At 62.2% G+C, this 115,343-nt stretch carries 93 protein-coding genes, 1 tRNA gene and 1 pseudogene (2 of these 95 cut by a window edge); 51 read left to right on the top strand and 44 right to left on the bottom strand.

The window, feature by feature from the left end; genetic code table 11:
* Positions 1-1,989 carry the 3' portion of a hypothetical protein gene (locus ACR9Y2_RS24970; protein ID WP_435044417.1) on the top strand. It extends 990 nt beyond the left edge of the window, so only the last 1,989 of its 2,979 coding nucleotides appear in the window; the start codon falls outside the window, past its left edge; its stop codon occupies positions 1,987-1,989.
* A gap of 55 nt (positions 1,990-2,044) precedes the next feature.
* Here the strand turns inward: ACR9Y2_RS24970 and ACR9Y2_RS24975 are convergent, their stop codons facing one another.
* Positions 2,045-4,798 carry a hypothetical protein gene (locus tag ACR9Y2_RS24975; RefSeq protein ID WP_435044418.1) on the bottom strand — a complete coding sequence of 918 codons (2,754 nt, stop codon included), beginning with the start codon at positions 4,796-4,798 and terminating at the stop codon, positions 2,045-2,047.
* 363 nt (positions 4,799-5,161) lie between these two features.
* Here ACR9Y2_RS24975 and ACR9Y2_RS24980 point away from each other — a divergent pair, with 363 nt between their 5' ends.
* From ACR9Y2_RS24980 to ACR9Y2_RS25015, 8 genes and pseudogenes are all read left to right on the top strand, one after another.
* Positions 5,162-6,025, top strand: a complete 864-nt coding sequence (locus ACR9Y2_RS24980) for a carbon-nitrogen hydrolase family protein (protein ID WP_435044419.1) — start codon at positions 5,162-5,164, stop codon at positions 6,023-6,025.
* Positions 6,026-6,078: 53 nt separating this feature from the next.
* Positions 6,079-7,299: a radical SAM/SPASM domain-containing protein gene (locus ACR9Y2_RS24985; protein ID WP_435044420.1), complete on the top strand. Its 1,221-nt coding sequence runs from the start codon at positions 6,079-6,081 to the stop codon at positions 7,297-7,299.
* A gap of 92 nt (positions 7,300-7,391) precedes the next feature.
* A complete protein-coding gene (locus ACR9Y2_RS24990; RefSeq protein ID WP_435044422.1) occupies positions 7,392-9,527 on the top strand; it encodes an RHS repeat domain-containing protein in 2,136 nt (711 codons plus the stop codon).
* Entirely contained in the window at positions 9,505-10,044 is a 540-nt protein-coding gene (locus ACR9Y2_RS24995; RefSeq protein ID WP_435044423.1) for a DUF2247 family protein, read from the top strand. The genes ACR9Y2_RS24990 and ACR9Y2_RS24995 overlap by 23 nt, the downstream gene beginning before the upstream one ends.
* A gap of 82 nt (positions 10,045-10,126) precedes the next feature.
* A pseudogene (locus ACR9Y2_RS25000) lies at positions 10,127-10,459 on the top strand (transposase); the annotation flags it as partial.
* A gap of 659 nt (positions 10,460-11,118) precedes the next feature.
* Positions 11,119-11,826: a hypothetical protein gene (locus ACR9Y2_RS25005; RefSeq protein WP_435044424.1), complete on the top strand. Its 708-nt coding sequence runs from the start codon at positions 11,119-11,121 to the stop codon at positions 11,824-11,826.
* A gap of 236 nt (positions 11,827-12,062) precedes the next feature.
* Complete coding sequence (locus tag ACR9Y2_RS25010; protein WP_435044425.1) at positions 12,063-12,971, top strand: sugar phosphate isomerase/epimerase family protein; 909 nt, start codon at positions 12,063-12,065, stop codon at positions 12,969-12,971.
* 103 nt (positions 12,972-13,074) lie between these two features.
* Complete coding sequence (locus tag ACR9Y2_RS25015) at positions 13,075-14,529, top strand: M20/M25/M40 family metallo-hydrolase (RefSeq protein WP_435044426.1); 1,455 nt, start codon at positions 13,075-13,077, stop codon at positions 14,527-14,529.
* A gap of 10 nt (positions 14,530-14,539) precedes the next feature.
* Here the strand turns inward: ACR9Y2_RS25015 and ACR9Y2_RS25020 are convergent, their stop codons facing one another.
* The gene (locus ACR9Y2_RS25020; protein WP_435044427.1) at positions 14,540-15,601 is read right to left on the bottom strand and encodes a hypothetical protein; all 1,062 of its coding nucleotides are present in this window, start codon (positions 15,599-15,601) and stop codon (positions 14,540-14,542) included.
* A gap of 70 nt (positions 15,602-15,671) precedes the next feature.
* Here ACR9Y2_RS25020 and ACR9Y2_RS25025 point away from each other — a divergent pair, with 70 nt between their 5' ends.
* Complete coding sequence (locus ACR9Y2_RS25025) at positions 15,672-16,295, top strand: NUDIX hydrolase (protein ID WP_435044428.1); 624 nt, start codon at positions 15,672-15,674, stop codon at positions 16,293-16,295.
* Positions 16,296-16,310: 15 nt separating this feature from the next.
* Here the strand turns inward: ACR9Y2_RS25025 and ACR9Y2_RS25030 are convergent, their stop codons facing one another.
* Together ACR9Y2_RS25030 and ACR9Y2_RS25035 are read right to left on the bottom strand one after the other, a co-directional pair.
* A complete protein-coding gene (locus ACR9Y2_RS25030; RefSeq protein WP_435044429.1) occupies positions 16,311-16,796 on the bottom strand; it encodes a hypothetical protein in 486 nt (161 codons plus the stop codon).
* Positions 16,797-16,903: 107 nt separating this feature from the next.
* Positions 16,904-18,127 (bottom strand): L-lactate MFS transporter, encoded by a 1,224-nt coding sequence (locus ACR9Y2_RS25035; RefSeq protein WP_435044431.1) that lies wholly within the window; start codon positions 18,125-18,127, stop codon positions 16,904-16,906.
* Positions 18,128-18,278: 151 nt separating this feature from the next.
* Here ACR9Y2_RS25035 and ACR9Y2_RS25040 point away from each other — a divergent pair, with 151 nt between their 5' ends.
* The 4 genes from ACR9Y2_RS25040 to ACR9Y2_RS25055 all read left to right on the top strand — a co-directional run bounded on the left by ACR9Y2_RS25040 (position 18,279) and on the right by ACR9Y2_RS25055 (position 23,352).
* Positions 18,279-19,601, top strand: coding sequence for a DegT/DnrJ/EryC1/StrS family aminotransferase (locus ACR9Y2_RS25040; protein WP_435044432.1), 1,323 nt, complete (start codon positions 18,279-18,281; stop codon positions 19,599-19,601).
* 28 nt (positions 19,602-19,629) lie between these two features.
* Complete coding sequence (locus tag ACR9Y2_RS25045; RefSeq protein ID WP_435044433.1) at positions 19,630-20,883, top strand: neutral/alkaline non-lysosomal ceramidase N-terminal domain-containing protein; 1,254 nt, start codon at positions 19,630-19,632, stop codon at positions 20,881-20,883.
* Between the two features lie 65 nt (positions 20,884-20,948).
* Positions 20,949-22,562 carry a tannase/feruloyl esterase family alpha/beta hydrolase gene (locus tag ACR9Y2_RS25050; RefSeq protein WP_435044434.1) on the top strand — a complete coding sequence of 538 codons (1,614 nt, stop codon included), beginning with the start codon at positions 20,949-20,951 and terminating at the stop codon, positions 22,560-22,562.
* A 52-nt stretch (positions 22,563-22,614) separates the two neighbouring features.
* Positions 22,615-23,352: a DNA alkylation repair protein gene (locus ACR9Y2_RS25055; RefSeq protein WP_435044435.1), complete on the top strand. Its 738-nt coding sequence runs from the start codon at positions 22,615-22,617 to the stop codon at positions 23,350-23,352.
* 111 nt (positions 23,353-23,463) lie between these two features.
* Here the strand turns inward: ACR9Y2_RS25055 and ACR9Y2_RS25060 are convergent, their stop codons facing one another.
* Both ACR9Y2_RS25060 and ACR9Y2_RS25065 read right to left on the bottom strand, forming a co-directional pair.
* The gene (locus ACR9Y2_RS25060; protein WP_435044436.1) at positions 23,464-24,696 is read right to left on the bottom strand and encodes an MFS transporter; all 1,233 of its coding nucleotides are present in this window, start codon (positions 24,694-24,696) and stop codon (positions 23,464-23,466) included.
* Complete coding sequence (locus tag ACR9Y2_RS25065; RefSeq protein WP_435044437.1) at positions 24,693-25,151, bottom strand: GNAT family N-acetyltransferase; 459 nt, start codon at positions 25,149-25,151, stop codon at positions 24,693-24,695. Before ACR9Y2_RS25065 ends, ACR9Y2_RS25060 begins: the two co-directional genes overlap by 4 nt.
* Before the next feature lie 345 nt (positions 25,152-25,496).
* Here ACR9Y2_RS25065 and ACR9Y2_RS25070 point away from each other — a divergent pair, with 345 nt between their 5' ends.
* The 6 genes from ACR9Y2_RS25070 to ACR9Y2_RS25095 all read left to right on the top strand — a co-directional run bounded on the left by ACR9Y2_RS25070 (position 25,497) and on the right by ACR9Y2_RS25095 (position 32,826).
* Entirely contained in the window at positions 25,497-26,198 is a 702-nt protein-coding gene (locus tag ACR9Y2_RS25070) for a choice-of-anchor J domain-containing protein (RefSeq protein ID WP_435044438.1), read from the top strand.
* A gap of 16 nt (positions 26,199-26,214) precedes the next feature.
* The gene (locus ACR9Y2_RS25075) at positions 26,215-26,697 is read left to right on the top strand and encodes a post-PEP-CTERM-1 domain-containing protein (RefSeq protein WP_435044439.1); all 483 of its coding nucleotides are present in this window, start codon (positions 26,215-26,217) and stop codon (positions 26,695-26,697) included.
* Positions 26,639-28,102, top strand: coding sequence for a PA domain-containing protein (locus ACR9Y2_RS25080; protein ID WP_435044440.1), 1,464 nt, complete (start codon positions 26,639-26,641; stop codon positions 28,100-28,102). Before ACR9Y2_RS25075 ends, ACR9Y2_RS25080 begins: the two co-directional genes overlap by 59 nt.
* Before the next feature lie 144 nt (positions 28,103-28,246).
* Positions 28,247-29,989: a DUF5597 domain-containing protein gene (locus ACR9Y2_RS25085; protein ID WP_435044441.1), complete on the top strand. Its 1,743-nt coding sequence runs from the start codon at positions 28,247-28,249 to the stop codon at positions 29,987-29,989.
* A gap of 48 nt (positions 29,990-30,037) precedes the next feature.
* A complete protein-coding gene (locus ACR9Y2_RS25090) occupies positions 30,038-31,585 on the top strand; it encodes a tannase/feruloyl esterase family alpha/beta hydrolase (RefSeq protein ID WP_435044442.1) in 1,548 nt (515 codons plus the stop codon).
* Positions 31,586-31,638: 53 nt separating this feature from the next.
* Positions 31,639-32,826, top strand: a complete 1,188-nt coding sequence (locus ACR9Y2_RS25095) for a glycoside hydrolase family 43 protein (RefSeq protein ID WP_435044443.1) — start codon at positions 31,639-31,641, stop codon at positions 32,824-32,826.
* 1 nt (position 32,827) lies between these two features.
* On the opposite strand, the gene ACR9Y2_RS25100 is transcribed toward ACR9Y2_RS25095, so the two are convergent.
* Positions 32,828-34,306 (bottom strand): GDSL-type esterase/lipase family protein, encoded by a 1,479-nt coding sequence (locus tag ACR9Y2_RS25100; protein ID WP_435044444.1) that lies wholly within the window; start codon positions 34,304-34,306, stop codon positions 32,828-32,830.
* Positions 34,307-34,410: 104 nt separating this feature from the next.
* On the opposite strand from ACR9Y2_RS25100, the gene ACR9Y2_RS25105 reads away from it, so the two are divergent.
* The 5 genes from ACR9Y2_RS25105 (at position 34,411) to rnk (ending at position 41,637) form a co-directional block, all read left to right on the top strand.
* Positions 34,411-35,874, top strand: coding sequence for a glycoside hydrolase family 30 protein (locus tag ACR9Y2_RS25105; protein ID WP_435044445.1), 1,464 nt, complete (start codon positions 34,411-34,413; stop codon positions 35,872-35,874).
* A 47-nt stretch (positions 35,875-35,921) separates the two neighbouring features.
* A complete protein-coding gene (gene truA / locus ACR9Y2_RS25110; RefSeq protein WP_435044446.1) occupies positions 35,922-36,680 on the top strand; it encodes a tRNA pseudouridine(38-40) synthase TruA in 759 nt (252 codons plus the stop codon).
* Between the two features lie 35 nt (positions 36,681-36,715).
* On the top strand, positions 36,716-39,871 hold the full coding sequence (locus ACR9Y2_RS25115; protein ID WP_435044447.1) for a glycoside hydrolase family 2 TIM barrel-domain containing protein: 3,156 nt from the start codon (positions 36,716-36,718) through the stop codon (positions 39,869-39,871).
* A 104-nt stretch (positions 39,872-39,975) separates the two neighbouring features.
* Positions 39,976-41,040, top strand: coding sequence for an aldose epimerase family protein (locus ACR9Y2_RS25120; protein WP_435044448.1), 1,065 nt, complete (start codon positions 39,976-39,978; stop codon positions 41,038-41,040).
* Between the two features lie 195 nt (positions 41,041-41,235).
* Positions 41,236-41,637 carry a nucleoside diphosphate kinase regulator gene (gene rnk, locus ACR9Y2_RS25125; RefSeq protein ID WP_435044449.1) on the top strand — a complete coding sequence of 134 codons (402 nt, stop codon included), beginning with the start codon at positions 41,236-41,238 and terminating at the stop codon, positions 41,635-41,637.
* Positions 41,638-41,856: 219 nt separating this feature from the next.
* Here the strand turns inward: rnk and ACR9Y2_RS25130 are convergent.
* From ACR9Y2_RS25130 to ACR9Y2_RS25155, 6 genes are all read right to left on the bottom strand, one after another.
* A tRNA-Arg gene (locus ACR9Y2_RS25130) sits at positions 41,857-41,933 on the bottom strand.
* Between the two features lie 21 nt (positions 41,934-41,954).
* Entirely contained in the window at positions 41,955-42,773 is an 819-nt protein-coding gene (locus tag ACR9Y2_RS25135; RefSeq protein WP_435044450.1) for a 3-keto-disaccharide hydrolase, read from the bottom strand.
* 5 nt (positions 42,774-42,778) lie between these two features.
* Positions 42,779-43,342, bottom strand: coding sequence for a TlpA disulfide reductase family protein (locus tag ACR9Y2_RS25140; RefSeq protein ID WP_435044451.1), 564 nt, complete (start codon positions 43,340-43,342; stop codon positions 42,779-42,781).
* Positions 43,342-43,929 carry a peroxiredoxin family protein gene (locus ACR9Y2_RS25145; protein WP_435044452.1) on the bottom strand — a complete coding sequence of 196 codons (588 nt, stop codon included), beginning with the start codon at positions 43,927-43,929 and terminating at the stop codon, positions 43,342-43,344. Before ACR9Y2_RS25145 ends, ACR9Y2_RS25140 begins: the two co-directional genes overlap by 1 nt.
* A gap of 32 nt (positions 43,930-43,961) precedes the next feature.
* Positions 43,962-45,206: a hypothetical protein gene (locus ACR9Y2_RS25150; protein WP_435044453.1), complete on the bottom strand. Its 1,245-nt coding sequence runs from the start codon at positions 45,204-45,206 to the stop codon at positions 43,962-43,964.
* Positions 45,191-46,408 (bottom strand): MFS transporter, encoded by a 1,218-nt coding sequence (locus ACR9Y2_RS25155; RefSeq protein ID WP_435044454.1) that lies wholly within the window; start codon positions 46,406-46,408, stop codon positions 45,191-45,193. The genes ACR9Y2_RS25150 and ACR9Y2_RS25155 overlap by 16 nt, the downstream gene beginning before the upstream one ends.
* A 63-nt stretch (positions 46,409-46,471) precedes the next feature.
* Between ACR9Y2_RS25155 and ACR9Y2_RS25160 the strand changes: the two genes are divergently transcribed.
* Both ACR9Y2_RS25160 and ACR9Y2_RS25165 read left to right on the top strand, forming a co-directional pair.
* Positions 46,472-46,612 (top strand): hypothetical protein, encoded by a 141-nt coding sequence (locus ACR9Y2_RS25160; RefSeq protein ID WP_194450994.1) that lies wholly within the window; start codon positions 46,472-46,474, stop codon positions 46,610-46,612.
* An 84-nt stretch (positions 46,613-46,696) separates the two neighbouring features.
* On the top strand, positions 46,697-47,998 hold the full coding sequence (locus ACR9Y2_RS25165) for an enolase C-terminal domain-like protein (RefSeq protein WP_435044455.1): 1,302 nt from the start codon (positions 46,697-46,699) through the stop codon (positions 47,996-47,998).
* Here ACR9Y2_RS25165 and ACR9Y2_RS25170 read toward each other — a convergent pair whose 3' ends face one another.
* The 3 genes from ACR9Y2_RS25170 to ACR9Y2_RS25180 form a co-directional block, all read right to left on the bottom strand.
* A complete protein-coding gene (locus ACR9Y2_RS25170; RefSeq protein ID WP_435044456.1) occupies positions 47,999-49,795 on the bottom strand; it encodes a carboxypeptidase regulatory-like domain-containing protein in 1,797 nt (598 codons plus the stop codon).
* A gap of 50 nt (positions 49,796-49,845) precedes the next feature.
* Positions 49,846-51,528 (bottom strand): GWxTD domain-containing protein, encoded by a 1,683-nt coding sequence (locus tag ACR9Y2_RS25175; protein ID WP_435044457.1) that lies wholly within the window; start codon positions 51,526-51,528, stop codon positions 49,846-49,848.
* 138 nt (positions 51,529-51,666) lie between these two features.
* The gene (locus ACR9Y2_RS25180; RefSeq protein WP_435044458.1) at positions 51,667-52,434 is read right to left on the bottom strand and encodes a queuosine precursor transporter; all 768 of its coding nucleotides are present in this window, start codon (positions 52,432-52,434) and stop codon (positions 51,667-51,669) included.
* A 172-nt stretch (positions 52,435-52,606) separates the two neighbouring features.
* Between ACR9Y2_RS25180 and ACR9Y2_RS25185 the strand changes: the two genes are divergently transcribed.
* A complete protein-coding gene (locus ACR9Y2_RS25185; RefSeq protein ID WP_435044460.1) occupies positions 52,607-54,163 on the top strand; it encodes a Fic family protein in 1,557 nt (518 codons plus the stop codon).
* On the opposite strand, the gene ACR9Y2_RS25190 is transcribed toward ACR9Y2_RS25185, so the two are convergent.
* From ACR9Y2_RS25190 to thiE, 6 genes are all read right to left on the bottom strand, one after another.
* Positions 54,138-54,608, bottom strand: coding sequence for a hypothetical protein (locus tag ACR9Y2_RS25190; protein ID WP_435044461.1), 471 nt, complete (start codon positions 54,606-54,608; stop codon positions 54,138-54,140). The genes ACR9Y2_RS25185 and ACR9Y2_RS25190 overlap by 26 nt on opposite strands.
* A gap of 105 nt (positions 54,609-54,713) precedes the next feature.
* Complete coding sequence (locus ACR9Y2_RS25195; RefSeq protein WP_435044462.1) at positions 54,714-56,078, bottom strand: hypothetical protein; 1,365 nt, start codon at positions 56,076-56,078, stop codon at positions 54,714-54,716.
* Positions 56,060-57,238 carry an alginate lyase family protein gene (locus tag ACR9Y2_RS25200; RefSeq protein WP_435044463.1) on the bottom strand — a complete coding sequence of 393 codons (1,179 nt, stop codon included), beginning with the start codon at positions 57,236-57,238 and terminating at the stop codon, positions 56,060-56,062. The genes ACR9Y2_RS25195 and ACR9Y2_RS25200 overlap by 19 nt, the downstream gene beginning before the upstream one ends.
* A gap of 9 nt (positions 57,239-57,247) precedes the next feature.
* A complete protein-coding gene (locus ACR9Y2_RS25205) occupies positions 57,248-58,684 on the bottom strand; it encodes an amino acid permease (RefSeq protein ID WP_435044464.1) in 1,437 nt (478 codons plus the stop codon).
* 64 nt (positions 58,685-58,748) lie between these two features.
* Entirely contained in the window at positions 58,749-60,143 is a 1,395-nt protein-coding gene (locus ACR9Y2_RS25210) for an APC family permease (RefSeq protein ID WP_435044465.1), read from the bottom strand.
* The gene (gene thiE, locus ACR9Y2_RS25215) at positions 60,125-60,754 is read right to left on the bottom strand and encodes a thiamine phosphate synthase (protein ID WP_435044467.1); all 630 of its coding nucleotides are present in this window, start codon (positions 60,752-60,754) and stop codon (positions 60,125-60,127) included. Before thiE ends, ACR9Y2_RS25210 begins: the two co-directional genes overlap by 19 nt.
* A gap of 135 nt (positions 60,755-60,889) precedes the next feature.
* Here thiE and ACR9Y2_RS25220 point away from each other — a divergent pair, with 135 nt between their 5' ends.
* Positions 60,890-62,122 (top strand): glycosyltransferase family 39 protein, encoded by a 1,233-nt coding sequence (locus ACR9Y2_RS25220; protein ID WP_435044468.1) that lies wholly within the window; start codon positions 60,890-60,892, stop codon positions 62,120-62,122.
* On the opposite strand, the gene ACR9Y2_RS25225 is transcribed toward ACR9Y2_RS25220, so the two are convergent.
* Entirely contained in the window at positions 62,119-63,627 is a 1,509-nt protein-coding gene (locus tag ACR9Y2_RS25225; RefSeq protein WP_435044469.1) for a sialate O-acetylesterase, read from the bottom strand. The genes ACR9Y2_RS25220 and ACR9Y2_RS25225 overlap by 4 nt on opposite strands.
* Before the next feature lie 133 nt (positions 63,628-63,760).
* On the opposite strand from ACR9Y2_RS25225, the gene ACR9Y2_RS25230 reads away from it, so the two are divergent.
* Positions 63,761-66,304, top strand: coding sequence for an ABC transporter permease (locus tag ACR9Y2_RS25230; protein WP_435044470.1), 2,544 nt, complete (start codon positions 63,761-63,763; stop codon positions 66,302-66,304).
* 50 nt (positions 66,305-66,354) lie between these two features.
* Here the strand turns inward: ACR9Y2_RS25230 and ACR9Y2_RS25235 are convergent, their stop codons facing one another.
* The 6 genes from ACR9Y2_RS25235 to ACR9Y2_RS25260 form a co-directional block, all read right to left on the bottom strand.
* Entirely contained in the window at positions 66,355-66,816 is a 462-nt protein-coding gene (locus ACR9Y2_RS25235; RefSeq protein ID WP_435044471.1) for a peroxiredoxin family protein, read from the bottom strand.
* A gap of 7 nt (positions 66,817-66,823) precedes the next feature.
* Positions 66,824-67,258, bottom strand: coding sequence for an arginine repressor (locus ACR9Y2_RS25240; protein ID WP_194451009.1), 435 nt, complete (start codon positions 67,256-67,258; stop codon positions 66,824-66,826).
* Positions 67,255-68,619 carry an argininosuccinate lyase gene (gene argH / locus ACR9Y2_RS25245; protein WP_435044472.1) on the bottom strand — a complete coding sequence of 455 codons (1,365 nt, stop codon included), beginning with the start codon at positions 68,617-68,619 and terminating at the stop codon, positions 67,255-67,257. The genes ACR9Y2_RS25240 and argH overlap by 4 nt, the downstream gene beginning before the upstream one ends.
* Before the next feature lie 115 nt (positions 68,620-68,734).
* Positions 68,735-69,691, bottom strand: a complete 957-nt coding sequence (gene argF, locus ACR9Y2_RS25250) for an ornithine carbamoyltransferase (RefSeq protein ID WP_435044474.1) — start codon at positions 69,689-69,691, stop codon at positions 68,735-68,737.
* A 132-nt stretch (positions 69,692-69,823) separates the two neighbouring features.
* Positions 69,824-72,334 (bottom strand): TonB-dependent receptor, encoded by a 2,511-nt coding sequence (locus ACR9Y2_RS25255; RefSeq protein ID WP_435044902.1) that lies wholly within the window; start codon positions 72,332-72,334, stop codon positions 69,824-69,826.
* Positions 72,234-73,892 carry a glycosyltransferase family 39 protein gene (locus tag ACR9Y2_RS25260; RefSeq protein ID WP_435044475.1) on the bottom strand — a complete coding sequence of 553 codons (1,659 nt, stop codon included), beginning with the start codon at positions 73,890-73,892 and terminating at the stop codon, positions 72,234-72,236. The genes ACR9Y2_RS25255 and ACR9Y2_RS25260 overlap by 101 nt, the downstream gene beginning before the upstream one ends.
* A 259-nt stretch (positions 73,893-74,151) precedes the next feature.
* Between ACR9Y2_RS25260 and ACR9Y2_RS25265 the strand changes: the two genes are divergently transcribed.
* The 4 genes from ACR9Y2_RS25265 (at position 74,152) to ACR9Y2_RS25280 (ending at position 79,671) form a co-directional block, all read left to right on the top strand.
* Entirely contained in the window at positions 74,152-74,820 is a 669-nt protein-coding gene (locus ACR9Y2_RS25265) for a hypothetical protein (protein ID WP_435044476.1), read from the top strand.
* Between the two features lie 149 nt (positions 74,821-74,969).
* Entirely contained in the window at positions 74,970-76,118 is a 1,149-nt protein-coding gene (locus tag ACR9Y2_RS25270) for a c-type cytochrome (RefSeq protein WP_435044477.1), read from the top strand.
* Positions 76,115-77,695 (top strand): acido-empty-quinoprotein group A, encoded by a 1,581-nt coding sequence (locus ACR9Y2_RS25275; protein WP_435044478.1) that lies wholly within the window; start codon positions 76,115-76,117, stop codon positions 77,693-77,695. Before ACR9Y2_RS25270 ends, ACR9Y2_RS25275 begins: the two co-directional genes overlap by 4 nt.
* A gap of 59 nt (positions 77,696-77,754) precedes the next feature.
* A complete protein-coding gene (locus ACR9Y2_RS25280; protein WP_435044480.1) occupies positions 77,755-79,671 on the top strand; it encodes an SIR2 family NAD-dependent protein deacylase in 1,917 nt (638 codons plus the stop codon).
* Between the two features lie 21 nt (positions 79,672-79,692).
* Here the strand turns inward: ACR9Y2_RS25280 and ACR9Y2_RS25285 are convergent, their stop codons facing one another.
* The 7 genes from ACR9Y2_RS25285 to ACR9Y2_RS25315 all read right to left on the bottom strand — a co-directional run bounded on the left by ACR9Y2_RS25285 (position 79,693) and on the right by ACR9Y2_RS25315 (position 86,566).
* Positions 79,693-80,850: an AI-2E family transporter gene (locus ACR9Y2_RS25285; protein ID WP_435044481.1), complete on the bottom strand. Its 1,158-nt coding sequence runs from the start codon at positions 80,848-80,850 to the stop codon at positions 79,693-79,695.
* An 85-nt stretch (positions 80,851-80,935) separates the two neighbouring features.
* Complete coding sequence (locus tag ACR9Y2_RS25290; protein ID WP_435044482.1) at positions 80,936-81,514, bottom strand: DUF5655 domain-containing protein; 579 nt, start codon at positions 81,512-81,514, stop codon at positions 80,936-80,938.
* Between the two features lie 9 nt (positions 81,515-81,523).
* Positions 81,524-82,273 carry a tetratricopeptide repeat protein gene (locus ACR9Y2_RS25295; protein ID WP_435044483.1) on the bottom strand — a complete coding sequence of 250 codons (750 nt, stop codon included), beginning with the start codon at positions 82,271-82,273 and terminating at the stop codon, positions 81,524-81,526.
* A complete protein-coding gene (locus ACR9Y2_RS25300; protein ID WP_435044484.1) occupies positions 82,270-84,378 on the bottom strand; it encodes a hypothetical protein in 2,109 nt (702 codons plus the stop codon). The genes ACR9Y2_RS25295 and ACR9Y2_RS25300 overlap by 4 nt, the downstream gene beginning before the upstream one ends.
* Positions 84,379-84,410: 32 nt before the next feature.
* Positions 84,411-85,355: an amidohydrolase family protein gene (locus ACR9Y2_RS25305; protein WP_435044486.1), complete on the bottom strand. Its 945-nt coding sequence runs from the start codon at positions 85,353-85,355 to the stop codon at positions 84,411-84,413.
* A gap of 24 nt (positions 85,356-85,379) precedes the next feature.
* Positions 85,380-86,018 carry a hypothetical protein gene (locus tag ACR9Y2_RS25310; RefSeq protein WP_435044488.1) on the bottom strand — a complete coding sequence of 213 codons (639 nt, stop codon included), beginning with the start codon at positions 86,016-86,018 and terminating at the stop codon, positions 85,380-85,382.
* The gene (locus ACR9Y2_RS25315) at positions 86,015-86,566 is read right to left on the bottom strand and encodes a bactofilin family protein (protein ID WP_435044489.1); all 552 of its coding nucleotides are present in this window, start codon (positions 86,564-86,566) and stop codon (positions 86,015-86,017) included. Before ACR9Y2_RS25315 ends, ACR9Y2_RS25310 begins: the two co-directional genes overlap by 4 nt.
* A 169-nt stretch (positions 86,567-86,735) precedes the next feature.
* Here ACR9Y2_RS25315 and ACR9Y2_RS25320 point away from each other — a divergent pair, with 169 nt between their 5' ends.
* From ACR9Y2_RS25320 to ACR9Y2_RS25385, 14 genes are all read left to right on the top strand, one after another.
* Positions 86,736-87,350 (top strand): GAF domain-containing protein, encoded by a 615-nt coding sequence (locus tag ACR9Y2_RS25320; protein WP_435044490.1) that lies wholly within the window; start codon positions 86,736-86,738, stop codon positions 87,348-87,350.
* Positions 87,334-88,605: a WD40/YVTN/BNR-like repeat-containing protein gene (locus ACR9Y2_RS25325; protein WP_435044492.1), complete on the top strand. Its 1,272-nt coding sequence runs from the start codon at positions 87,334-87,336 to the stop codon at positions 88,603-88,605. The genes ACR9Y2_RS25320 and ACR9Y2_RS25325 overlap by 17 nt, the downstream gene beginning before the upstream one ends.
* A gap of 15 nt (positions 88,606-88,620) precedes the next feature.
* Positions 88,621-89,538 (top strand): sugar phosphate isomerase/epimerase family protein, encoded by a 918-nt coding sequence (locus ACR9Y2_RS25330; RefSeq protein WP_435044493.1) that lies wholly within the window; start codon positions 88,621-88,623, stop codon positions 89,536-89,538.
* Positions 89,539-89,740: 202 nt separating this feature from the next.
* Positions 89,741-91,252 carry a methylmalonyl-CoA carboxytransferase subunit 5S gene (locus ACR9Y2_RS25335; RefSeq protein WP_435044494.1) on the top strand — a complete coding sequence of 504 codons (1,512 nt, stop codon included), beginning with the start codon at positions 89,741-89,743 and terminating at the stop codon, positions 91,250-91,252.
* A gap of 100 nt (positions 91,253-91,352) precedes the next feature.
* Positions 91,353-92,906, top strand: coding sequence for an acyl-CoA carboxylase subunit beta (locus tag ACR9Y2_RS25340; RefSeq protein ID WP_435044495.1), 1,554 nt, complete (start codon positions 91,353-91,355; stop codon positions 92,904-92,906).
* A 13-nt stretch (positions 92,907-92,919) separates the two neighbouring features.
* Positions 92,920-93,267: a hypothetical protein gene (locus tag ACR9Y2_RS25345; protein WP_435044496.1), complete on the top strand. Its 348-nt coding sequence runs from the start codon at positions 92,920-92,922 to the stop codon at positions 93,265-93,267.
* Between the two features lie 14 nt (positions 93,268-93,281).
* Positions 93,282-93,668, top strand: a complete 387-nt coding sequence (locus ACR9Y2_RS25350; protein ID WP_435044498.1) for a biotin/lipoyl-containing protein — start codon at positions 93,282-93,284, stop codon at positions 93,666-93,668.
* A gap of 15 nt (positions 93,669-93,683) precedes the next feature.
* Positions 93,684-94,133, top strand: coding sequence for a VOC family protein (locus tag ACR9Y2_RS25355; RefSeq protein ID WP_435044500.1), 450 nt, complete (start codon positions 93,684-93,686; stop codon positions 94,131-94,133).
* Positions 94,126-95,481, top strand: coding sequence for a methylmalonyl-CoA mutase family protein (locus ACR9Y2_RS25360; RefSeq protein WP_435044501.1), 1,356 nt, complete (start codon positions 94,126-94,128; stop codon positions 95,479-95,481). The genes ACR9Y2_RS25355 and ACR9Y2_RS25360 overlap by 8 nt, the downstream gene beginning before the upstream one ends.
* A 3-nt stretch (positions 95,482-95,484) precedes the next feature.
* Positions 95,485-97,626 carry a methylmalonyl-CoA mutase gene (scpA, locus tag ACR9Y2_RS25365; RefSeq protein ID WP_435044502.1) on the top strand — a complete coding sequence of 714 codons (2,142 nt, stop codon included), beginning with the start codon at positions 95,485-95,487 and terminating at the stop codon, positions 97,624-97,626.
* Positions 97,616-98,668: a methylmalonyl Co-A mutase-associated GTPase MeaB gene (gene meaB, locus ACR9Y2_RS25370; protein WP_435044503.1), complete on the top strand. Its 1,053-nt coding sequence runs from the start codon at positions 97,616-97,618 to the stop codon at positions 98,666-98,668. Before scpA ends, meaB begins: the two co-directional genes overlap by 11 nt.
* Before the next feature lie 15 nt (positions 98,669-98,683).
* Positions 98,684-100,186, top strand: a complete 1,503-nt coding sequence (locus ACR9Y2_RS25375; RefSeq protein ID WP_435044504.1) for an acetyl-CoA hydrolase/transferase family protein — start codon at positions 98,684-98,686, stop codon at positions 100,184-100,186.
* A gap of 7 nt (positions 100,187-100,193) precedes the next feature.
* Entirely contained in the window at positions 100,194-101,066 is an 873-nt protein-coding gene (locus tag ACR9Y2_RS25380; RefSeq protein WP_435044506.1) for a HEAT repeat domain-containing protein, read from the top strand.
* A gap of 97 nt (positions 101,067-101,163) precedes the next feature.
* Positions 101,164-101,988, top strand: coding sequence for a HEAT repeat domain-containing protein (locus tag ACR9Y2_RS25385; protein ID WP_435044507.1), 825 nt, complete (start codon positions 101,164-101,166; stop codon positions 101,986-101,988).
* A gap of 76 nt (positions 101,989-102,064) precedes the next feature.
* Here the strand turns inward: ACR9Y2_RS25385 and ACR9Y2_RS25390 are convergent, their stop codons facing one another.
* Positions 102,065-103,663, bottom strand: a complete 1,599-nt coding sequence (locus tag ACR9Y2_RS25390; RefSeq protein ID WP_435044508.1) for a hypothetical protein — start codon at positions 103,661-103,663, stop codon at positions 102,065-102,067.
* Positions 103,664-103,775: 112 nt separating this feature from the next.
* On the opposite strand from ACR9Y2_RS25390, the gene ACR9Y2_RS25395 reads away from it, so the two are divergent.
* Positions 103,776-104,519 (top strand): SGNH/GDSL hydrolase family protein, encoded by a 744-nt coding sequence (locus tag ACR9Y2_RS25395; protein WP_435044509.1) that lies wholly within the window; start codon positions 103,776-103,778, stop codon positions 104,517-104,519.
* Positions 104,500-106,707 (top strand): alpha/beta hydrolase family protein, encoded by a 2,208-nt coding sequence (locus ACR9Y2_RS25400; protein ID WP_435044510.1) that lies wholly within the window; start codon positions 104,500-104,502, stop codon positions 106,705-106,707. Before ACR9Y2_RS25395 ends, ACR9Y2_RS25400 begins: the two co-directional genes overlap by 20 nt.
* 1 nt (position 106,708) lies before the next feature.
* Here ACR9Y2_RS25400 and ACR9Y2_RS25405 read toward each other — a convergent pair whose 3' ends face one another.
* Both ACR9Y2_RS25405 and gluQRS read right to left on the bottom strand, forming a co-directional pair.
* Positions 106,709-107,623: a pseudouridine-5'-phosphate glycosidase gene (locus tag ACR9Y2_RS25405; RefSeq protein ID WP_435044511.1), complete on the bottom strand. Its 915-nt coding sequence runs from the start codon at positions 107,621-107,623 to the stop codon at positions 106,709-106,711.
* On the bottom strand, positions 107,620-108,465 hold the full coding sequence (gene gluQRS / locus ACR9Y2_RS25410) for a tRNA glutamyl-Q(34) synthetase GluQRS (protein WP_435044512.1): 846 nt from the start codon (positions 108,463-108,465) through the stop codon (positions 107,620-107,622). Before gluQRS ends, ACR9Y2_RS25405 begins: the two co-directional genes overlap by 4 nt.
* 172 nt (positions 108,466-108,637) lie before the next feature.
* Here gluQRS and ACR9Y2_RS25415 point away from each other — a divergent pair, with 172 nt between their 5' ends.
* Positions 108,638-111,292, top strand: coding sequence for a M1 family aminopeptidase (locus tag ACR9Y2_RS25415; protein WP_435044513.1), 2,655 nt, complete (start codon positions 108,638-108,640; stop codon positions 111,290-111,292).
* 12 nt (positions 111,293-111,304) lie between these two features.
* On the opposite strand, the gene ACR9Y2_RS25420 is transcribed toward ACR9Y2_RS25415, so the two are convergent.
* The 5 genes in view from ACR9Y2_RS25420 to ACR9Y2_RS25440 are tightly spaced (at most 28 nt apart) and all read right to left on the bottom strand, a layout consistent with a single transcriptional unit that may run on beyond the window.
* Positions 111,305-112,060 carry a DeoR/GlpR family DNA-binding transcription regulator gene (locus ACR9Y2_RS25420; protein ID WP_435044514.1) on the bottom strand — a complete coding sequence of 252 codons (756 nt, stop codon included), beginning with the start codon at positions 112,058-112,060 and terminating at the stop codon, positions 111,305-111,307.
* A 7-nt stretch (positions 112,061-112,067) separates the two neighbouring features.
* The gene (locus tag ACR9Y2_RS25425; protein WP_435044515.1) at positions 112,068-113,135 is read right to left on the bottom strand and encodes a class II aldolase/adducin family protein; all 1,068 of its coding nucleotides are present in this window, start codon (positions 113,133-113,135) and stop codon (positions 112,068-112,070) included.
* A 28-nt stretch (positions 113,136-113,163) separates the two neighbouring features.
* Positions 113,164-114,612, bottom strand: coding sequence for an aldehyde dehydrogenase (locus ACR9Y2_RS25430; RefSeq protein WP_435044516.1), 1,449 nt, complete (start codon positions 114,610-114,612; stop codon positions 113,164-113,166).
* A 22-nt stretch (positions 114,613-114,634) separates the two neighbouring features.
* Entirely contained in the window at positions 114,635-114,910 is a 276-nt protein-coding gene (locus tag ACR9Y2_RS25435) for a BMC domain-containing protein (RefSeq protein ID WP_435044517.1), read from the bottom strand.
* Between the two features lie 21 nt (positions 114,911-114,931).
* Positions 114,932-115,343, bottom strand: partial view of a BMC domain-containing protein gene (locus ACR9Y2_RS25440; protein ID WP_323745317.1) — the 3' portion only. The gene runs 164 nt beyond the window's last position; 412 of the gene's 576 nt are visible here — the last part of the coding sequence; its start codon lies off the right edge, out of view; the stop codon is at positions 114,932-114,934.

The raw sequence follows: 115,343 nt of genomic DNA on the forward strand, positions 1-115,343 counted from the left end.
CCCAGGGGCGTGCGTTTGCTGCCGGCCCGTTACGAGAATGGCCGCGCCATTGCGGACCTACCCGCCGTCGAACCAGGCGCGGGCGAAGATGGCGCCGCTGCTTCGACGCTCTCGAAGCTACGCGCCGCGCTGGTGGATCCGACGTCGCTCACCAGCAGGCTGTACGTGTTGGGGGGCTTCGCTGAGGTGGGCTCGCCTTCCGGGCGGTTCATCGTGCACTATCCGGTGAGTGGGGATGCGGTGATGGAGATCGCCGAGGAGACCGGAATCTTTCTCGATACAGTCGAGGCGCGGCTCAAGGCGATGACTGTCGATACCTCACGGCGCGCCTCTCCCATTGATGTGTACCTGGCATCGCCCAACGGCACGGAGGGGTCGCTGTTTGGACTGAACAGCAGTACCGGCGATCCCATCAATGGGGTCACTGAGAGCGATATCTGGGGGGGCGCCAATGTCGGCTACGTCCTGAATCTGAACTTTGCAACGGACCGGGAGAACTTCCATGTAACGGCCGCGCACGAACTGCTGCACGTCTACCAGGCGGCCTTTGATCCACGCAACATCTCCTTGCGCAGGGCGGTCACCGACTCCCCCTGGCTGTGGCTGCTGGAAGCGACACCTACCTGGTTAGAGCGTGCCTTCGCAAACCATCCCGACCGTTTCACACCGACCGAAGCAGTGCACCACCGCTTCTTCGCCTTCCGGCACGGGCTCAACTACTCCACCGCGTTCGATACGACGGACAACTATCACGGCTATGGCGCGGCCAGCCTGATCGAGTACCTGGCTCCGATCCAGACTTCCAAGGTGAACTTACTGGGTAAGCTCATGGAACAGTTTGCGGTGTCCACCGGCATCCTGGTGAAAACGAACCGATACTCAACCCTGGAGGCGATCCGCAGCATTACGGGTGAGCCCTGGATCACGTTGTGGCCGGGCTACTTCAACGAATTGCTGGAGGGCCGGATTTATCCTGCGATCAGTGTCTATAAGTCGGCCGGAGTGACAGGCTCGATGCTCGACTTCCAGTCTGATCCCGAGGTGACGAAGGGCACATTCAGCCTGACTGGCGATACAGCGAAGGCCCAGACGTTTCCGCTGTCGTGGCAGGCTCCTCCGCTGTCGGCGGCGCTGATGTACGGCACGCTGCCGGCGCAGTCCGCACTGCCTGCCGCGGCCCGGCTGACGTATCGTTTTCAGAATGCATCCAATGGCGATTACTTCTTCGTCTATCATTACGACCGCAAGAGCGGCCAGACAACGCGGCTCTATCAAGGGTCGGCGCCGTACACCATTGACAACCTCGCGGCGATTGCGACGGATGCGAGCAGCGAACTCTACGCGTTCATTTTGAATGCCGAAGACCAGCCGGACGCGGGTTCCACCTGCAACCAACGCGAGTTTCAGGTGATCTACGACCCTGGCGCGCCGAATCCGCTCAGCAAGGTGACGGGGGTCTCGGTCAGGGTCAATGCGTTGCCAACGTTTGAGGATCCAGTGTCCAAGGGAACCACAAACTCGTTCATCGGGTGGAGTGAGTTCCTCTCGAACGCGCACTGCGGCTCCAACGCGACGCGCAGCATTGCCTGGAGAGGAACTACCCTCAACGTCAGCGCCGATTGCAACGGCAGTATGGGCGGAGAGGACAACCCAGTGGGCGTCGCCCACACCACGGCGACGGTCAAGATGAACGCGTCATTCACCGCCATCGATCTCCTGGAGATGAACCAGACCCTCACCGTGCGGACTTCCAATCATGTTGGCGAATATCGGAAGACGGCTTCGATCTGTTTGCAGAACCTGCCGGCAGACGACACAGTGAAGTACAAGTCGTACATCCAGACGGTGCCTTCCACGGATGCCCCGGGAAAAGTCTGCGGTATGGAGATCAAGCGGGAAGCACTCAATGGCGAGGCAGTCACCAATACCCTGATTCTGAAATCGTTGGAATGGCCGGCTGCAGCCTCGCTGCGGGTTGAGCTTCAATGATGCGCGGGGCGGAGACCTTGGACTTCTGGCCTTCGCCCCGGGTTCGTGCGCCGGCTTACGGCCGAGACACCGCCAAGGCCACGGTCACGTCGGGTTGAGTTGTGGCACTGCCAACCTGCACCGAGAGGGGCACCTGTCCGCCGGTTGGCGCCGCGGCCGGAATGCGCACCTTCACTTCGACAATGCCCGGCTCGACAAGCTCCGCGGAGACCACCTCTTCGGCTTGAACCTCTCCGAAGAGGACCGCCACCGGCAGAACTGGCCTGGGACGCGGATCAATGGGCGCCGCACCTGGCGGAACATCGGCGTCGAGCAGTCCGGCGCCGGTAAGTCGCAGGGTGAGCAGTTCGCCCAGCAGCGCCGGAGTCTCCGCTGAGTTGAGGGATCCATCCTCATTCTTAGCCTGTGCCTGGCCCTTTCCATCCTCACCCGCAAAGAGTCCAGGTGCGGCCTCCGCCTGCGCCAGTTGGATGCGGTTGGTGAGGACACCGCCGCGCAGAACCTCGATGTAGGTAATGACCCTGGCCGTGAGAGGAACGATCGCCCGGATTCTGCCGGTGGACGCCGAAACCACGGGAGCCGGCGTTGAATTGATGAGGATCTTCGTTCCACCTGCTTCACTCGCAAGGACGCCGGTTTCGTCGACTACGCCCGCGGTTGGCTCGTCCGGACCGATGCCCGGCCCCTCTACCTCGATGAGTTCGCCGGGCGCTATGGGACCAGCCAACTGGCTAGCCGCGTTCCGCACGAGGCCGGAATCCAGAGTCTTCGGCATTAGCCGGTAGATCGTCGTCCCTGCCGAGAAGTAGAGCTGACCCTTGGAGTCGACGGCGACCGATTGCAGAGTTCCAAATGCGACTGTGGTTGGATCGGCGCTCTCCAGGGCAGTTGCCGTGGTCTTGCTGGCGCCAGCCACTGTCGTGATGATGCCATCGGGATCGATGCGGCGGATAAAGCCTGAGTACTCCGACAGGAAGATGCTGCCGTCCCGATCGCAGGCAATGTCGGATAGGGGGGCAAGCCCCGCGGCGGTGGCGGGACCACCGTCGCCACTGCGGCTGCTGGCGCCCGTGCCGGCGATGGTGCGGATGTTCCCCTGGGCGTCCATCCTGCGAAGCCGGTAGTTGTCCGCGTCGGAGATGACAAGGCTGCCATCGGGTGTCATACAGAGACGGTTGGGCCGCGCGAGCTGTGCCGAAACCGCCGCGCCATTGTCACCGGCGAATCCATAATTGCCGTTCCCGGCGACTGTCGTGATGGTGCCTGAGGCGTCAACGCGGCGGGTCCGCGAGTGGTTTGTGTCGGCGATGTAGAGTTGGCCGGCGGCGTCCGTGGTGACGCTCTCGGGCCAGATGAAAGTCGATTTGGCGGCGGGGCCGCCATCGCCGATAGCCGCCGCGCTGTTGCCACTGGCGGCTCCACCGCCACCCACCAGCGAGAGGGTGCCATCCGGATTCACCATTCGGATCAGGCTCGCGTCGGCATCATTCGACTCCACCGAATCTCCGCGCTGTGCCACGTAGAGATTGCCCTGCGGGTCGTGGGCAGTTGACCAGGGAAAGAACAGGCTGCCCTCCAGCGCCGGTCCGCCGTTGCCGCCGGAACCGGGCATGCTGTTCCCCGCGACCGTACTGATCTCACCGGCCTGCGTGATGCGACGGATGAGGTGGTGGTCGGAATCGGCCAGGTAGAGATTGTCGCTGCTGTCGAAGCTCAGGCCGCGAGCGCTGATGAGCCGGGCATTCATGGCCATGCCTGTACCGCCCATGTAGGTGAGGTCGGTGGTGCCCGCGAAGGTCGAGATCACCCCGTCGGCGTCAATGCGGCGGATGAGGCGGTTGTCGATGAAGTAAAGCGCCCCATCGGGTCCCACGGTCAGGTGGGTGGGATAGGATACCTGCGCTGAGAGGGCGCTGCCGCCGTCGCCCGAGTAGCCGCGTATGCCCGTGCCCGAATAGGTGGTGAGACGTCCGGCGGAGACTTTGCGAATCCTTGCTCCATAGGACTCAGAGATGTATACGGTCCCGCTGGCTGAGGCGGCCACTCCGTAGGGATAGCTGAGAGTGGCGCTGGTGGCTGGGATACCGTCCCTGCCCAAATTCTCGCTGCCGCCGCCCGCGAACGTAGACAGCAGTCCGGTGCGCGTATCGAGGACACGGACCCTGGAACTGTTCCATGAAGAGATGTAGAGCCGGCCTTCACTGTCGAGTGCCAACTGTTCGGGACTGATGACTTGTCCTGAAGTGCCGGGCACGTTTTCGCCGTAAGTGCTGCCTGACGTGCCGGCCACTGTCGTAATGGTTCCCTCTGTACTCATGCGGCGGATCCGGCTGGCGCCCTTCTCCGCGATATACAGGTTTCCGGCGCTATCAAATACCAGCCCGCTGGGCCCCTTGACCGTCGCCTCCAAGGCTGGAACATTGTCGGCCACCGGAGTGGTCTTGCCAGTCCCGGCGATGAGCGTCTCGGTGCCGTCGGCGTTCAGCCGGTAGATCATATTCTGTCCGTACGCGCTGTAATAGATGCTGCCGTCCGGGTGCACGGCGATGCCACCCATGTTCGCTTTTGGCCGCAAGACCATTACCGTGCCATCGACGCCAATGCGGAAGATGCGCGCCAGGCGGGTGTCCGCGATGAGAAGTGCCCCATCGGGGGTAAACGCAAGATCGTAAGGTTGTTCCAGGTACAGGCTCAGCGGGGTCAAGTCTCCGGTCTGCAGCGTCGACCCACCGGCGAAACGGCTGACGACATAGCCCTCCCGATACTGGGCTGCGAGTGAAAGAGAACAGAGTAAGCAGGCGGCGAGCATCTGTCGCCTCCGATTCGACCGCGATGCCATAATCAAGATAAAAACCTCCGATGGTCAACTTAACACGGCTATCTGCTGAGCGCCTCCCTGTCTAAACACGTTCTCAACAAAGCAACGATTTCGGCATTGCGCGGCTCTCGACCTGGATCAGCCCACGAGAGCAATGCCCTGGGGCTTCTGCAGGCCCTCACTCTCCTGAGTCAAGAACTGGACCAGATCTGGGTAGCGGGTATAGAGCCTCAGGTCGTGAAGACGGGCAACGGCTTGTCCGTGTGCGTCGCCGCGGCATTGGCGGAATGTGCCACTCGGGTGAGGCAGTTGATCCCGTGTGGTGCCGGCGTGCGAGGATAGATCCGAATCCTGATGAAATCGAACGTAAGAGTCGCGGCCGTCTGCGCGGAGAGCCATCCCGCCCGGACTGAAGAGAACCTGCAGGCCATCCGCCGCTGTACACGCCAGGCCGCGGAACAGGGCGCCGACATCGTTCTGCTGCCGGAATTGAGCGTGACTGGCTTTATTCCCAATCATCCCGTGGGCGACCATGCAGCGTGGCTGCGTGCCGTGCTGCAAGGTGCATGGGGCATGGCGGAGCCGCTGGAAGGCCCGGCCGTTCGGGAATTGGCGGCAATCTCCGCGGAAGCCGGCGTCTTCCTTGCCGCGGGCCTGCTGGAGAATGCCGGCAATGTGCTCTTCAATACGCACGTGCTGGTGGGCGAAGGCCGCCTTCTCGGATTTTGGCGAAAGATGCACATCCCGATGTTTGAGATGGCGGTTTACAACGGCGGCGGGGTCCCCACCGTGGTAGACACGCCGCTGGGGCGCATCGGAGTGAACATCTGTTTCGACGCGCTGCTGCCGGAATCCACGCGACTGCTGGCGGTGCAAGGCTGTGAAATCGCGCTGTTCCCGTTCGCGGCCGATCCGGCGCCCGGCACTGCCGAGGCCTGGGGAGCGTGGGCTCGTCCAGTCCTGCAGGCCCGCTGCGCGGAAAATGGAATCTATGGCGTTGCCTGCAACTATCTGGGGGACGTCGCGTTCGCGGGCGCAAGCCAGTCGTTCGCGGGCGGTGCGATGACACTTGGTCCCGGCGGCGCAGTTCTGGCCGAAGCAACCGGGCCGATGCTGGTGTCGGACTTCCCGGCACAAGGACTGTTGGATGCGCGAGCGGCATTCGAATACTCATTTCGTTTCCGGCGGCCGGAGCTGTACGGTTCCTTGGCCCGCTAGCACTCTGCTCCCGCAAATCTACATTGCCGTCTCCGGGCAACTACACTGAACGCATGAGCCGGTTTCGCGAATTGACTCTGCTCTCTTCCGCGGACGGCGCGCGGATGGCCCTCCGGTTCCCACTGGCCGCCCTTCACATCCTGCGTGATGGCGCCGTGACCCCGGGCGCCACGTCCTTCCCCCGGCGCCTCGGGCTCTTCCTGACCAATCGCTGCAATTTCGCCTGCCCGATGTGCGCCGTGCAGGACGCGCGCGATGAGGGCCTCGCCCACGGCGGGGACATGCCTTTCGAGATCCTCGATTCGGTCTTGACCGAATGTTCGCCTCATCAGCCGGTCGTCGACCTGATTGGCGGCGAACCGCTGCTCTACCCGCGCATCGGCGAGGCCGTGCAACTCGCCTCGCGCCGCCGTGTCCTCGCGGCCCTGACGACCAACGGCCTGAAATTGGAGCAGCACGCCGAAGCCCTGGTGAAAGCCCGTCTGCCCGTGCTCCAGATCTCGGTCGACGGTTGGGACGAGCCATCGCAAGCCGCGCGCGGCAGAGTGAAGGATTCGTTGAGCCGGATCCGTGCCGGCATTCAAGCCGTGCAGCAGGCGCGGGGCCGCGGCGCGTTCCCCATGCTCCGCATCCTCACCACCATCACGCGGGTGAACCATGCCCACCTCGATTGCATCCAGCAGCTCGTCGCTGAGCTGGGCGTCCGTTCCTGGGGCCTCTCCAACTACTTCTACGTCAATCGCAATGCCCACGCCCGGCACCAGGAGTTCGCCCTGCTGCACGGCCTCACCGGCGCCGTCGTCGCGCATTCGATCCCGGGCGATGTCTATCTGAATCCCCTCCAGGTGGCGGACCTGAAGGCTTCGCTCCTGCGCGTGCTAGCCGCAAATCGACGGCTCCGGCTGAGGATCGCCTATGCCTGGGACATTGATTTGGACACGTACTACTCGACGCGCGAAGCAGCCCGCGGCCTGCTCTGCGAACTGCCCTACCGGCGGCTCGACATCCAGACCGACGGGCGAATGGCGGTCTGTGTCAGCGGCAAACAACTGGGGCAGATCGGGCGAGACTCCATCACGCAGGTGTGGCACGGTGCGGCCATGGCCGGCTATCGCCGCCTGTACGAGCAAACCCGGCCCATGCCCATGTGTTTCCGGTGTTGCGGCTTGTCCCAGGCCATCCGGTTTGACGCCGTGACTGAGCCGAATTGTCACGTGCCCGGACCCTTCCCTACTAAGGTTTGCGGTATTGTTTCGACTGGTCGGAATAGGTGAATATGGCTCGGCCAGTTCGATCGATATACGACCACTTCGATGAGTAGTAGTCACGGCCGGCGCGAACGTGGGCAAGGCCCATCACGAAGCAGGTGACGCAGGGCTCGCAGACTCGAACGTTCGACTACGATTCATTGCGCCGGCTCAGGCAGGCCATAAATCCGGAGTCTGGAACGGTCACGTACGGCTATGATCAGAATGGCAATCTGACGAGTCGTGGCGATGCGCGAGCCTCTTTCACCTCCACCTACGATGCGCTGGACCGCCTCACAAAAAAGACGTATACCGGGGTGACCACTCCGGAGGAGAACCGGTGCTATGACGGCAAACTCTATGTCGGGACCGCTTGCTCTGGCTCCGCGGTGAGTGGCGAACTCGGCTTTTTGACGTGGGTAGGCAATTCGACATCCTCGACCCATTACCGCCACCAGGAATTGGGATTGGTCAAGTGGAGCCAGCAAACTACGGGCGGTAGCTCCTACGCGTTTCAGCAAGCCAGCGGCACACCCAACGACGGGTATCTGTATAGCCAGGGGCGGCTGACCGATATCTATTATCCATCCGGCCGGCACGTCTCCTACGGCTACGACGCGGCGGGCCGCGTGAACACAGTTGGCGGATTCGTGACCGGAGTCCAGTATGACCCCAGCGGTCCGCCCAGCCAGATCACCTTGGGCAATGGGGTGGTCGAAGCCATCGGATTCAACAACCGGCTCCAGACCAAATCGATTGAGGCCACGAAGTCAGCATCGCTGTGGAAACTCGAGAACTTCTATTGCGCGAGCGAAGGGGCGTCGTGCGCAAGCAATAATGGGAACGTGCTGTCGCAGAAGCAAACGATTGGCGCAGTCTCGTGGCCGACGGCCTACACTTATGACGGAGTGAACCGGTTGACCGCGGCGACGGAGACGCCCAATGGCGCGACGGGCTGGAGTCACACCTTCACGTATGGGAACCAGTATGGAAACATGACCTTCGTGGACTCGGTCGGCGTGGTGCCGTCAGGGTTGAAGTGCAATTCCTACAATTCGGCGAATAACCGGTGCAACTCGGCGGGCTTTGGGTACGACGGCGCGGGCAATCTGACGTCAGCCGCGGGCCGGAGCATGACGTATGACGCGGAGAGCCGCCAGGCGACGTTGATTTACGGGGGGACGACGCAGTACTTGTACGACGGCGAAGGGCGGCGGGTGCAGAAGGTGAGCGGCGGGCAAACGACGACCTACGTGTACGACGCTACAGGACAATTGGTGGCGGAGTACGGCGGACCGGCGGCGTACGGACCGAGTTGCTTGACCTGCCACTTGACGGTGGACCATCTGGGCTCGACCCGACTGGTGACGGACGAGCAGGGTGCGCCGGTGCGGCGGTGGGACTACACACCGTTCGGCTGGGAGATCAATGGCAGTTACGGAAAGCGCCCTCAGATCTCTGGCTATGTGACGTCGGACGGGGTGCAACCGAAGTTTACCGGCAAGATGAGGGATTACGAGTCGGGACTTAATCTGGATTACTTTGGGGCGCGGTATCTGAGCAGTGCGCAGGGGCGGTGGACGAGTCCGGATTGGTCGGCAGTGCCTCAGCCTGTGCCCTACGCTGATTTGACCGATCCGCAGACGTTGAATCTCTACGGCTACGTTCGGAACAACCCACTTTCGGGTATCGATCCGGATGGTCATCTGGATTGCACCGGCAAGCATGCCGAAGGCGCTGGGTGCCAGTTCTTAGCCGATTGGAATGCCGCACATGGAATAGGCGAGAAGGCGAAAGTCGCAACAGTTGCCGCATTGAAGACAGTCGGCAACGGGATGGACAAGGCAAGCGCCTTCCTCAATACCACACCCGGCCTCAGCTTGGTTGTCGGCATGGCGGTGTTTGCTGAGACAGGTGGAAGCGCTGAAACTCCTGCGGTCGCGGCCGCGGAAACAGAACTCGAATTACTCTTGCCGAAAGCGTTCTCGCAGGTAGAGCGGATTGGTTCGGCTCTGGCCAAGAACGACAGGTTTCACCGTCCAGTTGCATTTCTGAGCGACGAATTGCGCCAATCCGGTTCCAGGTTCTGGATTACCGGTGGCGACGGCGTAAAGCGCATCTTGGTCCAACTTTCTGCGACGATAGATGACATAATGGGTCAAGTAGAAATAATCTACGATCCCACCATTCAGAAGATCACTCACCAGCAGTTTATTCCAGGAGGCACGATCAATGGAAAACCCATTAAGCCTTAGCAGTGTTTCTGGGCTGCTACCCATCCCAGTCGAACTCTCTCGGAGTATCGTGCCTCTTACTTGGCCCGAGATAGTTTGGGCGTATGAGATGGGAATTCTCGGCTGGCGAGGCCTTGCCGAATGCGCGAAGGCTCGTCTTGACTCTGTATTGGACGATAAGGTTTTGATGGATCTAGCCTATTTGACGAAGCAAGATTCCGGGAGTGCTGGTGATCTGGCTAGATGCCTCGCGGACAGGTCTGGTCCTGTAAATGAATCGATCGCGAAGCAGAAGTGGATGTACATCTTACTTAGATGGCTACATGAACACCGATCTGAATTTCCGAACATTCTTGATATCATTGAGCTGATATATGCTGACTTCGGATATCCCGACGAAATTCAAGGATTGGTAAATTGGATGCCTGCAAGTGAGCCCGTCCTGCCCGGTGAGCCGTTCGGCACGAGAGCCGAGAGGTTATGGAGGGAGTACCTTGAGAAGGCGGGTGCGCTGCTAGAGGAAGAGGGGACAGCCTGAGAGCCTGTCGGAAATAGATTCCAGCCCGCCGCCGATTTGCTGAAGCCTCATTGGTCTTGGCTACATCCAAGCTCTATCCCCAATGAAGAGATTTCGGCCTTGTGATCTGGATCAGCCCTTTCTCCTCCCTCCTTCCCTGCAGGACTGGCTCCCCGAGGGCCACCTGGCTCGCTTCGTCGCGAACGTCGTCGATGCCCTGGATCTGAGCCCCATCCTCGACACCCATGCGCGCAAGGATGGCCGCGGCAAGGCCGCCTATCATCCGGTTCTGTTGGTTCGTCTCCTGGTCTATGGCTATGCCGTAGGCAAGCGAAGCTCTCGTCAGTTGGAACGCGCCACCTTTGACGAGGTGCCCTTCCGCTACCTCGCCGCTGACCAGCATCCAGATCACGACACCATCTCTACGTTTCGGCAGGAAAGGGCGACGAAAGGGCGACAGCCTGACCCGTCCCAGCTCAATCGACGCGAATCCGCCCTCCCATTGAAAGGGCGACAGCCTGACCCGTCCCAGCTCAATCGACGCGAATCCGCCCTCCCATTGGGGCTCTTCACCCAGAGGAACGACAATTTCGCTCGACTCGTTCATCCTGTTCAGCGCCATCTCCCGATGCCATGCCCGAAACGGCCACGCCAGCCAGCCCAGACTGCCAAACCTGCGCCAAATCACACGAAAAATACGAAACAGTAGGCAATGAGTGGGAGCAAAATCCCATCGGGACGGGTGCGACTGTCCCCAAGTCCAAGCCAAGCATTCCCAGCGCTCCACACCGCCGCCCCAAATCAGAATCCGTCATCGGAATCGCCTCAAACCACGCGCCAGGGAGCGACTAGCCCGGTACGTCTCCCACCGGGTCCCACCCACACATCCACCCACCAGAACCCACGCGCCCAACCCCACTTCTCCCCCAATTCCCACATTAAGCTTTGTTGAGTCACAGGCGCCGAAAATCTATATTTCCTTTCAATTCAACACCCACCCCTCCAAAACGGCCACTATCCCTTGACCCCACCAGCTACAGTCGAATCGCGCCGGCACCTACGCCGGCATTTTTCATTTACAAGGAGATTTCAGTTATGGCAACCGCAGCTCAGATCAACGCCAACCAGGCGAACGCGAAACGGTCCACCGGCCCCGTCACCATCGACGGCAAGGCCCGCGCCGCCCAGAACGCCCGCAGCCACGGCTTCACCGCCCAACACCTCAACATCACGCCCCAGGACCGTGCTCAATTCCAAGCCCTCGAAGCCGCCCTCCGCCTCGATACCCGGCCCGCGAATTGCATCGAGGAAGAGATCTTCCACCGCATCCTCACCCATACCTGGAACCTCCGCCGCATCGAATCGTTCGAGTGCCTCATCCTTGCCGAAACGGACCCATTGGCGGAAACCAACACCCACGCCGGCGAACTCGAGCGCTACGCCCGCTACCGCCGAGACCTCGAACGCGGCCTCTACCGCGCCATCAAAGAGCTGAGCAAACTCCAAACCGAGCGCGCCGCCTTGGGCCAGCAGCACCCCGATGTCGTCAAAGGCATCCGCGAGAACGTCCCCCTGGCCGAAGTCACCCGCCTGACCAAAAACACCGAGGAACTCTTCTTCTATGAAGGCTACGGCCGCCCCCGCCGGGCCCTCGAGCACCTCACCACCGGCATCGATTCCAACCATCCGGACAACCAGGACCCCATCGCCGACCTCCAGCCGATCCGGGTTCCACGGAACGAAGCCAATCTGGTCGGTCCGGACGGCCTGCCCAACATGAACTACGACCTCACTCGCCTCTGACGGTCGAGTCCCGGCGAAGCCGCCGCGCATTGACGAATCGAAGCCAGTAACGGTCACCGCTGACCCTCGCAACCCCAGCCGGAGACAGCACCGGCCCTGTTCTTTGACAATTTCACCTGTATATCCCAGACGGGGCAGCCGTCGCCAGCGGTCACCGGGCCCGGACCCCGGCTGGCTCTCTTCCCTCGTGAAGCGAAGTCCTGCCCCCGTCCCAACCATTGGTCTATCGTGGGAACATGCGCAGCCTGCTCTCAGCCGTCCTCACCCTCAGCCTCCTCTCCTGGGGCGCCGCGCCCACCTCGTTGCAGCTGGGGCACATCGGCATCTTTCTCCGCTGCACCGGCAAGACCGACCCCCGCGAGGCCCTGCAGGCGGTGCGCTCCCTGGGCCTCCGGATGGTGCAGGTCAGCAAGCTGCCAGACCGCTTCTACTCACCCGAAGGAGCCAAAGAGTTCGCCGCCCTCCTGAATGAGACAGGGGTCCAGGCCAGCGCCGTAGTTGCCGTCTATGACGGCGAGAATTACAAGGACATTCCCACCATTCGCGCCACCGTCGGTTTCGTGCCCAAGGCATTCATGGATCAGCGCGTTGCCTACACGAAGAAGTGCGTCGACCTCGCGGCCGCCCTCAAAGTAAAGATCGTCACCTTTCATGTAGGCTTCCTGCCCGCCCAGCCCACGGATCCCGACTATCAACGGTTGGTCCATGCGGTCAGGGACGTTGCGCAATACGCCGCGAAACACAGTGTCACCATCTCGCTGGAGACCGGCCAGGAAAGCGCGGACGAACTGCTGCAGTTCCTCGGCCAGGTGGCCCACCGCAATGTAGGCGTGAACTTCGACATGGCCAACCTGGTGCTGTACGGCAAGGACGACGCTCCGGCGGCGCTCAGGAAACTGCTACCCAAAGTCACCTCGGTCCACGTCAAGGACGGACTCCAGCCCGAGGATCCAGCCCGCCTGGGCGCCGAGGCCCGCCTGGGGGAAGGGAAGGCCGGCGTGAAGGAATGCCTGAAGATGCTGAAAGCCGCGCACTTCGCCGGACCTGTCGTGATCGAGAACTACGTCTTTCGCGGCCGCGGGACAGAGCCCATGGCCGAACTCGCTTTGGCCAAGGCGTTTGTCGATCAGGCACTCGCCCCGTAGCGGCCCATCCCAACCGGCAAAGCTCCGTTCCAACGGCGGGCATGGCATTGCTGGCCCTATACTGACTTCAGACGTTCCAGATAGAGGGGTGACGGAGTTCCGAATGAAATTCACGAGGTTACTATTTCTGTGTGCGGCGGTTGCGGCAGCCGCGGAGAACGACGCTCCCAGGCGCCTGGCCGCGCGTGCTTTGGGAGAAACTCCGATTTGGAACGACCTGCATGCTCTGTGCGATGGCATTGGCGGCCGGCCCACAGGCTCTGCCGCATCTGAACGCGCCATTGCGTGGGCGGCCAAGACGTTTCGCCAGGCCGGACTGACCTCTGTTTCGGTTGAACCGTTCAAGATGCCGCAGCTCTGGCTGCCTGGCACTGCCGAGGCTTCCGCCATTTCGCCGGCGCAGTTCCCCCTGCGACTGGCGGCGGCGCCATTCACCCCGTCCACGCAGGGCACCATTGAAGCGCCCGTAGTGGACGCAGGCGAAGGCACTGAGCAGGATTTTGCCCGCCTGGGTGCTCGGGCCAAGGCCGCAATCGTGCTCGTCCGGAGCAAGGAGATGAAGACATTTGACGACCTCTTCGCGGAGTACCTTCGGAACAATAGCCTGATGGCCGCGGCGAAGTCGTCCGGCGCCGCTGCGCTGCTGCTTCAATCCACACGGCCGCGCGGCCTGCTCTACCGCCATCCCATGAGCATGGACGGTTCTCTTGCGCCGGTGCCTACCGCCATCGTGCACCGTGAGCAGGCGGAGCGCCTCGGGCGGTTGACGCTCTCCGGCGAGGTCAGGGTCCGTCTCAATCTGCAGAACCAGACCGGCGGAGAGTACCAATCGCAAAATGTCGTGGCCGAGATTCGTGGCCGGGAGAAACCCGAAGAAGTCGTTCTCATCGGAGCCCACCTCGACTCCTGGGATCTCGGCACCGGGGCCGAGGACAATGGCGTCAACGTGGCGATGATCCTGGATATCGCTCGCGGTTTCCAGGAACTCGGCATCGTGCCACGCCGGACCATCCGCTTCGTGCTCTTTAGCGGGGAAGAGCAGGGGATGTGGGGCTCGCGGCGCTATGTCGAGCGGCATCATGCGGAACTCGATAAATTTGTTGCGACGGTCACGTTCGACACCGGCTCAGGCCGTCTGAGCGGCTTCTACCTGAATGGCCGTGAGGATCTGCGCGGCGAGGTAAATTCGGCCCTGGCTCCGCTGGGCGGCTTCAATTCCTCAGAGCATCTGATCGATGCGATGGATGGCACCGACAACTTCGATTTCCTGCTTTCCGGTGTGCCGAATCTTGTCGGGATACAGGATCCTATTCCCTATCTGCCTGACTACCATGCCGAGTCCGACACCTTCGACCGTGTGAACCAGCGTGAGCAGAAGATTACTTCTGCCATCGCTTCCGTCCTGGTGTGGGGTTTGGCGGAAAGTCCCGGCCGCCTGAAACGCCAAAGCCGGCAGGAGGTCGAACGGTTGCTGATCGATACGAAGCTCGATCAGCAGATGAAGGCATTCGGGCAATGGGCCGAGTTCGAATCAGGCAAACGCGGCCTCTTCCAGTAGACTCGCGACGTCAGCCCGCGTGGCGGTATTTCTTGCACACCAGCTCGCTGCCGATGCCGGAGATCAGCAACCGCTCCTTTTGATTCGCCAGCAGCCGCGCCGTCCAATCGGTGAAGCCGCCATCCGCTACGGGATACCGGTTGCCATCCGGAGCCTGCGGGGAGATCCGCAGCGCAAAGCCCCGGTAGTAACCCAATCCTTCCAGTCGAGCCTGATTCACCCGGAATGTTGCCTCCGGAAACTCCGCCCGCAATGGCTCTATAACAGCTTGTTCCAGTACTGCATGGTCCGCATCCGATGGTAAGTCGATGCCGCGCTGCGCGAGAAACCGGGCCGATCCGTCCGACCAATGCGCGCGTATGTTCTGACGAACCTCGTCGTGGCTGACGCCCGCCTCGCGCAGGGCAGCCTCAATCGCATCCATATCGGATAGTTCCACCAACGGGTTCTGTATCGCGAATCCGCCCGCCTCGAGTACCCGGAACATACTCAGATATACACGCAGGTGCTCCACCAGGTGTTGAGTCTCGAAGTTCCACGACCCGGAATCCCGGCCGGCGGTGACCATGGCGAACAATCGGAAATGAGGAGTGAAGCCCGAACCCTGGAAGGGCTGCAGCCGGATCACACGGTGGCTCGCGCACAAACGAATTACCTCACCCGTGCCGCGCCGCTGTGCGGCCTCCAGCGCCATGGCGATGGTCGAATCACCCAAACCCTCCACATTGCGGATCGTCGTCAGCAGGTTGTTCTGATGCGTGCCCCCGAGTTTGGAGCTCACGCCCAGCGGGCATACCGGAGACAAATCCAGGGCATCGAAATCCTCCGCCGTCTCGAACGCCGCCAGATCGAAGGCAGCGAAATCACGTGAGCTGACGCTGCTGGGTTTGACCAGCGCGTCCCGCTCCGCTTGTGCGAGCGCGGCGGATTCCTGCGCCGCCCTGGAGCGAACCTGGTAGACCTCCAGCAGCAGGGACCGCAAATCACTGGCCGGCAGCTTCGTTGAGAGCGCTTCCACCAGGTCAGCCATCCCCAGTTCGCGTTCAATCCGCTGAACGATTTTTGATGGCATTTCTTCAGAATAACCCGGTCCTCGGCCTACGCGCCGGGCAGCCTCGATTGCGGATAATGGAATCACCAACATGGACGATCCGCAATGGTTATCGTGGGTTCGGCAACTCCAAGCCATCGCACAGACCGGGCTCACTTACGCGAAAGACGTTTACGATATCGAACGCTATCAAGCCCTGCGCCGTCTGGCGGCTGAGATGGCGGCCGCTGGCGCGGGACTTCCCGATGCCGCTCGAATCCTCGATCTGTTTAGCCGCGACAAGGGCTATGCCACGCCCAAAGTCGACGTCCGCGCCGCCGTGTTCCAGGACGAGCGCATCCTGCTGGTGAAGGAGCACGAGGACGGCCTGTGGACCCTGCCCGGGGGGTGGGCCGATATCGGCGATTCTCCCAGCCAGGCCGCGGTGCGCGAAGTGAAAGAGGAGTCGGGGTACGATGTGCGTGCCACGAAAATCGCCGCCGTGTACGACCGCAATCTCCACGGCCATCCGCCCATTCCATTCCACGCCTACAAGCTCTATTTCCTGTGTGACCTCATCGGCGGCGAGGCCAAGCTCAGTCACGAGACAGATGCCGTCGAGTTCTTCGCGGAGAACGAGATCCCGCCACTCTCGCTCACGCGCGTGACACCGGCCCTGATCGCGCACCTGTTCGAACACCACCGCCATCCGGAATGGCCCACGTCGTTCGATTGAAGGGTCCAGCGCGCATCAAGGGACTCGATAGACGTCCTTCCACCCGCCAGTGGGCCAGGCAACACCGACGACCGTGCCGAGAATCGCACCCAACGGCCCGATCACCCCTTTGCCCGCGTTCTGGAACCAACCTCCCGAGTTGGAGCGTGCATCAATGCCAGCTCCGATGGCCAGCCCGCCTGCCGCGCCAATTCCCAGGCCGATCAGTGTATTCCGGCCGCGGCGCCCCGGTTTCTTCAGCGCTACCCGCAGTATGGCGGCACGTGCGAGCGTTTCCTGGCTGGTTGTCGCATTCAGCAGCACCGACTCCGGCGTCACGCGCAGCAGGAATCCTCGCAGTTGCTGCCCCCCGGCGAGCGTGACCCTGATCTCCGATCCCGCGGTGAGCCCACTCAGGTTCGACCAATTGGAGATTGGTTTCGGTTCCCGCCCGCCGAGGGGATGACACAGCAGCGCCGCGAGAACAAAGGCGGGCAGCAGCCCCTGTTGGAGGTATTGCATATATAGGACTTTCAGGTCTGAGATAGGTCAGGGCACCGTGAGCAGAATACACCTGTTGACGAACCAACGAAAGAGGAGTCTCGCCAGGTGCGCTGCTGCGCCCTCAGTTAGGACTTTGCCCCTGGCCGCCGTGCCCCCAACTCGCACAACAGCGCGATGCCCGCCAGCGCGGCCGCACTGTAGAACGCGGCCTGGTAGTCGTGATAGCGGTCGTAGAGCACACCGCCGATCCGCGGTCCAATGATCCCCGCGACGCCCCAGGCGGTGAACAGAATCCCATAATTGATGCCCGCGTTCTTCGTCCCCCAGAAGTCAGACGCGGCCACGCCGTTTACCGACAACTGCGTACCGTAGCACCAATAGACGACGAATACGGCCACATACAACAAGGCCACATTGCTGCCGGCCGCATAGAGCGCAGGCATAGCCAGGACGCAGATTCCAATCATGGTGCGCAGTACGTTGATCCGTCCCAGGCGGTCGGACATCCAGCCTGAAAGAATCCGGCCTGAGGCATTGCCGAAGGCCCCCACCACCAGCGTCATGGTAGACAAGGCAGCCGCTCCAATCCCGACACTCTTGGCGAATGGCACCAACTGGCTGATCACCATGAGTCCGGCCGAGCAACCCAGCGCGTAGCCCAGCCACATCAGGTAGAAGGTGCGCGTCCTCAGCATCTCGCCAGGAGTGAAATCGCGGCTTACAGCCGCACCTTGCACCACGGGCGGTGTCCAATCCTTTGGCCGGTAGCCGGGCGGAGGATTCCGCAGCAGCAGGGCGCCCGCTATGGTCATCACGAGGAAGATGGCGCCCAGAATTTGGAACGTCGCCGGCAACCCATAGGTGGGAATCAGCTTCAACTGTGAGAGCGGACCGAAGATCGCTGAGCCCGCTCCATACCCGCCCACCGCCAGTCCCACGGCCAGGCCGCGTTTGTCCGGAAACCACTTGGCCATTACGGGAATTGGCGTTGCGTAGCCAAAGCCATTGCCCAAGCCGCCAATTACGCCAAAGCACAGGTACAGGTAGTTCAGGCTCGTCGTGAACGAGCACAAATAGAAACCCAGGCTCACCAGGATCCCGCCGGCCAGGGAACACGCCAGTGGGCCGTACTTGTCCTGCAGCCGGCCTGCCGCCACGAAGCTCAGCGCGAAGACGATCACCGCAATGGTGAAGACCATCGAGGTCTCCGCCCGCTTCCAGCCGAACTGTGCCTCCAGCGGTGCGACGAAAACGCTCCAGCCATACAGCGTGCCCAGCGCAAGGTTCATGGAAAGCCCGCCGGCCACGCGCCACCAGCGGTTCATTCCGTCCCAGTCGTTCGATTGCATCCTACACATCGTAGGCGATTCCCGCCGCCACCGCAGTGGATATCGCGCCGGCACGCAAGCCGGCTCCGCCACTTCACACCGCTAGCCGCTTTGCCTTTCCCGCGCGCCCGCTGAATAATGGGAGTCGCCTCGTCTCTGGAAGGAGTACACCATGGACCGCAGGAACTTTCTCGCCTCCGCCGCCGCCACCGCAACTGCTGCCGGCTCGGAACCTGCCCTCGCCGCTCAAGGCGGTGCCCCCGTGCGCGACAAACCGCTGCGCACCGATAGCTGGGGTCCGCTCTATTACGACTCCGCCGAAAAGGCGCAGGTCGATGAGGTGGTCGACAGCGGAGTGCCCTTCCGTTTCTCGGGCCGCCGCGGCGTCGCACCCGTCAAAGTCTCGACCTACGAGAAGGAGTTCGCGGCCAAGATTGGCACGCGTTTCGCCTTGGCCGTGAGTTCCGGCACCGCGGCCCTTGAATGCGCGATCGCCGCTCTCCAGATCGGCCCCGGTGACGAGGTCATCCTGCCCGCCTGGACCTGGCATTCCGACTGCACCGCCGTCGTCCGCGCCGGAGCCTTGCCCGTCTTCGCCGAGATCGACGAAACCTTCAACCTCGATCCCGCTGATATTGAAGCCCGCATCACCCCACAGACCAAGGCCATCATCGCCGTCCACCTGCAGGGCAATCCCGCCAATCTCGACCCAATCCTCTCCATTGCCCGGAAACACAAGCTCCGCGTTATAGAGGACTGCTCCCAGGCGGTCGGCGCCTCCTACAAAGGCCGCCGTCTCGGCTCCCTGGGCGACATCGGCACCTATAGCCATCAGGAGAGCAAGACCATCACCGCCGGGGAAGGCGGCACGCTCGTCTCCTCCAATCCGGAACTGTTTGAGCGGGCTGTCCGCTTCCACGACGTCGGCAACATCTTCGCGCCTCATAAGGATCAACTGGGGGAAACGCACCTCTCTCCCTTTGTCGGCACGAACCTCCGCATGAACGAGTTCTCGGGTGGCGTCATGCTCGTGCAGTTGCGCAAGCTCGATCAGATCCTGGCCGCCGTGCGCAGTAACTCTGAGCGCGTTTACCAGGCCCTCGGCGCCATCCCAGGACTGCGCTTTCGCGGGCGGCCCGATCCGGCCGGTGACCTCTGCGCTCCGGTCTTCATCCGCTTCGATGCCAAGGCCCAGCGCGATCGATTCCTGGAACTCATGAAGGCGGAAAATGTGCCGGCCAACGGGCCCAGCGGGTCGGTGATTCTGCCTGTGCAGCCGTACATCGAGAATAAGATCACCATCCACCCGGCCTGGCCGTCGTGGCAGTCCGAACGCGGCAAGGCGATTCGCTATGGGGCCGCATCGTGTCCCCGGACCATCGACATCCTGTCGCGCTTTGCCGGGGTGCCGGTTGGCCCCAAATACACCCGCCAGGACATCGACGATATCGTGGCTGCCGTCCGCAAGGCGTACCCCGCGGCCCTGCGCGCGTAACAAGATCGCAGTACAATCAAGGACCCGCATGGCCACTCGAATTCTTGCGCTGCTCCTCATCTCCCTGGCGGCCTCCGCCCAGTTTCGCGCCGCCGCTGTCAAAATCGACATCACGCCCACCACGCCGCAGTGGCTGCTTGGCTACGGTGCCCGCCAGTCCACCGGTGTGCACGACCCGCTGTTCCATCGCATCGTGGCGCTGGACGATGGGACCACCCAGTTCTACCTCATCTCCACCGACATCGCGCTCTTCTCGCCGGCCTTCTATGAGGAGTTCTGCAAGGAACTGAAACAGCAGACAGGCATCGATCGCCTGAATGTCTGGTGGACGGTCACCCATACCCATTCAGCTCCGGAACTGGGTCCAGCCGGCCTTGCGCGGGCCTTCCTCGCCGGCCGCTACGATCACGAGCCCGATTGGGAATACGCCCGCCTAGTGAAGCAGAAATTGATCTTCGGCATCCAGGACGCCCGCACCAAACTGGAGCCGGCGCGCCTCAGCGTTGGAGCCACCACCTCCAACGCCAACATCAACCGCCGCGCCCGCGACGACAAGGGGCGCATTGCCCTCGGACTCAATCCTGACGGTCCCGTCGACCATCAGGTCGGGCTCCTCCGCCTCGATCGCGCCGACGGTTCGCCCATCGCTCTGCTGGCCAACTACGCCATGCACGGTACGGTGCTGAGCGGTAAGAACCAGCTCATCAGCGGCGACGCGCCCGGTATCGTGGCCAACTACGTTGAGCAGAAGTTCGGGGCGCCCATGCTGTTCCTGAACTCGTCCGCTGGCGACATTGCGCCCCTCTACAGCGTTTACGACGATTTCAAGAAAGTACGCATCAGCGAGTTCAATGTCCTGCTGGGCGACCGCATTCTGCAAGCCAGCCGCGATTTGCCTGCAGCTTCGACTCCGGTCCGCTTGAAGGCCGGAGAACTGGTCCTGGAAACCCCGCTGAGGCCTGGCCTGCAGTGGCCGGAGGAACTCGCGGCCTATCTCACACCACAATCCCAGGTGCGCCTGCCTGTCCGCTTCCTGAGGATCAATGCGGACACGGCCCTGTGGTCCGCCCCGCTTGAATTGTTCTGCGAAATCGCCATGGAGGTGCGCGCCAAGTCGCCCATGAAGAATACTTTCTATGTGGGTTATGCCAACGGCTGGCTCGGTTATCTACCCACAGCCAAGGCTTTTCCGGAAGGCGGCTACGAAACCACCGTTACGCCCTTCACGCCTCCGGCCGGAGCCGCTCTGGCCGAGGTAGCCCTGCAAGGGCTCAGGAAATAGCCGGCCTCTCCCCAGGACCCGCAAAACCAACTATTGTTGAGGATGTCCATCTCCGGAGCCACCGCATGTTCCACCGTCTCGCCTTGCTTGGAATCCTAGCCGTCAGCCAGTCCGTCCGCGCGCAGCAGTCTTGCGAGAAACTGGCGGAACTGAAACTGCCGCACACCGAAATCACTTCAGCTGTCGCGCTGCCCGCCGGCCCGCTGCCCGGGGCCAATCGCGGAGCGAAACCAGCCGAAGTGCCGGCTCGCTGTGTCGTAAAAGCGATTGCGCGCCCCACCTCGGATTCCGAGATCAAGCTGGAAGTATGGCTGCCGGCCAGCGGCTGGAACGGCAAATACCTGCAGTCTGGCAATGGCGGTTGGGCCGGTGCGATCCCAGTTTCTACACTTGTCAGTTTCATCCAGCGCGGATATGCCGCCGCCGGAACCGATGACGGGCATTCGAATACCGCGGAGGGCGGACCCGCCGGTTGGGCCGTCGGACACCCCGAAAAACTGATCGACTTCGGCCATCGGGCCCTCCACGAGACCGGCCTAGTCGCCAAAGCCGTCATTCGCGCTTACTACGAGAAACCGCCGTCGCGGAACTACTTCTTCGGCTGCTCCGACGGGGGCCGCGAAGCCCTGATGGAGGCACAGCGTTACCCCGAGGATTTCGACGGCATCATCGCCGGAGCCCCCGCCAACGACTGGTCCAACCACTTCGCCGGGTTCGTTTGGAATGAACAGGCGCTCACCAAGGATGCCGCGAGTGCCATCCCGGCCGAGAAACTGCCGGCCATCCAGAAAGCGGTGCTCGCCGCCTGTGATGCCAATGACGGCGTCAAGGATGGACTCATCGAGGATCCCCGGACTTGCCACTTCGACCCCGGTACCCTCGTTTGCAGGGGTGGCGATTCGGCCGAGTGCCTCACCGAACCGCAGCTCGTTGCCCTCGAGAAGATCTATTCCGGTCCGAAAAACGAACGCACCGGCCAGCAGATCTATCCCGGCTACCCGCCAGGGCATGAAGCGATCCCCGGAGCCTGGCGCCCGTGGATCATCGCCAACCCGCCGCAGCAGTCTCCTCAGAGCCAGTTCGGCAACTCATACTTCGGCCAGGCCGTTTTCGAGGATCCAGCCTGGGACTACCGCACCCTGAACTTTGACTCAGATGTCGCGTTCGCCGCGGAGAAAGCCGGTGTGGTGGTCAGTTCCAACAGCCCCGATCTGCGCAGCTTCCGGGCTCATGGAGGAAAGCTCATCCAGTACCACGGCTGGGCCGACGCGGCCATCTCGCCCTTTGGTTCCATCAACTACTACGAGAAAGTCCGCGCGTTCCTGAGCCGCTTCCCAGACCCGCGCGCCAAAGACCACGATATCGCCGGCTTCTACCGGTTGTTCCTGGTTCCGGGCATGGGCCATTGCGCGGGCGGCATCGGCCCGAACAGCTTCGGCAATGCAGGCAATCAGTTCGTGGGTGATCCTGAACGCGATCTGCTCACGGCGCTCGACCGCTGGGTGGAGCAGGGCATCGCCCCGCAGCGTTTCATTGGCACCGGCCGCGCCGCCGCCAACCCGGAAACGACACTCACCCGGCCGCTGTGCCAATACCCGCAAGTGCTGCGCTACAACGGTTCCGGCGATCCCAATGTGGCCGCCAACTTCACCTGCGTAGCGCCGCCGCAGCCGCAATAACCAAACTGGAGATTCTCCCGGCAACAGCCCCTCGGGCCGCCAGACAGACGCCATGCCCTCCAAAACAAAGAAGAAAGCCGCGCCTGCCGAGCCTCAACCGTCAGTCGATCTAAACCAGCAGGTGGAGCAGGCCTTAGCTTGGCTCGAAGAGGCCGCCACACCGCGCGATCGTGAGAATCTGGTGCGGTTCGGCATCAACGCGAAGCAGGCGTTGGGCGTCTCGATGGCCAACATCCAAGCCATCGCGAAACGCCTGGGCCGCAGCCACGAACTCGCCGCCGCACTTTGGGCGACGGGAGTCTATGAGGCGCGCATGTTGACCGCCTTTGTCGACGACCCAGCCCTGGTCACTCCGCCTCAAATGGACCGTTGGTGCCGTGATTTTGACAATTGGGGCATATGCGATACGCTCTGCTTCTGCCTATTCGACCGGACCCCGCATGCCTGGGCCAAGGTCGCGGAATGGGGCGCATGCGAGGAGGAGTTCATCAAGCGGGCCGGTTTCGCCCTCCTGGCCAGCCTGGCCGGACACGACAAGGGTTCCGGTGACCAGCCGTTCCTCTCCAGCCTGCCGCTCATCGAGAAGGCCGCCTTCGACGACCGCAACTTCGTGAAGAAGGGAGTGAGTTGGGCCCTGCGCGGACTCGGCCGCCGCGGTCCGGCAGTCTGCCAGGCGGCAATGGTCGTCGCCCGGCGCCTAGCCGATTCCACCCATCCAGGCGCGCGCTGGGTCGGCAAGGACGCGCTGAGAGACCTGACCAAACGCGCTTCCGCCACCAAACGCGGCTAAAAAGTGTAGCGCAACACGAATGATGTGTCTTCGCGGGAAGAAAAGTGGAAGAACCTGACTCTACAAAATCAGCGCTTGCATTATTGCACGCTTGATAATTTGTACCGCTTGTTAAACCTGGCCTAAGCGTGTAATTGCTGTTTTGTTCGCCTCGGGGGGAGGGCATCCGTCGGACCCTGAATTTGCGCGCAGTTCCTGAGACGGAATCCAGAACCAGAGTAATGCAGCCAAAATGGCCAGCACCGCTGACACTAACAGCGCACCTTCCCACCCGATGGAGGCGGCCAGGATTGGCGTAAGCGCAGGAGAAATCAGCCCGCCGAGATTGCTGCCCATGTTCATCACACCACCGCCGGCGCCGCTGCGCTCGCCCGCCACTGCCGTCATCGTGGCCCAAAAGGGACCCTCCACACTCAGCACCAGCGCGGTCGCCAATGCCAGGCAAACCGCGGCCAGATACGCATGCTGCGTGTGGGCTCCGATGGCAATAAACAGGCCGGATCCGGCCATCCCGCCGATCGGAATCACTCTGCGGTCGAAAGGAATCCGGTCGAATAGCCAGCCCCCCAAAGGGATCGAGATGATGGAGAGCAGCCAGGGCAGACTGCCGAACAGCGCACTGCGCAATAGGTCGAAGTGACGTACATCGACGAGGTAAAGATAGAACCAAAACACGAAGATATAGCCCACGTAACCTTGCAGGGAATAGCTGAGTGTCAACAGCAGAAAGCTGCGCGATTGCGGCCGTCCTGAGGGTGCGGCTACCGGGACCGAATGCGTCGGTGTCACCGTCTGTCGCCGCATCCAGAACCAACCCAAGCCGACCACCAATGCGGGCAGGGAAGAGATCATCAGGGCGGTTCTCCACCCTAACCTGACCATTAAGTATGAGATCAATGGCGGCGCGATGGCCGAGCCCAGACCGATGGCCGCCACCACCAAACCGTTCGCCCTGCCGCGTTTAGTGGCCGGCAACGCCCGCGAAATAGCCTGCGCCGCGGCCGGAAACGTCGGCGCCTCCGCCACGCCCAACGCGAACCTGGCACCCAAAAGGGCGGCCACGCTGGCGCCAGCACCGGCCATCCAGGCAGTCGCCGCTACCCAGGCCAGCGCAGCCCAAGCCAGCACACGCGGTGCTCCAAACCGGTCGGCGAGCATCCCGCCGGGAATCTGGCAAATCGCGTAACCAACCAGGAAGGCGCTGAATACTCGGCCCATCGCCTGTTGAGACAGGCCCAGTTCACGCATCATCATCACGCCAGCCACCGAGACATTTACCCTGCACAGGTAACTGGCTGTCGCCGTTGCGGATAGCAGCGCGACCAGGCGCCAGGGCCGGTTCATGGCCGCTCCAGGCGCTTGTGCATGATGAACTCCGACGCGCCCGCGATGACATAATCCGGCAACTCACCCACCTGTACATACCCGCGCAGCTCGTATAGCTTCTTCGCCCTGGTGTTGAACGAGGACACGCAGAGGAAGATGTGCCGGGCTGCGGGAAACCAGCGCTCGGCCGCGGCCAGCAGTGCCGATCCAACCCCCTGTCCGCGCGCCGCAGCACTCACCGCAATAGCTGCGATATATGGTGAACCAGCGACGCCGGTGGGATGCAGCAGTAGGAATCCAGCTCTCTGCTCGCCGTTGCGGGCTAGCAGGACTACGAACTCCGGTCCGCGGCACCGCACCAGGCAAGTCTCAAAATCCCGGCCGAGGGTGAGCCATGGATCATTGGTGGACATCAACTGAGCACACCACTCGAAATCGGTGTCGAGCGCAAGGTCAATGGTTGGAGCAGTCACAAGCTTGCCTAACAGTTTGCATCAATCCGATCCAACCCGCACTCGACCTCCCGCGGGAGATTGGTTCCAGTCGCCAGGCGGTCCGCCTCATGGGAGATGCCGGAGCAGAATTCGCCCAATCTTCCAGTGGCTCATACAAAATCCGGCACAGTACTGATAGTTTGCCTGTCAGGCTCAGGTTTAAATTCTCCAAAAACTGGACGAGAGCATCATGATTTTGGGCCGTTTGCTTTCATCAGATTGACCGGATCTTAGTTCCGAGTAATGTGTTACTATCTTTACCAATCTTCGGGCACGGGAAGATTATTTCCAGGATTGTTGCCCGGAAGAGTCCGAGGAGGATCCATGCTCAGATTTCGCACGTTGAGTCTCGGCCTTTTATTGCTTGCCGCCGGGTTCAATTTATGTGCCACACCACTGCTGAAAGAAGGGTTTACCGACATCACCACGCTGTCCGGCGACGGTTGGGTGATGACGAACAACAGCAGTCCGCTCGGCATTGAAGGATGGTTCCAGGGGACCCCTGGAGTATTCGGCGCGGAGAGCGGCGCCACGGATTCCTACATCGCTGCCAACTTCAACAACGCCGCCCCCGGGGGCAATGTCAGCAATTGGCTGCTCTCTCCCGTCGTAACGCTGCACGACGGCATGACGATCCTGTTCTACACCCGAACGGAGGCGCCGCAGATCTTCGCCGATAGCCTGGAAGTCCGGCTGAGCACCAACGGGGCAAGCACAGACGTTGGGGCCACCGATACCTCGGTGGGAGACTTCAGCAATCTGGTTCTGGCTGTCAACCCGTTACTGAACCCCACCACCTATCCGGGCGGCTGGCAGCAGTACACGATCTTTGTCAGCGGCCTCGGTCTGCCGACCAGCGGTCGCGTCGGCTTCCGGTACCTCGTGCCCGACACGAATACGAACGGGAACTACATCGGAATCGATAGCGTGCAGTTCCTGGCCCTCCCGGAGCCAACGAGCATGGGCCTGATGATGCTCGGTCTCGGTGCACTCGCTTTGGGCGGACTTCGTCGTGTCCGCAGATAGACATTGGAGGAGATTCATGTTGAACCATACCAAACGACTTCTTTTCGCTTCGTCCCTTCTCGCCGTGGCGGCCACTGTAGTGAACGCGGCCGATCCTGCTGACCAGAAACCCTCTGACCCGAAGCCTACCCAGGCCGCGGGCCGAACTGCCGAGTCAGTTGTAAGACCCGCGGTCGAGGGCGCCGGCGGAGTGATGATCTTCAAGGATCCTGTCACCGGCCAGATCCGGGCTCCGGAACCGGGCGAAGTGCAGGCACTCACCGCGTCGAAGCAGAAATCAGTTGCTTCCGTGGCCCCGGAGACGCCTGTGAAGTTCAAGTCTCCAACCGGCGCGGGCATCGGATTCGTGTTACCCGCCTCCTCTCGCAGTTACATGGTCGTCACGAAGACGAGTGACGGGAAGCTGAAGGAATCGTGTGTAGTTGGCGACAAGGCAGCCAATGCCGTCGTCACCGCCGGTCCGGCTCCAACCACGAAGGGGGCTCTCGATGAGAAGTAAAATCCTCGCTTCGCTGGCGCTGGCCGCCTTCGCCCCTTGTTTGCTGAATGCCGCGGCGACGATCATCATTGTGAACTACGACTATGCTGGAGAAGGCTTCAACGACCCGACGCCGGTTTTGCCGGTAGGTGGAAACGCAGGCACGACGCTAGGTCAGCAAAGGCTCATCGCTTTTCAGGCGGCAGCCAACAAGTGGGGCGCCACCTTGACCAGCAGCGTGACGATCACTGTCGGCGCATACTGGGACAGTTTGTCCTGCAATGACGGAGGGGCGGTTCTCGGTAGTGCCGGCGCCACGGAAGTGTATGCCGACTTCCCCGGTGCGATCCTGGCCGGCCATCTCTACGGCAAGGCTTTGACCAACAAGCTCTATGGGGCCGAAGCGCATCCCGGTGTACCTGACATTGCCGCTGCATTCAACATCAATCTCGGGAAGCCGGGCTGCCTGACCGGGACCTTTTTCTATCTTGGGCTAGACGGCAACCACGGTACAGACGTTGACTTGGTAACTGTTCTCCAGCACGAATTTGCACACGGCCTGGGGTTCCAGACCTTCACTAGTGGATCAACCGGTGCACAATACGCAGGCTACCCGACCGTCACCGATGCTTTCCTGATGAATTCAGCGACCAGCAAGATCTGGAACACCATGACCAATGCTGAACGCGCCGCCTCCGCCTTGACCGGCAACAAGCTGGTGTGGACTGGACCCAACGTTACGGCCGGTGTGCCCAACGTCCTCCAGATCGGCTCGCCGAGCCTCCGCGTCAACGCTCCGGCATCGGTGGCCGGGAACTACCTCGTAGGCACGGCCGCGTTTGGCCCTGCCCTCTCCGCCGCCGGCGTCACTGCTGAGATCATGCCGGTTGTGGATCAGGCGGACGGCAAAACAGGTCTTGCTTGTGCCGCTCTTTCCGCGGCGAACGCACTGGCTGTCAAGGGGAAATTCGCTCTGGTGGACAGAGGCACCTGTGGTTTCACGGCCAAAGCGGCTATCGTGCAGGCTGCTGGTGCAGTGGGTGTCATCATTGCTGACAACGCCGCCGGCACACCGCCGCCCGGACTCGGCGGCACAGATGCATCGATCACGATTCCCGCCGTGCGCATCACCCTCGCGGATGGCATCACCCTGAAAGCCGCACTGGCCAAACGCTCGCGCACCCACTCAGGCGTTTTTGCCTTTCTCGGCCTGGACCTCACCCTGCGCTCCGGTGCCGACAACCTAAACCATGCCTTGATGTATGCCCCGAACCCATTCCAGAGCGGTTCTTCGGTATCGCATTTCGACGTCAGCGCCTTCCCCAACCTGCTCATGGAGCCGGCGATCAACGGCGACCTGACCCACGAAGTCACCGTTCCCAATGATTTGACCTTCGCCTTCCTGAAGGACATCGGCTGGAACTAATCAACTCCTGACTACAAACGGCTTCGTCACAGTTCAACGGCTGAGGCGAAGCCGTTCGTGTCTCTGCTGTTCGCCATGGTTTGCCCTGACTTGCGCTCCACGCCGCGACAGTCTATAAACTAAGTCCAGTCCGGTAGTACAACCATGCATTTCAGCAGTACCGTTCGCTTCGCCTCCACCTGGATCGCGGCCGCCCTGGCGGCTACGTTATGTGCGCAGGAGCTTCCGCACTTGCGCAAACAAGGCACCGCCACACAACTCATCGTCGATGGACAGCCATTCCTGGCCGTGGCGGGCGAGTTGGGCAACAACTCCGCCAGCAGCCTGGAGTACATGCGGCCGATTTGGCCTCGCCTGGCCTCCGGCAACCTGAACACCGTATTGGCGGCCGTGTCGTGGGCCCAGGTGGAACCGCAGGAAGGCAAGTTCCAATTCGAACTGCTGGACGGCCTACTGCAAGAGGCCCGGCACAACAAGTTGAAACTCGTCCTGCTGTGGTTCGGCAGTTGGAAGAACGGCCTCTCCAGCTACGTGCCGTATTGGGTGAAACAGGATTACAAGCGCTTCCCGCGCATCCGCCTCAGCTCCGGCCGCAGCATGGAACTGCTCAGCACCTTCGGCGACGCCAGCCGCGACGCGGACGCCAAGGCATTCCGCGCCATGATGCGCCATCTCAAGTCGGTCGACTCGCGCGACCACACAGTCCTCATGATTCAGGTGGAGAACGAAGTGGGTGTCCTGCGTGATTCCCGCGATCGTTCCGAGCCGGCGAACCGCGCCTATGCCGCCTCCGTACCGCAGGAACTGATGCGGCACCTGGCTCAGCACCGCGGCACCCTGGCGCCGGAACTGCTGGACGCCTGGAAGGTGAACGGCTTCAAAGCGTCCGGCACGTGGGCCGAGGTGTTCGGGCCCGGCAAACCCGAGAGTGTCGAGATACCCATCCAGACCAGCAGCCCGCCCATGAGCGCGCAGGAGTATGAGACCACCTGGCGTAAACTCACGTGGCCTTCAGACGAGTTCTTCATGGCCTGGCAATACGCCCGCTACATCAACCGCATCATCGAGGAGGGCAAGGCCGAATACAACCTGCCGATGTTCGTGAACGCCTGGCTGCAGCAGCCCAATACGGCCTGGCCGGGTACTTATCCCAGCGGCGGGCCCCTGCCGCAGGTACACGACATCTGGCGGGCCGGTGCGCCAGCCTGCGATATGTTGACGCCCGATATTTACCTGCAGTACTTCGACGAGGTGTCGGAACGCTTCATCCGCAACGGCAACCCGTTCTTCATCCCAGAAACTTCAGTGAACCCGGCCAATGCGCTGGTAGCCTTCGGCAAGCACGGGGCGATGGGCTTCTCACCCTTCTACATCGAGAGAAGCGTGGGGCCCGACACCGAGCTCGCCGCAGCCTACAAAGTCATCACCAACATGGCTCCGGTGATTGCCGCACAGCAGGGCAAGGATTCCATGACCGCGCTCCGCATGAAGTTGGGGGATGCGCCGCAACAGTTGAGTCTCGGCGGCTACCAGATGAACGTCTCGTTCCTGGGCAGAGGCCGGATCCCGATCGCGCCTGAGGCGAAGCCGGCCGCACCTGCAGCGCAGCCGCCCGACGCAGCCCCCGTCCAGGGTGCGGCGATCCTGGCAGCCACAGGCACGAACGAGTTCTACTTCGGCGGCATCGGCGGCGCCTTCCGAATCGGGTTGACCCCTAAGTCGGCTGGACCCGCCATCGTCGGCATCGGCGATGTGCAGGAGGGGCGGTTCGAGCAAGGCAAATGGATCGTTATCCGCCAGCTGGGCGGCGACGACACCGGCCAGGGTGAGATCCTCACTTTGCGCCCGAATACCGTCATGCGTGTGACGGTCTACCGGTACGAGTAGAATCCGCGCCGTGCGCGATGATCAGAGGGAATCGGAGGTGAAACGCAGATGAGATGGACATTGATGTCGATAGTGGCCGGCATGTCGCTCTGGACCGCGGGTCAGGCACAAGCGCAGGGACCCGCGGAATGCGCGAAACTGGCCAACCTCCAGATTCCCAATCTGGCGATGGTGATCAACAAAGCGGAATGGTTTCCGGCCTCGGCGCCTGGCGCCACGCCGGCCGGGCCCCGCTACACCGGGCCGCTGCCTGCCTTCTGCCGGCTGGACGCGGTGATCGACAAACGTACTGGAGAAGGGGGCAAGTCCTATGGCATCGGCTTCGCCCTCACCTTGCCTGCTGAATGGAATCACCGCTTCCTCATGCAGGGCGGTGGCGGGCTGAATGGCTCGGTCCAATTCCCCCTGGGCGCGCAGGCCGCCGGAACGATTCCGGCGCTGGTTCGCGGCTTCGCCGTCGTCAACACGGATTCGGGACACACCGGCGCCGGCGCCTTCGATGCCTCGTTCCTGCAGGACCAGCAGGCCAGCCTCGATTTTGCCTACATCGCGGTTGGCCGTGTGGCCGAAGTGGCGAAGCTGATCATCGCCCGGTACTACGGCCAGCCTGCCGGGTATTCCTATTTCTCGGGCTGCTCCACGGGCGGCCGCGAAGCCATGCTGATGACCCAGCGGTACCCGCGCTATTTCGACGGCGTGGTTTCCGGCGCCCCGGCCATGCGCACGGGCTTCTCCAATCTGGCCGATCGCTGGGTTGCCATCAGCTTTAACCAGATTGCACCCAAAGACGCACAAGGCAAACCGATTCCAGGGGGAGCCTTCTCCGAGAGCGACCGCCAGTTGGTGGTCAAGTCCCTGCTGAAGCAGTGCGACCTGAAAGATGGCGTCGAAGACGGTATGGTCTTCAACATCAGCGGCTGCGGCTTCGACCCCTCTTCCCTCGTCTGCAGCGGCGCCAAGAGCGATTCCTGCCTCACGGCTCAGCAGGCCGGCGCCCTCAAACGCGCTTTCGGCGGTCCCAGGGATTCTCGCGGAATCCAGGTGTATCCGGGCTTTCTGTTCGACACGGGGATTACGGCCAAGCGGGGCATCCCCGGTTTGCTCAATCCCGGACCTAGCCCAGTCGGCCCGCCCAGCACCGGTACTGAGCAAGATGTCGACAAGGAAGTGATGCTGGTCGCCAATCCTCTGGTGGACACTACTGCCACCAACCTGACGACCTTCTCCGGCCATGGCGGCAAACTGCTCTTCTACCACGGTGTCAGCGATCCCTGGTTCTCGGCGCTGGATACGCTGGAGTATTACCAGAAGATGAGCGCCGCCAATGGCGGCCCGGCCAAGGTCGCGGACTGGAGCCGGATCTACCTGGTTCCGGGCATGGGGCATTGTGGAGGCGGCGAAGCGGCGCTGGATACTTTCGATATGCTCAGCGCCGTGGTGGACTGGGTGGAGAAGGGCAAAGCGCCCGACGCCGTGACGGCTACCGGCAAGGCCTTTCCGGGGCGCAGCCGGCCGCTGTGCGCCTATCCGAAATCCGCACACTACACGGGGCAGGGCGACCCCGAGGACGCCCGCAACTTCGTCTGCCGCGAATAGAATCATCGATAGCGACACCCTGGCCGACGGGCCGCCATAGGAGAATCTCAGTCATGCCGGATGAAAAGAAAGCAGCGGACACTGCCTCATTGCCCAGCAGGGCCTCACGCCGCACCTTGTTGTGCGGACTGGGTGGTGCCGTCGCCGCGCCCTGGTTGGCTGCCGGGCAGGAGGCCCCGCAGACCTACACCAATCCCCTATCCATCGCCGTCGCCGACCCGTTCGTCCTGCGTGAGCCCAACGGGCAGTACTTCGTCTATGGCACGGGCGGCGGCCGCGGCGCCACCGCCTATCCCGCTTTCAGCTCCACTGACGTGGTCCATTGGAAACCCATCGGAGAGGTCTATTCGCGGGACCCGGCCACCGCCTGGTGCACGGACACCTTCTGGGCGCCCGCCGTCTATCACGTGAAGGATCGCTACTATCTGTTCTATAGCGCCCAATGGCGCGACAACCCAAACAAGGAGAAAGAGAACTACCGCATCGGTGCGGCCGTGTCGGACAAGCCTGAAGGGCCATTCCGCGACATCCGTAACGCTCCGCTATTCGATCCTGGTTACCCGGCCATCGACGCCGAACTGCTCTTCGATTCCGATGGACGCATCTATCTCTTCTACTCGCGCTGCTGCTACAAACATCCAGTGGAGAGTGAGCTTGCTGACTGGGCGCGCAAAGAGAAGCTCTACAGCGAGATCGAGGAGAGCTGGATCTACGGCGTGGAAGTGAAGCCGGATTTCACCGGCACCCTCGGACAGCCGGCTATGGTCCTGCGTCCCCCCGTCAGCCTCTCCGACAAGAACGCCGCGTGGGAGAACCTCTCCGTGACGACGAAGGAGGTCAACCGGCGCTGGACGGAAGGCCCCTGCGTCTTCAAGCACGGCGGCACTTACTATCTGATGTATTCCGCCAATCACTATCTGGGCGAGAACTACGCGCTGGGCTATGCCACGGCGAAGCACCCCCTGGGTCCGTACACCAAGGCTGCCAACAATCCCGTGCTGAAGAAGAACAACGACCGCGGAGGCACCGTCACCGGCCCGGCGCACAACTGTGTCACCTACTCGCCCGACGGCTCGGAGATGCTCTGTCTCTATGCAGGGAGAACCGCGGCCACCGGCCAACGGCGCGTCCTGTTCCTCGATCGCATGGAGATCGGCAAGGATGGCACACTGGTCGTCCACGGGCCGGTCACTTCGCCGCAGCCGTTGCCTTCCAGTAGCAAGGGCAAGCGCAAGGGATAGATCAGCGCGGGCGAATGACGCCGGCCTCGGCCAGGGCCTGCACCCAGATCGCGTAGCCTTCCTCGGTGGGATGCGTGCCGTCGTTCATCAAGCGCTTCGGCAGCGTTCCGTCGGGCTGCAGGAACCGCGCGCCGATGTCCAGGAATGTCGTATCCGGTTTGCCCGCCAGGGCTGCGGCCAGCAGTTGGTTCACCCGCGCAATCGGTGCACGCAGCCGGGCCGAAGGGGAGAAGCCGCGTGGGAAAATACCCATCACCACGAGGCGGCTTCCCGGAGACGATGCGCGCACCTTCTCGTGAATCGCCAGGATCCCCTGCACTACCTCCTCCGGAGTGTTAGCCCGCGCATTCACAGTGCCCGTGAGGTTATTGGTGCCGATGTTCAGGATCACCGTCTTGGGGTGCAGGCCGTCGAACTCCCCGTGCTGCAGCCGCCACAGTACATTCTGCGTGCGGTCCCAGCCGAAGCCCAGGTTCAACACGGGCGTGCCGCCAAAGGCCGCTGCCCAGGCGTTGGGACCGTTCACATGGTTGGCCTTTGGGAGACCGCCCCAAAAGTGCGTGATCGAATCGCCCACCAGTACAATCTCCGGTTCGATCTGCGACTTGGCCGCCAGAACATCGCGGTGGCGCTGATCCCAATCGTAGGAATCCCGTTCCAGCCTCGGCACCGGAATGAGTGCCGTATTTACGGCGCTCAGGCCAGCCAGGTATTGTCTCGGCCCGTCCTCCATCAACCGCGTCAACGTCGGCTCAATCGCCTCGGCCATCAGGCGCTGCCCGGTGGTGTCGGGATGCAGGGGCTTGCGCGGGGTTTTCAGGCGAGGATCGTAGAAGATCGCCGTATTCAGCCGGTTGTCCTGGAAGAAGGCCGGGCTGATATCGAGGTAAGCCACCATTTCCTCTGACTCGTAACGCCTGGCCAGGCGGCGGTTCACCTCTGCATCCACCCCGCTCTTCTCCGGAGAGACCTCGCTGGGCAGCAGGCCCAGCAGCAGGATGGCACTCTGCGGCAGCTTCTCGCGAAGTTTCGCCACCACCGACTCGATGCCTCGCGACGTCTCTTCAGCCGATTGACCGCGGGCCGTGTTATTGGTCCCGATCAGCAGCACGACCGCGCGCGGCCTCAGCCCATCCACTTCACCGTGCTCCAGCCGCCACAGAACATGCGCCGTGGTATCGCCGCTGAAGCCCAGGTTCAATGCCTTGCGGCTGCTATAAAAATGCCGCCAGGTGGGCTGAAAGTCTTCATCCGGGGGATCGGCCTTCTCGTAGTTCTGCGTAATGGAATCACCCAGCAGAATCAGCTCAGTGTCCTTCTCCGACTGCACCTTCTCCAGCACTGCCGCGTGCCGCTTGGCCCACCACGGTTCGTTCAGTCGATCAGTGGGCAGCGTGGCCGGGGTCTGGGCCGTTCCGGCGATCGCACAGAACGCCAGCAGGAGGCCTACCTTCAGGGATGGTCGAGAGCGCAGCTTCATCGCCCCTCATTGTATCCAGGCGAACCCGCCGGCCCAGGCCCTTGTGAATTCGTATCCGCGGGCATAGACTAGGCGCGATGTCGAACGGAAGTACTCGTCGGGAATTGCTGACCACGTCAGGCGCCGCCGCGTTGTTCAGCGCTTTGCCAGCCACGGCACAGACTTTAGCAGGCGGAGCCGGAACCATCAGCGTTCGCCGTACCGCCGGGACGGAGATGTTTGCGGATCAGCCCGCCCTGCAATGGCGGCCTGCTGGCGCCCCGCTGGACGACGCCATCACGCTCGATCCTTCCCGCACGTATCAGGAGATGCTCGGCTTTGGCGGCGCGCTGACGGATGCCTCGGCCTACATGATCAACCAGCTCGATGCGGGCGCGAGGGAGAAGCTGATGCACGAGCTGTATCATCCCTCCGAACTCGGCATGGGCGTCACGCGGATCTGCATCGGCTCCAGCGATTTTGCGACCAGGATGTACAGCTATGACGAGGGGGAACCCGATCCCGAGTTGAAGCGGTTCTCCATCGATCAGGACAAACAGTACATCCTGCCCCAACTCCGGTTGGCCCGCAAGCTCAATCCTGACCTCTTCCTGCTCGCCAGCCCATGGAGCCCGCCCGGCTGGATGAAGGCCAGCGGCACAATGCTGGGCGGTTCCTTGAAGCCTAAGAATTTCGGAGTTTACGGCCGCTATCTTGTGAAATTCCTCAAGGCCTACGAGGCCGAGGGCGTTCCCGTCGACGCGATCACGTCGCAGAACGAAGTGGATACGGACCAGGATGCCCGCATGCCCGCCTGTGTGTGGGCCCAGGAACATGAGATCGTCTTCGTCAGCCAGCAGTTGGGGCCGGCGCTCGCCGCAAACAACCTCAAGACGAAGATCTGGATGCTCGACCACAACTGGAATCTCTGGGGCCGGGTCATCAATTCGCTGGAAGAACCCGCGTTCAACAAATATATCGACGGCGTCGCCTGGCATCCGTATCTCGGCACCATTGATGCCATGAGCCGCGTCCATGACGCCTTCCCCGACAAACACGCCTATTGGACCGAGGGCAGCTTCAACAGTGTAGGAGCCTTTTCCGCCGGCGGCCTGGCCGGAGGCGCTCCTCTCGCCTCCACCGATGCCCCCAAGCGCGAAGTCTTGCCGCCAAACGTCCGCATCGCCCGGGGTGGAGCGCTCGCCGCGGCGGCCGTCCGCAACTGGACCCGCTGCTTCATGCTATGGAACCTCGTCCTCGACGAGAATGGCAACCCCAACATCGGGCCGTTCGTGCATGCCCGAGGCACGCTTACCATTGATTCCAAGACTAGGGAAATCTCCCGCAGCACCGACTACTGGGTGCTGAAGCATTACACGCACGCGGCCCGCCGCGGATCGAAGAGGTTCTCGTCACAAGGCGGTGGCGATGCCGTGGCGCATGCCGCATTCACCCAACGCGATGGGACGAAGGTGCTCGTGCTGAGCAATGTGTCCGCGGTCGACAAACCGGTCCAGATCAGGCTGGGCGGGGTCATGACACAGTTGACCGTACCTGCTCATTCGATTACGAATTTGAGCTGGGTGTAGGGCCTCCTGCTAACGACGCCCCCGCGTCCACGGGGTAAGCTCGAATAGTGAGGACTTGGAAGCTTCTGATTGAGTACGACGGCACCCGCTATAGCGGTTGGGCCGAACAGACGAATGCGCCGAAGACTGTGATGGGCGAACTCCGCAAGGCCGCCGAGGAGCTTTTCGCCGGTCCTGTAGAGCTGATGGGCGCCGGCCGCACCGATGCCGGGGTCCATGCCGCGGAACAAGTGGCGCACCTGCGCGCGAATCCGCGGCGTCCGGTCTCACCCGAATTGCTCGCCCGGTTGATGAACGAAGCCCTGCCCGCCGATATCGCGATCATTTCCGCCAGGGAAGTCCCGGCTAAGTTTCATGCGCGGCACGATGCGTCGTCGCGCAGCTATGTCTACCAGATCTCCCGCCGAAAAACGGCGTTCTCCAAGAAGTTCGTGTGGTGGATCAAAGAGCCGCTGGATGTCGAGAAAATGAAGGCTGCGGCGGAGTTCATCCCTGGCCGCCATGACTTCGTGCGATTCCGCGCGAAGGATCCCTCCAAGCCCGGAGAGTCGAGCATCGTCGTGGTGGAGTCGGCCACGGTGGAAGAACAGGACGACCTGATTTTGTTTCACATCGAGGCTTCGCACTTCCTGTGGCGGATGGTGAGAAGGCTTGCAGGAACCCTGGTAAAAGTAGGCAAAGGCGAGTTGACGGTGGAGCAGTTTCAGGATCTGATTGAGGCCCGCGGCCCGCAGTTGGACGTGGCGTCGTGGACGGCTCCGGCTTCGGGACTTTTCCTGGAGAAGATTCGCTACCCGCAGGTGTGATATTTTCGGATGCGGTAGTCCCCGGAGTCTAATTCATGCGGATCGCACTGACCTCGTCTGTCTCTCTTGTATTGCTTGTAAGCGCTTGCCTCGCGGCCGACCGGCCAGAGTGGGATAATCCGGCCATTTTCAAGATTGGCCTGGAGAAACCTCACGCCACCATGATGGTGTACCCCACGGCCGAACTCGCCCGTGGCGGGCAAATGGCGCAGTCGCCGTGGTTCCAGTCTTTGAACGGAACCTGGAAGTTCGACGGCGTACTGCGGCCTGCCGACCGTCCGCTGGATTTCTTCCGGACGGACTTCAACGACTCGGCGTGGCGCACGATGCCGGTGCCCGCAAGCTGGCAACTGCACGGCTTTGACATCCCCATCTACGCGAACCTGATCTACCCGTTCCCACAGGACACGAAGAAGATGCCGACGCCGCCCAAGGACTTCAATCCCGTGGGCAGCTACCGCCGCACCTTCACCCTCGCACCTGCCTGGAAGGGCCGCGAAGTCTACCTGCATTTCGCCGGTGTCGATTCCGCGTTCTATGTGTGGGTGAACGGTGTGATGGTGGGCTACAACGAGGACAGCCGCACTCCGGCCGAGTTCAACATTACGAAGCATCTCAAGCCCGGCGCCAATGTTCTGGCCGTGCAGGTCTACCGCTTCGGTGATGGCGCGTACCTGGAAGACCAGGACATGTGGCGCATGAGCGGCATTTATCGCGAAGTCTATCTGTGGTCCACCGCGCGCAGCCATGTCCGCGACTATGAAGTGCAGTCGCCCATGGACGGGGCGCTGAAGGTGAAGGCGGAAATCCTGAATCCCGGGAAGTGTACGCTGGAAGCCGAACTGTTTGATGCGACTGGGGCCGCTGTCGGCAAGGCTCAGGCGCCCTGCGCGGCCGAGGCCGGATTGGCCATGCAGGTGGCCGCGCCGAAGCTGTGGTCGGCCGAATCGCCGTATCTCTACAAGATGCTGCTCACGTTGAAGAGCGCGTCGGGCGCCGTCATCGAAGTGATCCCGCAGCGGGTTGGGTTCCGCACCATCAAGATAGAAGGCGGGCGCTTGAAGGTGAACGGGCAGGTGATCCTGATCAAGGGTACGAACCGCCACGAACATTCGCCGGAGACGGGCAAAGTGGTGGACCGCGCGCTGATGGTCAGAGACATTGAGTTGATGAAGCAGTACAACCTCAACGCGGTGAGGACGTCGCACTATCCGAATCATCCCGACTGGTATGAGCTGTGCGACCAGTACGGCCTCTACGTGATGGACGAGGCCAATATCGAGACGCATGGTTACGGGAACGAACCCGGCAACTTACTGACGGATTCGCCAGTCTGGACGGGCGCCTACATGGACCGCGTGCAGCGCATGGTGGAGCGCGACAAAAATCATCCCTCCATCTTCTCCTGGTCGATGGGCAATGAGGCGGGCGACGGCATCAATGCCAAACTCACCTATGAGTGGGCCAAGCAACGGGATCCGTCCCGTCCCTGGCATTACGAAGGTACGACATCGCACGGCGGTTCGAACGCCGACATTAATTCGTTCATGTATCCCACGCCCGAGCGGGTGAAGCGCGAGGCGGCCAAGCGGCCGGACATGCCGCTCATCCTGTGCGAATACACGCATGCCATGGGCAACTCGAACGGCGGACTGAAGGAATACTGGGACATCTTCTACAGCGGCACGAATGCGCAGGGTGCGTTCGTCTGGGATTGGGTGGATCAGGGCCTCTGGGTACCCACTCCGCAGGAGTTCAAGCAGAACTGGCCTGCGCCGCGCTTTCTCGCCTATGGCGGCTGGTGGGAAGACAAGACGGGCATCCGCAACGACAACAACTTCAATAACAACGGCCTCGTGTCGGCCGACCGGCGCCCGCATCCCGGGTTGTCCGCCATTAAGTACGTTTACCGCAACCTGCACACCTCCGCGGTCGATCTCGTGGATGGACGCATCAAGGTCAAGAACTGGTTCAACTTCACCAACGCGCAGGACATCGCGGAAGCGACGTGGACAGTGTCCTCGGCTAGCGGCGCGGTGCTGGCCTCGGGCCGGATCGCTGATCTGAATGTGGCGCCGGGCCAGGAGCGGGAATACGCACTGCCGATTCCAAAGCTGAAAGCGGGTCCGGGCAACGAGTACTGGCTGAATATCAGCTACAAACTGAAGTCCGACCAGTCATGGGCCAAGCGCGGGCATGAGATTTCTTACGATCAGTTCGCGCTGCCGGGCAGGGAAGACGCGAAGCCGGCCGATTTCACAAAGGCGCCGGCATTGACCATGACCGATGAGGGGGAATGGGTTGCGTTCAAGGGTGGCACCTTCTCGATGATGTTCAGCAGGAAGGAAGGCGTGATCACGTCTTACAAGTACAGAGGCGTATCGCTGCTGGACCGCGGTCCGCGTGTCGACTTCTGGCGTGCTGAAACGGACAACGATGTAGGTGCGCGGAAAGCACTCGGCAAGCGTCCGGTGGAATCGGACATGAAGGTCTGGCGCGACGCCGGAACGTGGTGGGACGTGCAGTCGGCCCAGGTTGAGAAGGTGGACGACCGCACGGCCAAGATCACGGTAAAGGCGGTACCGGCCAACGCAGGCGGCGCCAGGGTCACGATGACCTACACTGTGCACGGCACCGGCGATGTGATCGTGGAAACGTCCTATCAACCAGGAACGCAGAAACGGGCCATGATGGAGCGCTTCGGTACGGAACTGGTGGTGTCGCCTGGCTTGGAGAATCTGTCATGGTATGGACGAGGTCCGGCCGAGACTTACATCGATCGGCCGTTTGAGCGGTTGGGCATCTACAAGAGCACTGTCGCCAAGGAATGGGTGGACTACTCGCGTCCGCAGGAGAATGGCAACAAAACGGACGTACGGTGGGTAGCCCTCACGAACGCGCAAGGCTTAGGGTTGCTGGCCGTCGGGGCTCCGCAATTGAGCGTGGGCGCCAAACATTTCACCAAGGACGATCTGGAGCGGGCGGCCTATACTTTCATGATGCAGCCGCATCCGCAGGTCTTCCTGAACCTCGACTGGAAGCAGATGGGCATCGGCGGCATCGATAGCTGGTCACCCAATGCCCTGCCGATGCAGACCTATCGGATTCCTTCCGATCAGTCATACTCATATCGATACAGACTGTCGCCGGTGGAAGGCGACTTCAGCTCCAAAACGCTGGAATCGTTCTGAAACACTGAATTGGAGGCAAGATGCATTCGAAAATTCTCACATTGGTTGTAGCTGCGGCGGCGCTCGCCGGTTGCAAGAAACTCGAACAAGGAGGAGTAGGGGCCGTGACAACGCAGGATTATGGAAAGACGGACAAGGGTGAAGCGATCAGCCTCTACACCCTGAGAAACCGCAACGGCGTCGAGATCGCCATCACCAACTACGGTGCGCGGGTGGTCACCTTGAAGACGCCCGATGCCCGCGGCCGGTTGGCCGACATCGCCCTGGGCTTTGACAGCCTGAAGGGCTATGAGGGACCCAATCCTTATTTTGGAGCCATCGTCGGGCGCTACGGAAACCGCATCGCCAAGGGCAAGTTCAGCCTGGATGGCAAGGAGTATACTCTCGCCAGAAACAACGGCGAGAACAGCCTTCACGGCGGCCTGGTGGGCTTCGACCGGGTGATCTGGAGTGGTAAGACAGAAGAGTCGAACGGCGTCCAGAAAGCGATCCTGACTTATACCAGCAAGGACGGCGAGGAAGGCTATCCCGGCACCCTGAAAGTCAGCGTCACCTATTCGCTCAGCAACAACGACGATATCCAGATCGACTACCTGGCGACGACGGACAAAGCGACAGTATTGAATATCACGAATCATACCTACTTCAATCTCGCCGGACAGGGCAATGGCGACATCCTGAGTCAGGTCATGCAGATCAATGCGGATCACTTCACCCCAGTCGATAGCGGCTTGATCCCCACTGGCGAGTTGAAGGATGTAACGGGCACGCCTTTCGATTTCCGCAAGCCCACGGTCATCGGGTCACGCATCAACGACAAGGATGAGCAGTTGGTGCTCGGCAAAGGCTACGACCACAACTATGTGCTCAACCGTTCCGGCAACGGACTGGTCATGGCGGCCAAGGCTGTGGATCCGCCCTCGGGCCGTGTGCTGGAAGTCTGGACAACGGAACCAGGCGTCCAGTTCTATACCGGCAATTTCCTCGACGGCTCGGCCGTTGGCAAGAACGCCAACAACTATGCGCAGCGCACCGGCTTCTGCCTGGAAACTCAGCATTACCCGGATTCACCGAACCATCCGGAATTTCCTACCACCGTGTTGAAACCTGGTGAGGAGTACAAGACAACCACTGTCTGGAAGATGCGTTTCGTCGAGCCGGCGAAGTAACCGGATCCTCTCAATCACTGGTCAAATGGGGCCGTCCGCAAGGCGGCCCTCTTGCTGTCAAACCGCCCGACTGTCTGAAACCGGACTGAGTGGCGGTTTTAAGGCAGCCGGTCGTCACGCGCTGAAAACAAGTCCTTTGTTTTGAATCGCACCGGATGGCCCACGAAGTGCATCCAAACAGGCTGGAGCCTCTCCATGGAAAAACACATCTTCGTGACGCAAGACGACTACGAACGGCTCAGCAGCATCATTGCCGATCGGGCCTCCGTCCGCCAGGACCTGCAGCAACTGGAAGCTGAACTCGACCGCGCCGACATCGTAGACCCCGCGGAACTTCCGGCCGATGTCGTCACGATGCACTCCGTAGTGAGTCTGCGCGACCTCGATTCAGGAGAACTGAAAACCTATCGCCTGGTCTATCCGAGTGAAGCGGGACGGGGTGAGTTATCGCTCTCCGTACTGGCTCCCATTGGAACCGCCCTCCTCGGCTACCGCAGTGGAGACACAATCGAGTGGACCGTGCCCCGAGGGGTCAAGCGGGTGCAGGTGATGGAGGTCTTATACCAACCGGAAGCGGCAGGCGCTCCACCCGCCTGACTCCGCCGGACCGCCATCGCTTCCAATCGCCCGATATGACCCCGTCAGGGACAAGCCTGCTTGCTCCTGGCGGGGTTCTCGTACATTGCCGGTCTCTTCTGCCGATCGGCTACGCACGCACGTGATTGCCCCCCTGCCATCGAGGCGAATGGCGCCTTCAACGTACAAAACTGGGGATACAGCCGACCAGGGGGAGAGGGGAGGGGTGTGAAGGGGAAGTGGTACGCCCGAGAGGATTCGAACCTCTGACCTTTTGCTCCGGAGGCAAACGCTCTATCCAGCTGAGCTACGGGCGCACAGTTCTCTACGATTATAGCTTAATTGGGCGGCGCCAGACGGTGAATCTTGATGTTGCGGAACCACGCGACATCATTGTGGTGCTGCAACGCGATCGGCGTGATTTGTTTCGGCATCTTCTCCAGCAATTCGCGCACCGGATGGCCCGCAGCCCACCGCTCTTCAATGTGCTTGCGCACCTCGGCGGTGTCCAGATCCGTGTCCACGACCTTCACACCATTCAGCCAGTGCTCGACGTGCTTGCCCCGCACCACGATCTTGCCCTGGTTAAACTCGCCCACCGGTTTGGTGGCGTCCTTGGTGGCGGCGGCCATGCGGTAAAGCGACGCCGCGCGGCTGAGCGGGCTGTGCAGCGCATCAGGATGCCGCTGGTTGTCGATGACCTGGTATTCAAAGGCCACCGGGTAGACCTGCGCGCCCGAGCCCGTCTTTACCTTGTCGAGCCGCGCCGAGTGGTGCTCCAACTCGTAAGCCACCTGCTGCTCGAAAGGCATCTTGGGATTTGGCAGCTGCGCTGCATCGATCAGCGCCGAATCCTGAATCTTATACTTGACGCCGCTGTTTGCGCCCGGAGCTACCTTCCATTCGAAGGTCAGGACGAAGTCGCCAAAGGTTCCTGAACTCAGCAGGTCCTCACGGATTTTCGGGTTGGCCAGCGACTTCAGGCAGCCATCTTCCACGGCCCAGGCGTCGGCGCCGGCCTTCGTCCAGCCCTTCATCGACTTCCCGTCAAACAGCAGCGTCCAGCCCAGTTTCTTCTCCTCTTTTGTGAGGGTGTTGGGCAGTTGCTGGGCGAGCAGGCTCGCGGACAGGGTGCAGGCGATGGCAAGGAGACGCATGGGAACTAACTCTTCTTCTTTGCTGCGGGTTTCGCGGCCGGAGCCTGGCCCAGCAGACGGGTGATGTCGGCTCGCAGATTGGCGTCGATCACGTTGTCGCCCATCCACGGCTCTTCTGCTCCATGATGGACCTGGATCAGGCCCTTACGGTCAAGGATGGCGATGTGCGGCATGCTCATGCGGACCACGTCAGGAATCTGCAGGTACGCCCGCGACTGCATGTAATCGTAGACGCCCAGCGGGAAGCTCGCCCCGCTCTTCACAACGAAATTGCGCAGGTTGGCGCCCGCGTTCTCGTCGATCGCCAGCCCGATCACCTGCAGGCCCTTGGGGCCAAATTCCTTCTGGAGCCCGGAAAGACGACGGGCCATCTCCTGGCAATGCGGGCAGGTGGTGAGCAAGAACTCGAGCACCACCACTTTGCCCTTCAGCCCGGATAGCGTGATGGTCTCGCCGGTATGCGCGATGAACTTGATTTCGCCGGCAGGGCGTGGCAGCGTTTCCGCCACAGCCGCGGAAGATAGGCACAACGCCGCGAGCAGGGTGGCGGAGAAAAGACGCATATGCATTAGCCCTTCTTTGCTTGAGTTCGCAGCGCGGCGCCGGTGCCTTCCTTGACCAAACCTTCCACTACCTTGCGCACGTTATTCTCTTCATCTTCAAAGAACTTCGTGTCGGTGCCGGGATGGTAAGCGCGGATCATACCCTTGCGGTCAATAAACACCAGTTGCGGGAAGTACACCGGCCCCTTGTTGGGGTCGGCACCCAGCCATTGATAGGCCATCTCACGCTTGGTATAGCCCACCGGAAACTTCAGGCCGAGCTTGTAGATGTACTCCGGGATCAACATCCTGGCCTGCGTGAGGTCGTCAGGATTCACCGCTGTTCCCAGCGCCGTGAACGACTTCTCGCCGCCCATCTCGTTGAGAACCTTCTGCATCACGGCCGAGCAGCGCTGGCAGTGGGGGCAGGTGGTGAGCAGGAATTCCAGAACAACGACCTTGCCCTTGAGCTTGCTCAGCAAAACCAGTTCGCCGCTGTTCAGGGTGATGACGAGCTCGGGCGCGGGTTTCGGGACCTGCAGGTCCGCGAACAGGTTGAGTCCGCCGAGCGATGCCGCCGCGCCAAGGCCTACGAAGTTTCTACGGTTGATCATAATCGAGCTTGCCTTTCAATATAACGCACCGGCTATAGCCCCGGACGGGCCGGCGCCTCGTCAGGTTTCAGCCCTTCCAGTCCAGTCACCTTGGCCCCTTCCGCCACCAGGCGAAAGTTGCCATCGTCACCCGTGCCAGTCAGTACGGTTTCCGTCTCTTCCTTATACTCCAGCTTCTTCCATTTCCCGGCCAGGACCCGCCGATACATTCGTAGAAACTCCCGGGCAGATTCCGGTGTATCCCATTCCACCGACCAGCGCAGCACGGTGTGTTTGTCCCGTTTGTGCTCCAATAGGTCCAAGCTCGAGCCCCGCCACTTCTCCGCCTGCTTTGTCGCATCCTGCAGGTTCGTGTACTGCTGCAACAGGATGCGGAAGTCCAGTTCGCCGATGCTGCCTTCCGTCAGGCTTTCATACTCTTTACGGGCGGCGACCGCCGGCAACGCCGGATGAGTGGGTTCAATATTCTGGATATATTTGGCAGGATGTAGGATCTGCTGCGTCGAGACCGGCGGCTTGCGCAGGATCTCCGCGAACGAGTCCTTACCCGACCGAACGAAGATCGCCTGCTGGAACATCATCCCGCCCGAATAGGGGAAGAGTAGTGTTTCCCGCAGATAGAGCGGCGCGCTGCTGAAGATGGGGTAGGTTTCCGCTGCCATCTGGCCCATGGCGGGCAGCATCATCTCCAGGGTCCCGGGATTGGTTTTGAGACTCTGGCCCAGTTTGCGAAGTTGCGATTCCACCATGATCCACATCGCCTGGCCCTCCACCACGGCCATGCGGGCGGATTGGGCTTCGTCGGATTTGGGACCCTTTTCCAGGAAACGCTTCATGTCGAAGTGCTGGTCGGCCACCGCGTGCGAGAGTTCATGGACGAGGACGGCTTCCGCCATGGCGTCGTCGGTGGCCCCGTCAACAAACAGCATCTTCTTGCGCTTGTGGTCGTAGACGGCAGCGGCCTGTTCGCCCAGTAAATCGACAGTCGCGGACTTCAGGTCGAAGTTCTGCGGCACCAGGCCGAGCTTCTTCAGCAGCAACTCTTCCGCCCGGATTTCGGTCGGTTTCACGCTGGCCTGGATCTCGTCCTGCACCCACTTTTTCCAGCCCGCCCGGGAGATGGCTTCGTAGGGCACCGGGTGCTTCACCTCCAGGCCCGTAATGTCGGCGATCTCGGCGGTAACCCGCTGAATCTGCGCGGCATCAGGCACCTGGGCGCCGGCCCGGCCCAGAAACGGCAGGGTGAGCACGGCGGTAAGGATCAGAGATCGAGCCAAGTTTGGAGAGTCCTCCTATTGAAATAGACGAAAGCCGCGGCGAAGAGACTCGCGAATCCACCGATGCAAGTTGTCCAGCGGGAGCCAATCGCGGAGGCCAGAGCTCCGGAGATCAGGCTTCCAATGGGGAGCATCCCAATCACCATCATCGAATATAGCCCCATCACGCGTCCGCGAAAGTGATCCTCCACGTGGGTTTGAATCGCGGTGTTGTTAGCGGCGTTCTGGCGGAATATGCAGGTGCCGAGAAACGTCATAATCCCCAGGGAGAATGGGAATGAATCAGACCAGGAGTACGCGATGAAGCCGGCGCCCATGCCTAACGTGGATAGCAGGATCACCCAGTGCAGGCCTCTGGCTCCGCGTCGCCCGGCCAGGCTCAAGGTGCCGAGGATGGCGCCCAGGCCCAGCGCGCCGCTCAGCATGCCCAGCCCTTGGGCGCCGCGATGGAAGATCTCTTCGGCAAAAACGGGCGCCAGGGTGGAGGCCGGCGCGGCGGCCAGGCTGGCGGCGCCGGCGGTCACCAGCAGGACACGAATGGCTTTGGTCCCCCATGCGTATCGGAAGCCGTGGGCGAGGCGTTGCAGCGGGGTTTCCGCCGAGCCTTGCTGCGGTGGTTCGACGACGTCCATGGCCACGAGGCTGAAAATCACCGCCAGGAAACTCAGGGCGTTCAAGGCGAAACAGGTGCCTTCGCCTAGTTTGGCCACCACGAAGCCTGCAATGGGTGGCCCGATGACCCGCGCGGAATTGAAAACAGCGGAGTTCAGGCTGATCGCGTTGACAAGGTCTTCTTTGCCCACCAGGTGCACGAAGAGCGCCTGGCGGCCGGGAATATCGAACGCGCTGGCGATGCCGAGGACGACCGCCAAGCTTAGGACGTGCCAGACCTGAATATGTCCGGTGAGGGTCAGTATGGCCAGGATAACGGCTTGGATCATGGCGCCGGTCTGGGCGTACAGCACGATGCGGCGCCTGGGGTAGCGGTCGGCCATCAGTCCGGTGATGGGACTCAGCAGGAGAATGGGGATATTGGCGCAGAACCAGGTCAGGCCCAGCATCCACTCGGAATGAGTCAACCGGTACACTAGCCAGCTCTGGGCCAGTTGCTGCATCCACGTGCCGGCCAGGGACACGGTCATACCGCCGGCGTAGAGACGGAAGTTGCGGTGTCGCAGCGCGCGGAAAGTGCCAGACCCCATCCTCTTTCAGGGTAGCGTGTTGCGGTACAATGAGGTGTTTAGTCAACGATCTTGGAGGTTCCCTTGGCGGAAAAAGTCAAAGAAAATCTGTATCAGGCCGAATATCTGGGCAGCGGCACGTTTATCATTACGAAGCCGAAGCGCACGAAGCGGAAGCTGCGCCAGTTGCGGCTGAAGAGCCCCAACACGGGCATGCGCAAGTAGGGTACTCCCGCCTCATCAGGGCCGGTCAACATCCCGGCTCACCCCCCATTCAATTCCATGCGCACGGCGTGATACGCTCACACCGTGCGCATCAGTTCATTCTCTATTCATCCTGTCGCCGTAGCCGACCCGCCCATCCGTAGCTCCTACGGGCTCCACTCCCCTTACGCTCTCCGCACGATCCTCATTCTAAACACCGACGACGGAATCACTGGCGTCGCCGAGGCACATGGCGGGGATGGCTCCCTGGCCGCCCTGACGGCCATTCAGCCCATGGTGCTGGGCATGGATCCGTTCCAGTTGCACGCACTGTGGTCGAACTGGGGCAAACCGGATGCCGGCGGCGACCGGTCGCAGACCTGGATGGTGCCTGGCGAGAATCCGCGGGATGCCCGCACGCGCGCGTTTGCCGCCGTGGAAGCCGCCTGCCTGGACATCATCGGCAAGGCCGTGGGGAAGCCTGTGTGCGACCTGTTGGGCGGCCGGGCCCGGGATGCCGCTCCGTTTTCGGCCTACCTGTTCTACAAACACGCGGGCGGGGGCGGGGAAGGCGCCGATGCGCGGGAAGACGAATACGGCGAGTGCCTGTCGCCAGAGACGATGGTCCGGCAATGCCGCCAGATGATCGAGAAGTATGGATACAAAGAAATCAAGTTAAAGGGCGGCGTACTGGAGCCGGAGGTCGAGATTGAGACCATCCGGGCCCTAAGGCGCGAGTTTGGCCCCAGCTACCCGCTTCGCATTGATCCGAACTGTGCATGGTCCGTGGAGACATCGGTCCATGTGGGCCGCTCGCTGCGTGAAGAGTTGTCCGGAGGCGGGTATCTGGAAGATCCCACGGCGTCGATGGAAGGCATGGCGGAGGTCCGCAAACGGCTGCTGGCCGAGGGGATCGATACGCCATTGGCTTCGAATGTCGCGGTGACCGGATTGGACGATGTCGTGCCGGCCTGGCGTACAGATGCAGTCCAAGTGGTACTGTCGGATCCGCACTACTGGGGCGGGATCCGCAACGTCCAACGGCTTTCCGATCTATGCGATGCCCTGGGTGTAGGAGTCTCAATGCACTCCAATAGCCACCTGGGCGTCAGCATGATGATCATGGCGCACGCCTGTTGTGTGTCGCCCGGTATGCACTTCGCCTGCGATACCCACTATCCCTGGCAAAGTGAGCAGGATGAGGTGATTGTGGGCGGCCGGGTAAAGTTTGTGGACGGTGCAGTGGTGATTCCCGATAAACCTGGGCTGGGCATTGAGCTGGATATGGACCAGGTAGCGCGGCTGGAAGAGCGTCACAACAAACTGCCCTACCGGAAGCGCGACGATGCCGCGGAAATGCGGAAACACGTGGATCCCACCTGGCAGCGGATCCTGCCCAGGTGGTAACTAGAAGATAAAGCTGACGCCGCCGCGGACGGAACGTGGGAATTGGATCAACAGCAGCGTGCTGCCGTCCGCGCTGGCGATGGGCACGTAGCCCTGGGCCAGCAGGTTGCGCAACTCCGCGGTCATCTCCAGGCGGCCTGGCATGCCGCTGACAGCGGGAATCGGCTGGCGAATCTGGAAGTTCATGCCCAGTTGGGGGCTGCTGGTCTGCGTCAGGTAGGCGTGCGTCGGTCCCAGCGTGCCGTCGGGGGTCCAGACGTACGAAGCCGTCAGGCGGGTGCCGGAAAGTGGCATCTGGCCCATGACGCGGGCCGAAGCCCACGGTTTCCTCACCGGCCGCATGCTGTGCCGAAGTTCGGAGCCGGAGTTGGTTTCCAGGCTCGAAACGCCTGGACTCATCATGCCCGTCGCGCCGGCGGAGAGCGTAGCGGACCAGTTTCTGTGGAGGTTCTGGGTGACCGAACCGGAATAGCCGATCGTCTTGTAGTTCCCCATGTTGAAGATTGAGCTGCGGGAAGCAAGGTCGGGCAACCGGTCTCCGTCGCCGAAGTTGTTATTGGGAGAATCGAAGGTCACAGCAGCGTCACGAATGAAATCCTGGTAGACCGAAGCCGCGTAGGTGCGGGAGCCGGCGGCACGGCGGTAGCCAAGTTCAAACGTTTCATTGCGCTGGACTCGCGCCCGTCCCTGATTCAGCGAAACACGGGGAAACATCGCCAGGCCGAGCAGCGCTTCCTGCCCGCTGTCGTCGCGATTGTGGGCAATCAGGTCGAGGGCCGGCGCGCCACTCGAGAATCCGGCTTCCACCTGCCCGAGGCTGCCCAAGTCATAGGTCAGGCGGGCGAACGGACTGAAGAGGTTGAGGTGCTCGATGAAGACGACTGATTCCAGCACAGCGCCGTATTCCAATGAGATAGCGTCCGTGATGGTGGTCTTCTCGCTCACTTTGACGGACATGGTGCGCAGGGTGGGCGTCGCCTGGTTGGCGCCTTGTCCGGAGTAGAAGCCCTGTCCGGCGCGCTGGCGCAGTGCCGCCTGGCGTACAGTAAGTTCCACATTGGGCGAAGAAACTGAGTCGTTGTGGCGGCTATAGCTGGTGCGGAAACCAGTGGTCGGCGTATTGGTGCCGGGGGCATAGCCGAAATTGCCGCTGAACTTTACCACGTTGCTGCCGAAGAGGGAAGTGGCGAGGGCGAATGCCGTGCCCAGGTCGGCCTCGGATCCTAAAGAAGACGACATGCCCTGGTCGCCAGCCGAAACCCGGACCACGCCGGAAGTAGCCGCGAATGCAGAACTCGGCTGAGTTTGCGGTGTGGATCCGCCGTTAAGCCAGGGATCGTTGGGCGAGAAGCGCAGCACCGGGCGGGTGGCGGTGGAGCTGCGCAGGGTCCATTTCCACTCGTCGCTGAGAATCCCGGTTTGGGTTGGATTCGAATAGACAAGTTCGATGGAGCTGAAAAGCGTGGCGAGCTGGATGTTCAGGAAACTCTCCATCCCGGCGCGCACAGGGATATTGCCGCGCATGGCGGGGACGAAGGTGCTGAGCGAAACGCGAATACTGTAGTTGTCGGGTGTGAGAGCGTCGAAGCGGAAGTGGCCGTCGGGGGCCGTGAGAACGCGCTGAACGATCCGTTCATAGCGGTTCATCAGGAAGACCGACGCACCCATCTGGCCGACTCCAGCGCCGTTACGCACCTGTCCTTGTATAGAGCCGAACAACTTGAGTTCGGCTCCTGACAGATTTCCGGTGCCGCCCAGGAGAGCGGCCAAAAAAACAACCCCGGTGGTGCGAATCATCCGGTGTTGGCGGGCCTCCTCGTGCCCCTACACTCCTTCAGAACAACCTCTTATGTTATAGAGAACTGTGCCGACTGGGTCAAGGACTGATTCTTGAGCTTATCGGTCACTTTCAGTCGGATCGTGTACTGCCCAGGTGCCAGGTTGAGGTTGCCCAGCGGCAGCATCTTCTCGATGGTCATTTGCGAGGCCGAACCCTCGATCTGCGTGACATCCTCTGTGAATTCAAGCACTTTGGAGTTATCGCTGGTCTTGACGATTTCGTATTCCACAGTGCCCGAGGGCTTGTTGGTCTTCTCGTCAGGCTGGAAGTTATACAGCTTGACGTAGATGCCCATCTTCTCGCTGTTCTTGAAGTTATCGCCCATGCGGGGACGAACCTTTGAGGAACCGATGACGAACTGGCCGGTGCCGATGCTGCGCGTCGGGACCTTTTCCAGGACGTCGGCCAGGATGAGCGAACTGGCGAAGAGTTTGTCGTCTTCCATGCGCGGGACGACAAGGGACATCTCGTAGTTGTTCATATTGCCGCCAACGACATCCTTGGCGACGACATTCAGGCGATAGGTGCCCGGGGCCAGCGGCACTGATTTCTGGTAGATGGAGGAGCCCTTGCTGCCTTCCTGGAGCAGGTCCGTGGCGAGGTCGACGGTGACAACGTCTTCAAATACGTTGACCACGCGGCGGGCCATCGAGGTGATGCGGGCGTAGATATTGACGACGCCTTGGCTAACTGGACCGTTCTGTTTGAACTGCAGGTCTTTGCGGTTGAACTGCAGAGTGATGTTCGTCATCACCGTGGTGCTGGTGGTGGGGAAGAAGTCGGCGCGGGCCTGCATGGGCAGCAGGTTGAACATAATACGCGAGTTCACCTGGGCTTCGAGGTCGGTGAATTTGACCTTGGGCGCCTTCTGGAGGTCAGCGAACTGCTGCAGGCGTTCAAACTGGTTCATGCGGGCGGGCAAGGGGTTGTTGCCGGTGCCAAGACGAGTGCCGTCCGTACGGTTGAAACGGTCGTTCTTGCTCGACATGCCCATCTGTTCCATCATCGTCAGGCCGGCGCCGGGGACCATGAGGAGGGCGTCCTTTTCGGACGGATCCATGGTCATGCGGTACTCACCGGTCATGGTCTTGTCGACGAATTCGATGTTGATGTCGGTGCCGCTGCCGACGTTGGCCAGGTAGCGATAGCGCCATTTCTCAAACGGATAGGTGGAAGTGGTGCCGCCGCCCTCTTCGTAGGGCCGCTCGTAGGTGCCGCCGGAAGGATGCGATTCGATTTCGTCAGGCGGGCCGAAGGTGATGTAGATCTGGCCGCGGTCGGTCTTCCAGCCGGGGATGCCGGACGCATAGCGCTCATTCGCGTACGCAATACGGCGATAGTGCTCTTCCTTGTACTCGTTCTCCTGCGAGTCTGGAGTGGGGTCGCGGCGGAGCCAGAACTGCTCGATGAACTGTTCCCGCTCTTCGTCGGTCGCCAGGCGGGAAAAGGCCTTCTTTTCCTCGTCGGTGATGATGTAGATGACATCCTCATTGAGCCACTTGCGGTATGGCGTCATCAGCTCTTTTTTGAGCTTCTCCTCAGCTCTCCGCTTTTCCTTCTCAGTCTGAGGTTTGGCGACAGTTTCGCGGGCGACGGAATCCTGCTTCTTCTTCTGTGCGGCCAAGGGCATGGTCGGACAGATCATCAGCGTTCCGGTGAGGAAGACGGAGACCAATTCTTTGCTTGTCATAAGCTTTACAAGGCTTTCCAGGGCGGCTCACCTTCCAGGGACCGTGATGCGCAGCCGTTGGGGGAGACACCCAGGACTTGCACCACCTACATTTTAACGCAAATCAAAGATGCTGACGTACAGAGATGGTTTGTGGTTTCATTCGGCAAGGCCGGATTCCGACTGTGGTGTCAACGCCACAAACTTCTCGCCGGAGGATCCCTTGGCGAAAGGGCTGAAATCGGTATCAGTGTCATACACATCCACGCCTTCCAGCCGTTTGAGCCCGTTGACGACGAGGTAGGTGCCCGGTGTTGCGACGACTTCGTACAGTACCTTGCCGACATAGCCGGAGAAGATCAGGTTGAGGATGGTGCCCCAGGATTCCTTGAAACCGAACGCGAGGGTCATGATGACCACGGAGTCGACAAACTGGCCGACGACAGTGGAGCCGATGGTGCGCATCCACAGAGCCTTGCCCTGGGTCAGGACCTTCATTTTGGCCATCACGAAGGAGTTGGCGAACTCACCGGCCCAGTAGGCGCAGAGACTGGCGGCGATCATGCGCGGGACGGCGCCGAAGACAGTAGCGAACGCGGCCTGGTCTTTGAAGTCCGGGGCGGGCGGCAGCCAGACGACGACCAGCCCCATCACGGCCATGAGAGCGGATCCGAAGAAACCGAGCCAAATGGCGCGGCGGGAGCCGGCGTAGCCGTAAACCTCTGTAAACACATCGCCAAAGATGTAAGTGATGGGGAAGAGCAGTTGCGCGCCGCTGATTCGGAAAGGGCCGACGGCGCAGATCTTGGGACCAATCAGGTTGGAGATCAGCAGGATGGTGACGAAGACAACAACAAGGCTGTCGAAGAACTTGAAACGGTGTTCGGGCCGTTCCAGCGCGCTGAACGCGCGGGCCGAGGAGGTCATGAAATAAGAGATTACCGCACCAGGCCCGTCGCGTCAGGAATACGACCCGGGTGGGTCGACGCAGAATTAACTTGTATTCACACAGCAGAATTGACGTGTACTATCTCGACATAATAAACTTGTATTTAGGCGACACGAAAAACTTGTGTTGGCCCAGGCAGGGGACCAGCGGATGCCCACTCCAAGCGAAAAACTCGCGTCGTCACTGACTGTGCTGCGGACGATTCAGGAATCCGGCCGACGCGTTTTCCTATCCAGCGAGTTCGGTCGCACCGACCGCGAGAGACTGCTGAAAAGCGGCTTTCTGGCCGAAGTGATCAAAGGTTGGCTGATCTCCTCGAGCCCAAACGCCAGGGACGGTGACAGCACTCCCTGGTACGCGTCGTTCTGGGAGTTCTGCTCCCGCTATTGTGACAAGCGCTTTGGATCCGACTGGCACCTGTCGCCCGAACAATCGCTCTTTCTCCATGCCGAGCGGACGGTGGTGCCCTCCCAGGTGGTGGTTTATAGTCCACTGGGCAAGAACAACAAAATGGACCTCCCCAACGGAACCTCCTTGTTCGACCTCAAGGTAGAGGGCATGCCGCCGGCAAGAGACTTGGTAGAGCGAGATGGACTGCGGTTGTTTTCCGCCGCCGCCTCCCTGGTGAGAGTGCCGGAGCGCCTGTATATGCGTCATCCGGTGGAGGCCCGCATCGTATTGGCGGGTCTGCGGGAAGCCTCCGAGGTCCTGGAGCCTCTGCTGGAAGGTGGACAGTCCTTCGTGGCGGGACGCTTGGCCGGGGCTTTCCGGCGAATCGGGCGTCCAGCGATTGCCGGCGAAATCGTGGCGACCATGAAGTCCGCGGGCTATGACGTCCGGGAGAACGATCCTTTCGCGGAGGAACATGTGGTGGTCCCGTTAACGGCGGCGGCGCCGATAGCGGGACGGCTTCAGGTGCTCTGGGAGTTAATGCGCGGCAGGGTTGCGGCGTTGATGCCCCAGTTGCCTGGACTGCCGGGAGATGGCTGGGCCTACCTGCGGTTTGTGGACGAATCCTATCGTGACGACGCGTATCATTCCCTGTCCATCGAGGGTTACCGCGTCACGCCCGACCTTATCGAGCGCGTGCGGACCAGGGGATGGAATCCGGAGCACGACGTAGGCGACCACCAAAGCCGGGACGCGCTCTCGGCGCGGGGGTATTGGCAGGCTTTTCAAATGGTGAAGGAAGACGTGACTCGCATCATTGACGGCGCCGACGCGGCGAAGCTCGTAAGGGCGAGCCATCGCACGTGGTACCGCGAGCTGTTTCAGCCGTGCGTCCTGGCCGGGTTGTTCCCTCCGGGTGCTTTGGCCGGATATCGGAACGATGCGGTTTACCTTCGGACTTCCCGGTATGTGCCCCCGAGATGGGAGGCCGTGCGCGACGCGATGCCCGTTTTGTTCCAACTGCTGGCAGCCGAAGAAAGTGCTTTTGTGCGTGCGGTGTTGGGGCATTGGATGTTTGGCTATATCCACCCATTCCCCGATGGAAACGGCCGCATGGCCCGTTTCCTGATGAACGCGATGCTGGCGTCGGGCGGCTACCCGTGGACCGTGATCCGTGTCGACGATCGGGACTCGTACCTTTCGGCGCTGGATAGGGCGAGTATCGACATGGATATAGAGCCCTTCGCGGCATTGATTGCCCGGCGGGTCAACGATGCAATGGAGCGAACCGCTACTGCTTATCGAAGAAGAACTTGAGTTCGAGTTCGCCCATGGGCGCCTTGATGTGGCTGACGGTGCTCAGGGTCTTGCCGTCCTCGCCCAGGGTCCAGGTTTCGACTGCGACGATTTCATTGCCCTGGACGTTGCGGACCGACTTCACTTCCAGGTCCTTGCCTTTCCAGGTAGCGGTGATCTGCGCTTCCGCCTGGCCGGATTTCACGGTGTGGGCGGCCCCGTCGATGACGTAAACGACGTCGTTGACCCGCTCCTGGCTCTGGAAATTCTGCTTGGTGGTCATCTTGAGCTCGGGATCGTTGTGGACGATCTTGCGCTCGAACTTGTCGGGGCCCGGGCTTTGGCCGAAATCGCTCTTCTTGACGTTGAGAACCCAGGTTCCGGTGAGATTGGGTTTGTCCGCCGAAAAAGCGGCCGGACTGGCTAAGGCAACGGCCAGCGCCAACGTCCAAAGTCTACGGTTCATTCTGAGATGGTCCTTTCGTTGATCCGGGGCGTCGGCCCTGAAGCACGTCCCCAGAATAACCCAGGGGTCCCCCGGGACGGTTCGCCGCGGGGCGAGGGAATCGCCCTAACCGGCGCAGGAAAGTACTTGATGGGGCGCCAGGAGATAGGGCGGGACGATTCCGCAGAGGTTGCTCAGCGGGAGGACTTCATCGTGGACGGGCAAGCCCAGTTTGGTGCGCATGAAGTCGCGGCGGGCGCGGCAGCGGTCGAGCAGGCCCGGTTCCAGTTGCGCCTGAAGGGCTTGGTCCGCCAGCAGGTAGCCATCCTCCATGCGCGAGGAGTAGTACTTCGGATTCGAGGGGATTACATCCGATTGCATCACCATGCCGGAGCGCAGGGGGATGGCGGATCCGGCCCAAACGGGGGAACAAAGCCATTCGTCCAGGTGGATGAGGTGGCCGGCGTTGAGGAAGACGCGGAACGTCTCCTGGTCGAGACGGGTATGGATGGCCTGGTGGAGGGCATCGCCGGTTGCGCCGATGCGCAGGGCCTCGAACCAGTTGGCCATGGCTTCGAAGTAGGGGATGGCGAAGTGGTCGAGGTAGCCTTCGGCATCGGGCGGGAGGTCGCGGGCGGAAGCGGCAACCCAGCCGCAGCGGCAGACATTGGCGCCCCAGTAGGCGATGCCGCAGGAGAACCGGCCACCGACAGTGACCCGTTCGCCGCGGGCGCTGGCCAGGCTGACGCGGTTGGCTCCGCACTTGAGGGTCATGTGGGCGGAGAGCGGCACGCCGTTGAACTGGGCCTGCTGGAGGAGGTCGTAGTCGAGGGTGCCCTGGCGGATCGAATGGATGACACGGCGCATGCCTTCCGAGGCCAGACCGTTGGTCCATTCGAAGAAGGCGGCTTCGTGCGGATCCACCGTGGTGCGCAGACCGTTGGTGTTGTCGAGGAACAGGTGGGCGGCGTTGGTGACGTTTTCGTAGCCGGCGGCAAAGCGGAGTTCGTCCACCAGGTAAGAGGGCGCGTCGATGGAACTAGGCTGGCCGTAAGACTTCCAGCCGGCGACGCCGACTTTGCAGTGGGCATCGAGGTCGAGGCCGTCGAGGAGGGCTCCGGGCTGGCTGGGTTGATCGGGCAGGGAGAACGGCGTGTAACGGCGCACCTCGACGTCCCCGGCTGCGACCAGGGGGGAGGCGGGCAGGTAGCCCAGGCACTCGTTGCCTGCCAGCAGCAGCGGTTTGGCGCCGGGGCGGACGAAGCACAGCGCCTCTTCGAAGCGCGGATCGAAGCCGGTGAGCCAGGCGAGATTGGCGAAGTGCTCACGGTCGCCATAGACGGCGAGGTGGGTTAGGCCTTCGCGGGCCATGGCCTCTTCGACTTGAGAGAGACGGCGGCGGTAGACGCCCAGGGGCGCCCGCCAATCGGGGGTTCCTTCGGCCAGGCCAAATTCCGGCCACTCGATTTCAATCAGGCGCGCGCGAGCCACTGGTTCAACAGCATATCGAAAAGGAGGCCCCAGGATCCGCCGGGGTGGCCGGTCTTCTGCTGGAGTTCCACCCAATCGCGGCGATTGGCGGACATGCCGGCGAGGCCGAGGAAGTAACCGCGAGTCTGGTCGACCGGGGTAATCTGTGGCTTTTTCCACTTGTAAGGAGCGGCGACGAAGGGGGCGAGGTATTCGACGGAAGTCAGGACACCCGCGCCTTCGGGGGTCTTGAAGTTCCAGAGGTCGACACCGCGCAGGGCTGCTAGCCGGCACAACAGACTGAAGCCGTCAAGATTCATGATCGAGTAGCTGAGCGACCGGGTGCGGGCCTCCTCGGCCGGCGCGCTGCCGTCGGGCCGCAACTGGCTGGGGATGAACCGGGTGCGGCAGAGTTCGTAGGCCCTCTGTTCCGATTTCGTGTCGCCGCAGAAGATGGAGTAGGCCGCGACCTGGGCTGCCCACCAAGTGGAATGATTGTTGCCGTTGTCGCGTTCTTCCAGCCCCTTGGTGCTGGTGGTGAGCCACTGCACATAGTCAGAGAACCAACGGCGCAGCCCGGCGGAGACCTTGGAATTGGCGAAGGAACGCTCGAGCACGGAGATGCCCTGCACGCACCAGATGAGCGGGCGGGTGTCGATGATCCCGATGCCACGGCCGCTGGTGATGCCGCGAATGGCCTGGCCGAACTCGAGGTTCGGGTTCATGTAGGTATCGGGGTGCAGAAACCAGACGTTAAGAAACCGCCAGGCGCGGTCGGCCGCCTCCGCATCTCCAGTGAGAGAGGCGGACAGGGCCAGAGCCAGGACGGAGTTGCTCATGCGGCTGAGGTGCACGTCGTGATCGGTGAAGCGGTCCGCATTGACCTTGCCGTCCTTGCGGACATATGGGCCCGAGGGGTTCTTGGGGTCGGGCCACCAGTAGGGGCCTTCGCTGAAGAAGTCGTGGAGGCCGGCTTCACTGAGGCCTTCGGGCCGGGTATAGGTAACGCTCCAGGGGCCCTTGGTGATACAGGTATCGCGAGCCGTCTTGAGGGCCGCTGAGGGTTGCAGGCCGCTCAGCTCACTGGGGGCAACCAGGAGTGTGGGGCTCTCTTGCTGTGCGGCAAGCGGAAGGGCCGCGCCGGTGAGGGCGGCCCTTCGCAACAACTCTCGTCGTGTCACTGAGGTAGTCTACTTCTTCCTCAAGAGTGAAAGCTGCAAGTGGCTGCGCGACTTGCTGTAGGCGAAATAAATAACCAGTCCGACGGCCATCCAGATGACGAAGGCGATCTTGGTGAGCGAATCGAGACTGAACATGAGCAGCAGGTTGAAGCCGACGCCCAGGATGGGGACGAGGGGGACCAGGGGCGTTTTGAAGGGGCGGGGCAGGTCTGGCCGTGTGCGGCGCATGATGATGACCGCGATGCAGACCAGGACGAAGGCGCAGAGGGTGCCGATGCTGGTGAGGTTGCCGAGCTGGGCGATGGGGGTGAAGGCTCCGAGGAGGGCGACGCCGACCAGCAGCATCAGGTTCGACTTCCAGGGGGTGTGGAACTTGGGGTGGACTTCGGAGAAGACGCCGGGCAGCAGGCCATCGCGGGACATGGAGTAGAACACGCGGCTTTGGCCGAGGAGCATGACGAGCATGACCGAGGTGAGGCCGGCGAGCGAGCCAAGCTTCATGACGAAGCCGAGCCAGCCGTACTTCATGGCGTCGACGGCAACGGCGAGCGGGGCGGTGACGTTCAGGTCCTTGTAGTTCACGACGCCGGTGAGGACCAGGGCGTACAGGATGTAGAGGATGGTACAGACGATGAGGGAGCCGACGATGCCGATGGGCATGTCGCGCTTGGGGTTCTTCGCTTCCTGGGCGGCCGTGGAAACGGCATCGAAGCCGATGTAGGCGAAGAAGATCTGTCCGGCGGCCGCCAGTACACCAGTGACGCCGAATTCACCGAACTTGCCGGTGGTGTTCTCGGGCAGGAAGGGATGGTAGTTGGCGTGGTTGATGAAGAAGTAGCCAAGGCCGATAAAGAGGATCACGACGGCCACTTTGATGACCACGATGGCGGCGTTGAAGCGGGCCGATTCCTGGATGCCGATGATCAGGATAGTGGAGATGAGCACCAGGATCAGCACGGCCGGAAGGTTCATGATGCCGGGGTTGGGATCCCAAGGCGACGCGATGAACGCCTGGGGCAGGTGGACGCCGAACGATTTGAAGATGGAATCGACGGTGCCTGACCAACTGACCGAGACGGTTGCCGCGCCGACGGCATATTCGAGAACGAGGGCCCAGCCGATGATCCAGGCCAGCAGTTCGCCCATGGTGGCGTAGGCGTAGGTATACGCGCTGCCGGCGATGGGGATCATGGTGGAGAACTCGCTGTAGCAGAGTCCGGCGAAGGCGCAGCCGATGGCCGCGAGAATGAAGGCGTAGACGATGGCCGGCCCGGCGTGGTGGGCGGCGGCGACGCCGGTGAGCGTAAAGATGCCGGCGCCGATGATGGCGCCGATGCCCAGGGCTACCAGTTGACCGGCGCCGAGGGTGCGTGTCAGGGCATGGCCGCCCTGGCCCTCCGACTCCTCCAGCAACCGTTCAATGGACTTGGTCGCGAATAGACTCATGCGATGAACCTCTTAATCCTTTCCTGCAAACTCAAACTGAGCGGCGCGCCGGACCAGCGGCGGCTCAGCCTTCCACGCTTTGTCTCTTCCAGAGGAAGTAGACGGGGATGCCCAACAGCACGAGAATCAACCCGGGCCAAGTGTAGTTAGGCTTATAGATCAGCAGCAAACCCTCAATCACGCTACCGGCCACGATGTAGATAGCCGGCAGCAGCGGATAACCAAAGGCCCGATACGGGCGGTCCATCGTGGGACGGGTGCGGCGCAGCACGAACAAACCCACGATCGTCAGAACGTAGAAAAGCAAAACAGCGAAGATAACATAGTCCAGGAGATCGTTGTAACGTCCGGTCAACGTCAGCAGGCAGGCCCAGAAGCATTGGACCCAGAGTGAGACGTAGGGCGTGTGGTGGACAGGGTCGACGCGCTTGACTGCTTTGAAGAAGAGCCCGTCTTCGGCCATGGCGTAGTAGACGCGCGCTCCGCACAGCACCAGGCCGTTGATGCAGCCAAAGGTGGAGACCATGACGGCGACGGCCATCACCTGGGTCGCGGCGGGACCGAGGATCTGCGAAATCACGGCGGTGGCGACGCGATCTTCCGGCGCATTCATGATGGCGTTCAGGGGCAGGGCCATCAGGTAGACCAGGTTGCAGCCCATATAGAGGATGCTCACCACGCCCACGCCAAGGGCGAGGGACAAGGGCAGGTCGCGCTTGGGATTGCGGATCTCGCCGGCGGCCAGGGTGACGCTGTGCCAGGAGTCGGAGGAGAACAGTGCTCCGACCATGGCGACACCCAGGATGCGGATGATGTCCCAGGGGGAACCGGAGCTGCGCCAGAAGTCGGTGAAGTTGGCGGTGATGGCTTCCGGCCGGCGGCCGACCATTACGCCGAGGGCGATGAGGCCCAGCAGGGCTCCGACCTTCGCGATGGTGAACACGTTCTGGAGAATCGCCCCGGCGCGCAGGCCTTTGGTGTTGACCCAGGTGAGGAAGATGATGATCGAGATGGCGACGATCATCTGGGTGTTCAGGCCGACCGGTCCTATTTTGAAAAGCCAGTTGGTGGTGGAGACGGCGGGGACGAAGACGCCCAGGAATTTGGCGAAAGCGACGGCGACAGCGGCGATGGTGCCGGTCTGGATGACGGTGAAGAAGGTCCAGCCGTAGAGGAAGCCGTAGAGGGGCCCGAAGGCTTCGCGAAGATAGATGTACTGGCCGCCGGCCTGGGGCATGGCGGCGGAGAGTTCACCATAGCTGAGCGCGGCGATGATGGTGAGCACGGCGGTGATCACCCAGGTGAGCATCATCAGGCCCGGCGATTGCACCTGGCGGGAAATATCGGCGGCGACAATAAAAACGCCACTGCCGATCATGGAGCCCATGACGAGGGTGGTGGCGTCGAGCAGCCCCAGACCTTTGACCAGTGCTGGTGCCTTTACTTCAGATTGAGCCATGCTTGCATTCGCTCCCGGACGGTCATTTTGGTAATTTCCTCAGGCATGAGGTCGCCAATCACGGCGATGGAGTCGGCGCCGGCGTTCCACACGGAACGGGCGGTTTCGAGGGTGATGCCTCCAATGGCCACCAGGGGTTTTGTAGTCAGACGGCGCGCGTTGGACAATCGTTCCAATCCAACCGTGGGATCGGCGTTCTGTTTGGAGCCGGTATCAAAGATGGGCCCAAGGGCGAGGTAGTCGACGGGTTCCAGGTCGCCCTCGCGCAGTTGCTGCTCGTTGTGCGTGGAGAAGCCAAGCGTCAATTTGTCAGTGAGTACTCGCCGGACGAGGGCGGGCGGCAGGTCCTGCTGTCCGACATGGAGACCGGCGCCGAGCAGGGCGGCGATGTCGGCGCGATCGTCGATCACGAAAGCTGCGTCCGCCTCGGCGCAGAGGGACGCCAGGCGTTTAGCTGTTTCGAAACTGGCGCGGCTGTAGGCGCCTTTGTGGCGGAACTGCAGGATGCGGGCGCCGCCTTCCAATAGAGCCTCGGCAAAAAACAGGGGGTCGCGTCCCCTGCGAATCAGGGCCTGGGTGTCGACGATGGGGTAGATTGCTGGCAGCCGCATGCCGGTCCAATGCGCAATTGAACTAGTGTAGTCGAATCGGGCGCGAGGCGCGTGGGCGTTGCGTGTGAAGCTTTCTACAGGAAATTGAATTGTTCGAGCTCGTAGTAATTTCCGCAGCCTGAGGGTCTTAGGGGCGTGCGTACCAAATGGGCCGCGGCCAGTGCCGCGCTGGTCATTGTGGTCGCGCCTTTCTGGTTTGCCGGCTCTGGTCTGCGGGCGTCATTTACGCCTGACGACCTGATGAATCTCTATCGATGCTGGGTCGATCCTTGGCGCGACGTACTCCTTGCGAATCTTAAATACTGGTCGCCCTATTACAGGCCGATGGGCGCCCTGGTTTACCGGATCCTCTATGGGCTCTTCGGGTTTCACCCCGAGCCACTGCGAGTGCTGTGTTTTGCGCTCATCATTATCAACTGCGGGCTGCTCTACCGTGTAACCGCCGCACTGACGGGCTCGAAGACAGCGGGCGCCCTGGCCGCGCTGCTGGGCGCGTTTCACGGAGAATTTGAGGACCTATATTACAACGGCGGCACCATCTACGATCTGCTCTCATTCACGTTCTATTTCGCCGCATTGGGTAGTTATATCGCGGACCGCCAGGCGGGCCGGCGCATCCGCTGGTGGCTGCTCCTGCCGCTCTATATCTGTTCGTTGAACTCCAAGGAATCGGCTGTGACGCTGCCGCTGGCGCTGTTGGCGTATGACGCGTTGTACGACCGGCGGTTCTCTTGGCCGGGCGTCCTCACGGGGCTCCTCACCGTTCCTTATGTCCTGTCGAAGCTGTCGCGGAAGAGCATCTTCACAGGGATCCCCGAGTATCACCAGCAGCTCAGCGTGACGAACTATTTCCAGCACTACGCGCGCTATACGGACATGCTGTTTTATCAGCCGCCGGGCTGGTTCAACATCGCGCAGTTCTGCGTACTGCTGGTGATCCTGCTGGTTGTCGCGGTCAAGACGAAGCGGGCCTGCCTGCAGTTCAGCCTGGCGTTCCTGCTGTTCGCTGTGTTGCCAGTGATCTTTATTCCACTACGCGGCAGTCTATTCGTCGTCTACATTCCCATCGCCGGGTGGTTCATCTACATGGCTGCGTTGCTGGACCGGCTGCCGCTGCGGCCCGCCCTGACGTTCTCCCTCGCGGCGGTGTGCCTGTTCGTGCTGCATGACGCGCATATGCGCAAGGTGAACCTGGACCGGAACATTGCGCAGACCATTGAGCGGGTCCGGCGCGAATGTCCCGTGGAGCCGAAGGGCGCGGCTTTCCGGTTGCCCGGGCACCCATTCCCAGCCGATTCGTGGAACCTGCTGTATATCGCGCGACTCCACTTCGGAGACAAGAATCTGGATGTGGACCGCCGGCCTTAACGGGGCTGCTCAGTCTGGAACGGGGTCGCCGGCAGCCCTTCCTTGTTGTACAGGCTGGTCTCGGGATTGTCCTTCCAGGCGTAGCGGGCCGAGATGGGATTGGCGACGGCAGGACTGGTCAACACCACCGTGCTGCCGTCAATACGCGCGTCGGCCGCGACATACTTGCGGTCCGCGCCCGCGATTTCGAAGCCCTTCAGCGCACCCCCGCGCACCGTGAGGCCGGTGCCGGTGTGATCGAAGAATAAGCGCAGGGACGGGCCCTCCGCGACGGTCTGCCGGTACATGGGGCCCGAGTACTCGATCGGCTCGCCATAGGCGACCGCGCGAGCGGCCAGGCCCAGGCGCAGGCCCACGTCCTGTTTGTTCTTCGGGTGGATGTCCTTGGGATCGCCGATGTCGATGGCGGTGGCCATGGCGGTATTGCGCAGGGCGAGCGTCTGGCGTTGGGCGTCGCGCAGTTCCGGCCAGCGGCTGGTGGAGCCTGTTGTGTAGTTGGCGAGTTGCACGAAGAGGAACGGGAAGTCTTCGCCCCAGGCGCGGCGCCAGTCCTGGATCATTGTCTGGAACAGACGCGAGTAAGTGGAGACGCGCTCGATGCCGGCGTTGCTTTCGCCCTGATACCAGATGGCTCCGCGGATGGGGAAGGGCGTGAGCGGAGCGATCATGGCGTTGTAGAGGCCGGCGGGCGACCAGCAGTCGCGCTCATTCGGAGCCCAGGGACGGCCCGGCGCGGTGCGTCCGTCTGCTTTGGCTTGGTCGACGGACTTCTGCCACTCAGCGAGTTGCTGGTCGCGGCGCAGGCGGGTGCCGATGGCGTCGTCGTTCATCTTGGCCCATTCGGAGAAGACGGGCATGAGAGAAGCATCGGAGGAGAGGGCGCGCAGGCTGGTCCAGGCTTCGGCGGGCGTCCCGCCCCAGTTGGATTCGATGAGCCCGATGGGGACGCGTTGTTTCTCGTTCAGATGGCGGCCGAAGAAGTAGGCTACGGCGGAGAATCCGGCTACGGATTGCGGCGTGACGCTGGCCCAGGGTGCGGCGGTGACGTCATCCAGAGGGTGGGTGGCGACGTTGTTCTCCACGCGGAACAGGCGGATGTTGGGATAGTTGGCGGCGCTGATCTCTTTGGCGGCATCGACGGCATCGCGAGTGGCGAACTCCATGTTGGACTGGCCGGAAGCCACCCAGACATCGCCTACGAGCACGTCACGCAGCGTGATGGTATTCGACGCTTTGACGGTGAGGTCGAGCGGTCCGCCTGCTTCGCCCGGGGGCAGCAGGAGGCTCCACTGGCCCAGGGAATTGGCCCGGCCGCTGGCCGTGGTTCCGCGAAATGTCGCCGCGACCTCTTCGCCCGGCGTGGCCGTACCCCAGACGTGGACGGGCCGGTTCCGCTGCACCACCATATGGTCGGTGAAGAGCGCCGGCAGCTTCGCTTCGGCGCAGAGCAGGGAAGCGAACAGGGGCAGCAGGCCGGCGGCACGACGGAGGGAAGAGGCGATCATGGAGAACACAGTATCACTGCGCCTGCGTTCCGGTGGCAGGTGGTGATTGCGCTGGCGGACGCAGCTGTCCCATTTGCGGACAGCGGCGTCGGAAACTTGTCCGGCAAATGGCCGATTTTCAGCGAATTGCCCGATGGCACGCCAGCTGCACTTCCGGCACGCGATGCAGACCTTCAGCCAGGATCTCCGTTCCGCACTGCGGTCGTTCGTGAAGAATCCGCTATTCACCGCGGTGGTGGTGCTCTCACTTGGGCTGGGCATTGGGGCCAATACGGCCATCTTCACCCTCACCGATCAGGTACTGCTGCGGCTGCTGCCGGTGAAGGAGCCAAGGACGCTGGTGCAGTTGAAAGTACTCGGGGAGATGTGGGGCGCCAGCCGCGGAGCTCCGGAGTTCATCTTTTCGCACCCGATGTTCCTGGATCTTCGCCAGCCGGCGTCGGCGGTGTTCACGGGCCTGATGGCGCGGTTTTCCACCCGGGCCACCTTGCGCCTGGGCGAAGAAGCGGAGTTGGCCGCGGTGGAATTGGTGTCGGGTGACTATTTTGAGGTATTGGGCGTCGGCGCCGCCGTGGGCCGCACGTTGACCTCGTCCGACAATGTCCGCCCCGGCGCGCATCCAGTAGTTGTGCTGGGTTACCGGTATTGGAAGGAGCGCTGCAACGCCGACCCGACACTGGTGGGCAAGACGATCCGGGTAGATGATCATCCGATGACCGTGGTCGGGGTCAGTCAGGCGGGATTCGACGGTCTGGATGGGACAGAGCCGGTGGCGGCGCGGATCCCCCTGATGATGAAGAGCTGGATGACGCCGAACTGGGACGACCTGAACAACCGGCGCAGCACTTGGCTGCAGGTGTTCGGTCGGCTGCGGCCGGGCGTCTCGGCGGCACAGGCGCAGGTGGTCCTGGACGGGGTTTATCACAACTTTCTGTTGGAGGAGACGAAGGAAGGATTCTTCACGAAGACTCCTCCGGAGGCGGCGCAGTCGCTGCTGAAACAGCGGCTGGTGGTGGCGCCGGCGGCACGCGGATTCACGCAGATGCGGCAGGCGGTGGAGAAGCCGCTGCGGGTCCTGACGGTTCTCGTCGGACTGGTGCTGCTGATCGCGTGCGCGAACGTGTCCAGCTTGTTGCTGGCGCGGGCCGAAGTGCGGCGAAAGGAGATGGCGGTGCGCCTGGCAATGGGCGCGAGCCGCGCGCGGCTGCTGCGGCAACTGCTGGTGGAGAGCCTGGCGCTGTCTCTGTGCGGTGGGGCCCTGGGGACGCTGCTGTCCATCTGGTGTAGCGACTTCATGGTGCGGTTCATGAAGGTGGAAGATCACGCGCTGTCCATCGTGACAACCCCGGATCTTCGGATCCTGGCCTTCACCGCCATCGTTTCTCTCCTCACAGGGGTGCTGTTCGGGTTCATCCCGGCTTGGCGAGCGACGCGCCTGGATCTGGCCCCGACGCTGAAGGATCAGGGCGGCCGGGTTACTGCGGGCGCCGGACATTTGCGGTTGCGGCGAGCGTTGGTGGTGGCCCAGGTGGCGCTCTCGGTGCTGCTGCTGGTGGGCGCTGGTCTGTTTGGGCGGAGCCTGGGCAGGCTGCGCGCAGTAGACCCTGGCTTCCAGGTGTCTAATGTAGTGGCGTTTACGGTGGACCCGAGCCTGAATGGCTATGCCCAGGATCGTGTCGGTCCCTTCTTCCGGAGCCTGGAGTCTACACTGCGGAGCACCGCCGGTGTGCAGAACGTGGCACTGACCGGCATCCGCATGCTGGCCAGCGAAGAGTGGCATGCGGGCGTCCGGATTGAGGGCTACCAGCCGCGGCCCGGGGAGTCGTTGAGTCCGCTGAGCAACGGCGTCAGCGGCACATACTTCGAGACCATCGGGTTGCCGTTGCTGGCCGGCCGGACATTCGACGAGCGGGATGCGGCGTCGCAGTGGAAGGTGGCTATCATCAACCGGGCGTTCGCGCTGAAGTACTTTGGCCGTGTGAATGTGGTGGGCCGCCGCATCGCGCTGGCCGAAGGCTCGCGCACCCCTCCGGATACTGAGGTGATTGGTGTTGTGGAGAATGCGAAATACCTCAGCCTCCGCGAGACCCCGAAGGCGCAGGTATTCTGGCCCTATCAGCGCTTCCTGGCCCTCACCGGCGGGCTGCACGTGATGGTGCGGACGCAGCAGGATCCGGGGCTGGCGATGCCGGTGCTGCGGCAGGCGGTGGCGCGGCTGGATGCCGGCTTGCCCGTATTCGACATGCGGACGCTGGAGGCTCAGCGGGAGGAATCGCTGGCGCAGGATCGTCTGCTGGCCTCACTGGCACTGGCCTTCAGCACCCTGGCCGCGCTGCTGGCCGCATTGGGGTTGTATGGCATTCTCGCCTACATGGTGCAGGCGCGAACGAATGAGATAGGGATCCGCATGGCGTTGGGCGCGGGCCAGGGCAGCATCGTGTGGATGGTGGCGCGCCAGTTGCTGCTGATGGTGGGAATTGGGGCGGCATTGGGGATGGCCGCGGCCTCAGGGTTGGTGCGGCTGGTGTCTTCGCAGTTGTATGGCATGGCGGCCGCGGATCCGGCGAGCTTCGCGCTCGCATTGGGGTTGTTGGCGGTAGTCGGGGCAGCGGCCGGCTTGGTGCCTTCGATCCGGGCGGCCCGCGTGGATCCGATCCAGGCCTTGAAGTATGAGTAAGCCCGCAACGCAACGGGCCGGCAGCTTACTCACGCAGCGCTTACCAGGCCTCAACTTGGATTCGACTTCCGGGCCGAGAGGTTCTCCAGGATGCACTCCGGTGTGGGCTTGCCGCGCTCGGCGAACTCGATGCGGCCATCGGCTCCGATGACGTAGACAGTGCGGCGCACCAGCAGCCAGAATCCGCAGTTGTAGACCTTGGCGACGTGGCCGCCGCGGTCCACCAGCAGCGGGAATGGCAGGCAAAGTTTCTGGATGAACTTCTGGTGGCTGACCTCGCCTGCCGGATTGACGCCGAAGACCTGGATCCCCAAGGGCGCAAGCTCTTCCTGAACATCGCGCAGCTCACTCAACTGGAGGCTGCAGGTGGGCGTATCGTCGCCGGGGTAGAACACGAGCATCACACGCCGGCCGCGCAGTGACGAGAGTCGAACCTGCTGCCCCTGGTGATCCTTCAGCGTGAAGTCCGGAGCGGGACTACCCACCGGCAGCGGCGCGCCGAAGATACTCATCGAGGTCTCACTGGTTGACGTAGCCGAGCAGGCGCTCCTGCACCGTCTTGGCGCGCTGGTTGTCCCAGCACACAACCAATACGGTGTCGTCGCCGGCGACGGTGCCGGCCACTTCCGCCCAGTCCTCCTGGTCGAGCGCCACGGCCAGCGAGTTGGCGCTGCCGGTGGAGGTCTTCAGGATGACCATGTTCTGTGCGAGGCGGACATCCAGCAGATATTCGGCCATCACCTGGGCCAGGCTGGGGCCGGTGGGGTCCGGAAGGATCTCGCGGTAGCCGTCGGCGGTCTTGGCCAGGCCGAGTTCACGGATGTCGCGGGAGAGCGTCACCTGCGTGGTCTCGATGCCCTCTTCCTTCAGTTCGCGGGCAAGCTCTTCCTGCGTGCCGATCTTCTTCGTGCGAATCAGCTTGAGGATCTGTCCTTGACGGTAGTTCTTGGTCATGACGACATGGACTCCAGCCTCTGGCGCGCTTCGGCCAGGGCGTTTCTAACAGTCGAGGGCGCCGTGCCCCCTTTTGACGTGCGGGTTTTCATGCCTTCAGCGGGATTCATCAATGCCGCCATTTCGGGCTTGAAGCGGCGGTCGAAAGCCGTGAGGGCTTCGGCGGTCCACTCGCTGGGTTTCTTGTTGTCGCGGACGCTCTCCAGAACCAGGCTGCCCACCAGTTGATGGGCCTGGTGGAACGGGACACCGGAGCGGGACAACGCCTCTGCCAGGTCGGTGGCCACCAGCCAGCCCTCCTCGGCCGCCTGCAGGGCCGGTTCGGGGTTCAGCTTGGTAGTCTGGACGACGACCGCAGCCATTTCCAGGGACAAGTTGAGCTGGTCGACGGCGTCGAACAAGGGCTCCTTGTCCTCCTGCATGTCGCGATTGTAGGTCATGGGCAGACCCTTCATCGTCATCATGAGTGAGGTGTAGGACGCGAAGACGCGGCCGCACTTGCCGCGAATCAGTTCCAGCGAATCGGGATTCTTCTTCTGCGGCATCAGGGACGAGCCGCTGGTGACGCCATCGCCCAACTGCAGCCAGCCAAACTCGTCTGAGCTGTAGAGGATCCAATCCTCCGCCAGGCGCGAGAGGTGCAGCATGCAGGTGCTGGCCGAAGAGAGATAGTCGAGCAGGAAGTCGCGGTCGGCGCTGACATCCATGCTGTTATTGGTGACGCCCTGGAAGCCGAGCTCTGCCGCCAGTTCCTCGCGGTCGATGGGAAAGCCGGAACCGGCGAGAGCGCCGGAGCCCAGCGGCATGCGATTCACTCGGGCGCGAGCTTGGGTGAACCGCTCATGGTCGCGGGCAAAGGCCTCGAAATAGGCCAGCAGGTAGTGTGCCCAGGTGACAGGCTGCGCGCGGCGCATATGCGTATACCCGGCCACGACGGTGTCGACATGCTTGCCTGCGAAGTTGAGGAGGTCGGACATCAGCGCCCGGAGCAGGCCGCGGGTCCGGTCGATCTCCTCGCGCAGCCAGAAACGGACATCGAGCGAAACCTGCTCGTTGCGGCTGCGGCCGGTGTGCATCTTGTCCGCCACGCCGCCTGCCTTTTCCTTCAGCATGCGGATGACATAAGTGTGGATGTCTTCATCCGGTGCGTCGGGCGGAGGCTCGGGAATCGAGGCCAGCGCCTCGCACAGAGTGGAGCACTCGTCGTCGTTCAGGATGCCCACGCGGGTGAGAGCCCGCGCATACGCGATGGAACCGAGCACGTCCACCCGGAAGAGCCTGCTATCGAAGTGCAGTGACCACGAATAGCGTTGAAAGACTTCCGATGGACCGGATTCGAATCTGCCACCCCAGAGCTTCATTGGTTCTTACCCATTGGCGTTCCTCTGAATTACTGTAAAACTATTCTCGCCCCTTGGCTCGCCGGGCAAACCTCTCCTCGCGGGTCGGACCCGGCGGAGCAGACCGGCGTTTCCACTAACGGGCAGGCCCATCCAGCAGCATCAGCAGCAGCGCCTTTTGTGCGTGCAGCCGGTTTTCGGCCTCGTCAAATACAACAGAAACGGAAGATTCAATGACCTCGTCGGTGACCTCTTCCTCGCGATGCGCCGGCAGGCAGTGCAGGAAGAGTGCTCCTGGAGCGGCTTTGGCCATGAGGGCCGTGTTCACCTGGTAAGGTGCGAAGACGCGGGCGCGTTCAGACGCCTCGTGCTCCTGGCCCATCGATGCCCATACGTCGGTATAGACGGCATTGGCACCCTTGAGGCCTTCGTCCAGGTCGGTTGTGACTTCCACCGTTGCACCCGTTGCTTGGCCGAATTCGCGGGCCTGGGCCACAACGGTTTCGTTGGGTTCGTATCCGGGCGGGATGATGCAGGCGAAGTTCAACCCCAGCCGGGCGGCATTCAGCATGAGGGAGTGGGCGACATTGTTGCCGTCCCCGACGAAGGCCAGTTTGCGGCCCACAACGCTGCCCCAGTGCTCCCGCAGGGTGAGCATGTCGGCGAACACCTGGCAGGGGTGGTACATGTCGCTGAGCGCGTTGATCACCGGGACGCGGGCGAAGCGGGCGAGATCGTCCACGGTTTTCTGGTCGAAGGTCCGGGCCACAATCAGGTCGGTCCAGCGTTCCAGGTTACGGGCGACATCGGCCACAGGTTCCCGGCCGCCGATGGGGCCGGTGTTCAGGATGGCGTCGCCGCCGAGCTGCTTGGCTGCCACTTCAAAAGTGATGCGGGTACGCAGGGAAGGCTTTTCGAAAAGCAGGCTGATGATGCGCCCGCTGAGCGCCGTACGGTAGTGGCCGGGGTGTCGCTTGACGTCAGCCGCCAGGTCGAGCAACGTCTGAAGTTCCTCAACAGTGAGGTCGAGGTCGCTGGTGAGATCGCCCGCGGCGACACTTGGCAGCGAGAAAGCCGGCTGAGGCTTCGTCATTTCTGGACTCCCGGTCGTGGGGTGCATGGCGCGGAACACGAATGAATACTTATTCGCTCAAGTGAATAATTACACATTCCGGACACCCAGTCAACAAAAGTGCCCCGCCAACGGTGCTCCCGGGAAGCCCGTTTAGAAGCTGAATCCCAGCTCCGCCTGATACGTGCGCGGGGCGACAAAGTGGGTGCCGCTGAAGGTGGAGAGGAAGTTATACAGGGAGGCCTGATTGGTGAGATTGAGCACGGTGAAGCGCAGCGAGGTCTTAAACTTCTCGCGGTGGAACAGATCGTCCGTTCCGGCGCTGATGTCGAAGAGGTGACGGGGTGCGATGCGCGGCGGATTGTGGTCGTCGTTGGCGGTGCCCGCGGCAGGAATGTTCAAACGGGTGGCGCCGTAGTTTGAGCCGCCGCAAGAGGTGATGGGGTTGTTCAGCGACGCGAAGGTGCCGCCGCAGTAGAAGCCTATCGCGGACTGCTCAGCCGCGGTCAGGCCGAGGGCGCTTTCGAGGTCGGGTACAGCCCCGGAGACCATCCCGCTGTCATACCGCCAGGTGAAAGCGACCCAGGGCGCGTCCTTCTTCTTCTGGTAGCGGAGGTTGGTCGTCTGCTGCAGCGCCTGGTCGTGATCGATGCGGAACACGCTGGTGGCAAGTGGCGAGTTGAAGATCAGGCCGCCGTTCGAGGGTCCGAAGAAGCGGGCGCGCGTATGGCCCATGGTTGTGTACGCCTGGAAGCCGTGGATGTTGACAGTGCTGACCTTAACCGACACACCATCGATGGCCGAACGGCGCCACGAGATGGGGAATTGGATGGGCGTATTGAACAACGTGTCGAAATCGTAGGCGTTGCGGGTGTACTTCCAGAAGTAGTCAGCGTCGATGACGGCCCACTTGCCGATGGCCTGCTGAAATCCGGCGTTGTACTGATTGCGGTTGCCTGGCCGGAGCGGCTCCTGGCCGAATGCTCCGAAGACGTTCGAAGCCAATCCGCCGCTGCCGGTGGAACTGGAGATGAGCAGGTTCTCGTTGTAAGGCGTTTCGAACGTGCGGGAAAAAGACGTCCGGAAGACGGTGCCGGTGCGCTTGTTGTGGTAGGAAACGCCGGCCCGGGGTTGGACGCCGGTGGCTGCGCTGAGGCCGTTATAGCTGTCGATCCGCAGGCCCAGGCTGATGTTGAGATTCCCGAGCGTGATCGAATCCTGACCATAAAATGCGTATTGATTCACCTTGCCGCGATTGTTGTAGAAGAGTGGAGTGCCGCCGCGGGTCAAGTCAATCGCAACGAGCCCGGGCAGGAGGTCGGGATTGGCGATCGCGCCGGGCAGGGCGCCGGAACAGCCACCCGGGTCAGTGACAGTGGGCAAGTCCAGCGGATCGCCTGAGGCGGACAGGCAGACAGGATTGAAGGACGAGTTCGTGATGCCGAGGTGGAACTCTTCGCTGAGGCGGGTCTGCATCACCTGGGTGCCGAACTTGAGGTTGTGGCGGCCTTTGACGTACGCAACGTCTCCGCGGAAGCCGTAATTCGTCAGGTAGCGTTCCTGCTGGACGGTGGCCGGGCTATCGGCAAACGCGTCGGCGCTGGGGTAGTAATTCAGGTGGTCGCGCCGGACGAAGGGCGTGAAGGTGAGCAGCACATCGGTGCCGATAGTGCGCTGGTACCCGCCGGAGATATTGAAAGTATTGACCTTCTGGCGCTGGTCCTGACCCGGTTGGTCGTAGGTGATGGGGGTTTGAAACCAGTTCCGGGCGGCAAACAGGTTCACGTGAAAGGAGTCCCGCGCGTTGGGTTTGTAGTCGATGCGGTCGAACAGCGTGCCGTTATTGCCCACCGCATGCATGGGGTGGAATTCCGGCGTGTCAAGAAACCGGCCGGAGCGTGACGTATTGAAAGCCAGGAAGTTGCCGAACTTCGAGGTGCCCAGGGAGAGACTGGCGTCCTCCGCGATGGTACCGAAGGAACCGTATTGCAGGTGGAGGCTGCCGTGGCCGTTCTGATCGAGACCGGAGCGGGTGACGGCGTTCACCACCAGGCTGGTTTTATCGCCGAACTCGGCCGGGGGGGCTCCGGTGATCAACTCCATGCTTTGAATGGCATTCACTGGAATCTGGGTGGAAAACTGTTTGCTCTGCTGGTCGCTGATGGGTTGTCCGTCGATGGAAAAACTCGTCTGAGCGTGGTCGCCCAGCGGATGGAAGAAACCGTTCGAATCGGCCACAACACCCGGGGCACTGAGGGTGATTGCGTCACTGAGCCCGGCGCCGGGCGATCCGGACGGCAGCTTCATGAGGCTGGTGTGGTCCACGTCGCTGTGGGCGAACGGGACGGTCTCCAGAACATCGGTGCTGTCGGCTTCCACCGTCACCGACGAGGTAGAACCCTCCAACTTGAGCGTCAGCGTCAGATTGATGGGGACCGAAGTGCGCACCACGATGTCCTGGTCAAGTTTCGAGAATCCCGGCGCCTCGGCGTTGAGGTGATAGGAGTTCGGAGGCACGTTGGAGAATCGAAAATTGCCGGTGGAATCGGTGAGGACCAGGCGCTTATAGCCCGTGATCGGGTTGGAAATCTCTACTTTGGCGGCCGGTACCGCCTGCTGGGAAGGATCCTGGAGAGTTCCAAGAATCGTACCGGCGTTGCCCATCGACTGTGCTGCAACAGGGAGCGTGATGAGGGCGAGGAAGAGGACGAGGCACAGCGATGATCTGCGAGACATGATTGGCTTCAGACGTCAGTATTGGGCTACGGGCGGCAAAAGTCCGCAAAGGAACGGTGAGCGGGCCCGGATTGGCGGCAAGCGGGCCCAGATCGTTCGGCCAACGGGTCAGCGTTCCAGGCGTTTGGCGGCGCAAAACGTAGATGTTAGTACCTCCGGCCCGGGTGTGATAACTGCTCTCGAAGCCTGCGTCGGAGAGCTGTTGCCAAAGCCGGCGCGCCTCGGAGGGGGTCGTGTAGGGAGAGGTCGCGGCGATCACAACCGGCTGTCGGGTGAGGTCGGCGAGGCAGGTTCGGCTGGCAAGGCCGGGCTGGAAATGGGAGTAGAGAGCCAGATGCGCTCGTGGGGCCACGAGGGCGCAGGCCCTGCTATCAGTGGCAAGTTTGAGCACTGACGCGGCCAGTGCCCAATTTTCTCCTTTTGTTCTGATGTGGCGAAAGTTGCCTGCCGTGGCGGCCAATAGAAGCAGGGTGAGAGCAATTGTGCCCAACTGGCGGTGCTGAACGATCAGAAGACGACTGCCTTCAGCTGCCAGGATCACGAGGGCCGGCAGAATGAAGATCAGTTGCCGGATTGCGAAGAAGTAGCCGAACCAGGCGTCCGCGGCCAGAACGCAGACAGGGGGGACCAGCACTGCGGCGGCCAGCAGCCGCTTGTGTTCCGCCTCCAGGTTTCCGCGGACTACGCCGCAAACCGCCAGGATGATGAGGGGGATGGAGACGGCGTAACCTCCGCCCGAGATCTCCCGGACAGCCATCAGGAGCGTTGCGGGTTCGCATCGAAATTGGACACCAGAGCTCTCAACTGCCTCAGCCCAAAAGTTATGGGCATAGAGATACCAGGGAGCAAACGCCGCCAGCGAGACCGCCAGCGTGGCTGACAACTTCAGGGCCAGCGCGCGATTCTCTCGCATCAGCCAGCAGACGTGCGCGGCCAGCAGGAACCCCGAGTAGGGTTGTGTGTAGAGCGCGGCGGTCGCGGCGCTTAGATATATAACGAAGTACAGAATGCGGGGATCGCGGCGCAGTCGCAGCACCGCTTCCGTGGCCAGGAGCGTGAATAATAAGGCGAGCGAGTAGGGCCGGGCTTCCACGGCATAGCGTAACTGCAACGGCAGGATCATGAACAGAATCAGGGCGATGGACGGGCGGGGCAGGGCGATTGCGCGGCAAATCCGCAGCAACACAAACACCGAGAGCAAGCCGGCCAGGGCGGAGGGAAGTCGCGCGATGAGGGGAGATTGGCCTAAGGCGTGGATGAAGGCCCACTGAACGAGATAACCCAGCGGGACTCCTCCGGCATTTTGGGCGGACCATGAGACGGCACGGGCCGGATCGGCTGAACTGGTACCAAGTAGTTGCAGGACCTCGTCCAGCCACAACGGGGTCTGCGCCATGAGCGCCGCCAGCAGGACGCAATAGGCGAGCACAACGAGCACGACGGGCCAAGGGCGGAATAAGGACACTACGGGTAGCAGGGATTTCATTGAATTGACACACTGCCCCGCACAGGAAGTGCAGGGATTGGAAAAGAGAGGGGCCGGGCTGCGGAATGCGCGGCCCCCAAATCACGATGAGCCGAGTGAGCCTCACCGTCTCTACATTCAAAGACGCGCAAACGGGCGATTCTACGACAGGGGAAAAAGAGAATTGTTTCTGCTGTAACTTCTCGAATATTTCGCTGTGAGGTGTAGTGAATTTCATGGAAGGGCAATTCCGCCGGCAAGTGTGCTACGAGTAAAGCTGATGCCAGAAGCCCAGCAGACCGCGCCGCCGTCCTTTCCTCCAGAACCGCGCTGGCCTTCGGCGATGGGGCTGATCGCCGTGGGCGGACTCCAATTGGCGCTGCCTTCGCACCTGGTTTTTGGTCCCGCCTGGCTGGTGCTCACGATCGTGTGTGTCCTGGCCGCGGCCACGACCACCCTGCATCACACGGGACGGCACGATGCCAGCCGGATAGGCGGCTTTCTGTTATCCGGTATCGTGACCCTGGCGATGATTTCCTCGTTGGGGTTGCTGGTGGCGGGGCTGCCGTCGCATCGCGATACGGCGCAGGATCTGCTGAGCGCGGCGACGGGACTCTGGATCAGCAACATTCTGGTGTTTGCGTCCTGGTATTGGCGATTGGACGCCGGCGGTCCGCATGAACGCTATCGGAAACAAACCCACGACGCGGGATCGTTCCTGTTCCCGCAGATGACCATGTCGTCCCAGGCGCGCGCGGCGGCCGGCCTGAAGTACTGGCGGCCCGGGTTCGTCGACTACCTGTTTCTGGCTTTCAACACGAGCACAGCGCTGTCGCCCACCGACGTGCCGGTGCTCTCCCGTTGGGCGAAGGGCATGATGATGGTGCAGGCCCTGATTTCGATGAGCACCATCGTGATTCTGGCCGGGCGGGCCGTGAACGTCCTGTAGCCGCCTGCGCTGCGGCGCGTTGCCAGCGCGATGCAGTAAACGGGCCTTTTCGTCCCATATTTACAAGTATGTAAGCGGTTCCACCCTTTTGCGGACTGGGGGAAAGACAGGGCGCCCGTACGCCCATTGACTTGATAGAATCGTCTGCAATGAAATACCCCAAAACTGGGGCCGTGCTGGCGCTCACGGCTATCTCCTGGGCTCATCTGGTTGCGCAAGCGCCGCCCAACCGGTCCGCACGATCGCTGCCGGAAGGCGCGGGCAGGGAAGTAACTCAACGCGTCTGCGGAGCCACGTGCCACGGTCCGGACACGATTATGGGTAAAGGGCGGTCGCGCGAACAATGGACGGCCGTAGTGAATGCCATGGTGGCGCGAGGGGCGAAGGCGACCGACGCGGAACTGGTCCAGATTGCGGAATACCTGACGGCCCGGCTGGGTCCGAACTCGACGCCAGAGTCGGCGAGCGCCCGCGGGAGCCGCAGCGGTGCAGTCGCACCGGTGGCCGGCCGGGGGCCGGGACCTCTCGGAGCTGGCGCCGCGAATTCGCATGTTGTTGACGATGCTGGGGCTGAGCGCGGCAAGACGGTCTACACGGCCGAGTGCATTACCTGCCACGGGCTGAACGGGCGCGGCGGCAATGACACGCTGCCGGCGGAGCAACGCGGACCGGACCTGGTGCGATCCGTGCTGGTGCTGCACGACCGCTATGGCAACGAAATTGGACCATTTCTGGCGAAGAACCATCCCTTGCGCAGTGGACGGAAGGGATCGAGCCTGACCACGGAGCAGGTGGGCGACCTGGCGCATTTCCTGCACCAGACGGTGTACTACACGCTGCGCAGCGGTCCGATGTTGAAGGTGCAGAACATCCTCACCGGGGACGCGAAGGCCGGAGCGGCCTACTTCAACGGCGAAGGGAAGTGCAGTGGTTGCCACTCGCCCACAGGCGATTTGGCGGGTGTCGGCAGGAAGTATGATCCACCCACACTACAGACGAAGTTCCTGTTTCCCCGCAGCGTCGGCTTCGGCCGGGCGGGTGCCCGAACGGCGCCCGTGAAACCGGTGACCGTAGCGGTGACGCTGGCGGATGGGACGTTTTCGGAGGGCGAACTGGTCAGGCTGGATGACTTCAATGTTTCGCTGCGCGACGCGCAGGGACAGTACAAGTCGTTCAAGATTACCCCGCAGGTGAAGGTTGTGAAGAACGACCCCTACGCTATGCATGTCACGATGCTGGACCAGTACACGGACAAGAACATCCACGATATCGTTGCCTACCTGGAGTCCCTGAAATGATATTGACGAAGCCTTCTCTGTGCCTGGTTGTGTTGAGTTCGGGGCTATTCCCACAGGCGATGAAGCCGGCGAAAGTGTCGGGCCCGCCTAAGGACGCCTGGCCGATGACGATTGGGGACTACTCGGGCCGGCGATTTAGCCCGCTGACGCAGATCAACGACTCGAATGTGAACTCCCTGAGCCTGGCGTGGGTGTACCGGACGGCTTCGGGTTCGGGTTTTGCTTCCTCGATCAAAGCGACGCCGGTACTTGTGGACGGGATCCTGTATTTCTCGGTACCCGATAAGGTCTGGGCGATTGATGCCCGGACCGGCCACGAAGTGTGGCAGTTTTCCTGGACTTCGACGGGCGGCATCCACATCGGGAGTCGCGGCGTGGCAATCTCAGGCAATTCGCTGTACTTCGAGACTCCAGACTGCCACCTGGTGGCGTTGAATACGAAAGACGGCAAGGAACGCTGGAGGAGCCAGATCTGCGACCTGGATCAGATGTATTTCGGTTCAGCGGCTCCGCTGGTGATCAACAATCACATCATCGCGGGCGTGAGCGGCGACGACCTGGATGCGCCGGGGTACATCGAGTCGCACGATCCGGAGACCGGTGCGCTGCAATGGCGCTGGTACGCGCATCCGCAGCCAGGCGAACCGGAGGCGAAGACGTGGCCGAGCACGGAGGCGATGCTGCACGGGGGCGGGATGACCTGGGGCGCGTACGCCTATGATCCCGAGCTGAACCTGCTGTACTTTGGAACCGGGAATCCGCAGCCGGTGATTGCGGGCAAGGGGCGTGAAGGCGACAACCTGTATACGGAGAGCATCATCGCGCTGAATCCGGACACGGGCAAGCTGGCCTGGTATTTCCAGGTTTCCCCGCACGACACGCACGATTGGGACGGTGTGGAGGCTCCGGTGCTGATCGATGGCGAGATCGACGGCAAGCCGCGAAAGCTGTTGGCGCAGGCGAGCCGGAATGGCTATTTCTTCGTACTCGATCGCACCAACGGCAAGAACATCGTTTCGAAGACGTTTGCGAAGGCGAATTGGGCGAAGGGGTTTGATGCGAAGGGGCAGCCGATTCCGAATCCCGCCAAGATGCCGCAGATCGACGGAGTATTGGTGTCGCCGAACCAGGCTGGAGCGGCGAACTGGCCGCCGCCGAGCTTCAGTCCGCTGACTGGGTTGTTCTATGTCAATGCGACGGACGCCTACAGCGTCTATTACATCTATGACAACGACATCAAGCCCGAAGGCTGGGGCGGGAACGATCACGGCGGCTGGTCGCAGTCGGCTCTGCGGGCGATCGACTACAAGACCGGCGAGATCAAGTGGAGCCACACCTGGGAAGGGACGGGCGGACCGCGCTCGGGTGTCCTTTCCACGGCGGGCAACCTGGTGTTCGCGGCCGATTCCTCCAGCAATTTTGTGGCGTTGGACGCGGTGAAGGGCCAGCCGTTGTGGCATACGAATTTGGGAACGGGCATGAGCAACTCCCCGATGACGTATGAACTGGATGGCACGCAGTATTTGGTAGTGGCGGCGGGTGACACGTTGTTTGGGTTCGCCATGCTGGCGAAATAAGCGCCGGGCGGGCGATTTGCGGGTTGTTTCCGCTGATATCGAAGTACAATCTACGGGATATGACACCGCCTGCGGACCTCATGAAGGCGATTGCGGACGACCGCGCCGTGGCGTTTCTGGGGTCCGGCCTGTCGCTGGCTGCCGGGCTACCGGACTGGCCCGGTTTGTTGAAGGAACTGGCGGGGCAGGCGCACGCCAGCGGCCAGGTGACCGACCTGGAACGAACGCAATTGATCGAATGGGCCGGGCAATCGGATTTCCTGATGCTGGCCGATGCCCTGGTGAACAAGCTGGGGCGTGGCAACTTCATCCGCTTCATGAAGTCGAAGTTCGGCGGGGAGCCGAAGCCGACGGACGTTCACCGCGAGCTGGTCCGCGTCCCTTTTGCGGCGTATATCACCACGAACTACGACACCTTGTTGGAAGAAGCCTGGAGTGAGGTGCACCACAAGCGGCTGGAAGTCTTCACTCACGAAGACCAGAGCGAACTGAGGGATCCGTTCCGCAACCGGCGGCCGTTTCTGGTGAAAGTTCACGGAGACATTCACGGCCCGGACACGTTGGTGCTGGGGCTGCAGGATTTCCGCAAGGTGATCCACGACAACAAGGCCTACACGCGGTTCATGGAAGACGTGCTGAGCCGGTTCTCGATCGTCTTTCTGGGGTACAGCCTGAGCGATCCGGATGTGCTGAACATCCTGGATGAGCTGGTGTCGGTGTTTGACGGCGTCCCGGGGCAGCATTATGCGCTGGTGGACGAGGAGCGGATGACGAACCTGCGGGCGGGCGTCTTTCTGCGGAACTACGGGATCCAGGTGATTCCGTATAAGAAGTCGGCTCCGAATCACCCGGAAGTGTTGGAATTCGTCCAAGCGCTCTCGGCCAAGGCTCCGAAGGAGAAGGTGAAGCAGTTGGGCACGATGCCGGTGATGGTCTCGGACGATCCGGCGACTATCCCGTTGTACCAGGCCCTGAATCCGCTCTTCCGGCTGAACCTGACGCCGTGGCAGAAAATGGCTGCCCCTGTGCGGGCGCCTCGGGCGCCGATGCCGATGCGACCGGCAGCGGCCGCTGTGCCACCTCCGCGCGCCTCCGGCATGCCCTGGGATGTGTTCTCGGCGATGCGCGCGCCGGCAGCCGCGTCTCCGGCCACGGCCGATGAGCAGAAGCCGGCCTACGGTGCGACCAGGGATTACTTCACCTCGAAGCTGGGCGCGGACACCTGGGAGAAGCTCCATGCGTGGTACGAATCGCTGGGGACCACGGCTCATGGCCAGTTGCTGCGGGTCAACCTCGATCGGGAGTGCCTGCGGGAGGATTTGGAGCGGGACTTATGGAATGACCTGTTGCAGCGCCTGGCCGCGGCTGGCCCCACGCCGGAACAGCCATTCGAGGCGTTGACGGACCTGGTTCAGTCCTCCGGCAGCCGTTATCTATTGCGCGGCCGCCGGATTGAGACGACAGAGGTGCTGTGCCGGTATATGCGGCTGCGGCATTTGCTGGCGATGGCGAAGGCTTCCTCAGCCCAGACCGCATCCGCCATCGGCAGTTCCGCCGTGAAGCGGGTGGAAGCAGAGGACAGCAATACGCTGCGGATTGGTGAAGTGCTGCTGGGACGGCCGGGCGGGCCTTCCTGGTGTACGACGGCCATCTATGGCCAAAGCAAAAGCGCCGGGACGCTGGCTGGCGATCTTTGGGATGGTGCGCCAGCCGAATCGATTGTCGAGATCCGGTATGGCGCGGAGACTCTGACGCGCGACGATTATTTACGGCTGGCTACGGTACCCGACATTTACAGCGGCCGTGTGGAGGAGGCGAACATCCTGAAGGCAGCGCCGGGGGAAGGGGACTGGTGCTGGACGATCCATGTCAAAGATGCGCCGCAGTGGAAGTTGCTGGCGCCGTGCGCGGTTCATCCTACATTGAAGCTATCGGGCGCTACGAGCCAGTCGCTGCAACTGAGGGTGGTGAAATAGGCGCAGTGCCGGATTCTGGTTTCAATCGCCGAGGATCCGCCCGATTCCGCGCAGCGAAGGGATGTTCTCGAAAGCGGCTTTCAGGCCAGCCGTAATGGGGATGGCCAGGATCAGGCCGGCGCCGCCCCACAGCAGGTACCACAGCATTAGCGCGACGGTCACCACCAGGGGATTCAGGTGGACCCGGGCGCCCACGAGTTTCGGGTACAGCAGGTTCAGCGCGATCAGGTGGAACAAGGCTGTGGTGGCCCCGATGATGAGGTAAGCGCTGAGGCCCGAATAGACGGGCAGCGCGGCTACGAATGGCGGGATGACGGCCAGCGGCATGCCCAGGTAAGGGATCAGGCTCAGGAAGCCGCTCAAGGGGCCGACCACCTGCCAGTAGGGTAGCTTCACAAACCAGAAGAAGACGGCGCTGGCGGCGGCCAGGACGAGGCCCAGGAGGAAATTGCCGACCAGGTAAGCCCGGGCAACGTTGGCGATGCCGTCCCAGGCGCGCTGGATGTTTTCCCGCTTGCTGTCGGTGGCGATGATCTGCAGGACGCTGCGGCGGAAGTGATCGCGCCAGCTCAATAGGAAATAGACGAGGAAGGGCACGAATGAGGCCATCAGGGCCGCGTCGTAGAAGTCGCTGAGGTGCGAGTAAATGACGGCGACCAGTTGGCTGTCGTCCTGCCGGATGCGGACTTCCTGGATGGGCGGTGGCTGGTCTGGAGTGGCCGGCTGGATCCGGCGCTTTTTGCTGGCCGATTTGGGCGGCTCAGGCTGCGGCTGGGGTTGAGCTTCGCGCAACCGTTTGGGCACGAGCAGTTCCTGGGCCGTTTTCTCGAGACCTTCCAACTGTTGGGCAGCGGCGTCGACCAGTTCCGTGACGCGTTTGCTGTAGGTTGGCAGATCTTCCCAGAGGCCCACCACCTGGGTCCACAGGCCGAGGCCCATGAGGTAGAGGATGCCCAGCATGAACGTGCAGGCGAGGAAACTGGAGGCTCCGCGGGGGATGCGGAAGCGGATGCCGAAATTGACGATGGGCTCCAGCAGGAAGGCGAGCAGAATAGCCGAGATCAGCGTAATGAAGAAGACGCGCCCCAGGTACAACAAGACCATGACCAGCAGCACAGTGGCCAGGACCACTGGGATCTGCATGGACTGCTTGTCGGCCTGTGCGCTGGAATGAGCCATCTTCGGAGCTGCCCCATGGAGAGGACGGTGGAAGACCTAAGTGTATCCTGGGAAGCTGCTCCGGAGCGAATACAACCGGGACGGGTCAGGCAGCTCCGTCGTAGGCGTTTTGGAGCCAGGCTATGAGTTCCTCGTCCACATGGTCGGCGCCGGTCACTTTCACTTTGTGGCTGCACATCCCTTTGGGCGGCTGCAACTCCAGGCGTGGGGTGCCCGGAAAGTCCTTCATATTGAGCCCAACTTCGACCCTGGTGTTGGTGGCCGGCCCGATCATGGCGAATTGTTTTTTGCGCCGCAGGCTGACGTAGCCCTTCTTGGGGGCGATCTCGAATTCTCCGAAGCCGTTGATGGCGGCCATCAGCTTGTCGTGAATGGGCCGCAGGGCAGCCTTCGGTCCGGTGTAGATTTCATCCAGGACGGCATCGCTCGCGCCAGAGGCCGCCTTCGGTTCCGCCGGCGCACTGGCGGCCCGCAGGACCATGTGAGTGAGCGTATTTGCGTCTCCGTGGCCGAGGCCGAGATCCTGCTTGAGCATGGCGACGATCTCGCCGTGCTTGCTGAGCCCGCTGTTGAGGACGATTGAGCTGAGCTGCTCGAACGTTTTCTGGGTCTTTGCCTGGATATTCCGCAGTTGGGTCTGCAGGGCCTGGTCGACAATACTCATAAGCCCCTTTCAGCGCTTCCGGGTGGAAACTCTGTCCAGGGTAGCATCCCCACGGCCCAGCGAATTCAGGAGTTTGTCCTGGCGTTGATAGATCAACACTGGCGGATGGGCGCCCTCGGGATGCAGAGCGACATACTGGCGCTCGGCGTCATCCAGAGTTGCCAGCGCCTCTTCCAGGCGTCCGGCGGTACTGAGGGCGTCGGACTTTCGAAGGCGCGCCGCCAGATTCGCGGGCTGGAGGGCGATGAGCTCCTCGGCTTGGGCGATGGCGTGCTCGAATTGTCCCTCCAGTTCAAACCAGCGAGAGAGGATCAGGCGCCGCATGGCCGCATGGTCGATGTCGCCGGCGGGGATAGAGGCTTCCACCCTGAATCGAGCCTGGGCCGGCGGCTGGCCTGGTGTCTCGAGCCAAATCAGGTATTCACCGGGAGCGAGGCCGGCGGTCACTTCAGGAGCGAGCGTCCAAACGCGGAGGACCAGCTCCTGTCCCTCTGCCAGTTGGGCGGTGGCCTCTCGCTCGTGTAATGCGTTCTCAAGCTGCGTTCCATCCGGCTTCCAGAGGGACAGCGTCGCCGCAGCCGCCCGTTCCTGAGTTTGTGCGGTGGAGAGAAAGCCGGCAGCGACGATGAGGGCCTCGCCGGGCTCGAGCGCCGCGCCATCACGTCCGTTGAGGGCGATCGTGATCTCCAGAGAGGGCGGATCCTGGGTCTGCGCCGACAACGCGGCCAATGTCATGAGTAGGAGGAGTGTGGGTTTCATCGTACGGGTGCCTGCACAGCGTCATTGACCAGGATCTGGCCGGCGCAATTGCCGCGGTTGGGGGCTGCGGGACCAAAGCGGGACTGCGGTTGGTGGCCGGGATCGTTCACGCCGGTGCCGGCGGTAGTGTTGCATAGCTGGTGTCCGGGGATCTCGTCGCTGCGGTAGCGCAGGTCGGGATCGGTTTGGGAAGGATAGCCCTTGGCCGCGTCGTAACGCATGATGCAGGTATCGACGCCGGAGTATGGACTGCCATAGGGGCCGAGAAGGATGGGGCGACCGGCGCCCAGATCCCTGGTGTAGGGAGCTCCATTCTCATACTGGATCCGGATGGGCTTCTTTGTGCCGTTGGCTGTTTCGAAGTAGCCATTTGTGGCGTTGCCCGACCAGGTGACGCTCTGCTCCAGCGCTTCGCCGTGATGATATACGTTTACGGTGTGCAGGAGTTCGTGGACCATTGAGTCGCCCAGGTACTGGATTTCGTCCGCGGCCTCCGCCCCGGTGAGCATAGGTAGTACGACCTTGGTGATGAGTCCCGGGGTGCCTGGCCCGCCGAACGCCTGCGCGTAGCCCTGGACTGAGCTGTCGGCTTCGAGGATCACGGCATGTTGATCGACCTGGTGGGGCGTAGCGGCATGATTTGAGTTGATGACGCGATTGGCTGGAAGTTCTGAAGGCTGGAGGCGGCCATGAACCTTCAAACCGGTCAGCGTTTCGAACGTCCTGAGTCCGGCAGCCACTACGCCGCCGGCGCGATTCAGCGCGAAGTAGTCCTTTCGCTTCGGGTCACCCTCAATGTGCCGGCCGTTCTCGATGAAGCCGCGGTATTCCTCGTAGAGCGTCAGGCCGTCGCCATTGTTGCCATCTCCGGCCGGAACATCCTCCTGGTCGGACGAATCAGACAGGGACCCCACGCCCGACTGGTCGCGCCAGACCTTGGCGATCAGATCACCGTCCGCGCGCTTGGGCAGCCGTACTTCCGTCTGGGCGGGATCGGTCTCGAGGTAGCCGCGGATTTCGCGGCCATCTTCCATCACGGCGGTGACGGTGAAGCGGCCGAAGCCGCCCCAGTCGTAGGAGCCCGCGACGGCCGAGCTCTCGGTGTATTCGCCGGGAGGGGTCTCCGCGGAGAGACCGTCGCCGGAGTTCACCACGACGTTTCCGTCGGGTTCGAAACGCAGATCCGGATCGGTGCCGGGCTGCAGCAGGGGCGCATTCAAGGCGTAGCCGGGCTCGCGGGATACGTGTGCGAACTGCCAGCGGAACTGGGTCGCCTTCTCCTTCAACTCACCCGTCTTGGCGTGGAGGCGGGCGTTCAGGGTCACCTGTCCACCGAGTCCACCTCCTGTGGCAGCAGTGGGCCGGAACTGCTCAAAGTTGTCGCTGATGAGGACTTCCACCTCTTCGGGCATACCGATGGGCTGAATGTTCCAGGTGACGTCGAAGGGGAAACTGTCGGCGAGATTCGGGCCATCGAAGAGGATGCCCCAGCCGACGTCGCCGAGGTCATCGACGCGGCCGCTGAAGTTGAGGCGGCCCGGTTGGCTGGGGATGGGTTGGTGCGTGCCATAGTGATAGAACTCCGGATACCAGGTCTCGGTGACCGTGCGCACTTCCGTGCCGCTGCCGAAGACGCAGACGCCGACAGTAGTCTCGGTCGCCGGCGAGGAAGCGTAGTTGATCTGGAAGTAGTAGGTGCCGTCATCCTCGAAGAAGAGCAGCGCTTCCAAGGGAGAGGAGTCCGGCGGGCGAATGAGCGGGCCGTTCGCGACAATGGTGACGTCGTTTCGGCACGCTTTGTCATCGCGCATCAGGGTGTTGTCGACACGGAAGGTCCCGGTGACCGTGCCCGTCCAGGCTTGGCGGTTGCTGTCCCAGCGGTTCAGCAGGATCCTACCCGATGCTTCCGTGAAGATCGAGTGGCTGCTCGTCAGCTGGTTGCTGCCGCCGGAGCCGGTGACTTTGCGATGAGTGGTGAAGGTGCCTTCGAAACCTTCGACTTTCCGCCACCATTTTGAGGATTGCGCCTGGAGCAGTAGAGGCGCCACTTGGGCAAGAATAATGAGGGCAAGCCCTGTCTGAGCCCGCAGGAGAAGTTTGCGCACACTCAGGACGCGCAAGTTGCGGGCGAAAGGGATCAAGCGCCGGGCTGTTCGTTACTCCGTTTCTTCCAGCGATAGGCAGTTTTTGAGTTCTTCCAGAAGTACTTCTCTGCCGCTTCCGGGCCTCTCTTGCGGAAGTAGTCGTCCACGATCCGGAACACCTGCGGGTACTCGGCCCAGTGGTCGCTGTTGGGCCAATCGCTGCCGTAGACCAGTCGGTCTGCCCCAAACTGCTCCCAGAGCTCGTCGAGACGCGGCTTGTAGAAGGCCGGATCCGTGGGGACCTTGCCGTCGACGCGCCGCAGGACGCTGGAAACTTTTATGAACACCTGGGGCCGCTGGGTGAGTTGTCGCACCGTTGCTTCGTAGGCGCGGCGGGCTGCTGGTTGAGTGGGGGCGACGAGTTGCGGCAGGTGATCGAGTATAACGCGGAGGGTTGGCACGGCATCGGTGAGTTTGACGACATCGGCGAGTAGGGCAGGGGTCGGATTGGCGGTGTCCAGGATCAGACCGGCGTCGGCAATACTTTTCATGCCCACCACGAAGTCCGGTTTGGCGAGGGAGGCTCCGAGATCGCGCGACCAGAGGTTGCCGTAGCGGATGCCGAGGAAGAGCGGGTTCCTGAGGTAAGTCTGGAGGTTGTGCGTGAAGCCGGGCTCCGCCGGTTCCAGGCTCCCGATGGTGCCCAGAAAGAGAGGTTCGTCCTGAATGGTTTGGAGGACCCAGTCGTTGTCCTCGCGTCGTGGGCTGGCTTCCACTTCGATGGCGCCGCGGATGCCGAAAGGCGCTGAGATGGCGCGGTAGCGGTCTGGCAAGGCGGGCTTGTAGAGGGCCGTATCGTCTTTGGGGGGCCAGGGGATGCCGCCGGGACGTCGCGGATCGAAAAGATGTACGTGGGTGTCGATGATCGGGATTGGCCGGGGCTGGGCGGGCAAGGCCTGCATCATGGCGGAGGCGCCGACGAACTGCCTGCGGTTCATCGTCGAATTGTAGCGCGATGAATCCTACCGCTTGACGATCACTTCCTGCAGGTTCTCGCGGGTGAGGAAGAATTTCACCGAGGCGAACTGATGGAAGAAGCGCTCGATGGAACGGGTGGTGTAGAGCTCAATGGTGCGGGCGGATTCCCTGGGCATGAACATCAGGTGGCGGGCATCAATGATGCGGCAGGAGTGCGGTTTGGCTGCGGGTCCACCCGATTCGGGGTGAAAGAACGCCAGCAGGAAGGAATCCGGAGCGAGGATGCGATAGAGGCGGTCGAGCACCGCCTGGGCAATGGGATTGGGCAGGAATTGGAGGACGTCCCAGACGAGCGCGCCGTCGGAGGACTGGTCGGGGAAATCGAAGGTCTCGTCGATGAACTGGGCGATGCGATGGGAATCGAAGTGTTTAGTGGCGAACTCCTGCTTGGAGAAGAAGGCGTCGCAGGCTTTGACGATGTCTTCGGCGTACAAGCGGTGGCCCAGGCCAGTCACGAAGTCGAGATTGGCCTGGTTGAGTCCGCCGAGGTCGAGGATCTGGAGCCCTTCCTGCGTGCGCAGGAGATTCGTCAGGCTCTCCAAGGCGTAGGATCGCCTTGCTCCTGCCGGAACATTCGAAGAGGAGGTAGTGCTGGAGGATGGCGGCTGAGGGCGCCAGTTCATCCGCGCTTGATCTCCGGTTTTGTTTCAGGGGCGGCCTGCGCGTCCACGATGGGCGGCGCGGGTTGTTGCGGCTTGGGGGCGGGTTTGGGCGTGTCGATGCGGATGGTTTCGACGTTGCCCTTGAAGTACGCTTCGTCCTCGATGACGGGCCGCTGCGCTTTCAGGTCGCCGATGACGCGCGCACCCTTCTTGATCTCGACCCGTTCGCTGGCTTCCATATTGCCCTGAACGGTGCCGACTACGACGATCTCGCGAGCGCGGATTCCGCCCTGGACATGGCCGGTGGCGCCCACGGTGAGGCGGTTTTCCGGCAGGTCGACGTTGCCTTCGAGGCGTCCATCGATCACCAGATCTTCCTTGCCCTGGATATGTCCGTTGATGACGAGGCTCTTGCCGATGGAGGCGGTCACCCGGGCGGAACCGTACTCGGTCTGCCTCGTGGGATAAGCACTCACTGGAATAGCCTCCCTGCTTTGCTCCGATGCAGCTGGCGCCGGTGACGAAGGCCGGTACTGGATGTCGTCTTCCTTTTTATTGCGGTTCCACATGTCTAACAGTCTCCTGTGTCCTTGGACCCCCAAGGCTGCAGCCGCAAATAGCGGCATAAATTGCTAAGGCCTGCCGGATTGTTCCTATGGTAGAGGTCCAAAGGCGGCGAACGCAATGCCCATCGAGGGGGTGGAAGCATCCGGGACCGTGAATTGGCATAATGGCAGCGTGTCAAAAGCGAAGGATCTGGAAGCGAGACTCGAACGGCTTGAGCAGCAGTTGGGCGTCTACCAGCGGGTAAGCCGTCTGATGGTGCGCGAACTGAGCCTGGCCGATACTCTGCAAGCCATCGTCAAGCTGGTCCACGACTTCACTGACTGTGATTCGTGCCTGCTCTACCTTCTGGACCGCGAAGAACTGGTGTTATGCGCCACCTCCAGCCCACACCCGTCGCAAATTGGAACTGTCCGGCTGAAGCTGAGCGAAGGGTTGACGGGGTGGGTGGCGCGCGAGAGGAAACTGCTGGCTCTCGGCATGGAAGCCTATAAGGATTCGCGATTTAAGGCGTTCTCGGAATTGCCCGAAGATACCTACGAGGCCTTCCTCTCTTCGCCCGTGATTGCGCGCAATCGGGTGGTGGGTGTACTGAATGTGCAGCACCGCACGCCGCACCGTCACACCGGCGCGGAGATGGAGTTGCTGACGACCATTGGAGAACAGGTAGGCTGTCTGCTGGTGTTGGCGCGGATGTCGCCAAGTACCATTGAAGAGGCGAATCATGTGGAGCTCGTCCGTTCCCATGGTCACATCGCACGGCGAGGGGAAGATGAAGAGAAAAGCTGAAGACCTCTACCAGGCAAGCCGGCGAGCTTTCCTGGCTGGGGCCTGTGGGTTGGGGATTGCGGCTGGCCAGGACTCCAAGCCACCGGCGAAGGCGGAGCCGAAGAAGGGCCGCGACGATATTGCGGAGGGGATGTACTCGGCGCGAGCCGCGGAGATCCCCATGGGGCATGTGGCGCGGGCGGATGCATCCACGAAGCCGTATGGCGGGATGCGCTGGCGCATGCAGTACCAGTTTGACCAGGACGATACCGACGTCGTATTGAACGACCTGCGATTCGCTTCGGCGGAACGGGGCATTGCAGTGGGTGGAATGGTGCGCAAGGGCAGGGGCGAGAACTTCGCCCTGGTTACTCGCGATGGCGGCCTGCATTGGACGCAAGTCAAGATGAAGGATTTGCCCTACTCGCTGTTCCTCCTGGACGAGTCAAGGTACTTTTGCGTCTGCCAGGGCTCGCTATGGTATTCCAACGAGAGCGGAGTCAGCTGGGAGAAGCGCAAGCTGCCCAAGACCAAGAAGGAAGCCGAGATTGCGCGCGTCCACTTCATAGACGACAAAAACGGCTGGGCCTTCGGTGCCGGGTTGAATGTGTACCGCACCATCGATGGCGGCATGAACTGGGCCGAGGTGCCGGAAGCGAGCGCCCTGAAGCTTAAGCCGGAGAACACGGAATGGGCCTGGATGAACTGGATCGGGGCGAAAAACGGCATTCTCGTGGGGACTTCCGCCGCTCCTCCGCCAGAAGGGTCACGGCTGCCGGATTGGATGATCCCCGAGCGGGCGATGCGGCGGCGGGCGGTGCCGGGCTCAACGATCGTCTTGGAAACCAGGGATGGGGGCACCACTTGGAAACCTTCGATGGTTTCCTCGTTTGGCCACGTAGTCAGGATGCGCGGCGGCAGCATGGCTCTGACGCTCTTTCAATATGGCGAGAGCATGGATTTCTCCTCCGAGGTTTATGTTGTGAACCTGCGCGGAGGCTCGAACCGGCCGTACTTCCGCCGCAAGGATGTTTTTGTCTACGATGCTGTGCCGCTGGCCCTCGGCGGAGGCCTGGTGGCCGCTATCGAGACGCGCGGCCGCATGCGCACCAGTCCTATTCCGGGCAAGTTGCGCATCTTCCAGGACACAGGGTCTGAATGGCGGGAGATGCGTGTGGACTATCATGCTTCCGGCGTCCGGGCGGTGCTGGCTTATGTCGATGACAGCCATATTTGGGCGGCCACCAGCGAGGGGGTGATTCTGAAGCTCGGCTAGTGGTAGTCTTGCCAGATGTCACTGTCTCGCCGAAGCCTGTTTAGCGCCGGCGCGGCTGCCTTGGCGGCTGCTCCCGTTCAAGTTGCCGCCCAGTCCAAAGCGCAGCGCCGAATCCAGCTCGCTGTTTCCACTTACTCCTACTGGCACTTCAAGCCGACGAAGTATCCGATCGAAGATGTGATCGAGGATGCTGCCCGCCAGGGTTTCGACGGCGTCGAGATCCTTCACCGCCAGATGACCGATGAGTCGCCCGCCTATGTGAACTCGCTCAAGAAGCGCGCCTTCACCCTGGGCTTGAGCATGCCCATGCTGTCCATCCACCAGGACTTCGTTTCCCCTGCTGCTGACGAACGCGCGAAGATGATCGACCACACCGTGCGCTGCCTGGAACTCGCCGCCCGCATGGGGATTCCCTGCGTGCGCCTGAACTCGGGGCGGTGGAAGACCATTCCGGATTTCAACGACCTGATGAAGGTGAAGGGCGACGAACCGCCGCTGCCCGGGTACAAGCTCGAAGATGCCATTGGGTGGTGTGTCTCCTCGATTGAGAAGTGCCTGCCCACATGCGAGAAACTGGGCGTCATGCTCGCGTTGGAGAACCACTGGGGGCTGACAACGAGCATCGACAACCTGCTGAACATCCACGCGAAGGTGAACTCACCCTGGCTGGGCATCAACATGGATACGGGGAACTATCCCGGCGACCCGTATGCCGGCATTGAGCGCCTGGCGCCGAAAGCAACCATCGTCCAAGCCAAGACTTACTATGGCGGTGGCGAGTGGTATACGCTTGACCTCGACTATAAGCGCATTGCCGGGATCCTGCGCAAGGCCAACTACAACGGTTGGGTGAGCCTGGAAATGGAAGGCAAGGAGACCCCGAAGACAGCGGTAGCGAAAAGCTACGAAGTGTTACGCCAGGCGTTTTCCTAGACCAATGGCTCGCTCGCAAGGGCGAGCCTCTACCTCATCGGTGGTGTTCCTTCTGTCAGGGGCGTGGCTCCGGCCGGAGTGGTTACCCGAGTCTCGCAAGTGTTGAGAATTCCCACAGGACATCAAGGTCTGATATTCTGAAGGGGACAGAGGCCGCGCGAGGGTCATTTGGCGGTAAAACTGTCATAGAAGGTAATCATACATGCCTAAGACGATCGAAGTGACCGAGCTCATTCTGAGGGACGCTCATCAGAGCCTGATGGCGACCCGCATGGCGATGGAGGACATGGTTCCTGCGTGCGAAGACATCGACAAGGCCGGCTATTGGTCCGTTGAGTGTTGGGGCGGGGCCACGTTTGACTCCTGCATTCGTTTTCTCAATGAAGATCCCTGGGAGCGTCTCCGTACGTTCCGCAAGCTTTTACCGAATTCCCGCCTGCAGATGTTATTGCGCGGTCAGAATCTGTTGGGTTACCGCCATTATGAAGATGGTGTGGTCGACCGATTTGTTGACAAGGCCGCCGAAAATGGCATGGACGTCTTCCGCGTGTTTGACGCGCTGAATGACATCCGCAACGTCCGCCAGGCCATCAAGGCCGTCAAGAGAGCCGGGAAGCATGCGCAGGGCACCATTTGCTACACCGTGAGCCCTCTGCATACCGTCACAGGGTATGTTGAGATGGCCGAGCAGTTGGTCGACCTGGGTTGCGATTCCATTTGTATCAAGGACATGGCCGCGCTGCTGAAGCCGCAACCGGCTTACGACATCGTCAAGGCGATCAAGGAAGCTTGCGGCGAAGAGTTGCGGGTTCACGTGCATGTGCATGCAACCACGGGCGTTACCCTCGTCAGCCTGATGAAGGCGATCGAAGCGGGCGCCGATTGCGTCGACACCGCCATCTCGAGCTTGAGCCTGGGACCGGGCCACAATCCCACGGAAAGTCTCGTGGAGATGTTGGAAGGCACGCCGTACGTCACGAAACTGGACAAGAGTCGCCTGTTGAAGGTCAAGGAATACTTCGCCGGCATCCGGCCGCGTTACAAAGAGTACCTGTCCAACATTACGGGCGTTGAAACCGAGATCTTTGACAGCCAGATCCCTGGTGGCATGATCTCCAACATGGAGAGCCAGCTGAAACAGCAGGGCGCCGCGGACCGGCTGAAGGAAGTGCTGCTGGAAGTGCCGAGAGTCCGCAAAGACGCCGGCTATCCCCCGCTGGTCACGCCCTCCAGCCAAATCGTTGGAACGCAAGCAGTTTTCAACGTGATGATGGGCCGCTACAAGGTCCTGACGGGCGAGTTCGCCGACCTCATGCTGGGCTACTACGGCACAACGCTGGGCCAGCGTGACCCCGAAGTGATCAACCTCTCTCACAAACAGGCCAAGAAGAATCCCATCACCTGCCGGCCGGCTGACCTGTTGAAGCCGGAATGGGACCAGCTCCGCTCCTCAGGTCTCGCCCTGAAGGGCTGCAATGGCTCGGATGAAGATGTCCTGACCTACGCCATGTTCCCCCAAGTGGCGCCTAAGTTCTTTTCCACCAGACAGGAGGGTCCGAAGAACCTCGGCAAGGACCCCTCGGCCAAGCCCGCCGCCGCTCCGGCGCCAGGCGGAAACGCCGAGACCGGCAAGGGGCCGGTGATGTCCACCATCTCCTACGACGTCAAGCTGAACGGCAAGACGCACAAGGTGACTGTGGCGCCTTCCGCCTAACGCGGAGGTTGAGGTTCGACGCGGCCCGGGCCGGAGGAACTGTGAATGGAGTACTCCGGCTCAGCAGGAATCTGGAATTTAAGAGTTTGAGGTAGGATTCATGTCGATCAAATCGATGGATATTCGGGTTGAAGAACTTCGCAAGAAACGCGAGCAGGTAATGCTCGGCGGCGGCGCGGACAAGCTGGACAAGCACCGCGCCAGTGGCAAAATGACGGCGCGCGAACGAGTGGACGGGCTGGTGGACAAGGGTTCGTTCATGGAGACGGGCCTGTTTGCGCAGCACCGGGCGACCTTGTTCGGAATGGCAGGCAAAGAAACGGCAGCCGACGGTGTGGTGACCGGTTCCGCGGCAGTCCACGGCCGGCTGGTGCATGTGGCCAGCCAGGACTTCACGGTTCTGGGCGGTTCGGCCGGCGAACTTCACTCCACTAAGGTGTCCGAAGCGATGATGCAGTCGCTGAAGACCGGCTCCCCGTTTGTCTTCATCAACGACTCGGGTGGAGCTCGCGTTCAGGAAGGTATCGATTCGCTCTCCGGTTACGGTAAGGTCTTCTATACCAATGTGATGCTGAGCGGCGCTGTGCCCCAGATCTCGCTCATCTGCGGACCCTGCGCTGGCGGCGCGGCCTACTCCCCGGCCCTCACTGACTTTATTATCCAGACCCGCAAGGCGCAGATGTTCATCACCGGTCCGCAGGTCATCAAGCAGGTGACGGGCGAAACGGTGACAGCCGACGACCTGGGTGGACCGGACGCGCATATGGCGAAGTCGGGTGTGATCCATTTCATCGCGGAAGACGACAAGGAAGCGCTGCTGTTGTGCCAGAAGCTGCTCAGCTTCCTGCCGTCGAACAACCTGGAAGATCCGCCCGAGATGCCGGGCGAGTATAGCTGCGAACCAAACCCGGAACTGGCCACCATCGTCCCGGTGGATGGCAAGAAGGGGTATGACGTGCGCGACGTCATCCTGCGGATCGTCGACAACGGCGACTTCCTGGAAGTCCAGGCTGGCCATGCGGCGAACATCGTGATTGGCTTTGCACGCATTTGCGGCCGCAGCATCGGAATCATTGCCAACCAGCCCGCAGTGCAGGCCGGCGTGCTCGACATCGACGCCAGCAGCAAGGGCGCGCGGTTCATCCGCTTCTGCAACGCATTCAATATCCCGCTCGTCACCCTGGTGGACGTCCCCGGCTTCCTGCCTGGCGTGCAGCAGGAATACGGCGGCATCATCCGTCACGGCGCCAAGATGCTGTTTGCTTACTCCGCCGCGACGGTGCCCAAGATCACGGTGATCCTGCGCAAAGCCTACGGTGGAGCTTACCTCGCGATGTGCTGCAAGGATCTTGGTGCTGACCGCAGCTACGCCTGGCCCACCGCGGAAATCGCCGTCATGGGCGCCGAGGGCGCGGCCGAGATCGTCTTCCGCAAAGAGATCAGCGAAGCCACCGATAAGGTTGGCAAGCGCAAGGAGATGATCGACCAGTACCGCGAAGCCTTCTCCAATCCGTTCGTCGCTGCCGGCCGTCGGCTGGTGGACGACATCATCGAGCCGGCCGACACCCGCAAGGTGATCGCGCAGGCATTGGAATACCTGCACACGAAGCGCGAACTCAGGCCCGGCAAGAAGCACGGCCTGATGCCGCTGTAAAGCGAGGCATTCAATGAGCAAAGTCACACTGAAGAGTCTCAGCGAGGAACTGGACGCGTTACGTCAGCATCTGGCGGCGTTGACGGCCAAAATCGGCGAACTGGAGGGAGTGGCCGCGGCTGCTCCTTCCGGCAGCGTCGAGGTGGAAGCTGAAGAGAAAGTGGTGCTGCGGGAGCCTGAAGAGATTTCAGACGAAATCATGCTGGCTCTGTCGGCAGCGGTGGCCGCTTATCTCGGCACCCGGGCCCCCATCCGCACCGTGCGTCTACTGGGTTCCACAGCCTGGGCCCAGGAAGGCCGCGTCAGCATCCAGGCCTCGCATCGCTTAAACGTACAGCATCACACTCTGAGGGTCAGGTAAGCAGGAGAGCAGCCGTGAAATTGAAGATTACAATTGACCAAAAAGTCTATGAAGTCGAGGTGGAAGCCTCGGCTCCGGAGCAGCCGCAGTTGCCGCCGGTGGGCTACCTGATGCAGCCGGCCGCCGTGCGTGTGCCCGCCGCTCCGCAGGCGCCAGCCGCCGCAAACGGCGGGGTCCCCGTGAACGAAGACAAAGTTTGCCGCAGCCCGATCTCCGGCATCGTTGTGAAGATCTCGGCGCAGGAAGGCCAGAACATCCAGACCGGCGATACCATTCTCGTGTTGGAAGCAATGAAAATGGAGACCAACATTACGGCCCCGGTGGCCGGCAAGATCTCCAAGATCAACGTGAATCCAGGCGACGGCGTCCAGGCTGGCGTTGTCCTCGTGGAATTCGAGTAAGGAGGCAAGTCAGTCATGGTAAACGAACTGATTTCCGCCGGCTTCGAATTTGTCGATCACGTGGCCATTGCGGTCAAGCAGGGTGAACTCGACGCGCAGGTACTGAAGTACAAGGCGCTGGGCTTCACCGAACTGCACCGCGAAGAAGTATACGGCAAGCACCAGGTGCGCGAAGTCCTGATGCAGATCGGCGCTGGTCCGAACCTGATCCAGTTGCTGGAACCGCTGTCTCCGGAATCCCCGGTGGCCAAGCAGATTGAAAAGAGTGGCGGGCGGGGTGGTTTCGCCCACCTCGCATTCCGGGTGAAGGATATCAACGTGGCTTACGCCGCGATGAAGGAAAAGGGCTTCAACCTGACGCAGGAACCCGGACCCGGCTCGCGCGGCACGATGATCTTCTTCGTCCATCCGAAGGACTTCAGCTATCTCATTGAGGTGGTACAGGAGGGCACACCCCATGCCTGATGCTGCACCGGGCACTGATACCTTGCGCCTGAAGGAAGAGTTTCCGCCGGTCTCCACTGCCGACTGGGAAGCCACAATCATCGCCGACCTGAAGGGCGCGGACTACGAGAAGCGGCTGGTCTGGAAGACGGAAGAGGGCATTGCGGTCCGTCCCTACTACCGGAGCGAGAATCTGCCCGCGCAGACTGCGCGCGCGCTGAATGCCGGCCCGTGGGAGATTGCCCAGGGACCCGCGCCGGAACGCGCCATCCTGGCCGCCGCTCACCACGAAGCGGGCGCCACGGCCGTTCAGGAACTCGCTTATGCCATAGCGGAAGGCTCCGACCGGCTGGCCGCGGGCGCGGATCCTGCACAGACCTTCGTCTTTGCCGTCGGCTCCAACTACTTCGTTGAAATCGCCAAACTACGCGCCGCCCGCCTCCTCTGGAAGCGGGTGGTTTCGGCGTTTGGCCTGCCGGAAGCGCCTGTCCGGATCCACGCCGTCACGGCGCTGGAGAACAAAAGCATCTACGACCCCTACACAAACCTGCTGCGGGTGACCACGGAGGCTCTGTCCGGCGTGCTGGGCGGCGCGGATTCGATGAAGGTGCAGGCGACGGGTTTTCCGGAACGCCTGGCGAAGAACGTGCAGCTTGTCATCAAGGAAGAGGCGCACCTGGATAAGGTGGCCGATGCGGCCGGCGGGTCCTACTACATTGAGGCGCTCACCGATGCCCTAGCCCAGGCTGCCTGGAAGCTCTTCCAGCAGGTTGAGTCTGAAGGCGGTTTTGCCGCCGCCCAGGGCAGCATTGCCGCGGCCATCGCGGTTTCCCGCGCGGCCAAGGAGAAAGCCATCGCCTCGCGCCGTCGGGTGCTCGTTGGCGTCAATAACTACCCGGACATCCACGAAAAAGAGCTGGACAACGCCGGGATCCTCAGCGGTTGGCACCTGGCCGGGCCGATCGAACAGATCAGGCTGCGCACGGAACGTCACGCGAAGCAGGCGGGCAAGACCGCGAAGGTCCTGCTGCTGAAGCGCGGCGATCTGAAGATGAAGATGGCCCGCGGCCAGTTCTGCCAGAACTTCTTCGGCTGCGCGGGCTTTGACATCGAGGAAAGCGAGATCTACGACGGTACAGACGCGGCGCTGATCGTGTTGTGCAGTTCCGATGCGGAGTACGTCGAGTTCGCCCGCGAAGTCTGTTCCAATGTGAAGGTGCCGGTCGTGGTGGCAGGCAATCCCAAGGAGCAGATCGAGGAGTTGAAGGCTCTTGGCGTGGCTGGCTTTGTTCATGTGCTCTCGAACATGGTGGACACCCTGAACGAGTGGCAGGACAAGCTGGGAATCGGCGGAAAGGAGGAGAAGTAAGCCATGCGTCCGGATTTCACAAAGATTGACTATGCGGCTCCGGCCCCAGAGGCCGCTCCTGCGTCCGCTACGGCCCAGAACTGGATCACGAACGAGCAGATCGCGGTGAAGCCTTACTACACCGCGGAGGATCTGGCCGGGCTCGAGCATCTCGAGTACGCGGCGGGCCTGCCTCCGTATTTGCGTGGACCCTATTCCACGATGTACGTCATGCGACCCTGGACGATCCGGCAGTACGCCGGCTTCTCCACTGCCGAAGAGTCGAATGCCTTCTACCGCCGCAATCTCGCGGCCGGCCAGAAAGGTCTCTCGGTCGCGTTCGACCTGGCGACGCACCGCGGCTATGACAGCGATCATGAACGGGTGACGGGCGATGTAGGCAAGGCCGGCGTGGCTATCGATTCCGTCGAGGACATGAAGATCCTCTTCAATCAGATCCCGCTGGACCAGATGTCTGTTTCGATGACCATGAATGGGGCCGTACTGCCCATTATGGCCTTCTACATCGTGGCCGCCGAAGAGCAGGGCGTGCCCACGCAGAAGCTGAGCGGAACCATTCAGAACGACATTCTGAAAGAGTTCATGGTCCGCAACACGTACATCTATCCGCCGGCTCCGTCGATGCACATCATTGGCGACATCTTCCGGTATTGTTCCGAACGGATGCCCAAGTTCAACTGCATCTCGATCTCGGGCTACCACATGCAGGAAGCGGGCGCGACGGCTGACATCGAGCTGGCCTACACGCTGGCCGATGGATTGGAGTACCTGCGGACCGGAATCAAGTCCGGTTTGAATGTGGATGAGTTTGCGCCGCGCCTGAGCTTCTTCTGGGCTATCGGCATGAACCACTTCATGGAGATTGCCAAGATGCGCGCCGCTCGCGTGCTGTGGGCGAAGATCGTGAAGTCGTTCAACCCGAAGAACCCGAAGTCGATGGCGCTGCGTACGCACTCGCAGACTTCGGGCTGGTCGTTGACGGCGCAGGATGTGTTCAACAACGTGGTGCGTACGGCAGTTGAAGCCACTGCCGCCGCGCTGGGCCATACACAGTCGCTGCACACCAACGCGCTGGACGAAGCCATTGCGCTGCCCACTGACTTCTCGGCGCGTATCGCGAGAAACACCCAGATCTACCTGCAGGAAGAGACCGGCCTGTGCCGGGTGGTGGATCCCTGGGCCGGCAGCTATTACGTCGAGTCTCTCACCAACGAGCTGATGCAGAAGGCGTGGCATCTCATCCAGGAAGTGGAAACCCTGGGCGGCATGACCAAGGCCATCGAAACCGGCCTGCCGAAGATGCGCATCGAAGAGGCGGCGGCCCGCCGCCAGGCGCGTATCGACTCCGGTAAGGAAACGATCGTCGGCATCAATAAGTACCGGCTGGAGCAGGAAGAACAGCTCGACGTGCTGATGGTCGACAACCAGGCTGTCCGCGAGAGCCAGGTCCGGCGACTGAACGAGGTAAAGGCTACGCGCGACTCTGCCGCTGTCCAGGCCGCACTCGACGCTCTCACCAAGTGCGCCGAGACGGGTGAAGGCAACGTGCTGGAACTCGCCGTCACGGCCGCTCGCCTGCGGGCGACGCTGGGCGAGATCTCGATGGCGCTGGAGAAAGTGCACGGCCGCTACCAGGCGGTAAACCGCACCATCTCCGGAGTCTATTCGAGCGAGAGTCAGAGCGATCCTGAGTTCCAGAAGGCGAGCAAAGCCGCTGAGGAATTCTCCCGGCTGGAAGGCCGGCGGCCGCGGCTGCTGGTCGCCAAAATGGGCCAGGACGGGCATGACCGCGGCGCCAAAGTGGTGGCCACGGCCTTTGCTGACCTCGGCTTTGATGTCGACGTCGGTCCGCTCTTCGCCACGCCCAAGGAAGTGGCGCGCATGGCGGTCGAGAACGACGTCCATGCAGTCGGTGTCAGCTCCCTGGCCGGCGGCCACAAGTCGCTGGTTCCAGAGTTGGTGGCCGAACTGAAGCGGTTGGGCCGTCAGGACATCGTGGTATTTGTGGGTGGCGTGATTCCTCCCCAGGACTACGACGAGCTCAAGGCGGCTGGTGCGATCGATGTGTTTGGACCAGGTTCGGTGATTCCTGTCTGCGCGCAGAAGGTGCTGGCGGCATTGATGGAGATGCCGAGTGCCGCCTGATCCCACGCCAGGCGCAACATCCAGCGGCGGGCGGCCTCGACGGGGCCGCCTGTCCGCTGAAGCATATGTGGACGGTGTGCTGCGCGGCGATCGAGTCGTGCTGGCCCGTGCCATCACCGTCATAGAAAGCGAGCTCCCCTCCGACGGCGATCTCTCTGATCGAATTCTGGAAGGCGTGCTTCCGCGTTCCGGCGGCTCGCGGCGCATCGGGATCACCGGAGTGCCAGGGGCAGGGAAGTCCACTTTCATCGATACCCTGGGCCTGCATCTTGTCCGTGAACACGGCGAGAAGGTAGCAGTTCTCAGTATCGATCCCTCCAGCCCGATCTCCGGCGGCAGCATTCTCGGTGACAAGACCCGCATGGAACGGTTGTCGATGGAGGAGGACGCCTTCATCCGCCCCTCTCCGTCGAAGTGCCATCTTGGCGGCGTGGCCCGCCGCACCCGTGAGACGATTCTGCTGTGTGAGGCCGCCGGCTTCCGGAACGTCATTGTCGAGACGGTAGGAGTCGGGCAAAGTGAGACGGCCGTCCGGTCGATGACGGATTATTTCCTGCTGCTGATGATCTCCGGCGCGGGTGATGAGCTGCAGGGCATTAAGCGCGGCATTATCGAGATGATCGATGGCATGGTCATCAACAAGGCGGATGGAGACAATAAGCCCCGAGCCGAACGCGCCCGCGTGGAGTATTCAAATGCTCTCCACCTGTTCCCGATGAGCCCGGATGGCTGGTCGCCGAAGGTTTTGACGTGCTCGTCGCTGACAGGCGAAGGCGTGCCGGAGGTCTGGGAATCGGTGCTGGAGCATCGTGCGCAGATGAAGGCCAACGGGCATTTCCACGACCGCCGCCGCCGCCAGGCCCTCAACTGGATGCAGGAGTTGATCAGCCTTGGCCTGGAGGCCCAGTTCAAACAGGATCCACAGGTGAGTGCCCGCCTGCCGCTGATGACGGAGGAAGTCCGTCGAGGGCACATCAGTTCATTCAGCGCCGCCCGCGAGCTGCTGGCGCTTTTTCATCCGGCCCGCGAGGGCTCCGAATAGGAGTTAAGTTTTCGTATGTCACTACCGTTCCCCATTCTCACCGCTGAAGAGGCGGCTGAGCTGATTCACCATGGCTCCACCATCGGGTTTAGCGGCTTCACGCCGGCCGGCGCGGCCAAGGCCATCCCCTTTGCACTCGCCGAGAAGGCCAAGCGGGAACACGCCGCGGGTCGTGAGTTCAAGGTCGGCGTGTTGACCGGCGCTTCCACGGGCAAGTCGCTTGACGGTGCTCTGGCAGAAGCCGAAGCCATCAGCTTCCGTACGCCTTACCAGTCGAACGCGGTGCTGCGCAAGCAGATCAACTCGGGCCAGGTGAAGTTCGTCGACATGCACCTGTCGCTGTTGCCGCAGATCGTGCGTTACGGGTTCCTGGGGCCGGTGCACTGGGCCGTGGTCGAGGCCTGCGACATCACCCCTGGCGGCGGCATTGTTCTCTCCACTTCTGTGGGCGCGGCCAACACCTACCTCCGCCTGGCTGACAAGGTCCTGATCGAACTGAACGCGAAGCACCCTGCCACCCTGCTGGGCATGCACGATATCTTCGAACCGCTGGATCCGCCGGCCCGCCAGGAGATCCCGGTCTACGCGTCATCCGACCGCATCGGCTCGCCCATCTGTGTCGTCGATCCCAAGAAGATCGCCGGTGTCGTCATGACGAACCTGGCCGATGAGAGCGGCGGGTTTGACGAACCCACTCCCGTAACCGACCAGATCGGACAGAATGTAGCCGACTTCCTGGTGGCCGAGATGAAGGCCAACCGAATCCCGGCGCAGTTCCTGCCGCTGCAATCGGGCGTCGGCAACATTGCCAACGCGGTGCTGGGCGCGCTGGGCCGCAGCAAGGAGATCCCGGCCTTCGAGATGTACACGGAAGTGCTGCAGGACTCCGTTGTGCCCCTGTTGGAGAACGGCCGCTGCACGTTCGCCTCTACCTGCGCGCTGACCCTGTCGCCCACGGCGATGGACAACGTCACGTCCAACATCGAGTTCTTCAAGAGCCGCATCCTGATGCGTCCGCAGGAGATTTCGAACCATCCCGAAATCGTCCGCCGCCTGGGTATCGTGTCGATGAATACCGCTATCGAAGTCGACCTCGGCGGCAACGTGAATTCGACGCACGTCATGGGCAAGACGATGATGAACGGCATCGGCGGGTCGGGCGACTTCACGCGCAACGCCTACCTGTCGATCTTCTCGTGCCCGTCTACGGCCAAGGGCGGCAAGATTTCCGCCATCGTGCCGCTGGCTTCGCACATGGATCACAGCGAGCATTCGGTCCAGGTCATCATCACGGAGCAGGGCGTGGCGGACCTGCGCGGCAAAGACCCGCGCGAGCGTGCCGAGTTGATCATCAAAAACTGCGCACATCCAGACTATCGCCAGCAATTGCGCGACTACCTCACGTTCACTGCGCCGACCAGTCACGAGCCGCTGTCGTTGTCGCTGGGCCTGGCCATGCACCGCCAGTTCACGCGGAGTGGGGACATGCGGAACATCAATTGGGCGGATTACCGATAATAATCTGATGAGTCCGAGGAAGCGCGGCAAACCCCAGTTCCATGGGCTTGCCGCGCATTCGTTTTTCGATGGCATGCCGCCGAACCGTCGCGACCGCTCCCTGCGGGCGCGGCACTGGCGCAGAGTGCTGAGAGCGGTTCGTCGCGCACGCCAGTATTGGCCTGATCTGGCCAGTGCGGTGGACCGGAAGCTGAGGCAGGGTGCGACAGTGGAGGCCGGGTTGTGGGATGCAATCACAAGCCCTTCGCTCGGCCATCTCTCACGCGGCACGGCGGCCCGGATCCTGGCCATTGCGAAACCCAGTGCTGCGGCGGATTGCCTCCTCAATCAGCTTTGGTCCCAGCAGGAAGAGCGGGCGCTTTTCGAAACGGCGCTGGCGATAGAAGAGACGCAGGACGCGCGGGTCATCCGGCCGCTGCTCGCCGCTTTGCAGGATCGTGAGCCTGGCCGGCAACTTGCGGCGGCCAGAGCCTTGGGCTGGGTGGATCCCAAAGGGAACGCGCGGGTGGCGAGGGTACTATCCGAGGTGCTTGCGGATACCTCGCGAACCCCGGCGGTTCGAGCCGAGGCCGCGCATTCGCTGGCGTACCAATATTCGAATCGCGCGATTCCATCCTTGTTGGCTGCGCTCTCGGATCCGGATGGTCTCATTCGATTCTGGTGCGTGGTGAGCTTAGGCTTCATAAAGAACCGGCGATCCTGGCGGCAGAGCGACTCCAGGGTAGTGCCGGCACTGGAATCGATGCTCAACGACACGGCAGCACCGGACGGCGTGTGGACTTCGGTCGGCAGAGAAGCCCTCTGGCAGTTGGCGCACCGAAATCCGATCCTCCCGGACTACGTCGAGAGGCTTCGAGTGGAGACAGAGCGCATCCTCTAGACCAATCTGGCATGACCCAGGAGCGGCCGTTCCGGCTTTCTCCGGCATTGCCGCATCATTATTGACATGGCTCTTCGCAATTCGTGATCCTCGAGCTATGAGAGATACGAAGCGGCGCAGGATCCTGAAGGCGCTCCGCCGTGCCAGGCACGACTGGCGCGCTCTCACCTGCGCAATCGAGAAGTCGCTGCGCCAGGGTGGGCCCGTGGAAGCCGCACTCTGCTCGGCGATCACCAGCGAGTCGTTGGGCCACTTTGCTCGCGGAATGGCGGCGCGAATCCTCTCGATTGGACGACCTGATCTCGCCCTAAACTGTCTCTTCCATCAGTTGTGGTCCCAGGATGAGAAACTCGCCCTGTGGTCGACTGGCCTCTCGATTGAGGAATTGCGCGATGCCCGGGCAATCCGGCCGCTGATCCGCGCTCTTTACGACACCCATCCGCATCGTCAGCACGCCGCCGCTCGTGCCTTGGGCTGGGTTCATCCCGGCAGTACCAGGGCCGGCCGTGTGCTCACCGATATCCTCGCGGACGGGTCTCAACCGCAACCGGTGCGCGAAGAGGCGGCGGAATCGCTGGCCTACCAGAACTCCAACCGCGCCATCCCCGCGTTGCTGGCCGCCATGCAGGAGCCGGATGAACGGATCCGGTTCTGGGCGACGTTCGCATTGGGACAGCTCCGCAACAGGCATTCCTGGCGGCAATCCGACCCAAGGGTGGTACCGGCGCTCGAGGCCAGGCTGGGCGACCATGTGACGCCGGAAGGGCAGTTCAATTCGGTCGCCCAGGAGGCGCTGGAGGCGCTGGCCTACTGGAATCCAAGTGTACCCAAATACGTCGAGCGACTCAAAGACGAGACGGAGCGAATTCTCAGCGAGCCAGGCTCGACAGAGAAGCAGCGGGCATGGGCACGAAACCGGTAGCGGCAAATTGGATCGGTGCCAGTAACCTTCTCCGCCTGGCCTCGCGATTCCGCTGCGGCCCGCGGCGGGAAGCCGTCTATTGGCCGGGCGGACGAGGGGCGGCTGAACCGAAGCTCCGCACATGCATCTCCTGCATGAATTTCTGCAACGCTGCCCAGCCCTCCGACGACAGACTCCGCCGAGCCTGCTCCAGGCTTTGTCTAGCCATCTCCACCCCTTGCCGGTTCCATTCGTCCATCGCTTTCCTGTCGATGGGCTTGCGCTGCTCGCGCCACGCCTGCTGCTGCGACTGCAACGACTTCGTCCACGCCTGCTGCATCCTGTCGAAATCGGCAAAGATCCCGGCCAGTAGCTTCGCATCGTCCTCATTGAGCCGCAGCCCCGGCAGCACGCCCACGCCGGCCCTATTCTGCGAAGCCTGCCACGCCACATGTTGACCGGCCAGCAGTCGGAATTTCGTCTCATCCGGCACGGGCCGTTCCTCCGGCATCGGGTTCCGGTAGCGCGCCGGCGGCTGCGCATCCTCCATGCCCGCCAGTTGCAGCACGGGTTGCCGCGCCTGCGCCCACCAGTCCTGCCAGAACCGCACTTGCGCCGCCACCTCCTCGGGGTCTGCCAGCGGCGAGTGGTTTGGACACTGACCGTTCATCGTGGCCGGATCCCATAGCTTGAGACCCCTGGGCGCTCCGGGATCGCTTCTCAACACCATGCATAGCGCCATCACGGTATTCGAGCGAATATCCCGATCCGGATGGCTGAGCATGGCGGCCAGGAAGGGCACAGCTTCCAATTGCCGCGATCCTGCTAAGAGCGAACTCCCCCGGCTCTCCAGGCTCTGCAGGCGCGTCTCGGATACGATCATCCGCCCCACCGCCTGAAGTGTCGCCGGGTCTTTCTGCACCAACTCCTGTCGCAGGTGACTGGCCAGTTCCAGCGCCGCCGGAGTGACGGCCAACGCCGTAAAATCCTTTTCGAATTGGAGCACCGCGCCGGAATCGCCCCTGCGTATCAGGCCAATCAGGCCGAGGGCCCTCAGGCTGGGCTGGGAGGACGCTGCGAAACGGCGCTGCAACGGCAGTAGCGCGTCGGGCGGCAGCCGGTCCAGCCAGCGGCACCAGTCCCGGAATTGCACTTGAGCCTGCGACAGCCGGACGCCCTGGGCGTTAGGGCTCGCTTCCAGGTTGAGCTTCGCCCCCTCCGTTTCCGCCGCCAACTCCAGCGCCGCCCCCACTTCCATGGCGATCCTGACTTCCAGCGTGCTGTCCGGCGCATAGAAGTATTCCGGATTCAGCGCGCCCGCCGGCACCGGCAGAAACACTCCACCCAGCGCGCCAGGCACAGAAAGGACCATCGGAAGGGGCGCCCATGCATCACCCGTTCGTTTCAGCAGCCACAGCCCACTGGCTTGCGGCATCGACTGCGAATTCGTCTTGGGCCACATGCCGCGAATGGGAAACGACCAGGAGAACGGGACAGACGTACCTGGCAGCAACGGCCCCGACAACGCCCGCCGCACCTGCAATACCGCGGAGGAATGCACCTGCCCGCCACTTTCTGTCAATTGCCCGGATACGATTTCCCCGACCACCACCGCATCCGCCTCTTTCCACGGCTCAGGCGGCTGCCCAAACAGGTGAAATGTGCAGAGAATTACCAGAATGAGAATAAGGCGCATTTTCGTTCTGCCTCATTGAAGCACAAATGTCCGGGAAATCAAGCCTCCCACCATGCCACCTGGCCAGCCCGGTTGCGCCGCCACTCGAATCGAATAGCATAAGGAGGACGCTATGAAACCGACACTCCTCCTGCTGGCCTTTGCCACCGCACTCTCCGCCCAAACCCCTGCCGCCGAGCCCTCGGAACTCTCCAAGCTCAAGACCACCGTTGGACGCCAGGAACGCATCCTCAAGGACTGGCCCAACCTCAATCGCTATCGGGCCGAGAACGCCACCGTCGCTGCCCCCGCGACTGGCGAAGAGCGAGTCGTCTTCATGGGCGATTCCATCACCGACGGTTGGGGCCGCCGTTACGGCAAATTCTTCCCCGGCAAGCCATACATCAATCGCGGCATCAGCGGCCAGACCACTCCGCAGATGCTGCTACGCTTTCGCGCCGATGTCATCGATCTGCATCCGAAAGTGGTCGTGATCCTTGCCGGCACGAACGACATCTCGGCCAACACCGGCCCCATGACCCTGGAGGAGACCGAAGCCAACCTGATGTCCATGGCGGAACTGGCTCGTGCCAACGGCATCCGCGTCGTTCTCTCCGCATTGCTCCCCACCTGCGACTACATCCGCCCCCAGACGGAGCGCCGTCCGAACGAGAAGATCCGCGAGTTGAACACCTGGATGCGCGGCTACGCGGCCGGCACCGGCGCTATCTTCCTCGACTACTTCAATCCGTCCCTGGATGACAAGCAGGTTCTCAAGAAGGAGCTTACCTACGATGGCCTGCACCCGAATGAAGCAGGCTACGAAGTGATGGGACCGCTGGCCCAGAAGGCCATCGATGCCGCGCTCGCGAAATAGGCTCACCATGCGGTATGCCCTGCTCGCCCTCACAAGTTTCCTGGCTACGGCCACTGCTCAACCACAACAGGATCTCGATATACTGCTGCGGTTGCTGCCGGCCTCCAATGCCAAAATCACCGGCCGTATCAATGCCAAAGACAAGAGTTGGGAGGACTGGCAGCGCCGTACCGGCGAACTGCCGCCCGACTTCTCGAAACTGCCCAAACGGCCGTTCCTGCCGGATCCGTTTGTCGACGTGAAGACAGGAGCCGCCGTTCGTACCCGGGCCGAATGGGCCGCCCAGCGCGAGCATGTCCGCAGCCTCTATGAGCAATGGGTCTTCGGCCGGATCCCACCCAAGCCCAACAACCTGAAAGTCACCCTTCAGCGCGAGTCGAAAGACGGCCCACTGACCATTCGCGAGGTCCTGTTGGAGTTTGGCCCGGAACACAAGGCGCGGCTCCACGTGCAGCTCATCATTCCTCCAGGCAAAGGGCCCTTTCCCGTCTTCTTGACCAATCATCCGCGAACCAGGGCCTGGGTCAGCACGGCCGTGCGCCGCGGGTACATCGGAGCCATCTATCAGGCAATGGACCCCGTCTACGGCTTCGAAGACGATAGCGAAACATTCATCGAGGCCTACCCGGATTACGACTTCTCCTGCCTCGCCCGCTGGGCCTGGGCCGGCATGCGCGCCGTCGATTTCCTGCAGACCGTGCCGGAGGTCGACAAGGCCCGCATCGCCATCAGCGGCCATTCGCGCAACGGCAAGCAGGCGCTGCTGGCTGCCGCTTTGGACGAGCGCATCGGCGCCATCGCCCTCTCCAGCGGCAACACCGGGGAAGGGAATCCGTGGCGCTTCACCACAGATGCTTTCTTTAACGAAAGCCTGGACGGAATCACCACGAACTTTCCGCACTGGTTCCACCCGCGTTTGCGGTTCTTCTCGGGACGCGAGGACCAGTTGCCCATCGATCAGAATCTGCTGATGGCGATGGTGGCTCCACGCGGCCTGCTGCTGGCGTCCGCTTATTCGGAAGGGCAGGGAGCTCCCTTCGGTTTCGAACAGGCCTACCGAAGCGTCAAGCGAGTCTATGAATGGTTCGGAGCGCCTGGCAAGGTCGGCCTATCCCTGCGAGCCGGCGAGCACGCCACCACAGCCGAAGACATCGAGAAGTACGTCGACTTCTTCGATCTCACCTTTGGCCGCGCCACCGGCAAGCCACCGGAAACCTGGGTGCTGGGCTACGATTTCGACACCTGGAAACGCCTGAGCGGAGAGACCACAGCAAAGCCTGCCACGGATCCCATCCGCTATCTACTCGGCGACGAACCGGCGGGCGTCACTTACCCGGCAGCCACCGCCGTCAAGGCCTCCGCCCCGTCCAGCGACGGCTGGCTGGCCGATCTCTACCGCCGCCCCCTGCAGATCGCAGGCGCCAAATACGCGCCCATCGCCTTTGGCGACGATCTCAAGGGGGATCTCTACCTGCCCGCTTCCCGAGTCGGCCAAGGCCAGCGCGTGCCGGTTGTCATCTGGCTGCATCCGTATAGCCACGCCACCGGCTACTCGCGTCAGGGACGCCGGCCGATCGAGGAATTCGTGAAGCGCGGCTTCGCCGTCCTGGCCTTCGATCAGATAGGCTTTGGCACCCGCATCCACCAGCAACTCGAGTTCTACCGCCGCTATCCCCACTGGTCGCTGTTAGGGAAGATGGTGACTGACACCCGCGCCGCTGTCGCCGCCGTCCGCAGCCTGGATGTCATCGATCCGGGCAAGGTCTATCTGGCCGGTTTCTCGCTGGGCGCGCGGGTCGCCCTCTGGACCGCCTCGCAGGAGCCCAACGTCACTGGCATCGCCATGGTGGGCGGTTTCCAACCCTTGAAACTCTCCAAGCCGGATGACGGTTCGGAGGGGATCCGACACTTCTCGCATCTCCATGGCCTGCTGCCGCGCATGGGCTTCTACCTGGGCAAGGAGGCGCAACTGCCAGCCGATGACAGCGACGTGCTGGCTCGACTGGGCACCCGTCCGGTCCTGCTCATCTCGGGCACTTTGGACCACTACGCGCCGGTCGATCAGGTCCGCCAGGGAACGGCTGGACGCGCGAATGTGAAGCTCCTGACACCCGAGGACTTTCATCGCGACACGCCCGCCAGCATCACGGCCACGGCCGACTGGCTGGCCGCGCAGGTATCCAAGTAGACTACGGCAATTCCATCCTGCCCAGCGCCGCGGCGATCTGTGCTCCGACGCGGGCGTTGTTCCGGATGAGGGCGATATTGCTCTCCAGGCTGCGCCCACCGGTGAGTTCCTTGATTCTCGAGAGCAGAAACGGCGTCAGCGCCTTGCCGCTGATCCCCGCGGCGGTTGCTTGCTCCAGCGCACCCCGAATCGCCGCCCTGGTCACATCTTCCGGCAGCGCCTGCTCCTGCGGTAAGGGCACCGCCACCAGCAGGCCGCCATCCAGCCCGAGTCTCCGCTTGACCGCAAACACGCTGGCCACCTCTTCCGCCGAATCCACACGCCAGCCGCTGCTGCAACCGCTGCTCCTGGAGTAGAACAACGGAAAGTCGTCGCTGCCCCACGTCGCCACCGGCACCCGTTGCGTCTCCAGCCACTCCAGTGTTGCTGCGATGTCCATAAAGGCCTTGGCGCCCGCGCACACAGTAATGACGGGATACCCGGCAATGGCCGGCAGATCGGCCGAGATGTCGAAATCCTTGCCAGCGTTCGGACCCACGGCTCCGATCCCGCCTGTCACAAAGACGCGAATGCCCGCCCCCGACGCGATCGCGATACTGGCGCCCGCCGTGACCGCCGCGTTTCGCCCTTGCGCCACAGCCATGGGGATATCCCGCTCACATGCCTTGAGCACGCCCTCTTCCGACCCCATTCGCCGGATCTCCGCCTCGCTCAGCCCCACGATGATGCGGCCGCCCAGGATCCCCAGGGTGGCCGGTGTCGCCCCTTCCTCCGCCACTATCGCCTCGACCTCCAGCGCCGTTTCCACATTCACGGGATACGGCATGCCATGCGCGATGATCGTGGACTCCAGCGCCACCACCGGCAATTTCGACGCTCGTATGCGCGGCGCGATCCACAGTTGGTCGGACTTCATCCCACCAGGATGGCCCATTTCAGCAGGTCTGCGTGTGACAGGCCGGGTGGTGGTTCCAGCCCCAGGAATCGCAGCGCCTCTTCCATTGCCATGCCTGGACTCGACGCATCCACCGGCGCAGCTCCGGTCTGCTTGCTCAGTTTCTCGCCCGTCGCATTGCGGACCACGGGCACGTGGAGGTATCGCGGCTCCGGATAGCCCAACAGCCGTTGCAGATAGATTTGGCGGGGTGTCGAAGCGAGGAGATCCTCTCCGCGCACGACATCCGTGATGCCCTGGTCCGCGTCGTCCACCACAACGGCGAGTTGGTACGCGAAGAACCCGTCCGCGCGTAGCAGGACAAAGTCCCCCACTTCCCTCAGCAGGTTCTGCTCCTGCTGGCCCAGGCGCCGGTCTGTGAATCGTACAGCCTCATCCGGGACCCGCACACGCCACGCCCGAGCCGCGCGTCCCTCCGGCAGTCCCGCCCTGCAGGTGCCTGGATACGGCTTCTCGCCGCTGGGCGCCGTCGCGACAGCTGAGTCCACAATCTCTTTCCGCGTACAGGCGCACGGGAAGACATGCCCGCCGTCCCGCAACCGCTCCAGGGCGGCCTGGTACAACTGCTTGCGCTGGCTTTGGTAGACGACCGGCCCGTCCCAGGCCAACCCGAAGGCTTCCAGCGCCCGCAGGATCGCATCTGCCGCGCCCGGCACGCTGCGAGGCTCGTCCACATCCTCCATCCGCACCAGCCACAAGCCGCCAGCCCGCCGCGCATCCACATAGCTCGCCACAGCCGCCACCAGCGATCCCTGGTGTAGCGGACCTGTCGGCGAAGGTGCGAATCGTCCTCGATACGGCATAGAAGGCGGCCCCGTTCCGGCCGCTCTCCCCATTGTCCCAAAGCCCGCTCCGCAACCGCGGAAAGCCCGTGGGAATGCCCCCGTCCCATGCTGTAAACTCGTCGGAAGTGGGTGCTTTCAGGTGGTCCGTCCCGTGCATCCACTGCCTGCGCGTCGAAGGGAAAGTTCCGTCATGAAAGTGCACTCCGCCTGTCTTGCCGCCATTTGCCTGCTGGGCACGCTGCCCGTAGTCACTGCCCAACAGGAGGCGACACCCCCGGCTGGAAACTACAGTGCTGACCGCCCCGTCGATTTCCTGCACATGAAGCTCGAATACCGCTTCACCGCGAAAGAGATCGCTGAGCGCGTCGCCGAAGGCCGCGTCACCTTCACCCTTACGCCCATCGCCAACCCGGTCCGCTCCCTGCGTCTCGATGCGGTGGACATGCGGATCCTCGACACCGAGGTGAATGGCGAGACAGTGACCTTCAGCTACGACGACAAGTCCCTCGAAATCCCCTTCGCCGCCCCGGTTGAGCCCGGCCGCAATGTCGAGGTCACCGTGCATTTCCGCGTCGAGCGCCCCGATCGCGGCCTCCACTTCATCCTCCCCAATGCTAACGATCCCCAGAAGCAGACCATCGTCTACACCATGGGCGAGGGCATGGACGCCCGCCACTGGCTGCCCGCCCACGACTGGCCCAACGAGCGCTGGACCTCAGACCTCCTCATCACCGTGCCCAAGGGCTTCTCAGCCGTTTCCGTCGGCAAGCTCGTGGGCTCCACGCCGGCCGGAGACGAGGTCACCTGGCACTGGAAGAGCGACCAGCCTACCGATCCGCATATGCTCGGCTTCGCCGTAGGCCGCTATGTGAAGCTCGAGGACACCTGGCGCGGCCGCCCCGTACTGGCCTTCGTACCCGCCGGCAAAGAAGCCGCCGGCCGCTACACCTTCCGCCGCGTGAATCAGATCCTCGACTTCTATTCCTCCCTGACCGGAGTTGACTACCCGTACGACTCCTTCGCCCACGCCGCCGTCACCGACCATCATCATCGCGGTATGGAACATGCCGGCTTCTCCATGATCGATCCGGCCATGTTCAGCACCGGTCCGAATGACGATGGCCTCGAGCCGCTGGAGCCCGGTTGGCCCGGCTATACCATCGAGACCAACCTTGTCGCCCATATGCTCGCCCACAGTTGGTTCGGCGGCATCGCCAGCTATCGCAACGCCTCCCAGGGCTGGTTGAACGAGGGTTTCGGTACTTATCTTCATATGGCCTGGGCCGGACACGCCGACAATGAGGCCGTCTTCCTCTCCCTGATGCGCGGCGCCGCCCAAAGCCTTTCGTTCAGCGATTCCAGTGAAACCGGCCGCCCCATGGTCTGGCGGCAGTTCAACCAGCCCATGGAAGTCTTCCAATACGACGGTGGCAAGATCTATTGGAAGGGCGCCTGGATTGTCCACATGCTGCGCAGCCAGCTTGGCGACAAGATCTTCTGGGGCGCCGTAAAGAATTACCTGAACGATCATCGTTGGGGTAGTGTAGAAACGGCAGATCTCCGCCGCGCCCTGGAGAAAGAATCTGGCCGCGACCTCGAGCGCTTTTTCGATCAATGGGTCTACGGCAAAGGCATCCCGCGCCTGAAGGCCGCCTACCGCTGGGATCCCGTAAAGAAGTCCGCCACCCTCACCCTGCAGCAGACCCAGCGCATCGCCGCCGACAGCCCTGCGTTCCATCTCCCCATCGAGCTCTACTTCCGTGTCGCCGGCAAGGATGAATGGCGCAACGTCCAACTGGACCGCGCCACCCAGGACTACTCCTTCGCCTTCGACGCCGCCCCCGAGGCCTTCGCTATCGACGCGAACGGCAAGCTGCTCTCCACCCTCGCGGTCGAGACCCCGCGGGCCATGCTCGAATGGCTGGCCACCAGCGGACCCACGCCGCTGGCCCAGATCCGCGCCGCGGAAGCACTCGGCAATCAACCAGCCGGTTCCTCCATCGCGGCGCTTTCCAACCTGCTGCTTTCACCCAAGGCTCTCTGGCCCGTCCGCCAGGTCGCCGCAACCGCCCTGGGACGCCTCCAGATGCCCGAGGCGGCACAGGCGCTGCTTGATGCGGAGAAGTCCGGTATCGCCGATCCGAGGGTGCTCAGCGCCGTCCTGGGCGCACTGTCAACCTATCCCTTCAGCGTTCCGGCCCATCAGGCACTCCTTCGTTACGCCACGGCCAACCCCGTCGACAAGCTCCAGGCGATGGCCGCCCGCCAGTTGGGCCGCATGAAGGCCTCGCCGGAACTCCAGAAGGCCAGCCTGACGCTGCTTGTAAACACCGCGAAATCGTCACCCCGGCCCATGGTCCGCGTCGCGGCCATTCAGTCTCTGGAACAGGCGGATGCCATCTCCGCCTACGACACCCTCTCAGACCTCGCCACCAAGCCGGGCGATCCCAACATCCGCAGCCGGGCAATTACCGCCCTGGGCGCGCTGGGGCGCGACGAGAAGCTCCGCGAGCGTACATTCATTGCGCTCTCCGGCTGGCTCGACGATCCCGACTACGCCGTCCGTCCCTCGGCCGCCCGTGCCCTAGGCCGGCTCGGCGATCCACGAGCGGTTGGTCAGCTCACCACTGCGGCCAGCAGCCCGCGCACCGTGCTGGAGAAGGAAGCACTGGAAGGCGCGCTCCGCAGCTTGCGCACTGCCCCTGATCCGCGCGCCCTGCCCGCGGGCCTGGTCGACCGCCTGGCCAGCATGGAGAAGGAGAATGTGCAGTTGAAAGAGCGGTTGGCGGATGTCACCAAACGCCTGGGTGCCTTGGAATCGAAGAAAGAGACGCCGGCCAAGTAAAGTTGGAGAAGCCTAGGCCAGCAGCACCCGCACGCCGTGCGCTTCCAGCATCTGCCGGTATTCCAGGCTGAGCTCCGTATCGGAAATCACGATATCGGCCACATCCAGCGGAGCCAGTGGCACCATGGCCGCCCGGCCGAACTTCGTATGATCGGCCACCAGGATCACGCGCCGCGAGGCTTCGATCATCTTGCGTTCGGATCCCACCAGCAGCGTGTTGTTGTTGCTGAACCCCGCCTCGGTCACGCCGCCAATGCCCATGATCAGGACATCGGCACTGACACTCGCCAGCATCTGTTCGCAGAGCTGACCCAGCATCACGCGCAATCGTGGATATAAGTATCCGCCTGTCAGCGTCAGCTCAATCTGCCGCGACTGCTCGAACACCTCGGCAATGGCCAGCGAATTCGTCAGCACATGCAACGATCGGGAAACCAGCTCCCGAGCCACGGCTGCCGCAGTCGACCCGCCGTCCAGCAGAATCGTCTGCCCGTCTTCCACCAGACCGGCCGTCACCCTTGCGATGCGCCGCTTTTCTTCGGCCATGCGGCCGCTTTGCCATGTGTAGTCGAGTAGTTGGTCGTGTGTCTGCAGCGCCAGCGCGCCGCCGTGTACCCGCTTCAGGACACTGTCCTTTTCCAGCAGGCTGAGATCCCGCCGCACCGTCGATTCCGATGCGTTGAGCAGGCTGCACAACGTTTCGAGATCAACGAACTCCTGAGATTCAAGGATCTCCCGGATTTTCAGCAGGCGCCCAGCCGCTTTCATGGGGAAGTTAGCTGGTTTTCTTGTTCAATGCGGCGAGCACCGCATCCGCTACGCTCTGTACCAGCGACTCCATGTCGTCGCCCTGGGCCGCAGCTGGTTTCAAACCGCCGGCGCCGGGCCGTGGAGGCAAGGAAATCGGTGTCTCCGGATTCATCACATCGCACACCTGGCACTCATCCAGACCGAACCGGGCATCGGGGATCCCCAGCTTCTGCTTGATCGCCAGTAGATCCGTCGCTTTGGCGCCCGGAATCTGCGAGATCGGCGCGCCCAGTTGGCTCGCGATCAGCAGCGTGTGGCAGTAAGTCTCCACCACCTCCGCATACCACTCGGCATGCGTCACTGTATCGGCCCAGCACACGATGCCGTGATTGCCCAGCAACACCGTGTTGTGGGTCCGCACATACGGGATCACGGTCTCGGCGAACTTCTGCGTACCCGGAGTCTCATAGGGCGACACCGCGATGCTGCCCACGAAAACTTCGTACTCGGGAATCACGCAATTCGGAGGCACTCGCCCCGTAATGGCGTATGCAGTCGCATGCGGCGGATGGCAGTGCACCACACCTTTGGCGGCCGGCACTGCCTTGTAGATCTCCAGATGCAGCAGGATCTCACTGGTGCGCGGACGGGCGCCGTACAACTGCGTGCCTTTCAGGTCCACCAGGCAGAGATCCGCCGGAGTCAGGTCGCCTTTGCTGACCAGGGTCGGCGTGCAGATCACCGCGTCTTCACCGATCCGGTAGCTGATGTTGCCGCCGTTTCCATCCACATACTGCCGGTGCCACAACTTGTGACCGGCGTGAACGATCTCGGCCTTAATCGCTTCCGCTTCCGCGGAGAAGAACAGCTTCTCCCATTGCGTGCCCGCGCCCACCACGTCGCCCGCGGCCTTCGCCGGCGCCTGGCTGGAACCGTTGCTCAGCTTCATCTGATGGGAGGCCACCAGATCCTGGGCAGCCGGGGTGAATACTGCGTTCTCGCGAACCAGCAGCTCTTTCGCGCCACTGCGCGCCGCTGCCTCCACATCCTCGGCGCAGATCACCTTGAGGTCTTTCAGATCCGCACTCTTCATGCTCTTACCTCGAATTCCATATATCCCGTTAGATGACCCGCAACGCCCCGCCGCCAATCGTCAATTGGCGCTCGCGTGTAAACGTCAGCGGCGTCGTCACGCCTTCGCCCGTGGGCGTTGCAATGCTGAAGCTGAGATAGCCCGCTCCATCGGTGCCCAGCGCCGCTGTACACGGAGCGTTGTGCACAAACAGCGTGGTGTTCATGGCCCGCGCCATCTTTGTCACGTTCTCGATGTTGCGCGAGTGGATCAGCGCCGTGTGCCGGTAGCCATGCTCGGCCTTCACCGAAGCAGCAATACCCGCGTTCACGTCTTTTACCTTCACCAGGGGCAGGAACGGCATCATCTGCTCTTCCTGCACGAAGGCATGATCTTCGCTCGTTTCGCCGAACAGCAGCGGAGTGCCTGCCGGCACTTTCACGCCGGCCGCCGCCGCCAGAACGGAGACATCCTTACCGATCAGTTCCTTGCGTACATGCGCATGGCCGCAGCCCTTGCCTTCGCCGTCCCAGCGGAACGCCGCTTCAGTCAGCCGCTCCACCGCCGCCACGTCGAGTTCCACCGCACCCGCGCGCCGCATGGCCGAGATAAACGCATCCCATACCTGCGCCACGACGAACACTTCTTTTTCGCCAATGCACAGCAGGTTGTTGTCGAAAGAAGCACCCGCGATGATCGCCTTGGCCGCTTCATCCAACTGCGCCGTCTCGTCCACCACCACCGGAGGATTTCCCGGACCCGCGGCAATCACGCGCTTGCCGGACTTGCCTGCCGCGCGAACCACCGCCGGACCGCCCGTCACGCACAGCAGTGCGATGCCCGGATGATGGAACATCTCTTCGGCCGCGCGGATGCTCGGATCCTGCATCGTCACCAGCGAATTCGTGATGCCAGTGGCCTTCTCGATCTCGCGATTGAACACCTGCAGCGCCAGCGCCGCGACTTTGGCCGCCGCCGGATGCGGGCTGAAGACGGCCGTGTTGCCCGCGGCGATGATGTTGATCGCGTTGCTGGCCATGGTCGGCACGGAGTGCGTTGCCGGCAGTACCATCCCGATCACGCCCCACGGGGCGCGCTCAATGATGCACAACCCTGAGGCATCGCTCCGCGACTGGCTGGTCATCGCTTCCACGCCCAGCACGTATTTGACGTTCTCGAGCTTCGCGATCTTGTGGTCCAGCCGGCCTAAGCCGGTCTCTTCCAACTCCAGCCGCGCCCATTCCTGCTTGTTCTGCTCGCACAGCCGCCGGATGATCGTGATGATCTGCCCGCGCTGTTCCAAGCTCAACGCCGCCACGCGCACCTGTGCCTCGGCCGCGGCCTTCACGGCTGCGTCCACCGAGGGCAGCACACCGTCGCCCAGCGGAGCTACCGCCTTGGACGAGGCTGCGGCAGCCGCGGGCTTTGCCTGTTGCTGCAACCGGAGCAATACCTGCTCGGCGATCTCGGCAACCAGTTGATCCCGATTCATGGTCATGATGACTTAGCTTGCCCCGTGCCTATTTCGGCAGGACGTTCTTTACATCGTTGTGGGGACGCGCAATCACGTGGACACTGACCACTTCGCCCACCGGCCGCGCCGCTGCCGCGCCCGCTTCCACGGCTGCCTTCACCGATGCGACATCGCCCGTCACGAAAGCCGTGCAGAGGCCGCTGCCCACTTTCTTCCAACCCTTGAATTCGACGGTCGCCGCCTTCAGCATCGCGTCCGTGGCGTATACCAGTGGCACCAGGCCCTTGGTCTCGATCATTCCAATCGCTGCTGTGATTTCCATGTGAGTTTCCTTGTCCGGCGACTAGCGCAGAATCCCTTCCACCAGGCCGTCATGCGGCCGCGGAATCACGTGCGAGGCGACCAGTTCGCCTACGCGCCGCGCCGCATGCGCGCCGGCATCCACTGCCGCCCGCACACTGCCCACATCGCCGCGTACCACGGAGGTCACAAAACCACCGCCGATCTCGATGCTGCGGATCAACTGCACGCTGGCCGCTTTGCACATCGCATCGGAAGCCTCGATCAGGCCCACCAACCCGCGCGTCTCAATCAGGCCCACCGCCAGTTGGCTGTCCGGTTCCGCCGCCGCGCCGTTGCCCTTGCGGGCAGCCTGCTGCAGGAACAGATCCAGGCCGTCGTGCGGACGGGGGATGACTTGTACACAAGAGAGTTCGCCGACACGGCGTGCCGCAGCTGCGCCCACATCCGTGGCC

It is taken from the genome of Paludibaculum fermentans, assembly GCF_051172195.1.
Taxonomy (GTDB): domain Bacteria; phylum Acidobacteriota; class Terriglobia; order Bryobacterales; family Bryobacteraceae; genus Paludibaculum; species Paludibaculum fermentans_A.

Coding starts and splice junctions, on each gene's coding strand:
- ACR9Y2_RS25230 (WP_435044470.1), top strand. CDS start 63,761: ATGGCACGCCAGCTGCACTTCCGGCACGCGATGCAGACCTTCAGCCAG.
- ACR9Y2_RS25340 (WP_435044495.1), top strand. CDS start 91,353: ATGTCGATCAAATCGATGGATATTCGGGTTGAAGAACTTCGCAAGAAA.
- ACR9Y2_RS25275 (WP_435044478.1), top strand. CDS start 76,115: ATGATATTGACGAAGCCTTCTCTGTGCCTGGTTGTGTTGAGTTCGGGG.
- ACR9Y2_RS25405 (WP_435044511.1), bottom strand. CDS start 107,623: ATGAAGTCCGACCAACTGTGGATCGCGCCGCGCATACGAGCGTCGAAA.
- ACR9Y2_RS25315 (WP_435044489.1), bottom strand. CDS start 86,566: ATGTGGAACCGCAATAAAAAGGAAGACGACATCCAGTACCGGCCTTCG.
- ACR9Y2_RS25355 (WP_435044500.1), top strand. CDS start 93,684: ATGGTAAACGAACTGATTTCCGCCGGCTTCGAATTTGTCGATCACGTG.
- ACR9Y2_RS25080 (WP_435044440.1), top strand. CDS start 26,639: ATGCCGTCGTCACCGCCGGTCCGGCTCCAACCACGAAGGGGGCTCTCG.
- ACR9Y2_RS25015 (WP_435044426.1), top strand. CDS start 13,075: ATGAAATTCACGAGGTTACTATTTCTGTGTGCGGCGGTTGCGGCAGCC.
- ACR9Y2_RS25420 (WP_435044514.1), bottom strand. CDS start 112,060: ATGAAAGCGGCTGGGCGCCTGCTGAAAATCCGGGAGATCCTTGAATCT.
- ACR9Y2_RS25010 (WP_435044425.1), top strand. CDS start 12,063: ATGCGCAGCCTGCTCTCAGCCGTCCTCACCCTCAGCCTCCTCTCCTGG.
- ACR9Y2_RS25040 (WP_435044432.1), top strand. CDS start 18,279: ATGGACCGCAGGAACTTTCTCGCCTCCGCCGCCGCCACCGCAACTGCT.
- ACR9Y2_RS25425 (WP_435044515.1), bottom strand. CDS start 113,135: ATGAAGAGTGCGGATCTGAAAGACCTCAAGGTGATCTGCGCCGAGGAT.
- ACR9Y2_RS25030 (WP_435044429.1), bottom strand. CDS start 16,796: ATGCAATACCTCCAACAGGGGCTGCTGCCCGCCTTTGTTCTCGCGGCG.
- ACR9Y2_RS25435 (WP_435044517.1), bottom strand. CDS start 114,910: ATGGAAATCACAGCAGCGATTGGAATGATCGAGACCAAGGGCCTGGTG.
- scpA (WP_435044502.1), top strand. CDS start 95,485: ATGCGTCCGGATTTCACAAAGATTGACTATGCGGCTCCGGCCCCAGAG.
- ACR9Y2_RS25055 (WP_435044435.1), top strand. CDS start 22,615: ATGCCCTCCAAAACAAAGAAGAAAGCCGCGCCTGCCGAGCCTCAACCG.
- argH (WP_435044472.1), bottom strand. CDS start 68,619: ATGAAGCTCTGGGGTGGCAGATTCGAATCCGGTCCATCGGAAGTCTTT.
- ACR9Y2_RS25400 (WP_435044510.1), top strand. CDS start 104,500: ATGCCGCGCTCGCGAAATAGGCTCACCATGCGGTATGCCCTGCTCGCC.
- ACR9Y2_RS25235 (WP_435044471.1), bottom strand. CDS start 66,816: ATGAGTATCTTCGGCGCGCCGCTGCCGGTGGGTAGTCCCGCTCCGGAC.
- ACR9Y2_RS25205 (WP_435044464.1), bottom strand. CDS start 58,684: ATGAGTCTATTCGCGACCAAGTCCATTGAACGGTTGCTGGAGGAGTCG.
- ACR9Y2_RS25035 (WP_435044431.1), bottom strand. CDS start 18,127: ATGCAATCGAACGACTGGGACGGAATGAACCGCTGGTGGCGCGTGGCC.
- ACR9Y2_RS25360 (WP_435044501.1), top strand. CDS start 94,126: ATGCCTGATGCTGCACCGGGCACTGATACCTTGCGCCTGAAGGAAGAG.
- ACR9Y2_RS25060 (WP_435044436.1), bottom strand. CDS start 24,696: ATGAACCGGCCCTGGCGCCTGGTCGCGCTGCTATCCGCAACGGCGACA.
- ACR9Y2_RS25380 (WP_435044506.1), top strand. CDS start 100,194: ATGAGTCCGAGGAAGCGCGGCAAACCCCAGTTCCATGGGCTTGCCGCG.
- ACR9Y2_RS25330 (WP_435044493.1), top strand. CDS start 88,621: ATGTCACTGTCTCGCCGAAGCCTGTTTAGCGCCGGCGCGGCTGCCTTG.
- ACR9Y2_RS25155 (WP_435044454.1), bottom strand. CDS start 46,408: ATGGGGTCTGGCACTTTCCGCGCGCTGCGACACCGCAACTTCCGTCTC.
- ACR9Y2_RS25135 (WP_435044450.1), bottom strand. CDS start 42,773: ATGCGTCTCCTTGCCATCGCCTGCACCCTGTCCGCGAGCCTGCTCGCC.
- ACR9Y2_RS25210 (WP_435044465.1), bottom strand. CDS start 60,143: ATGGCTCAATCTGAAGTAAAGGCACCAGCACTGGTCAAAGGTCTGGGG.
- ACR9Y2_RS25090 (WP_435044442.1), top strand. CDS start 30,038: ATGAGATGGACATTGATGTCGATAGTGGCCGGCATGTCGCTCTGGACC.
- ACR9Y2_RS25385 (WP_435044507.1), top strand. CDS start 101,164: ATGAGAGATACGAAGCGGCGCAGGATCCTGAAGGCGCTCCGCCGTGCC.
- ACR9Y2_RS25345 (WP_435044496.1), top strand. CDS start 92,920: ATGAGCAAAGTCACACTGAAGAGTCTCAGCGAGGAACTGGACGCGTTA.
- ACR9Y2_RS25255 (WP_435044902.1), bottom strand. CDS start 72,334: ATGGGCAACGCCGGTACGATTCTTGGAACTCTCCAGGATCCTTCCCAG.
- ACR9Y2_RS25280 (WP_435044480.1), top strand. CDS start 77,755: ATGACACCGCCTGCGGACCTCATGAAGGCGATTGCGGACGACCGCGCC.
- ACR9Y2_RS25020 (WP_435044427.1), bottom strand. CDS start 15,601: ATGCCATCAAAAATCGTTCAGCGGATTGAACGCGAACTGGGGATGGCT.
- ACR9Y2_RS25180 (WP_435044458.1), bottom strand. CDS start 52,434: ATGACCTCCTCGGCCCGCGCGTTCAGCGCGCTGGAACGGCCCGAACAC.
- ACR9Y2_RS25025 (WP_435044428.1), top strand. CDS start 15,672: ATGGACGATCCGCAATGGTTATCGTGGGTTCGGCAACTCCAAGCCATC.
- thiE (WP_435044467.1), bottom strand. CDS start 60,754: ATGCGGCTGCCAGCAATCTACCCCATCGTCGACACCCAGGCCCTGATT.
- ACR9Y2_RS25140 (WP_435044451.1), bottom strand. CDS start 43,342: ATGCATATGCGTCTTTTCTCCGCCACCCTGCTCGCGGCGTTGTGCCTA.
- ACR9Y2_RS25085 (WP_435044441.1), top strand. CDS start 28,247: ATGCATTTCAGCAGTACCGTTCGCTTCGCCTCCACCTGGATCGCGGCC.
- ACR9Y2_RS25430 (WP_435044516.1), bottom strand. CDS start 114,612: ATGACCATGAATCGGGATCAACTGGTTGCCGAGATCGCCGAGCAGGTA.
- ACR9Y2_RS25185 (WP_435044460.1), top strand. CDS start 52,607: ATGCCCACTCCAAGCGAAAAACTCGCGTCGTCACTGACTGTGCTGCGG.
- ACR9Y2_RS25265 (WP_435044476.1), top strand. CDS start 74,152: ATGCCAGAAGCCCAGCAGACCGCGCCGCCGTCCTTTCCTCCAGAACCG.
- ACR9Y2_RS25415 (WP_435044513.1), top strand. CDS start 108,638: ATGAAAGTGCACTCCGCCTGTCTTGCCGCCATTTGCCTGCTGGGCACG.
- ACR9Y2_RS25395 (WP_435044509.1), top strand. CDS start 103,776: ATGAAACCGACACTCCTCCTGCTGGCCTTTGCCACCGCACTCTCCGCC.
- gluQRS (WP_435044512.1), bottom strand. CDS start 108,465: ATGCCGTATCGAGGACGATTCGCACCTTCGCCGACAGGTCCGCTACAC.
- ACR9Y2_RS25170 (WP_435044456.1), bottom strand. CDS start 49,795: ATGATTCGCACCACCGGGGTTGTTTTTTTGGCCGCTCTCCTGGGCGGC.
- ACR9Y2_RS25390 (WP_435044508.1), bottom strand. CDS start 103,663: ATGCGCCTTATTCTCATTCTGGTAATTCTCTGCACATTTCACCTGTTT.
- ACR9Y2_RS25045 (WP_435044433.1), top strand. CDS start 19,630: ATGGCCACTCGAATTCTTGCGCTGCTCCTCATCTCCCTGGCGGCCTCC.
- ACR9Y2_RS24995 (WP_435044423.1), top strand. CDS start 9,505: ATGGAAAACCCATTAAGCCTTAGCAGTGTTTCTGGGCTGCTACCCATC.
- ACR9Y2_RS25375 (WP_435044504.1), top strand. CDS start 98,684: ATGTCACTACCGTTCCCCATTCTCACCGCTGAAGAGGCGGCTGAGCTG.
- ACR9Y2_RS25290 (WP_435044482.1), bottom strand. CDS start 81,514: ATGAGTATTGTCGACCAGGCCCTGCAGACCCAACTGCGGAATATCCAG.
- ACR9Y2_RS25190 (WP_435044461.1), bottom strand. CDS start 54,608: ATGAACCGTAGACTTTGGACGTTGGCGCTGGCCGTTGCCTTAGCCAGT.
- ACR9Y2_RS25310 (WP_435044488.1), bottom strand. CDS start 86,018: ATGAACTGGCGCCCTCAGCCGCCATCCTCCAGCACTACCTCCTCTTCG.
- ACR9Y2_RS25285 (WP_435044481.1), bottom strand. CDS start 80,850: ATGGCTCATTCCAGCGCACAGGCCGACAAGCAGTCCATGCAGATCCCA.
- ACR9Y2_RS25295 (WP_435044483.1), bottom strand. CDS start 82,273: ATGAAACCCACACTCCTCCTACTCATGACATTGGCCGCGTTGTCGGCG.
- ACR9Y2_RS25240 (WP_194451009.1), bottom strand. CDS start 67,258: ATGACCAAGAACTACCGTCAAGGACAGATCCTCAAGCTGATTCGCACG.
- ACR9Y2_RS24980 (WP_435044419.1), top strand. CDS start 5,162: ATGAAATCGAACGTAAGAGTCGCGGCCGTCTGCGCGGAGAGCCATCCC.
- ACR9Y2_RS25145 (WP_435044452.1), bottom strand. CDS start 43,929: ATGATCAACCGTAGAAACTTCGTAGGCCTTGGCGCGGCGGCATCGCTC.
- ACR9Y2_RS25070 (WP_435044438.1), top strand. CDS start 25,497: ATGCTCAGATTTCGCACGTTGAGTCTCGGCCTTTTATTGCTTGCCGCC.
- ACR9Y2_RS24985 (WP_435044420.1), top strand. CDS start 6,079: ATGAGCCGGTTTCGCGAATTGACTCTGCTCTCTTCCGCGGACGGCGCG.
- rnk (WP_435044449.1), top strand. CDS start 41,236: ATGGAAAAACACATCTTCGTGACGCAAGACGACTACGAACGGCTCAGC.
- ACR9Y2_RS25325 (WP_435044492.1), top strand. CDS start 87,334: ATGAAGAGAAAAGCTGAAGACCTCTACCAGGCAAGCCGGCGAGCTTTC.
- ACR9Y2_RS25075 (WP_435044439.1), top strand. CDS start 26,215: ATGTTGAACCATACCAAACGACTTCTTTTCGCTTCGTCCCTTCTCGCC.
- ACR9Y2_RS25225 (WP_435044469.1), bottom strand. CDS start 63,627: ATGATCGCCTCTTCCCTCCGTCGTGCCGCCGGCCTGCTGCCCCTGTTC.
- ACR9Y2_RS25270 (WP_435044477.1), top strand. CDS start 74,970: ATGAAATACCCCAAAACTGGGGCCGTGCTGGCGCTCACGGCTATCTCC.
- ACR9Y2_RS25115 (WP_435044447.1), top strand. CDS start 36,716: ATGCGGATCGCACTGACCTCGTCTGTCTCTCTTGTATTGCTTGTAAGC.
- ACR9Y2_RS25175 (WP_435044457.1), bottom strand. CDS start 51,528: ATGACAAGCAAAGAATTGGTCTCCGTCTTCCTCACCGGAACGCTGATG.
- ACR9Y2_RS24975 (WP_435044418.1), bottom strand. CDS start 4,798: ATGCTCGCCGCCTGCTTACTCTGTTCTCTTTCACTCGCAGCCCAGTAT.
- ACR9Y2_RS25335 (WP_435044494.1), top strand. CDS start 89,741: ATGCCTAAGACGATCGAAGTGACCGAGCTCATTCTGAGGGACGCTCAT.
- ACR9Y2_RS25260 (WP_435044475.1), bottom strand. CDS start 73,892: ATGAAATCCCTGCTACCCGTAGTGTCCTTATTCCGCCCTTGGCCCGTC.
- ACR9Y2_RS25095 (WP_435044443.1), top strand. CDS start 31,639: ATGCCGGATGAAAAGAAAGCAGCGGACACTGCCTCATTGCCCAGCAGG.
- ACR9Y2_RS25100 (WP_435044444.1), bottom strand. CDS start 34,306: ATGAAGCTGCGCTCTCGACCATCCCTGAAGGTAGGCCTCCTGCTGGCG.
- argF (WP_435044474.1), bottom strand. CDS start 69,691: ATGACGAAGCCTCAGCCGGCTTTCTCGCTGCCAAGTGTCGCCGCGGGC.
- ACR9Y2_RS25050 (WP_435044434.1), top strand. CDS start 20,949: ATGTTCCACCGTCTCGCCTTGCTTGGAATCCTAGCCGTCAGCCAGTCC.
- ACR9Y2_RS25005 (WP_435044424.1), top strand. CDS start 11,119: ATGGCAACCGCAGCTCAGATCAACGCCAACCAGGCGAACGCGAAACGG.
- ACR9Y2_RS25305 (WP_435044486.1), bottom strand. CDS start 85,355: ATGAACCGCAGGCAGTTCGTCGGCGCCTCCGCCATGATGCAGGCCTTG.